This is a genomic window from Pseudomonas asiatica, assembly GCF_009932335.1.
GTDB classification, from domain to species: Bacteria; Pseudomonadota; Gammaproteobacteria; order Pseudomonadales; family Pseudomonadaceae; genus Aquipseudomonas; species Aquipseudomonas asiatica.
In genome coordinates this window covers 2,498,751-2,611,792 of the sequence record NZ_BLJF01000001.1, presented here as the reverse complement: position 1 = coordinate 2,611,792, position 113,042 = coordinate 2,498,751, and the positions used below count along the sequence as shown (strand labels likewise).

The following is a 113,042-nucleotide window of genomic DNA, read 5'->3' as shown; positions in this document are numbered from 1 at the left end:
CAGTTGGGCAAACGACGCAGCGTCACACTGTCGGTCAAGAGCTTTCTGATCTTGCCAGACATCCTGCGTGCCAGTGACATGGTTGCGATCTTGCCGAGCCGCTTGGTCGCCGGTATGGACAAGCTGGCTATCTCCCTGCCGCCGGTGAAGATACCGGGGTTCACCAAGACGGCTGCTTGGCACGAACGCACCCATCACGATCCAGCACATCGCTGGATACGAGCACTGCTGTTCACTTCCTGTGCTAACAACAAGTAGGCAAGATCGCTCCTATCGTCATGCTCAGCACAACTCTACCTCGCACTACAAATAAGCAATCAGTCGGCTCAATTGGAGACGCGCCCTTTCGTAGCGCCGCTGCGAGATAGCCTAGTCGGTGGATGGCAGAACCTAGGCCTTGATATCATATTTTATGATATCAAAAATAGAAACTTAGGATTTCACTTATTGCAGATGGAGGCTCATGATTTGCTCCATGACCACTTGAATGACGCAGCCACCCCTGTTGCGTCATCGACATTTTGTGAAGGAGCTTCGATATGAGCAAGCAACAGAACGCCATCCTCTGGCCCGAAGGCTACACGCCGGGCTTTACTGAGAATTTCGCCTCCAATGAGATCATCGCCGCCGGCTTGAGCGCGGCCGACGTATGGCCTCTACTCGTCACACCATCGCTGTGGCCAAGCTACTACGCCAACTCGGCTAACGTGTGCTTTCATGACGGCAAAGGCCCGGTACTGGCCGACGGCGATCGGTTTTACTTCGAGACCTTCGGCTTCCCGGTAGAGGGGCAGTGCAACGAATACGTGCCACCTGCGGATGGGCAACCCGGCCGCGTGGCCTGGCACGGCTGGTCCGGCGAGGAAGGCACAGATACGCGCCTGGATGTGCATCACGCCTGGCTGGTTGAGAACCTGGACGGCAGGCGCGTGCGCATCCTCACGCAGGAAACTCAGAAGGGCAAACCGGCCGAGGAGCTGCACAACGCCAAACCCAACCCGATGATCAACGGCCATCAGGACTGGCTCGACAGCTTGGTCGAGGCAGCGCGCAAAGCCAAGCAGGCGTAGTGGTCTCCGGCCGCTTGATCCCAAGCGTCTGAACGGAGAAAACCATGATGAGAACTCCCCTCAGGATTCTGCTGGTCCTGACTTCGCAGGCAACGATGGGCGACGAACTGCTCAACCGCGAATGGTTCCGCAGTCGGACCGAAGCGAAGGTGCTGATCGAACGTTGGCGACAGTTCTACAACGAGCAGCGGCCGCATAGCGCGCATGCTTACAAACCGCCGGCGACGATCCGGCGCAACTGGATCCAATCCGATAGCATCCCCTCCGAACTCACTGCCTGACTGGCTACAAAGTTCGTACTCAGGTCACCTTGGCGCAGGCACTGAAGGTGGAGCCACCCGGAATGGGTGCTCCCACCGCCTTACGCGCACTGGCTCGAACTCTCCCGAGGCGCCGGCAAGCTCGTCACATAGCGACTAGAGAGAGGAGGTGACCGTACGAGTTCCCAGCGCCCGATCCACTCTGGGAGCTGGGTCGCCTAGCGACTACGCTACCAATGGAGCTAGCGATCAACTCGATAACTTGAGCGTGATAACGCCCAGGATGATCAACGCCACGCCAAGGTATCGCATCAGGGAGGTTGGGTCGCCATAGAAATGAATTCCGACTAAGAAAGTTCCCGCCGCTCCGATACCCGTCCACACCGCATAAGCAGTCCCAATCGGTATCTGACGCTGAGCAAGCCATAGGAAGGCGCCGCTAATTGTCATGAAAGAGACGGCTACTGCGACCCCACTCCAACGCGATGTTGGCTCTTGCGCCATTTTCAGCCCGACCGGCCATCCGATTTCAAACAATCCAGCCAAAACAAGATAGATCCAACCCATTGCGATTCTCCTTCAAATTTTTCATATCCGGCATACATACTCCGGCATGACCACCAGCTTAGAACTTCGGCGGCTCTTTAGGCGTGGTGTGGGGCACATCGCCATCTTCGTAAAAGCGCTTTCGCGTAGCCTCGGCAACCCGGTTACATAGTTGGTCGCCCAGCATTGGTCGATCCAACTTGCATTGCTTGCGCAACTCTTTCAGACGCTCAGGATTGAGCGCTAATTCATCGACTGTCGGAAGGTTGGCTTTATCTGGTTTCCCAGATGGGCTGCAGGCTGCCAATGTCGAGGAAAGCAATATGAGAGCAATCTTCTTCATGGTTAATTTTCTTTGGGAGATTGTGTGATGGTTTACCGCCGACCTTTGGCATCTGGAGATTTGATCGAATGAACGCGTTCCATGAAGCGAGTCAGCATTTCTGACGGCTCGCTGGCCGGCCGTAGTAGATAGGTCGTGAGCATTGGCGAACGTCCAGTCAGCGGCCGTGCGACCACCCCCTGTTCCCTGCTGGCTGTGATATGCGCGCCTCCTGTGAGGCCTAGTGCAAGTCCCGCCGAAACCAGGACCATCATTAGATCGCTGGAAGTCACGCGTTCGGCAATCAGTGGCTCTATGTCCACGCGACGTAGCACCCGTTCAACTTGCCGAGCATGGCCCTCACACGCCACCGCGTCGCAGAGCACCAGCGGATACCGCAACAGCTCTTCTAGGGGAATCTGTTTGTGGGATAGCAAGGGGTGCCGTGCGGGCACAGCTACCATCAGAGGGTCACTCCACACCGGCACGGCGATGATGCCTTCGCCGACTTCATCCGATTGAGCGAAGCCGAGATCGTACAGTTCGCCACACAATCCCTTGATTTGCTGTGCCAAAGGCACCTCGAAGAAGCGAACTTCCACTTCCGGCTCTTCCTGCCGGCAGAGCGCCAACAACGCAGGCAGGCGCGATGGCGTGATTCCATCAGACAATGCAATACGGAGCTGGCAATGAAAGCCATTGGCTGCGGCGTTCACACTGTCGCGCGCCTGCTGCAAAGCTGCGAAGACACGCGGCACGCTCTCAAAGAAGAGCCTGCCCGCACGAGTCAAGCGGGTGCTCCGAGTGGTTCTCGCAAATAGCGCTACGCCCAACTCTTCCTCAAGTTCCTTGATGGCGCGCGACAGCGGCGATGTCTCTATGTGGAGGCGCTCTGCGGCTCGGGCAAAGTGCAGCTCCTCTGCCACCGCCAGAAAGTAGCGCAGGTGTCGAATTTCCATGTTCGCATTCCTCATCACTCAGGCCTCACCACCTTCGCCTTGCGTCACGCTATTTAGCTAGCCTTCGCAAGCTGCTCCAGCATGTTTCTGCGATCAAACAGGAGAGCCGGATAATGCTTTTGCCAGGACGCCCCATTGCATGGCTGTCTCGGCCCGCGTGCGGATCAGCGAAGCCTGCGCTGACAGCACCCCGGCCTCAGCCTCGGCCACCACCGTGGCGTCCACTTGTCCCGCCTCGAACAGACGTCGGCTGCGATCGAGCTGACGCTCCGCGACTGCGACACCCTCGGCCTGATGCTCCAGTGCTGCGTGCTGCGTATGCCAACCGAGATATGCGTTCTCTACGTCCTGCAAAGCACTCAACAAAGTGCGCTCGAACTCCGCACGGGCAGCTCGGCTGCGCGCCTCTCCGGTCTCGATGCCGGCACGGATCGCGCCACCATCGAAGATCGGCAACGACACCCCGGCCCCAAGTGAAAAAATGTTTCCAGTGATGCGGGTTCCCACACTCTCTACGCGCTGCCGTCCGCCGCTCAGGTCCAACACCAGCCTGGGGAAGCGTTCGCCTTCGGCTGCGTTCCAGCGCGCGGTTTCGGCGGCGAACTTCGCTTCGGCGGCGCGCACGTCGGGCCGCTCACTCAGCAGGTCCGCAGGTATGCGTGTCGGTGTCCAGTCCGGGACGGCGAGCGACGCAAGAGTTGGGGAAGCTGCAGGCGCTCCGGGCGTTTGTCCCACTAGTACATCGAGTGCATGCGTCGCCTCGCCGCGCGCACGCCGCAGTTGCTCTTGCTCCACGCGCAGTGCGACGACGCCGGCGCGGGTACGCTCGATGTCGAAGCCGGTAGCTTGTCCGGCCTCGAACTTCCGTTGCATCAGCAAGACGAGTCGTTCTGCGGATGCCAGCCGCGCCGCGGCTAGCGCTTCGAGCTCACTGGCTTGGCGCTGCTGCACAGCCGCCGACACTGTTTCAAACGCGACCTGCCACCGCGTGGCAACCCACGCTTGTTCGGCTGCCACCGCATCCAGGCGCGCACCTTCTGCTGCCTGCGAAAGCCGTCCCGACAGGTCTGCCTCCCACGATGCGGACAACGTGGCGCGGCCATCATTGCCGATTGCAACGTTCTCTGAATAGTCGCGTCCTCGAGTTGCCTGCGTGCCCGCGGACAACGAGGGGAGCAGGGAGGCCCGTGCTCGCCGCGTGGCGGCCGATGCCTCGTCCACGCGCGCTCGCGCAATCGTCAGTTCGGTATTGCGCTCCAGCGCCGCCCGGACCAAGGCATTGAGGTGCGGATCGCCGTAGGCCGTCCACCAATCGACGGGAAGAGTACGGCGGGACGATTTGTCCAAGATGCCTTCACCTCCCTCTTCATTTGAGAAATGGGCCGGTACATCCAGGCGAGGTGGATCGGCAGAGTGCGGGGCATGGCTGCAGGCCGCAAGAAGCAGTAGCGGAGAAATCATGGCAATGAGGCGATAGCGTTCAAGAATTTGAGACATGGCAGCTCCTTGCGTTCCGAAAAAGTCTTGACGGACTGTTGTATGGCTTCTACTATACCGTCTGGACTGTATATGACTCAAGCTTTTTTGGAGCACGACCATGCCGCCCCGCGCGAAAACAAAGTTGCCCCCCCCGTCCACTGCCCATAGCAGCGCCGATGCGCAGCCCGGCCTCCAGCAAGGAGCCCAGCGAACTCGCGACCGCATCCTGCAGGCCGCCCGCGAACTGGTGCTGGAGGAAGGTGCCAGTCGCTTGACACTGGACGCCGTCGTTGTGCGGGCCGGGTTGAGCAAAGGGGCGTTTCTCTATCACTTCAAGACCAAACGCGATTTGTTCGTGACACTGATCGACGAGATGATCCGGGCGTTCGACGCGGTACAAGCCAATCACGAGCGCAGGTTTGCCGGAGATCCGGACCCCTGGCTGTCGAGCCAGGTGGAAGCGATGCCCGACGACGAGATGCAGAAGATGGGCGCAGCGCTGCTCGCGGCAGCTGCGGAAGATCCAACACTTCTCGACCCACTGCGCGAGTGGTACCGCGTGCAGTACGAACGCGTGCGTCGATCCCCGCGTGGCACCGAGACCGCGGCACTCATCATGCTGGCATTGGATGGCGCCCTGTTCGCCGATCTTCTGGGTTTGCCAATACTCGCACCCGCAGAGCGGCGGCATTTCTTTCGGGCGCTCCAGGATCTCGCCTCGGGCCATCTCGAACTTGTCCCGGCAAAAGGACGCACATGAGTCGCGTCCGTAGCGGTGTCATGACCGCGTGCGCACCGCGCTCCTTGGCGGTTGCTTGCACACTATCCATTTCGACTCTGCTCTCAGGGTGCGGAAACTCGCAATCCACCGTATCCGAGCCTCCGCGCGCAGTGAAGCTCGCCGCCGCGCAGTCGGATCTCCCGCATAGCTCTCGCATCGAATTGACTGGCTCGGCGCGAGCAACCGAGCGCAGCATCCTAGGATTTGAAACAGGAGGACGGATCGCCAAGTTGAACGTCGACGTGGGTGAACGGTTCTCCCGCGGCCAAGTCCTGGCAGAACTTGATGCGCAACCTGACCGGCTTCGCGTGACACAAGCGCAAGCATCCCTGGCGGCCGCCGAAGCCGGCCTGATGGATCGACGTGTACAGACAGATCAACAGCGCCGGTTGCTCGAAAGCGAAGTCATCTCCCCTGCTGCGTTCGAGAGCGCGAAGGCGCAGCTAGCGGTCGCAGAGGGTCAAGCGCGCACTGCCAAGGCGGCGCTTGGCCTGGCCGAACGAGCACAACGTGGCACGATGATCGTCGCTCCTTTCGATGGTGTCGTGGCGGAAAAGCTGGCTTTGGCGTTCACCGACATTGCTGCTGGTGCGCCGGTATTTCAGGTCGACGGCGTGCGCAGTGGCACTGAGATCATCGCGAACGCGTCTACTACACAGGCACCTCACATAGATGTCGGCCAACGCGCAGAACTGAGCTGGAGCGGAGCCGAACAACCAATCCGAGCGGTGGTACGTCGTGTCGGTCTGCGCGCCGAAAATGGCTCGCTCCTACCCGTGGTGCTAGTGCCTGAAGATAACGCGCAAGCGCGCGCACTTCGGCCAGGTATTCCCGTACAGGTCGTGCTCGACGCACCTGCGGCAACCTCCAAGACCTCTCGGCCCGAGACTGTATCCATACCTTATGCCTCGCTGGTGCTCGGCACGAAGCCGGGCGAGGCTTCCGTCTTCGTCTACACCCCTGAAGATAAGAAGGTGCACCGTCGCGCGGTGCGCTTCACGCCGGTACAGGAAGGAGACAGCGCGCGCGTCCTCGCTGGACTCAAGCCCGGCGAGACGGTGGTTGCCGCCGGAGGAGGATGGCTCACCGATGGACAGCCAGTGACACCACTGGAAGCCACCACTCAATTGACCAAGCGCTAACGCGATCCACCAGGTTACTTCATCATGAAGATCACCGAGATGGCGCTGCGCGCCAGTCGACTTACCTACTTTGTAGCGCTCATCATTTTCGTCGCCGGCATCGCGACCTTCCTGAATTTTCCTTCTCAGGAGGAGCCGACTGTCACGGTCCGCGATGCGATGGTCACGGCGTTGAACCCGGGGCTGCCCGCCGAACGCGTTGAGCAACTCATTGCCCGGCCGATCGAGGAGCGCTTGCGCGAACTGGCAGAGGTCAAGCGCGTGACGAGCACCGTGCGCGCAGGCAGCGCCATGATCCAGGTCACGATCTGGGACCGCTACACCGACTTGGCACCGATCTGGCAGCGCGTCCGGGCCAAGGTCGCCGATTCGAAGGATGCCTTACCACAGAGCACGATGGGGCCTTTCGTCGACGAAGACTTCGGCCGCGTCGCGGTTGCCTCGATTGCGGTCACTGCACCAGGTTACTCCATGAGCGAGATGCGCGTCGCGCTCAAGCAGATGCGCGACCGCCTGTACACCGTGCCTGGTATTGAGCGCATCACTTTCTACGGCCTGCAGGAAGAGCGCGTCTATCTCGAATTCGATCGGCCTAGGCTCGCGCGATTGGAGCTGACACCACAGGGGGTGATCGACCAACTCGTCAAACAGAACGTCGTCGCTTCGGGTGGACAAATTGTTGTCGGCGGCATCAATGCAACCTTGGCGGTCAGTGGCGAAGTGCGTGACGCTCCCTCCCTGCGAGCAATGCCGATCGCGCTGCCACGACCGCAAAGTAGTACGGCGCCCGTGCCGACGATCGCATTGGGTGAACTGGCGCAGGTGAGTGTGCGGCCAGCCGATCCGCCGGAATCTGCTGCCATCTACAAAGGCCAGCCCGCTGTCGTCATGGCGGTTTCGATGGCCTCCGGTCAGAACGTGGAGCAGTTCGGAAAAGCGCTCAAAGCACGGGTTGCAGACCAGGAGAAGCTGCTGCCGGCGGGTTTCGATCTGTCATACGTCACTTTCCAGGCCGATGTCGTCAAGCACGAGATGGGCAAAATGAACCACGTCATGATGGAGACGATCATCGTCGTCCTCGGTGTCGTCGTGCTATTTCTCGGTTGGCGCACCGGGATCATCGTGGGCATGATCGTGCCGTTGACGATCCTCAGTGCACTCATCGTCATGCGCGCGATGAACATCGAGCTTCAGAACGTCTCGATGGGCGCCATCATCATTGCGCTCGGCTTGTTGGTGGACAACGGCATTGTGATTGCCGAAGACATCGAACGCCGCCTGGCCGGTGGCGAAGATCGTAAGCATGCCTGCCTCGAGGCGGGCCGCACGCTCGCCATTCCGCTGCTCACGTCCTCGCTCGTGATCGTGATCGTGTTCTCGCCGTTCTTTTTTGGCCAGAACGCCACGAGCGAGTATCTGCACAATCTCGTGGTCGTGCTGGCACTGACGTTGTTCGCTTCGTGGCTGCTGTGCCTGACTGTCACGCCCCTATTGTGCTACCACTTCGCCAAACCCCATCACAAGCAGGAGCAGGGCGACGCCTATGACACCCGCTTCTACCGTGGCTACCGGCGCGTACTGGAGTGGGTGCTCCACCATAAGGCGGTCTATGTAGCGTCGATGATCGCGGCGCTTGCCATTGCGCTGTATGGCTTCACCACCCTGCCGTACGATTTCATGCCCAAGTCCGACCGGCTTCAGTTCCAGATTCCGGTGCAGCTCGCCCCCGGTACCGACTCGCGCGAAACGCTCGCCCGCGTGAAGCAGATCAGTGGTTGGCTGGGCGACACGAACATCAATCCAGAAGTCTCCGATCACATCGGCTACGTCGCCGATGGTGGCCCGCGCTTCATCCTTAGCCTGAATCCACCACTGCCGGCATCGAACATCGCGTACTTCGTTGTCACATTGAAGCCGAAGAGCGACATCGACGCCGTCCTCGCCCGCACCCGCAGCTACTTTGCGCAAGCACATGGCGACGTGCGCGCCGAGCCCAAGCGTTTCTCGCTCGGTGCGACCGAGTCAGGGACTGCCATTTATCGCGTCAGCGGTCCGGATGAGGAGGTATTGTTGGGGGCCGCGTCCAAAATCGAAGCAGCGCTGCGCAAGCTGCCCGGCACCATCAACGTCAAGAACGATTGGGATACGCGCGTTGGCCGCATCGACGTACGGGTCGACCAGGACCGCGCGCGTCGGGCGGGCGTGACGACTGAAGACATCGCTGGCGGGCTGGATGTCCGCTACAGCGGCAGATCGATCTCGGTTATTCGCGACGGTGACACCTCCGTCCCGATCGTCCTGCGCAGTATCGTAAGCGAGCGTCGCAGCACGGCAGACGTAGGCGCGACGCTCATCTATCCCACCAACGGCGGTCCAGCGGTGACGCTGGCTCAGGTCGCAGACGTATCGCTCGCGAGCGAGCCCTCGGTCATCCAACGGCGCAATCTCATCCGCACGATCACCGTGCAAGGACAGAACACCTCTTACACCGCCCAGGAGATCATCAACCGCCTGGCGCCTAGCGTCGCTGCCCTGGACCTGCCCGCGGGCTACTCGGTTGAACTTGGCGGCGAGATCGAGGAAGCCGCCGAATCGAACGCCGCGCTGTCGACCTACATGCCCCTCGCATTTCTGGCGATGCTGATGCTGTTCGTATGGCAGTTCAATTCTTTCCGCAAGCTCGGTGTGATCCTCGCGACGATCCCTTTCACGCTTATCGGCGTGGTATTGGCTCTGAAGCTGACCGGCACACCTTTCAGCTTCATGGCGACCTTCGGCGTACTGGCCCTGTTCGGGATCATTGTCAACAACGCCGTGCTCTTGCTGGAACGCATCGACCAGGGGCTAGCGGAAGGCCTGCCACGCCATGAAGCCTTGGTTGGGGCCGCGATACAACGGCTTCGTCCAATCGTGATGACCAAGGTCACCTGCATTTCGGGACTGGTGCCACTCATGCTCTTCTCCGGACCATTATGGAAAGGGATGGCGATCGCGATGATCGGTGGGCTGGCACTCGGAACGCTGGTGACGTTGGGCTTGATTCCGCTGCTTTACGAAGTCCTGTTTGGAATCAAGCGAATTGGGCCGTGGAACCTGAGTGTCGCCACCGCGCATGGAGATCGCTCATGAGTCTCTTGCGAGCCGCCGCGTGCTGCGCATTCTCAGAATTCGTATGCACCCACGCTTCATGCGTATGTCTCGCTAGGCTTATGCGATTCAGCACCCATCCGCTGATCTGGAAATCCTGGTCGATTGTCATTGCCGCAGGGGTTCTAGGAGCGGGCTATCCACTGGGCCTGCGGGCCATCACGGCGGGCGGTCCGATGCGCTGGGTCGGCCTCTGTGTGGCAGTGACGTGCATGGCGGCCAGCGGCGCACTTTTGTGGTTCGCGCTCAAGCGGATTCCGATCAGCGCGGCCTCTGCAGCCTGGGCAGGAATCGGGCTACTTGGAAACTTGGGCGTCGGCGCCCTCCTACTAGGCGATGTCGCATCGGTAACGCGCTGGTCTGGCACCGCCCTCATCGCAGCAGGCATTGCCTGTCTTAGTTTCGTTTGATCAAGGAGACCCATTATGAAGAGCAAAACTGCATTGATCCGCGGCGGCATCTTTTTTTGCGTAGCAGGCGCGCTCTCTGGATGCGCGACCAACAGCATGACGCGCTCCGGATTTCTCGGCGACTACGAGAAGTTATCGCCGACACGATACGAGAACGTACTGATGTACCGCGCAGCGGGATTCGAGCCCAAGCGTTATGCCGCTGTCGTGGTGGAAGAAGCGCAGATCAAGACCGCCTCGGGTCGCATCGATGGGCTCGATGACGCGCAGCAGCGCGAAGTGCTAGACCATGTGACGAGCGAACTGAAACGCCAGGAAGGCAAAAGTCCCGCCCCCCCAGGTGGCGCGGGACAGGTTCGGGTGCGTGTAGCGGTCACCGAACTGCAGACACCGAATCGGGCAGTCAATGCAATGACGACCCTGCTGGTTGGACCCGTGACGACGGGTGGTGCCAGCCTAGAGTTCGAAGCAGTCGATTTAAGGACGGGACGCCGGGTTGCTGCCGCCAGTTGCTTCGAGCGCGGCAACGTCATTAAAGAGTTCGCCGGTTCGTACACATTGCTGGGTCATGCCAAAGCGGCGATCACGAACTGCATCGAGCGCATCGACAGCGCTTGGCGGGACACGCAGCCATGAGCAACGCTTCACAGGCTTGGCTCCGGCAGGATGCCATGGTCGGCGGTGATCACAAATGGCTGGCGGGTGGCGACTGGACGATAGAGCACTACGCCAGTCTGGCAAAATCCGTGTCCGCCGCCCGCATCAGTCATGCCGAGGGGTACGCCACTCCCTTACTCGACTGGACGCAAGTCCAGAGACTGGACACCGCCGGCGCGGCTCTGCTGGTGGAAATTCTCGGGCCAGACTCGATACTCGACCGGCCGGAGGCAGCTCCAAATCTGTCCTCGGATCGCCTCGCCCTAATGAGAGCGCTGGCCGCCGCTGCTACCGATCAGCAGAAGACGGAGAAAGCAGCGGTGAGCGGGAATCCTCTGCTCCGCGGTCTGGGACGCATAGGCCTGACCTTGGAACAGGGCTGTCGTGCGTGTCTTGGTCTGGCCGGGTTCGTGGGCCAGATCATCGAAACATGGAGCCGTACCGTTCGTCACCCGCGTCGCTGGCGCGCGACCTCGGTGATCGCTCAAATCCAGCGATCAGCGGTGGACGCCATTCCCATCGTGGCGCTACTGAGCTTCATGGTAGGAATGGTGGTGGCGTTCCTGGGAGCAACGGTGCTGGCCAACTTCGGTGCGAGCATCTTCTCGGTGCATCTGGTCGCCTTCTCGTTCATGCGCGAGTTCGGAGTGCTGCTCCCGGCCATATTGATTGCAGGCCGTACCGCAAGCGCGTACACCGCCCAAATCGGTTCGATGAAGGCAAATGAAGAGATCGATGCGCTTCGCTCCAACGCGCTCGACCCCATCGAGTTACTGGTGCTGCCACGCGTGCTGGCGCTTCTTGTGTCCTTGCCACTGCTCACCTTAGTAGGCATCTTGGCTGGCATTGCGGGCGGCGCCACCGTATGCGCACTGAGCTTGGAAATTCCTCCCGCACAGTTCCTTGCCATCGTGCAGGAAAAAATCGAGGTGCGCCATTTTCTTGTCGGAATGAGCAAGTCCCCGCTCTTCGCGGTGATGATCGCCGCTATCGGCTGCCATGAAGGGTTCAAGGTCGCCGGTAGCGCTGAGTCGGTAGGCGACCACACGACGTCTAGTGTCGTGCAATCAATCTTCATGGTGATCCTGATAGACGCCATCGCTGCACTGTTCTTCATGGAGATGGGCTGGTGAGCGCGGTGAAGCAAGACACCGACAACGGTGTGCGACACGCTATTGAAGTGCGCGGCCTGGACAACAGGTTTGGAACCCAGCAGGTCCATCAGGACCTAGACCTGGACGTGCGGCGCGGGGAAATCCTTGGCGTGGTGGGAGGGTCAGGCACCGGGAAATCCGTGCTCTTGCGTAGCGTCGTCGGGCTGCAGAAGCCGCATTCGGGCGTGGTCCGTATCGGGGGGCGCGACCTACTGCGAGCCCAATGGCTTGCGCGCGCGCGTATGGAGCGAAGGTTCGGCATTCTGTTCCAGAAGGGCGCGTTGTATTCATCGCTGACCGTCTTGGAGAACGTCGCTCTTCCTTTGATCGAGCATGTCGGTCTGGCGCGGCCTCTTGCCGAGCGTTTGGCAAGAAGCAAGCTGGGCTTGGTGGGGTTGCCTGCCGGAGCGGGAGACAAGTATCCGGCCTCGTTGTCCGGAGGCATGGTGAAACGAGCAGCACTGGCGAGAGCCTTGGCGCTTGATGCGAACATCCTGTTTCTTGACGAACCCACCGCAGGACTGGATCCAATCGGGGCTGCATCTTTCGACCAATTGATTCTGACCCTGCGCAATGCACTGGGCCTCACGGTGTTTCTGGTAACCCACGACCTCGATACGCTGTACACCATATGCGACCGTGTCGCGGTCCTGGCGAACCAGAAGGTACTCATCAACGACGGCATCGAGGCAGTCGAGCGCTTCAAGCACCCGTGGATACAGGAATACTTTCACGGCCCCCGTGGCCGTGCGGCCGCACAGGCCACTGGTGCTTCCAGCCAAGAGACGCAGCCATGAAACCCCTCCGCATCTGCATCATTCTTCCGTCGCGCACGCATTGGGCTGGGCGCACGCAATATTTAAACTCTGAGAACGAGGTGGTCTGATCATGGAACCACGTGCCCATCATGTATTCATTGGTCTGTTCGTCGTGCTGCTCGGTGCGATTGGTATTGGCTTCGCGCTTTGGCTCAGCGACACACGTTCCGACCACGATTACCAGTATTACCGGATTATGTTCGATGAGCCAGTGACCGGGCTTACGCCCGGCAGCCAGGTTCAGTACAGCGGAATCACGATTGGCGAAGTCGTTGCACTTTCTCTTTCACCGCGAGACCCAAGGCGGGCGATAGCGCGCGTACGCATCAATGCCACCATCCCGGTCCGGCAGGATACCCGCGCTGAATTGGTCATCACGGGAATTACCGGCAACGCGGTGATCGAGTTGAGCGACGGTGGGCCAAACGTGCCATTGCTGGATCGGAGAGAGGACGAGGAACCGTTGATCCTCGCACCACGTTCGGCGATGGCATCCCTGGTCTCCGGTGAGGGGAACAGCATGACGACACTCAACGGCATCTTGCTGCGCACGCAGGAGTTACTGTCGAAGGAGAATTTGGCTCTTGTGCACCGCAGTCTGGTGAATCTTGAACAGACCACGGGCGCGGTCGCTGACCAGAGGGCCGAGATCGCGACGTTAATCAGCAATCTGACCGAAGCAAGCAGAGAATCGACAGCTGCCGTGCGCCAAGCAAATAGCACTCTTCGCGATGCCAACCTGCTACTAAATAACGATGGTAAGCAAATCATGGTGAACACGCGTGATGCAACGGCATCCCTCGAACGCGCCGCTTTCAGGGTTGAGACGCTACTGCAAAACAATCAGGAATCGCTGAACCAGGGCTTGGCCGCCACAGGTCCTGCCATGCACGAACTCCAGCAGGCGCTGGCCAATCTAAACACCGTGCTGCGCCGACTGGATCGCAATCCGGCGCAATACCTGCTCGGTGGAGAGAACATTGAGGAAACCAAGCCGTGAACACTTCCGCCAGGATGATTCCCGTCGCTGCCGTGACTATGACGCTAGTACTCGGCTTGTCCGCGTGCAGTGTGCTTCCCAAAGCAGCTCCAATGGTCACCTACAAATTGCCCGACTATCACATCGCCCAGGCGGAGAGTACGCCGCGCGCCGTTCCGGGACCCGGGGCGCTGCGCGTCTACGCCCCTGAGAGTAGTCGCGTCCTGGATTCGGAGCGGCTGTTCATTGCGCAGCCCGATGGTCGCTTGTCGGCTTGGCAAGGAGTGCGTTGGGCCGACCCCGCACCGGTGCTGCTGCGTGACCGAATCGTCGAAGCCTTCATGCGCGATGGGCGGTCGACTTCCGTGATTACCGATAGCACCCCAATGAGCGCCGATATGGAGTTGCGCAGTACGCTGCGGGCGTTCCAGCTCGAATACCGCGGCACTGAAGCGATCGCCGCGGTTCGGCTCGATGTGCAACTGGTCGATCCGGCCAAACGGACTGCTATTGCCAGTAGACGCTTCGAAGCAATCCAAGCCACAGGCAGCAAGCGAGAGGCCGATGTGGTGAGCGCGTTCGGTGTCGCCACGGATATATTGGCCGGGCAGATCGTTGAATGGGCAGTTCAGGTCGGGGCAGCGCGTTTGCGAGTTGCACCGGAATTGGCAAGCAACCATGCACCCACAGCGTCGTCGATAAGCACAGACTAGTCGTCTTAACGGAGCACAGAAGCTAGGGCCAAAACGCTGCTCGACACCTTAACTCGGTACGACAGCCTACGGCCCCGATCCAATCCCAGGACCTCTTTGCCGTCCAACCTCCCATGACACACCGCCGCCGCGTACAGTCGCGGCGATCTGCTGCCCCAGTCGTGGCTCGATTATCGGCCGCCAAGGCACCAGACTGAATCCCATGCCGTCATCGAGCAGCGCATAGCGACCGCTGGCGAGCATGACCGAGCGCCGGTAGATGCCGGCTACGCGCTGCCCGTCTGTGACGTGCCGATGCTCCAATCCGCTATCGGCGGCAATGTGCTGGGCGGCCTGCGCCAGCTCCCGATTGCGCAGCGTTTCCAGCAGATTCCGGGAGAGAATCAGCCGCTGCCCGCGCCGCTGGGCCAGCCCCTGTTCTTCGAGGAAGTCGGCGCGCTGCTGCAAGGCTTGCCTAGCATCGCCGCCAAAGCCCAGGTCGCCCAGTCCCTTGCCGCCGCCGATCAACTGCTGATCCAGCCAGGTCGCGCCGATGACGCGGGCCTGCCGTTCAATCGGCAGATGCGATTTCAGTTCGACCGCCACGCCGCCCAGCCGCTGCGCGTCGTACTGGCGGCCACGCTCGGCCAAGTCGTCCGGCACCTTCCATAACCCCTCGGCCACGCGCTCCACGATGCCGGCCCGCCGTAGGGCTTCCAGCCGGCGGATATGGGCCGCCACAGCCTCTTGCGGGTCGCGGCCGGGCTTGGCTCGGCCTTGCTCGATCGCCAGGTGGTGATCGGTGCGGTACAGGCCATTGCTCGCCAGCGTGGCGATGTTCTTGTCGGCCGCCCGCACCTCGGCGGAACCGCGTACCTCCACCACCGCGCCGATGGGATAGTTCGCCAGCTCGTCGCGGGCGTCCAACGCGACGTAGTGGGCTTTGCCGTCCAACCCGTCGATGACCAGATAGCCGCGGTCGTGCAGCTCGTCGGCCAGACCCTTAGCAGCCACGCGACCGACGATAGTGCGGCCGTCGTCGCCCGGCTCGAACACCGCCAGCTCGCGAGGCTTGCCGCTCATGGCCCGCTGCATCGTTCGGATGATGTCGCCACGCTCGCCCAGGGCACGCAAGGTCTTCTCCGCGTCCGCATGGACGGCCCAGGTGCCGGGCTGCACCTCGTCGGCCAGGCCCAGGCGCTGCAAGTGTTGCAGGCGGCCGATCAGCAGCAGGCGCTGGCGTTGCAGCCGGGGTTCGTTGAAGCGTTCGATCTGCACCCGGCCATCCTCGCCGGCCTCGCGCTGCAACGTGCGGTCGAGGCTCGTCCACCGCTCTTGCTCCACCTCGCGCTGCAAGGTCTGCTGGATCTCCAGTTCGGTGCGCGGCCCCAGCCATTCCGTCGCCAGCTCGGCGGCGCGATGGCGGAAGCCGTGGGCGATGTAGTCGCCCGCGATGATGAGGTCTTTGCCGGTATCGTCGCGTCCGCGCACGATCAGGTGCGTGTGCGGGTTGTCGGTGTTCCAGTGATCGACCGCCACCCAATCCAGCCGCGTCCCCAGGTCGGCCTCCATCCGGTTCATCAGGTGCCGGGTGTAGGTGCGCAGGTCGTCCAGCTCCGCACTGTCTTCAGGTGAGACGATGAAGCGGAAATGATGTCGGTCGTCCTGGCAGCGTTCCTTGAAGGCATCGAGGTCGGCTTCGTCGGTCTGCGGCCCGTAGGCACGGCCCGGCTCGCCGTTCCGGCCGGCACCGTCGCGCTCGATGTAGCGCAGGTGCTTGGCGAGCGACTGCGGACTGGCGTTGCGCTGGTTGACCAGCAGCGTCTTGATGGTCACGCGCCGTGACATAGGGGTCAGCTTTGCGCCTGCGAAGCGCGCCGCCGTATGGCCGCGTCCAAGCCGTGAGCCGGGCCGCTGGCCGGCGTGCTGGCCGCTCCCGCCAGCGGTAGGACGGCGCACCGCCGACTTGCCGCCGCTGGCCTTGCCAGCCTGCTTGAGCACCTTGGAAACGAAGCTCTGGCCCTGGCCTTTGCCTCGGTTCTTCGGCGCGCCAGGGCGCACCCAGAAATCATGGTCGCCGCGGTCGGTCATGGCTGTGCTCCCTGCAAGCTCCGGCGTGTCCGAGCGTGCGAAGCACGCGGACATGCCTGCATCGGCGCGTGCCTCGCGCCCCACGCGGCACGGCGGCGAAGCCGCGCCGTGCCGCGCCACCCCCACGTGCAGACTGGCTTTGCGGGCGGCAGAGTGCCGAACCCTTTTGTCTTGCCTTCCGCCTTTGCCCCTCGCTGTCGCTCCGGGCGTCGGCGGCCCGGCGGCGTTGCGCTGCTTGCAGCCAGCCCGTCGGCGAACGCGCCAATGGCCGCAGGCCGGGCGCGTTCGAGGCAAGACGCCTGCACGCTGGACGGCTGCGCCGGATGTTGCGCGAGGCGCGGCGCGAATGCGCCCGCGCTGCACGCGCGACGACACGGCGGCAGCCACTGGAACGGCATGCCCGATGGCACGATGAGAGGCACGGCAACGTGCAGCGAATCGGCGGCCATCATGGACGTGCCTCCAGCCAGACCGGGTGCGCGACGCCGATCACGGCGGATGCGCTGACCGGGCCGAAATAGCGGCTGTCGAACGACGCCGGATTGGTCACGCTCAACAGGAACAGCTCGCCCGGTTCGAGGCGGCGGCAAAGCTGCAAGGATGGCAGCGGCCGGCCCAGCCGGTCGGCAAGCAGCGCGGCGGCCGCAGGCACGCCGTCGATGCGTACCTGCCCGGCGACGATGCAAACGTGTTGCGGCGCGACCGCGCCCACACGTTTGAGCAGCGGAACGCGGGTCGGCAGGTAGCCGCGCTGCGCAGCCAGCATGGCGGCCCTGTCGGGCAGCGGCACCAGCACGATGCTGTCCACGGACAGCGGACGTGGCAGCGAGGCGGTGCGCGGGTCGAACGGTTCGATGCGATACCAGCCGACCGCCACGCTGTCGGACGGGTTGTAGGTCAGACGCGGCAGCGGCGACACGAAAGCCGCCCAGGCCAGCGCAGCGAGGCCGACGGCGGCGAAGCCCGCCAGCACGATGCGAACGCGCAGGCGCGAGCGAGGATGCGGCGCGGCTTCGTGCGTGCATGTGGTGTTGGATTGGGTCGTCATGGCAGCGCCCTTCCGGCCAGCCAGGCGGCGTGCCGCTCGGCGGTGTATTCGGGCAGCGCCAGGCGGGCCGCCAGACGGTTGCCCAGCGTACGCCAGTACGCGGGCGACACGTCGATGGCGGCGATGCTTTGCCCTTCGATGCCGTCGATGCGTTCCAGCACGGCACGCACCGCGTTTTCGCCTTCGGCGTGCAGCAGCAGGCGTGCGCCCGGCCGCACGCCGGGGATGCGCTGCATGTCGTCCAGCGGCGTGGCGGCTTGCATCACCATGAGCTGCCAGCGGATCGTGCCGTAGTCGTTTGCCTCCCAGCGCACACGGCAGAACATTGCACGCGGCAGGAACACCGCGCAGCGCCGCCAGCGGTCGAGCCGCAGCGTGCGCGCCGGCTCGCCGAAACGCAGGTAGAGCTTGAAGCGCGGTTCGATGTAGGCGAGCGATACGCGAGTCAGCGGCACGCTGCCAGCCTGGCCGACGAGCGTCGAAAGCGAAGGCAGCGGCGCAGCGGCCGGTGCAGCCGTCGCCGCGTGAGCGGCAGGCAAGGCGGATACGTTCATGGCAGGTTCTCCGTGCGCTTGTCGGGAAACTCCCGTTCCAGCAGGCCGCGCAACAGTTCGGCCACGGTCACGCCCTGGCCGAAGGCGGCGATCTTGATGCGCGCGCGCAGCGCGGGCGTCACGTCGAGCGTCAGGCGAGCCGTGTAAAGGTCGCCTTTGTTGAGCGCATCGGCATCGCCCTGGCGAATCCACGCCTCGGCGTGCGGATTCGCGGGCGGACGCGCGCCGATGCCGACGCGCTTGCTGCGTGGGCCGCTCATGTCGGCCACCGCAGCAGTTCATCGGTGAGCGCGGCGATCTCGCGGGCGGCGGCGCTGTCGGGCGCGGTTTCGCGGGCGAGCCGGCCAGCGGCCACGCTGTCGGCGAAGACGATGCGCTGGTGGATCTCCGAGCGCAGCGCCGGCAGCGGCTGTTCAGCCAGCGACTGCCGCGCTTCCCTGCCGATGATGGTGGTGCTGACGCGCCGGTTGATGACGAAGGCCGCGCGCAGCGCAGGCCGGAACACCTGTGCCTCGCGGATCAGCGAAACCATCTCGGCGCTGGCCCACACGTCGTAGGGGCTGGGCTGTACCGGGATCAGCACGCGCTCGGCCGCCAGCAGCGCGGAGCGCGCCAGGGCGGCGATGCGCGGCGGGCCGTCGATGATGATGTGATCGGCGCGACGCGCCAGCTCCGGCGCTTCCTGATGCAGCGTTTCGCGGGCGAGGCCCACGGCGCTGAACAGCCGGGGCAAGCCCTGCTGGCTTCTGCGCTGCGTCCAGTCGAGCGAGGAACCCTGCGGGTCAGCATCCAGCAGGATGACGTGCAGGCCGCGCATCGCCAGCTCGCCGGCGATGTGGGTGGCGAGCGTGGTCTTGCCGACGCCGCCTTTCTGGTTGAGAAACGCGACGATCATGGCGCGGCCCTCCCTGCGGGAAAGTCGGCTTGGCTGTGCCGTTTTGCGGTTATCCACCGAAACGGCGCGCTTCTACTAAAAGTTAGAGATTTATAGTTAGGTAAGTTAGAGGGGACGAAAACCCGCGCCGTTATTGGCTTTGCGGCGTTTTCGTACTCCTGATAGCACGAGGGTCGTACTCCTGATAGCACGATACCCGGTACTCCTGATAGCACGAGGCCGTCCACAGGTTTTCCCGCAGTTATCCCCGTGCCGTGGGCGGCACGGGCCGGAAGGTCAGCAGCTCCGTTCCGTCGTCCGGCATCCGCGCGATGCCGAGGACGTAGCCGGGCAACGACTGCCGCGCCACCAAGGCACGCAGGTCGTAGGCAAAGTCCGAGAAGCGCGCCGCGCTGCCCGACTTGCGGTACAGGTGCCGGAAGTCGAATTGCCAGCCGTGCTCCTGCCGCCCGCCGTGCTTGCGCACCAGGCGGTATAGCCACCGCTCGATGCCGCCTTTGAGCCGGAAATACGCGGGGTCGATGGTCAGCACCAGGGCGGCGTCGAGCACGCCCGCATAGAACCAGTCCGGCAGGATCAGTTCGATGCCTAGCGGTGTGCCGCTGCCGTCGGCCAGCTCGCGCCATTCGTTCACCCATGAAAAGCGATGCAAGCGCCTTCCCGTGGTTTCGCGGATGGATGTGGCCACCGTGGTCGATTGCAGCCGATCCAGCGCGGCTTTCAGGCGCTGATAGTCGTTGAGGGACGTGCCGCGCCCGATGAAGCGCAGGATTTCGTAGGGCGTGGTGCGTATCCAGCGCGACGGGTGCAGGCCCGCGTCGCGCGCCTCCACGATCTGCGAGGCGGCCCATATCAACAGGTCGGCATCCCATATCGTTGCGATGCCGTGCTCCTGCGTGCCTTCCACGCGGATGGTGACGCCACCCGCCCGGAAGTCGATCGGCGCGACGCGCCGCGACTTCGCCAGCGAGAAGAACGGAAAGGCCATCAAGTCCTGGCTGTCGCGGGGTGCCATGTCGCCCGGCAGCGCGCGGAACAGGTCGAGCTGTTCCCGCTGCTGCGATCGCTGCCCCGGCGGCAGCGATGGGCTGGACATGACGATGGCCACCGGCGAGCCGACGATCAGCGGCCATCACGGTAGTCGCCCGCGTGACGCTCGGCATATTCCGGGTCGGACGTGGCCTCGTAGCTGCGCTGGTCGGCCCAGGCATCGAGGTCGGACACCGCGTACATGACGCGGCGGCCGAACTTGCGGAACTTCGGGCCGCCGCCGATCACGCGCTGTTTCTCCAGCGTGCGCGGCGACAGCCGCAGGTACTCGGCGGCTTCGTCGTTGGTCAGATAGCGTTGGGGCTGCACGGGCGCAGCGACGGCAGCGGCGGCAGGCCGCAAGGGAGCGGGTCGCATGGGATGTACCTCCATCAAGCCCGGCCACACCACGCGGCCGGATAGAGGCACTTTCAAGAAAGCAAGGCTGCTTGCTAAGGGACGTTCTTCAAGGGACGCGAAACGTCCCCCCTAGTGCAACGGTGGCGAAAGCTGTGCCAGGCGGCGGTAGCCGCCGCGCATCAGCGCATCGCCCCGGCGCACCAGCCGCCGCACGCGGGCGCGCAAGGCGCTGTCCTTGTGCCAGTCGGCCGCGACGGCATCCGCGCCGAACAGCCCTTCGGCCACCACGCGCAAGGACGCGCCCGCGAGGGTCGCGTCGAGCACCTGCAAGGTGTGCAGTTCCAGCAGCGCGGCCGGCGTGGGCCGGGAACGGGCCGCCGCCGCAGGCGCGGCACCCGTGACCACGGCCAAGGTATCCAGTTCGGCCGCGAATGCGCGGTAGCGCGCGCAGGGCGTGGCGCAAGCGCGGATGGCATAGAGGTAGGCCATGCCATCTTCCAGGCCCGGCGCGAGTGCGAGCCGCACGCAGCAGCCGGGCCAGCGCGATACCAGCACCAGGCGCGTGCCATCGTGGATCAGGTGTTTGCGTCCGGGGACGTTCCAGAACTCGAAGGCATCGGCATTGGGCGGCGGGTCGGCATCCGGGTAGAGCTGCACCACCGCATCGTGATCGGGGAACCAGGCCGGATGCGCGTCGCGCGCATCCAGGGCGGGATCTTCCAGCAGGCGCAGTCCCCAGCGCGCGGCGGCCTCTGGCCGGCGGCGTCGGCGCAGCCAGTCGCGGCGGTAGTCGGGGTGGCGGCGCAGGTATTCCCACGCCAGCGCGGGGCCGTCGAGGTGCAGCGTGTAGAGATACGCGGCGGTCGGATACCAGTGTTCGGCGCTCGGGTCAGCCATGACGCAGCCTCCTGTCATTCAGCAGGAACGTCGCCACGGATTCCGCCGTGCGGGAGCTATCGAGTCGCCATCAAGTCGTCATCGAAATCGGGATAAGCTGTAACTGCTGGTGTCAAGACTGATTCGCTCCAGGGCATTGCGGAAATCGTCTGAATGCGACGGCTGCGCCGCCACGAAAATGGCGCGCAGCATGGAGCACCGTGCAGCAGCCCGCACCAAAGATCATGACTGTTTGCAGCAGAAGCGCACCGCTTCGGTGCAAGAGTGTGGATTCAGACCGCGCAGGTCTTGGGTAAGACTGAAATAGTCAGAATGCGCTGTCGTTGGCCGGGACTGCTCAGTCGGTGATCGAGCCGTTTTCCTCGGCCAGACGCAGGTACTCCGACAGCAGCCGCACCGGCTGGAAGTAGCGATCGCGCATCACAGGTTGCTTGTGCGGCCCGACGATGGACGCCAGATCGAACAGCTTCACATGGCCCAGGCCGGGCATGCCTATTCCCAGGTCGATCAGCCCCCAGGCCGTGTCGCCATCGGCCGGGTCGAGCGCGGCCAGCAGCCAGGTGGCGTGCGCGTCAGGGGTGAACAGCCGCACCACCGGCATCGGGTCGATGCTTCGGCCAGCGGCGCGTGCCGCGCCGACGGCAAGCAGTTGCGCCTGCTGTTCAGCGGTGACGAGCGGCTGGGTCATGGCCCGAATCCCCACGCATCCGAGGATGCACGGATACGATTTTCCACCGAAGCGCGGAACCACCGAAGCGGATGCGTGCCTTGGCGGGAAAGCACGAAGGCGCAAGCCATCGAATCCGTACATGCACGGAAACGCAGAAGCGGATTTACGCAGGCCAGGAAAGACACGGATGCGGTTCCCCGATTCTGTCGGAATCCGCCCATGCGGATTTCCGTAAAAGCACGAAAGCGGTTCGGCCAACAGGAATGAACACTTTAGATTGTAGCCCTATTGGGTGCAATGGGCTGTCATTTTGGTTTTTACGGGGAAACCAAGTTGGTGACAGCGAAACACTCATTGGCAACGGCAATACGGACGGTCAGGAAAGCGCGCGGCTTGAGCCAGGAAGCGTTCTCCGACGTTTCCAGCCGTACCTACATGAGTTCGCTGGAGCGCGACTTGAAAAGCCCGACCATGCACAAGCTGACCGAGCTGTGCGAGGTCATGGACGTGCATCCGCTCACGCTGCTGACGCTGGCCTATGCCGGCGACAGCACGCGCAAGGCCGATCAGCTTCTGGCGCAGGTGCGCCAGGAGCTTGAGGCGGTGTTGAAGGAACGCGACACGCCGTAGGCGCGTGCGTGACGTGCTGCGCCAGCAGCACGGCGCCCCGCCGCAATGGGCGGGGCGCGGTGGGCGGCCGTCAGGCCGCCTTGGGCTTGCTGCGCGACCAGATCAGGTCGTGCGTGCCGTCCTCGTTCTCGATCAGGCGGGCATAGACCGTCGCCGGGAACGAAGGATCGTCGAGGGATACGGACACGTAGGGCCGCCCGGCTTCGCTGGTCTTCTTCCACGCCGCGCCGATGTCGTGGCCGGCCGCCTGAAGGCGGAAGTCGGGGGCGTTCTCGGTGTCGCCCTTATCGTTGGGAATGAGCTTGACCTTGACGTTCAGGGTCAGGGTGCGGAGCTGGCCGGTGAAGCCGTCTTTCTCTGCGGTGAAGGTGCCGATGTTAGCCATGATGTTTCTCCTTTCGGGTTGAACAAGGTCGCGCCAGTGCGTCCTTGTTGTGATCCGGCCGGCGGGGGATGGGCTGGCCGCACCGCGCAGCGGTCGCAACACCGTGGAGAGCCTGGAAGCGAAAAGAATTTGTCCCGCGAGGAATGCGCGCAGCGCAGGGGAAATTGTTTTCGCTGGAAGGTTGCGGCCATGAAGCCTAAGGCGCAGCCGCTCCCTCGCCAGGATTCACGACAAGCCAAGGACGCACGGGCCGCCCGCTCTCGAATGGAGAGATGGCCGACTCGGCATCCCCGCGTGACGGTTTCACCGGCTTGCGCCCTGACGCGGGCAAGGACAACACCCCAACGACGAGCGAGAACGCTCCTTGCCGCTGATTGCAACGACGTGGTTGAGGCGTGGCGTGGATGCTCCATAGCGAAGCCGGGTGGCGTGTCGGTGAACCGTCCTTCGTGACGTACAGGCGCGAACCGCCAGCGTCGAGGACGGCACGCTTTGGCACAACCTGCCGCAGCAAGCCGGGGCGTAGCCCCACAAGCCCCACCCATTGCGGCGGGGCGCCATCGAAACCTTGCCCGCGCAGCGGGCGCCGATCGCCGTACCGCGTGCAAGGCACTTGCACGTCCGCCACGTCGCCGCCTGGTCGAAGGCGGCGACGTGGCGATTTTGCTTTGGACGCTGGAACCGGGCGCGGCCATCGCCGCGCCCGGATTTTCGACCACCGTCCCCAAGGCGGAACGGCTTGGGGCCGGTGCCGCTCGCTATTCCTTGGTTTCGATGATCCACCACACCGAACGCGGCAAGGGCTGGCCGCTGATGGGGTGAATGTCGATGAGGTCGGCGCAGGCCGTCCAGCCTGCGGATTCCGGTTCAGCTGTACAGCCGTGCCGGTTAAAGCTGGACACAACGCTGGTGCTGGACATGCAATCCGGTGCTGATCATCCCGGATCATCAACTGGGCCTGGAGGTGTGCAGGTCCCGATGTTTTGCCAGCAGCTTCCAATGTGGTGCGCACTGGCTAGTTTGGCTGCTGCAGTCAGCTGGCTGGCGGCAGGGGGCAACTAGCTGGCGATATGTACTACGGGTCGGAAATGGACATTAGCACTGCCTTCGCCTCGCTTGTACCTTCTGTTGCCGGCCGGGAACGGAAAGCGCCAGAGGCACGCCGGCGCCACGACCCGGCCCTTCAAGCGCTCTGCCCGGTGACAGTCGGCCCCTGCCAAGGCTCGTCAAGAATGTGCGGCCCAAAGCATCGAAAGTGACTTCTGGCCTTGAGAATCCTCATCCTGGACCGAAACAATGGCGGCGCCAGTTCGTTCTGGCCAATCAATGGGATTCGCATGTTCAGGCCCACTGGCCGCTATCTGCTATTCTTGGCCGCGTCGACCTTGCTTCTCGTGGAGATCCACGAGCAGGGCCACGCCATCGCCACGCGCCTGCTGTGCGGTGGCTGGGCAGACCGCGTCTTCGACAACGTGCTGACCTACAGCGGGTGCAGCGCCTCCAGCTTGGCCGTCGTAGATCTGGTCGGGCCACTGTTCTCGTACGCGATGCTGTGGACCGGCGCACTGATGTCGCGGCGCCAGTCGCCGGTGACGCGCGGCCTCGGCCTCAGCCTGGCCTTCGCTTCGCTGCCCCTCGCGCGTGTTGTTCCGCAGGTCCTGGTGGCCTTGGTCGCCGGCTCCACGTCTGACGAGTATGGCTTTGTTCGTCGAATCGCCGGCGATGCCATCGAACGGGCCGGCGCGGGCGGGTTGGCGCTGCTGGCCGCGCTGGCGTTGACCTTGCCGCCCTTGCTGATGGTGTGGCGACAGCTGCCGATCGGCCGCCGCGGGCGCACGATGAGCGGCCTGTTGTTCCTGCCGTTCGTGTTCGTCATTCTCTGGGCGGCCACGCTCAATAGCGCCCTCGCGCACGGCGTGCTGCATCAGGCGCTGTTGCCGGGTTGGCCCACGCTGCTTGCGGTGCAGGCCGCCGCGGTCGCAGGCGTCGTCTGGCTCCTCCGCGATGAGGTCCGGCGGCTGGTTGAAGGCGACCCCGCCCCCGCAATGACGGACATGAGCGGCGTCCCGAGTCGCCCATAGACCCGAAGAATTCGCATCGAAACGCGCGCCGCCGGCGCAATACCGATACAAGGGGAAACGATGAAGCTCGATTCTGGTCCGCGTCCGCCATCGGAACGGCACGATGCGATCGACGCACTGCGCGGCTTCGCCCTGCTGGGCGTCTGCATGGTCAACCTGGTATCGCTGAGCCTGTACGAGTTTCTCGATCCACAGCAGCAGCCAGGCCACGGCTTCGACGCCTTGGCCAGCGAGGCGATGGACTGGCTGGTGAACATCAAGTTCATCACGCTGTTTTCGCTGCTGTTCGGCCTGGGCTTCGCGTTGCAGCTCGAGCGCGCATCGGCCCGCGGGCAGGATGGCGTCCGCCGCTACGTGCGGCGGCTGGCCGTCCTGCTGGCCATCGGCGCGGCCCACGCGTGGTTCGTGTGGTGGGGCGACATCCTGTTCACCTATGCGATCGTCGGCCTGCTGATGATCCCGTTCCGGAATGCGTCTGACCGCATCCTCCTGATCGCCGGGCTCGTCGTCGCGATGCTTCCGCCGTTGCTTGCGCCGGCGGTCCGCGCGGCCCTGCCGGAACTGGCGACGCAGGCGGCGATGTACGGCCGGGCGCTCGAAGCGTTCTCGTCCCCATCGTGGTCGCAGGCGTTCGCGTTCAACATGGAGATGTCCGGATGGGCGCGCATATCCAACTGGGCACTGGTGTGCTTCGTGCTGGGCCGGTTCCTGCTGGGCTACTGGGCCGGGCGGAAAGGCCTGCTGCAATCGCCCGACCGGCACCTCCCTCTGCTGCGCCGGATCCTCGCCGGCGCGTTGGTGGCGTGGCTGCTTTCCAGCCTGCTATCGCTGGTGCAGGCGCCGATGCGTGCCGTCTGGCCGGCCATCGACGTGGAACCGGTGAAAATGGCCATCCGCATGCTGTTGCGCGTGGGGCCGCTTGCGCTGGGCATTGCGTACGCCGTCGGCTTCGTCCTGCTGTTCCGTAAGCCAGCATGGTCGCGCAGGCTCGCCTTCCTTGCTCCGCTGGGGCGCATGGCCCTGACCAACTACCTGACGCAGAGCCTGATCGGCATCGCGCTGTTCTACGGCATCGGCTTGGGTCTCGGCCCTGCGCATGGAATGGCCGTGGTGCTGCTGGCGTGGGCGCTGGTACTGGCGCTGCAGATCGCGTGGAGCCACTGGTGGCTCGAGCGCTTCCGCTACGGTCCGGTCGAATGGCTGTGGCGATGGCTCACATACGGAGAGCGGCCACGGTTGCTGCGTGGCTCGATCGCGGAAGTGGATCCGGTGCATTGATCGAATCGGGCTGGCATCGTCCGCTGTCGGCTGCGGTTCCAAAGAGAACACCAACGGCGTGCTGCGGCGGTACTTCCCCAAGGGAATGGACCTGTCGCCGATATCGCAGGCCAAGCTCGATGCCGTGGCGAGAGAGTTGAACGGTCGTCCCCGGAAGATGCTAGGCCATGAAACGCCGGACGCACGATTTCGACAAACCGTTGCATCGACCCGTTGAAACCGCAGTCGAAGGCGGACATTCCACTGGATTGCACACCTGCCACCTGTCCAGCACCAGCGCCGTGTCCAGTTCTAACCGGCACGGTGTCCAGTTGATACCAGCATCCGCACCAGCCCGAGGGCGGACGGTAGCCGCGCACGTCGCCTTCGCCGTGCCAGCGGCGAGCGCGTACCGTGCCGGGCGCATAGGTCGCCGCCATGCGCGGGCGGCTGGTGGTGGTGCGGGTCATGGGGGCGTCTCCTTCCAGCGAAGCGCCCCGGTCAAGGCCGGGGCGCTTGCCTTCGGCGCGGGTCAAGCGGCCAGTGCCTCGGCGGGTTCATCCGCCATTGCCTCGGCATCCTCCGGGGCATCCTGCGCCTGCGTTTCCTGCGGCGCAGCTTCCGGGCCTTCGGTCTTGAAGATGGCGGGCATCCAGCCCGTACCATCGGCCAGCCGTTCGGCTTCGCTGGCAATGTTGGCCTTCTTCAACTTCGCCAGTCGGGCAGCGTGCGACGGTGCGAACTCGCCCACGGCTTCCAGAATCGCGGCCTTCGGCACATGCTGGAAATACCCGTCAGCGGTGGGCTTCCACCATGCGGCCATGTCCAGCCCCACGGCCTGCGCCAGTTCCGCGCCCGGCTGGTGCGCCGTGGCGCGAGGCGTCACCACGTCCACGGTCGCCGCCACGCATACCGCCAGCACCCGCACCAGTTCGCCTTGCTCCATCGCCAGCAGCGCGGCGAACAGTTCGGCGCTGTCCTGCGGCAGCGCTTCGCCCGCGACCTGCTGCAACTCGCGCAGGGCGACGGCGGCGGGCGACTCGGGCCAGTCGGGGGCCATGCCTTCCAGCCGGTCTTGCACTTTCAGGCCCACGCCCAGTGGCAAGTCGTGGCCGTAGTGGCTGTCCTGCAAGACGCTCTGCACCATGCCATGCACCAGCGCGGCCAGCGCGACTTGCGGATGCCGGGCGACTTCGATTTGCAGCGCGGCGGTGCGGTGCGCGCTCAAGCGCTGCGCCAGCCGGTCGGACAGGCTCGCGGCCCTGAGCTGCTCGGCGTCCTCGCCTTCGTCGTCGTTCCCGGCTTCGCCTTCCGCGCTGCCGAAACCCTGCCGCAAGCGTTCCAGCGTGCGCAGCGCCTTGGCTTCGGCTTCGCGCAACAGCCCGCGATGAATCACGGCTTCGCCGTTGCGGTCGAGCGTGACGATGGCACCGGCCACGGCGCGCACGTCCTGGGCGTAACCCTGCAAGGCTTCCTCCACGGCTTGCAGTTCCCCGGCGACCTGTTCGCGGCGCGGTTCCAGCGCTTCGGTCTTGTCCTCGTCCTCGGCGCCGCAGGCGTCTTCCAGTTCGGCGTCAATCTTGTCGAGGCGGGTTTGCAGCGAGGCGATGCGGCGGGCTTCGCGGGCGTTCGGTTCGCGGCGCTGCCGTGGCGCGTTCTGGAACGCCTGCCGCTCGGCGTAGCTCATGTGCGGCACGGCTTCCACCCACGCCCAACCCTCGGCGCGCATGTCCCCGGCCAGTGCATCCAGCTTGCCGCGCACCAGCGTTTCCAGCAGCGCGGCGTCGGTCAGGTAGGTTCCGGCATCGCCTTCCGCGAACAGGTCGCGGCGGATGCCGCCGCCCGCCGCCGTGTAGGCGTCCAGCCCGGCGAAGCGCACCAGCGGATGCGTCGCGTCGATTTCGCGTTCGGTCAGGCGTTCGCGCAGCGCGGAAGCGCCACGCTGCCATTCGGGCGCACCGTAGAACGCGCTTTCCTGCGCGGCGTGGTCGTCGGTGATGGTCAGGGCCATCAACTGTTCCAGCGTGACGGCTCCGGCCCGGTAGTCGGCCAGCAGGCGCGGCGAGACGTTGGCCAGCTTCAAACGGCGCTGCACTACCAGCGGGGACACGCCGAAGTCGGCGGCAATGTCTTCGATGGGGCGGCCTTCCTTGACCAGTGCGGCGAACGCCTCGAACTGGTCGGCCGGGTGCATCTGCTCGCGCAGCAGGTTTTCCGCGAGGCTGACGGTACGGGCCGAAGCGTCCGGCACCAGCAGGCAAGGCACCTCAAAGTCGGCGGCGATGCGCTTCTTCTTCGCCAGCAGCTTCAACGCGGTCAGTCGGCGGTCGCCCGCCACCACTTCGTATTGCTCGCCATCGGCGGACAGGATGACGACAAGGTTTTGCAGCAGGCCGATGCGGGCGATGCTCGCGGCCAGTTCGGGAATGGACAGGCGCGGGGTCTTGCGTGCGTTGCGCTTGGAGCGACGCGGCAGCAACTGCGAGAGCGGAACCAAAATCAGGTTCTTGGTCGGGTCGGCCACTTCCAGCGGCGCGGCGGTTTCGATGGCGCGGGTTTCGGTTTGGGTAACGGCGTTCATGGTGATGACTCCTTGCGGTTAGGGATGCAGCAGCGAGAGAAGCGGCAAGGGCTGCTGCCTGCCCCTGCCGCGTGGGGATTCAGGCTTTCAACTGGCGCATGCCATCGGCCAGCAGCCAAAGCGCACGGTTGAGGCGGATGTTTTGGTCGATGCCCTGCACCGGGCGGGTTTGCTGGCGGCGTCCGTTGGCGCTGCGCCCGCGCAGGCCGCCTTGGGTCAGGTTCTCTTGCGTGCGGTTGAACACGCTCCACAAGTCCGGGCGGCGGTCATCAAAGCGGCGCGGCATCAGGATTTGCGATTCCGTGATTGGCGCGGGCTTGTCGGGGTCGTCGTACTTGAGGGCCAGCGCGGCGCGGGCGAACACTTCGGATTCGCCATCGTTCAAGGTGATGGCGCGCATGGAATCGCGGGATTCCTGCACGCGGTCGAAGCCGCTCAACACTTCGTAAGCGCCTTCGATTACCAGTCCGGCCACGTCGCCTTTGTGGGGCACGCGCACGTCTGCCACGGTGTCGCCGCAGACAAGACCGTTGCTGCACACGAACCGAAACATGCCCGCGAGCATTTGGTAAGAACTCGTGCCGTCGTGGGAATTGAGCAGCACGATTTCATTGGCTTCCGCGCCGTTGATCTGGCTTGCATGGCGCAGGCGCAACATGTGTTTTGTGTGTTCGCGCTTACCTTCGTCGCGCACGCGGGTCTGGCACGCCATGAAGGGCTGGAACCCTTCTTTGCGAAGCTCCGCCAGCACGGAGGCGGTGGGGATATAGGCGTACCGCTCGGAACGGCTTTCGTGCGGCGCGTCCGCGAAGATGGACGGCGCGACCGTGCGGATTTGATCGTCGGACAGCGGGTAATCGCTGCGCAGCGACGGGGAACGGGAAGCGAATCGGGATGCGAGTTGCATGGCATTTCTCCTGACGAAAAGGGTTTGCTGTTCAAACCGCACACCGGATTCCTAGATTCGGAAGCCCAGCCTTTCGGCTGTTCGGTGCGGTCGGCACGAGGAACCCGGTTGGCCTCGTTGCCACCGTCTTTCCTGAGTTCATCGCCCAGCGGCCAAGGAGCGCGCGGACGGGGGCCGTCAAGGAGGCAAGCGCAGGGTTGGTGCGGCCCGCAGGCGCAGCCGAGGACACGGCCCTGCGCGCCTTGACGGCACACGGGAGCGGGCTACGGTCGCGGGCAAGGTGATGAAGTCAGGGGAGACGGCTGGACAAGGCAACGGCCATCCCTATGTGCTGACCGCACGGCAAGCGAAGCGCGCAGGCCCGAAGCTGGAAGCCGGGCTGTAGGCGTCAGCCGAGCGGAGCGAGGGAACGATGGAAGCCCGAAGGGGGCGAGACGCCGCAGGCGGCTCGATGCGAAGCACGACAGCGCGACCGGCCATGTTTCTTGGCCGGGGACGCCCATGCAGTCGTGGAGATGCAGAGTGGATCTTCTGTGGTGGACAAACAGCCTTTGCGGCATTGGTATTGCCGATCCGGCGCAGCCGGTTCGGCTGCATCGAGGAGCGCCAAGCATCGCGCGGCGGGGATAGCCCGCAGGGCTTTCCCCTGGAGGCAAGCGAAGCGCGCAGCGCCGCAGGCGCGAAGAAGCCGGCAACAGGCGCAGCAGAAAAAAAGGTGCGCCGCCCCCGCAGGGACGACGCACCGAAGGCAGCGCGGCGCGATCAGCTCGCCGCCGGCGCCGTCATCGACTGCAACTGCTCGATCACGCCCGGCTCAACGAACACGCAAGCCTGCTCGTCCGCGATCGGCACGTTGAACACCTGCGCGAACACCGTGCGCCGCAGATGGGCCAGCCGGCCCGTGCGGTACGCCTGCTCGGGCTTCATGCGGCCACCAGCCTGCGAGCCGCTGCGCTGCGGATCGCATTCGACCAACGCGACGAAGCCATCGTCGGACAGCTTCTGATGCTCGGGGCACAGGCCCCAGCCGGTCGCCGTGTGGCGCCCCATGCTCGCGCGCAGGCGCTTGTCCAGCAGGATGGCGCCGGTATCGAACGCCGTGCCGCAGACCAGGCAAACGTGCTGTTCGAGGGAAACGTGTGATTTGTCGTTCATGACGATCTCCGGTTGCACGGGCGGAATTGCCCGGAGCCGTCGCCCTCACGGCGCAGCGCAGCAGTCAGGGGTCGAAGACGGCCGCCAGGACGCAAGCGCGCAAGGCGCGCGCAGCCCTTGCACGGCGAGAACGCCGTGATACGGTGAAGGGAACAGCAAGACCGCCACCAATGCGATACACCCACACCTGCCTTTGGCAAGTGCGCAGCACGCGCAGGCCCGCGAGGGCCGGAGCTGCGCCACCGGGCGCAGCAAAAAGGGGGCCGAAGCCCCCTCGATCAGATCAAGCCACGTTCGGCGAAAGACGTGGTGGTGCCGCCCGCCACGATGATGTGATCCAACGTGCGAACGTCCACCAGCGCCAGCGCCTGCCGAAGCTGCGAGGTCATTGCCCTGTCGGCCGCGCTCGGCTCGGGGTTCCCGCTCGGGTGATTGTGCGAAATGATGACCGCCGCCGCGTTGAGCCGCAGCGCCTCCTTCACCACTTCGCGCGGATGAACCTCCGCGCTGTCGATCGTGCCGCGGAACATCTCGGCATAGTCGATCAGCCGATGGCGCGTATCGAGGAACAACACCGCGAAGACTTCGTGCTCGAAGCCGGCCAGCTTGGCGCGCAGGTAGTCCTTGACCGCCGCCGGCGAAGTGAACTCGTCACCGCGCTGCATCTTCTGGTCGATGACCTGGCGCGCGGCTTCGAGAATCTGGTCGGCCGATGCCTGACGGTAGCGCCCGCGCGAGTCACGCAGCATCAACGGGGAATCGAAGGAAGGAATGGACAGTTGCGACATGATCGTGCTCCGGTTGCTCGGGCGGAATTGCCCGGAACCGTCGCCAGCACGGCGCAGCGCAAGCCGTCACAGGGGCGAAGACGGCCACGGCCGCAAGCGTGCGAGCACGCGCAGCCCTTTACGGCGAGAACGCCGTGGTAGGGTGAAAGGGAACAGCAAGACCGCCTACACCCGCCCACTGCCCACACCCGCCTTTGTGCAAGCGGAGTGCGCAGGCCCGCAAGGGCCGAAGGCGTCAGGGATCAAAGCCGGACGACCGCGATTCGGAACGAAGCGCGGGGCGTAGCCCGCGAACCCGACGGCGGTACGCCGAGACGCAAACAATGTAGTCAGCAGAAAATCAAAATGGTGCTGACCTTCTATCGAAGTCAGTTCTCTTGATCTTCGGGATATGGCGCCTGAGGAATCGGCACCCAGCCATCACGGGTGATGCCCGCGCCGATGCGGATGTTCTTGCTTTCAGTTGCCGCCCAGTGCCCGCCCCGGTGCAATACAGCGCGAATCACCGACTTCCGCGGGTGATCCTCGTCCGCTTTGGCGGAGCTGCATATGGCATTCCAGTGGTGATTGTCAGGCATCGCGTCCAAGCGTGGCCCCAGCAATTGATCCAGAATTTCCGTCGAGACGTTGTGCCGACCTCCGTGGTGAGGCACTTGGAAGTATCGAATTCCGGGCAACGTAAGTCCCGCAAAGGGGGCATAGTCGATCACTTCCTGCAACGCTTCTCGTCCGGCATCACCAGTAAGCATAATGCGATGGCCGTTCAGCACAGCCGACTGCACCACACTCATTTCATTCTCCCTACTGGTGGGAGCAGGTGGAAAATACTCCTCGCCCCACAGGGACTTGATATAGGCCGTCGCGGCCTTTACTACCCGGAATAGGCTGCTCAGCGCACTATCCATAGCGCTTTCCTCAACAGCTTCCGGTGTCTTCGATGAATCTACGATCAGGTCAAGATAGCGACCCAAAGTTGGTGCCATCACCATGAATGGGCCAATGCTTTGCCCCTGAAGAGGGGCATGAATGGAAACTCCCTTCTCCAGCGCAATATCCTCAAGAGCTGCCGAAGCATCATAGATGGACCGCAGCTTCCTTCTGAGGGCATCAACTGATTCATAGTTCTCGAAGCGATCAATCAATTGATCCGCGTATATCCATGGCCTGTTGATCCAGAGATTCTTGACTGTGCATTGCTCCAAGACCTTCCGCAGCCCATTGGCGTGGTCGCGATCAGGGTGCGTGAGGATCACATGGTCGATAACAGTTGTTCCGTAATAGGTTTTCAGGTGCTCGACGATCTGATCTCCCGTATCCAGGTATCCGCCGTCAACGACGTGTACGCCCTCAGTGCCATTCACCGAATAGCGTAGCGTGATCGCATCCCCGCTTTTCGCTGTTTCGACGCCTAAAAAATCAATCTCGAAGTAGTCAGCCATAAATCCCCCTCGTGTTTTGCCAAAAAGTGCCGGCGACTTTGTTCTTACCAGCGGTCAACCGCGCACGTGAGTCCTGTCGGAGTCCAGACCAACGACACGGCGGGAAGGCCACCGGCATCCTCTGCGATGCTGCGCAAGGTATTTCGGTCTATCCCTGAATGCGCGCCGCCTTTCGGGTGGCTGTGCCAAGTGCCAATGAAAGCGAGATATCCTAAAGAGGCCGCGTTTGCAGCGCGCAAACTTTGGACAAGCCCACTGGTTCCAAGGACAAAACGAGCGGCCTCGCGAACGCTGTCAGACGGTGCCTCAACAAGGCCTGCAATGGTGATGGTTCGATTTTCAAACGAGATACGGCCAACCAAGGCGCCTCCTGTTTCCACCGCCCCCCAGTGCAGCGCATCAGCATCGATCGCGTGCGCCACAGGGTGCAGAATCCGAATGCTCCAGCCGCCATCGTCCGCTACATCGAGCACAGTGGTCGGGCCAAGGCTGGCACGGCTCCATGCCATGCCAAGGCCTTCGGCGTCCGAGATACCAGCACAAAGCGTCGCTTCCTCCGGAAGCCCATCAACGAGCCAGCGCTCCAGTTGCACTCCAGCCAGTGATGCAGACCGCGAAACAACGGCATCTGACATTGGCATGGTCAGTGAGCGGCAGTTGTCCCCTACAAAAATGCGCGTCGGCTCCGACGTATCACCGGCAATCGACGCACGAAGTTCTGGCACAAACCGGCAGCACTCGAACAAGAAAGCCGTGAGGTCATCAACCCGACCAGCGCGACTTGGCCCTTCAAGCAAAACCGCGACACAACGCCCCTGGCCATACATCACTACCCGTGCCAGTCGAGTTGGGGATTGGTCCAATGCTTCTGATTGCATTTCTGCGGCCAGCACTTGAAGTGAAGCCGTCGTGTCCACGATAAGGGCAGCATCCTGCGGAACAATTGTGGCGAATCTTTCCGGATCGACCAAGAGAGTCACAGCGTCAGCGTCGAACGCGCGCGATTGAAGATGCGACAGTTCCCCAAAGGCCGTCTTCATCAGCGCAGACTTTCGCGGTAGGACCAGCACCGATGCTCGCTCAATGAGTGCATGCCGAGCTGCGTTGTGAGGTGACATGGATTCGTTGTCAACGAAAGTCATTGAGCCGAAACCAGCCCGCCCGAGGTGCATCGCGATTTTTGATCCCACACTACCGCAGCCGAGGATGACCAGCGACTGCGATGTAGCTGCTGACGGGATACCGGATGTCCGTGCCAGCAGCTCGGGAGACAGCGCATGCGCATGAAAGGCGGGGTGAACCGTGGCATTTCGCTCTAGGAGCGACTGAGCGTTGAGTTCATAGCGCACCACATAGGGCAATACCTCGACATTCCGGCCTGGTGATCCAACAAGCGGCGCTGGTCTTTGTACAGTCAGAATCACAATCGCGTACAAACCGTGCACCCAACCACGCGAGTCTTGTTGCATATCCAGAATCGAGCGCCGGTAATAACCCTCCAAGCTTTGGGCTAAAGCGTCACGATCGATACCAAGTTCTGCTGCTCGATCTAGCAGTGTCGTAAGATCGACAACCGTCTCCGGTTGATAGCGTTCGACTACATACGGGTGGCCATCGGTGATTGGTCCCCGCGCAATGAAGGTCGCGGTATGGCCATTCCCCCACTTGCCCAACTTGTCGTTGTGAACGCCTTGGGAAAACACAGGATCGACTTGTGCGCTCAGCTCGTCATCGATGATGGCGTATAGCCCGCCATCAATCGTCACGTAGCTCGCGGAAACCACCAAAACCGCGCCGTCAACGGGGGCGGCGGCCGCGACCTTTTCGGCACTGAAGACAACGGTCGAAGGACAACTGTCTCGCCGCGTCGGTTCCCACCCTTGCTCCAGGTCCAACAACGTTCCGGCAGCAGCCTTGTGCAGCCAATCAACCAACTGATCGACAATGGCGTCGAGACCAAACCGATGCAGCAGTTCGTTCAAAGATCCTTCGAACAGGCATGGCGAAACCAACTCGCCTTCGCGATGGGGGTTTATGTGTGGCAAGTTGAGTGGGAAGTCCGCACGCAAGAAGGGCTTGGGCGCGGATAGGGGCCAGTCACCGCCGAATACCAGAACGCATGTCTCGACGGCACGCACCCCGGTTTCGGAGACGCCGCTACGCCGAGACCTGTTTGGCAGTTGCACGGCAACATCGACCTCTATCTGCGTCGATGCACCGATTACCTTTGGTTCGCCAACGCGGGTCAAGCCCCGATGTCGCTGAAGTTTATGCAGTGCGTCTGCGATAGCGTCCGTCATGATGCCCCGTGCGGCATGGGAGTTCGCGCGGAGGTGATCACGGCGGCGGCCTTCGATCCAGCTTCCTTCTTCGAGGGGGGCTGCACACCTTGGGAAGTGACGGTGAAAACGAGGGGCTCCACAGATTTCTCGCTCGGGTACTCGCCCGTGCAGTAGAACTCACCTTTTGCTTCCTCCACGATTTCTACATATTCACGCTTTGCACGGATGCAGGGCGGATCGCTGTCATCAGCTTTGATGGGCTTGCAACTTGCGACGATGACGGCGCCGTCACGGGTCTGTGAGAGCGCCTTTCTTGCATCTGCATCCAGTTTTGCTTTTTCTCCGCACTTCGACCAACTGTCATAGGACAAAGAGTGCCAAGAGCAATGATGAGGTGTCTGCATGATGTCGTACTCCAGCACCTCAGTCTCGGCCTCATGGCGCTGCCATTGGCGGTTCCAGATGAATACTTCAGCATCCCCGCCAGTAAGAAACTTCGCGCCATCTGGTGTCGCTGCATCGGCAGCTAATGTGAAGTTCAGGATCACACTGGACTGATTTTTGACCAGGCACTCTTCCTCTTCCTCATCGTCCTTGGCCTCCAAAGGTGCAAGAAGAAACGCAGAGAAGAATGCAGAACTCTTGCCGTTGATCGTAGAGAAGCGCGTATCGACCTTCCGCACGATGGAGGTGAGGTCATCGGTCTTTCCATTGATGTCCTCCCCCATGATCTGGATGCGATCACCGGACCCAACGGTGAAGTTTTTGTCTCGATTCAACTGAACACGTCGGCGCGCCTCGGTAGCCCAAGCCTTCGCGTCATCACACAAGGTGAGGGTCTTGCTCGCACGGCGAAACACAATGGGAGACGACCACATCTCGCGAATGACGATCTTCTTGTCCTTGTCGTCCTTCTTGTCGTCCGGGTACTTATCCAACTCGCCCAAGTAGAAGTGACGAGTCAGCCCTCGGCAGTGGTCGTCGTCGGGGTGGCTCAGCAGGAAGGCATCAACATATGGTCTGCCGTTTTCATCCTTCTTCAGTCGATCGCGCAGGTCCTTGGCGACATCACGCGCCTCCCCCTCTGGATCGTCGGCATCTTGTCGGATGTTTACGTCGATCAGCAGGGTGGTGGCATCAAGATCACCGAACTTGATGAGGGTCATGTCCCCGTTGTCAACGGGGAAAAAGGTGATGGTGGTGGGCACTTGGGGTCTCCGAGTAGACGACTGAGGAGTGATCGCGTATAGTTAATGTACGACTATTTTTTCGATCCGTCTACTTTTTAGGCGCTACTGATGCAAAACCCCCCCGTTGCTACTGCCGAACCTGTTGAGCCCAAGGGGCTGAGCTGGGGGCTGGAGAGCAGACTTCAATTCATCGATTTTCGGTTGCGCTGGGAGCGGCGCATCAATCGAATGGATCTTACTGAGTACTTCGGCATATCAGTGCCTCAAGCGTCACTTGACATTGCCAAGTACACAGAACTGGCACCGAACAATCTGACATACGACCGCAGCTCCAAGACCTACACGGCAGCGCCGAGTTTTCGTCCGCTTTACCAGCGAAGCTCTGCACAACGTTATCTGGCAGAACTGTTGGCAACCAAGATGGGGGTGGTTGAGTCAACTGCCAGCTTTATCGGATCCGCGCCGGAGACAGATTGGGCTCCTTCCCCCTGGCGCACCATCGACGAGCAGACTGTCGAATTGGTGGTTCGTGCAATACGGCAGCAGGAAGCTATTCGAGTCAGTTACCAGTCCATGACGTCCTTGAACGAGTCAATTCGCCTGTTGTCGCCACACGCTCTTGGCTACGATGGCTTTCGTTGGCACGTGCGCGCGTTTTGCCACAAGCGCCAGCGTTTCAGCGATTTCGTCCTCGCTCGAATCCTTCGCATCGATGGTATAGAGCCGAGCCAAGTGGACTTCAGTCAGGATACGCATTGGCATACTGTGCTGACACTGATCCTTGCGCCACACCCCGACTTACCGGCGGCCAAGAAACGAGTGTTGGAGTTGGACTACGGCATGGAAGACGGGCAGGTCAAGCTTCCGTGCCGTCAAGCATTCCTTTACTACACACTAAGACGTTTGGGCTTGCACACCAAGGAAGCACCAGATCCGCTCGCACAACAGATCGCGCTGAAAAATCGTGACGATATTCAACCCTACATCGATGCCCTTACGGCACAGGCTTGACTCCGTATGACAACAATTTTTGAACTGGTCAAGGACCCTTATGAGCGCAAGGCGCGGGTTGTTCCTGGGCTTCTTGTGGCCTTGCCGGTACTGGTTCCGTTGTTGTGCGTCTACGGAGCCAAGCATCCTGTGCTTACGAGTGTGATTGGCCTGCTTGGTGGCTGTGGGGCCATTTATGCACTTGCGAGCGTTGCCCGTGGCCGCGGTAAGAAACTCGAAGAAACCTTAGTTGCCAAGTGGGGGGGCATGCCCACCACCATTGCACTGCGCCACCGCGACAGGTTTCTCGATGGTGTCAGCAAGCAGCGCTACCACACGGCGATCACTGCCAAACTTGGCATCGCGATGCCAACAGCGGAAGAAGAGTTGGCAGCCCCTGAACAGGCAGACGACACGTACATAGGGGCAACCAAACGACTTCGCGAACTCACGCGCTCGAACAAGCAGCTCTTGCTGAAGGAGAACATCGCGTATGGATTCCATCGCAACATGTTGGCGATGAAGCCCGTCGGTGTCGCGTCGTGTCTCGTGGGCATCCTTTACGGACTTTTGATCGCAAAGGTCCTACGGGTAGCACCGCCTCACTTCAACCCAATGAATTTTGCTGATCCAGGGCTCGCAGCCGGCTTGACACTACTCATTTCCCTAGCGCTGCTTGCCGCTTGGCTGCTGTATTTCGATCAGGATTCTGTCAGGCGAATGGGCTTCGTCTACGCAGAACGCCTATTCGAGTGCTTGCCATCTTTGTCTTCTTCGGCCCCTCGGAAAAAAGCGCAAAAAACAGCTATAGATTGAAATTCAGTATGGGAATGGTCACGCCTCTTGGCTGGTTGCCGCGTGATTGCGATGCAGGTCCGAAACCACCGCGATCAACCTGTTGATCGGTTCAGACAGTCGCTTGGGCAATACGCGGTGCTGGGTATGAGTTTTCAGGTCGGCGATCCAGCGATGCGCAACCCATACATCTTCTTCGGGGTGGTTGTTGTCCACACCGTTGCAATACTTGTAGCCAACCAGCGCATCGGTGCGCGACAGCAGAACGCGCGCCATCGTCATGTGGAAGCGATGAGCCTGGAGATCAGCCGGACCTTTTGGTCGCGGAAGAGTCAGACGCAGGCATCGTTGGTCGTTGAATTCAGCCCAGTCGGGGCCAACCACTTGTCCGGCGCGTTCCAGCATCTTGCGCGACTGTTCGTTCTTGCCATTGACCAGGGCAACGGCGACCGTACCCTTCGAGTACTCCAGCTTTTCGGCCAGCGCGTTCATCCAGCGCACCAGCTTGTTTAGAGTGTTGTCGTCCGCAAACACCAGAAACTGGTGGCGCTGTTCATCGTCGAGAAATGCCGGTAGCTGCGCGTAGAGGGGGTACAGCAGATCATGCAGGTAGATGTAGGTCTGCCGGCGCCCTTGCTCATGACTCCGCGTGGTTGCGGTCAGCACCTTCTGCGCCCATTCTGGTGTGAGTTCTGCCAGCGTCATCTCAGTAATGTCGATGGAGATGAGGGGGAATCCGAGCGATTTTCCGATTAGCGCCTTGCGCCCATCAAAGGCATGCCTGAGTTCGATTTCGACGCCCCCCAGCACCATCGGCTCGGTCTGGACAGGCGGCCCGATCACGGCAACGTCGAGTCGGAATTTGCTGCCGAATGGTGTCTCCAGCGGGTGCTCGATCGCCACCCGATCGGCGCCGAGCAGCAAGTTGCCTTCCAGCGGATAGTCAGACGCATCCGCGTCCTTGAACGCCCAAGGCATTGCAAGTCCGGCGTTCAAGCGTCGGGCTAGTTCAGCTGCGACAAGTTCCTTCGCACGTCGGTGTTCAGCGCTTTCCTGCACTGTGCGCCACCGGCTGGCTTCTTCATCATCGAAGTGCGCTTTTGGGTTATAGGTGTGCTGGGCAGGAAGCATCCGGAAATGGGATCGCCGGCGCAGCTTCCCGCTTTCAAAGGATGGGCTGACCCATGTCACCATCTGCCGTGATGCGCCGGGAGATACCAGGGGCCACAGCTTGCGCGCATGTTCCCGGCTGCGAACGTCGCGCGCGGCGATCGTGGTCTGAAAGATCCCTTTCCGAGAGAAGACAACGATCGCCTCGTCCATTCTTCTCTTTCCGTTATTGCGATACGGCGGCGACTTTCGTGGCGCCATCCAGCTTGCGGTGGATCAGCGACACCAGCGTCAGAATGTCCAGTGCGTCCTGCTCGGACATAGGCCAATTCGTCTTGGGTGCATGGGCCAGCGGATTGCGCACGGCGCCAAAGAGGCCGATCAGCAGGTTAGCAAAGCCTTTCTGCTCGCTCTTTTCGGACTCGGTGGTGAGCGATCCCAAGGTGAGAACGGGTTGCTGGCCTGCGAATGCCTTGCTCACTAGGTCGGCGCCATCGCCGTTCAGGCCCGACAGCAGGCGAATCCGCTCCGCAACACCTTTCGTTGCCTCGAACACGGCATGGAAGTAGTTTTCGTCCAGCAGCTCGGCACGGCAATAGTTCAGCACTTCCGCGTGGACGACGCGGCTTTCGAGCGCAGCCTTTAGTCGTCCAACTCGGGCACACGCGGCATCAAGCGTCGTGGCCTTGTCGGCGTGCCCAACCTTACCGTCTTCGCGCACGTAGAAGCCGGAGAAGGCCAGGACGACATTGAGTTCGTCGCGCCGCCAGGTGAACGTCGCGGGGTCGCGGGCGTAGTTCACCGGGTTCATCGCGCGATTGATGAACATGATGAGATGGTTCCCGATCTGATGCCGGTTCTGCGCGCCAGCCAACGCATTGAACAACCGCTTCCATTTGGTGATGCCGGGCGACGTGTCAGCAACCTCTATTTCTTGCAGCAGGCGCTCGATCTGCGTTCCGCTCAGGCCCCGCTCAGTATCTGCAAGCACACGGCAAGCGGCTTCAAGATTCTGTGAGCTGAAAGGGTCAATTCGCGTCGCCAATGCCTGTCTCCCTCGTCAGGCATCAGATGATGGCCTGCAAGCCCTTGTCTGCAATGACGTTGAGCAGCTTGAGGGCCGGACCGGCCGGGCGAGTCTCGCCTTGCTCCCATTTGCGCACCGTCGAGGCTGTGGTGTGCAGGTGAAGCGCGAACACCGGCTGGCTGAATTTCAAGGCTTTGCGCAGGCGTTTGATGTCGGCAGCACCGAACTCCCGCACCGGTGGCGGGCAGATCGCGTCGAACTTGCGCATCGTCACCTTGCTGATCGCGCCCACTTCGTGGAGCGCAGCCAGGTCGCCACGCAGCGATTCAATGATCTTGCTCACAATGCACCTCCAATAACACGCCGGTCTGCAATGCTTTCGACAGGGCTTCCGCGGACAGTTCCAAGAACACCTTGCCTGCGAATTGCAGCGCCTTCTTTTCGTCCTGCGTGATGTTCGCCTTGTCGTTCTTCGGGAACCCATACAGGAACACGTAGCGGTTGCCGATCCTGGCCGATACCAGCGTGCGGTAGCCGCCGCTCTTGCCTCCGCCGGGGCGGGCCACCCGCTTCTTGTAGAGGGAGCCGCCCAAGTCCGCGTCGATCAGACCGCTTTCCATCTCTTGAACCGCCTTGCACAACGCGGCATCGGGCAGCTTCTCGCCCGACTGCCAGCGTGCAAAGTCCTTGCGCTTCAGGATGTCCGTCATTTCGACCTCCAAACTATACCCGAAACGGGCATACTTTTCCAGTCTCCGGTGTAGCACCTAGATAGAAGGGATGACCCGCCCGATTGTCGTGACGCCGGCACGACAATCGGAGCCGACGGGACGGGATGCCGGCCACCGGTCACGCGGGCATCCATGGCCGAAATCAATAGCGCATAGGCCGACCATGGCAGCGCGAAGACCTTGGCTAGCTCGGCGAGGCCGAATTTCCCAGACTCTGTCTGGGAAATCGCGGAACGGGGATAGTCGGCCGGCAAGGCGGCGGGAGGTTTCCCCGCCACTGAAAGCGTCTTCTTGCTCATGCCGTGGCCTCCGCAGGGCGCCGCGCGCCCGTGATGGCCTGCCGCCGGCTGGCCACCAGTTCGGCCGCATCGCGCACCGGCTTGTCCTCGGTGTGGACATAGTGCATGAACATCGCCACGGTCTTGTGGCCCGTCAGCTTCATGCCTACCTTGGTCGGCACGCCCGAATTGGCAATGTCGGTGGTCGAGCGATGGCGGATGCCGTGCGTGCCGACGTGCGGGACGCCGGCGGCCTTGAGCACCCGGCACCAGCCGCCGTAGTGCTCGCCAAAGGTCAGGTGCTTGGTCGGGTCGTTGGGCGACGGCAGGACATAGGGGCAGCCCTCCCGGCGCGGCGCCGTCGAAAACAGCCGGTAGGCTTCCGCGCTCATGGGCTTTGAAAGTCCGCCGGTCTTGCTGTCGGGCCAGACCACGCGCCGGTTCTCCAGATCGACCCAATCCCATTCGAGCGTGCAGATTTCGGAGCGGCGGCCAGCGAACTCGAATTGCAAGCGGATCGCCAGCGGGATGACGTAGTTCTCCAGTCCTTCCGCCTCCAGCTTCTCCAGATGGCGGAAGATCAGCGCCAGTTCGTCGTCCACGATGAGCCGGGTTTCCTCGCCGGGCGGGTACATCGGGACGTGGCGGCACGGGTTCGTGCCGTCCGGGCGATAGCCCCACACTTCGGCCAGGTTGAACATCTTGCGCAGCACGCCGAAGGCGTTGTTCGCCTCGGCCGGCTTGTAGGCCAGCTTTTCCATCAGCCCGGCAATGTCGGGCCGCTTCACGTCCTGCACCTTCTTGCGGCCGATCAGCGGGACGATGCAGCGGTCGATGACGGCCTGGTAGCCGCGCTGCGTGCTGGGCTTGTTGCGCTTCTTGGAGTAGTCCTCCATGAACTTCTTGCACAGCGCTTCGACCGTGGGCGCCTTGCGCGCCTCGGCCTTGGCGCCGCCGGGGTCGCCGCCCCGGCGAACCTCGGCCAGCCAGTCCTGCGCCATGACGCGGGCCTGCTCCACGGTCAGTTCCCCGAACAGGCCCAGCGAGGGCTTGCGGGGCTGCCCGGAGTTCGTGCGGTACTGGAGCATGAACACCCGGCGGCCCCTCGGGGTAATCTTGCACAGGAAGCCCGGCACCACGGTATCCCGTAGTTCGATGTCCTTGGCCTGGGGTTGCGCTGACTCTACGGCGGTCTTGGTGAGCTTGATCTTTGCCATGATGACTCCTTGGAACGACCCGGATTCCAAGAGCCAGATAGGAGCGGCGCGAGGGAAAACCGGGTCAAGTTTCAGAAAGCACCGGCATATGATGGACGCGCGTAAGCTCTTGATAAACCTGCTGTATCGAGCTACGGCGCAGTCCAGCGAAGTACCGGGCTGGAGTCATCGTCAAACAAAAAAAAGCCCGCTCACGCGGGCCGCAGGGCCCACGGGAGCGGGCGCGTCCCGCAATGTTTCAGGTAATGGGAAATCAGGCGAACGCCGGCACCACTTCCTTGATGAACAGCTCCAGCGACTTCTTTTTCTCGGCGTGGGGCAGGCTGTTGTCGCACCAGAAGCTGAACTCGTCGACGCCGAGTTCCTGGTAGTACTTGATACGCGCGATGATCTCTTCCGGCGTGCCGATCATGGTGTTCTTGCGGATGTTCTGCAGCTCGAACGCCGGCACTTCTGCGAACTTCGATTCCGGGCTCGGCTCGAGGAAGCCGTTGACCGGGGTGGTCTTGTTGCCGAACCAGGCATCGAAGGTGCGGTAGAAGCGCGAGATGGCCTGGGCGCCAACTTTCCAGCCTTCCGGCTCGGCCGGGCTGTGCACGTGGGTGTGGCGCAGCACCATCAGTTGCGGGCGTGGCACGCCCGGGTTGTTGTCCAGGGCGGCCTGGAACTTGTTCTTCAGGTCCAGCACTTCCTCGTCACCCTTCATCAGTGGGGTGACCATCACGTTGCAGCCATTGGCCACGGCGAAGTTGTGCGAGTCCGGGTCGCGGGCGGCGATCCACATCGGCGGTACGGCGTTGTAGGGCTTCGGCACGCTGGTGGACGTGGGGAACTTGTACACTTCGCCGTCATGGGCGTAGTCGCCTTCCCACAGCTTGCGCACCACCGGCACCATTTCACGCAGAGCCTTGCCGCCGTCGGTGGCCGGCATGCCACCTGCCATGCGGTCGAATTCGAACTGGTAGGCGCCACGGGCCAGGCCCACTTCCATGCGGCCCTTGCTGATCACGTCGAGCAGGGCGCATTCGCCCGCCACGCGGATCGGGTTCCAGAACGGCGCGATGATGGTGCCGGCGCCTAGGCGGATCTTGTCGGTGCGCGCAGCCAGGTAGGCCAGCAGCGGCATCGGGCTTGGCGAAATGGTGTATTCCATGGCGTGGTGTTCGCCGATCCACACGGTGCTGAAACCGCCGTGCTCGGCCATCAGGGTCAGTTCGGTCAGGTCTTCGAACAGCTGGCGGTGGCTGACCTGTTCATCCCAACGTTCCATGTGCACGAACAACGAAAATTTCATGGGGCTTTCCTCAACGCTTGAAAGGGGCTGGCGCCTGGCAGGGTTGGCACCAGCGGTCTCGATTCAGAATAGGCTTCAGGCAAAGGCCGGCAGGCTGGCCATCTTGCCGCGGCAGTACACCATCGGCCGTGGCGCCTCTTCAGGGACGATCAGGTTGTGCACCTTGCCGACCATGATGGCGTGGTCGCCACCTTCGTATTCGCGCCACAGTTCGCATTCGATGACTGCGGTGGCCCCGGCCAGGATCGGGTTGCCCAGTTCGCTCAGGGACCACTCGATACCGCTGGCCTTGTCCTTGCCCTTCTTGGCGAACGCATAGGCTTCGGCCTGCTGTTCACCGGACAACAGATGAATGGCGAAGCGCTTCTGCCTGATCAGCACGGGGTAGGAGTCGGAGGTGTAGTTGGGGCAAAACAGCACCAGCGGCGGGTCCATCGACAGGGAGGAAAAGGCGCTGGCGGTCAGACCGACGACCGAGCCATCGTCGTCCAGGGTGGTGATGACGGTAACGCCGGACGGGAAGGAGCCCAGGACATGCTTGTAGACGGTTGCGTCGATCATCTGGTGTACCTCTATAGGGCTGCGGTGGTCCGCGGTTTTTATCGTTGATGTGTCTGATGGTATACCGTAATACCTATTTTGCAAGCGGAATTTTCAAGCGGGGGTGTTGCGCGATGAACGGCTCAAGCCCGCGTATACCGTGGGCTTGAGCGGTGAGGCGGTTTGCCGCAGGGGTTGCGCGAGCGGATCAGTGGGCGTTTTTTCCTACGGATCAGTGTTGTCAAAAGTTTGGAATACCATAATATGGTCCGCAGCTGAGAGGCCGCCTAGATGCGGTTTCCTTACAAAGATAAAAACGACCTTTCGAGCTGAATCCTATGTCCCAACCGTCGTCGCAACACCAGTTTGTCGAGAATCACACGGTCGATTACGTTCCACCTGCCGAGCGCCACGGGAAGGCGCGCGACCTGTTCACCCTCTGGTTCAGTACCAACATCGCGCCACTGCCCATCGTCACCGGCGCCATGGTGGTCCAGGTATTCCACCTGAACCTGTTATGGGGGCTGGTCGCCATCGTGCTGGGCCATCTGGTCGGGGGCGTGGTCATTGCCCTTGCCTCTGCGCAGGGACCGCAGCTGGGCATTCCGCAGATGGTGCAGAGCCGTGGCCAGTTCGGCCGCTACGGCGCCTTGCTGATCGTGTTCTTCACCGCACTGATCTATGTCGGCTTCTTCATTTCCAACATCGTCCTGGCGGGCAAGACCATCCACGGCATCACTCCGAGCGTGCCGATGCCCGGCGCGATCGTGATCGGTGCGCTGAGTGCCACCGCCATTGGCGTGATCGGCTACCGTTTCATTCACATCCTCAACCGCATCGGTACCTGGGTGATGGGTTCGGCGCTGCTGGCCGGCTTCATCATGATGTTCGCCCAGGAACTGCCGGCCGACTTCTTCAGCCGTGGCGCGTTCAACCTGTCGGGCTTCATCGCCACCGTGTCGCTGGGCACCATCTGGCAGATCAGCTTCTCGCCGTATACCTCCGACTATTCGCGCTACCTGCCGCGTGAAGTGGGCATTGCCAAGCCGTTCTGGGCCACCTACTTCGGCGCTACCCTGGGCACCATCCTGTGCTTCAGCTTTGGTGCGGTAGCGGTGCTTTGCGTGCCGGAAGGCACCGATGCAATGGATGCGGTCAAGCAGGCCACCGGCTGGCTGGGCCCGATCCTGATGGTGCTGTTCCTGCTCAACATCATCAGCCACAACGCCCTCAACCTGTATGGCGCGGTGCTGTCGATCGTCACCGCGATCCAGACCTTCGTCGCCGAGTGGACGCCGAGCATCAAGGTGCGGGTGGTGCTGGCTTCGGTGATTCTGGTGGGCTGCGGCCTGGTAGCGCTGAATGCCTCGGCGGACTTCATCGGCCAGTTCATCGGCCTGATCCTGGCACTGCTGCTGGTGCTGGTGCCGTGGGCGTCGATCAACCTGATCGACTTCTACCTGATCAAGAAGGGCCAGTACGATATCGCCTCGATCTTCAGTGCTGACGGCGGCATCTATGGCCGCTTCAACCACCACGCGATCATTGCCTATGCCTGCGGCATCCTGGTGCAGTTGCCGTTTGCCAACACGTCGCTGTATGTGGGGCCGTATTCCAATATCGTCGAAGGGGCTGATCTGTCGTGGCTGTTCGGCTTGCTGGTGACGGTGCCGCTGTACTACTGCCTGGCGACCCGGGGCAAGGCTGCCGAGAAGGCGGGGCGGGTTGTGAGTGTGAATGACTGACAGATTGGCGTTGCTGTAACAGGGGCTGCGTTGCAGCCCATTCGCAGCGCAAGGCTGCTCCTACAAAGGAATCGCGTTGCATGTAGGAACTGCTTTTCAGAGATTGTGATACCCCTGTGGGAGCGGGTTCACCCGCGAAGAGGCCAGTGCAGGCTAACGCCCTTCATGCTGCCGCCGATACGCCCCCGGCTGCACCCCCACCGCTTTGGCAAACGCCCGGGTAAATGCCGCCACCGACTGATACCCCACCTGTGCCCCCACCTGCTCCACGGTATGCCCCGTGCGCAGCAACTGACTGGCAAGGCGCATCCGCAACGCCAGCAGTACCTGCCCCGGCGACTGCCCCGCCAGTTCATTGAAACGCTTGAAAAACGCCGACCGCGACAACCCGGTACAGGCGGCCATGCTTTCCAGCGTCCACGCTTGCCCCGGTTGCTCGATCAACTGCTCCAGCAAACCGGCAAACGCCGGTTGCCGGGCGAGGGCGACCAGCCCGCCCAGCGATTGCCCGGCATGCACCTGCTGGCGTAGCACATACAGGAACAGCAAGTGCGTCAGCCGCTCCAGCAACGCCTGGGAAGGCCCGGCGGCGCGCCGGCACTCCTCCAGGATCAGCTCGAACAACGCCCGCGCCGCATGCCCGGCCGGTTCATCGGCGCGCAGCAATATCCAGTCGGCCAGGCCGTCGACGATCAGCGCCGACAACCCCGGCCTGAAGTGGAAGAAACCACATACCAGGCCCACGCCATCGACCGCATCAACGTCCATGGCCTGCATCTGCTGGCGTGGCTGGGCGCAGGCACTGGCAGGGTCCTGGTCGCTGGCCAGGCGATAGCCGAGGTCGCGCAGCAGGAACACCGCATCGCCGGCCTCCAGGCGCAGTGCCTCGGGCTGCCCGTCGATGTGCAGCCAGCAATGTCCTTGCACCACCAGGTGGAAGCTGGCCCGGCCCATGCCTTCGGTGCTGGCGTGCCAGCCGCCGCAGTAGCGGCCCACATGGAACAGGCTGGCATCGAGCTCCAGGCCCTCTAATAACCAATCGACAAGGTGGCTGGACGAAATCATCTAATGCAAAGACTCAAGAGCAAGGAAAGGCGACTGATGAATATGGAGGGTAGTTCTTATAACCAACAGACTGTAGTGACACTCATCAAAGGAGACCACTCCATGTCCTCGCGCATTACTTTACACACGCTGCAGAGCGCCCCGGAAGCGGCCCGTCCGTTCCTCGAGAACGCCCAGAAGAATTCCGGCTTCATCCCCAACCTGCTGGGCGTGCTGGCCAATGCCCCGGCGGCGCTGGAAACCTACGTGACCGTTTCGGCACTCAACGGCAAAGCCGAACTGAGCCTGGCCGAGCGTGAAGTGGTGCAACTGATTGCCGCCACCCAGCATGGCTGCGACTTCTGCGTGGCCGGCCACACGGCCGTGGCCCTTAACAAGGCCAAGCTGCCGCAGGAGGTGGTCGATGCCCTGCGTGCCCGTGGCGAGCTGCCCGATGCCCGGTATGAAACCCTGGCCGCGTTCGCCCGCGAAGTAATCGCCACCCGCGGCAATGTCAGCGAGGCCACTTACCAGGCCTTCCGCGCAGCCGGTTTCAGCGAAGGCAACGCCCTGGAGGTGATTCTGGGCGTGAGCCTCGCAACCCTGTGCAACTTTGCTAATGTGTTCGCCCAGACGCCGCTCAATGACGAGCTCGGCAAGTACCGCTGGCAACCTTCTGCATGATCTGCGTGTGACACCGGTCGTACCGCGATCGTTGTAGGAGCGGCCTTGTGCCGCGAATGGGCCGCCAGGCGGCCCCGGCGTTTTCAAAGGAGCAAGACCATGCAAGATTGTGCATTTCGACAATGGCTGGATGCCAATGCCGAGGCCATTGACCGGGGCCAATGCGAGCCGCAGCTGGTGCTGGCGCAAATCGCCGAATCGCAGCTGCTGCGCGTCGGTGTCGACCCGGCCCTGGGCGGCACGGGCGGGCAGGTGAGCGACGCGGTCGAGGCCATCGCCGCGATCGCCAGCCGCTCGCTGGCAGCGGCGTTCGTTTGCTGGGGCCAGCGCGCCTTCATCGAATACCTGTTGCACAGCCCCAACCAGCCCCTGCGCGAGCGCCTGCTGCCGCGCCTGCTGACTGGCGAACTGGCCGGCGCCACCGGGCTGTCCAACGCCATGAAGTTCCTGTCCGGCATCGAAGCGCTGCAGGTGCGTGGCCGCCCGCAAACCGATGGCTGGCAGCTGGAAGGGCGCCTGCACTGGGTGACCAACTTGCGCAAGAGCGGCTTCGTGGTGGCTGCGGCTATCGAAGATGAAGCCGGTGGTGCACCGTTCGTGCTGGCCATCCCGTCCGACGCACAGGGCCTGGAGCGTTCCGACGACCTGCAGCTGATGGGCCTGCAGTCAAGCAACACCGCAGCACTGGCCTTCCACCAGGTGCAATTGCAGCGTGGCTGGTTGCTGCACGAAAATGCCCGCGAGTTCCTGCTCCGGGTACGCCCGGCGTTCCTGGCGCTGCAGTGCGGCATGGCCATTGGCCTGGCGCGGCGGGCGCTGGCGGAAGTGCAGGCACACCTGCATGGCCGTGCCTCGTTCCTCGACGAAGCACGTCAGGTGCTCAGCGAACGCCTGGAAAACACCGTGAACGAGCTCAAGCAGGGCCTGCTCGATGGCCGCTTCCAGCAGCAGCCGGCAGCCTTGTTCAAGCTGCGCATCACCTTGGCCGAAAGCGCTGCCGACGCCGTGCAACTGGAGTTGCAGGCCAGTGGTGGCAAGGCCTACCTAAGCGAGTACGGTGAAGGCTTTGCCCGCCGCTGGCGCGAGTCGGCCTTCGTGCCGATCGTCACGCCCAGCCTGGTGCAGCTGCGCGCCGAACTGCAACGCCAGGCGGGCGCGGCATGAGCCCAGTGTTGCTCGAAGCCCGCGACATCAGCCTGGGCTACCCGCGCGAGGGTGGCTGGCAGGCGGTGCTGGCACAGTTCGACCTGCAGCTGGCACCCGGCGAAGTGGTGACCATCCTCGGCCCCAGCGGGGTCGGCAAGTCCAGCCTGCTGCGTGTGCTGGCCGGCCTGCAGCAGCCCCGCGGTGGCAGCGTGACCCTGCACGGCCAGCCGCTGCAGGGCCCGCACCCACGCCTGGCGGTGGCCTTCCAGGACCCGAGCCTGTTGCCCTGGTTGAACCTGGAGAAGAACGTCGCCTTCGGCCTGGACTTCGCCCGCCAGCCGAAACTTGCCGCCGCCGAACGGCGCGCACGCATCGACCATGCGATTGCCGCCGTGGGCCTGGGCCATGCCCGTGGCCAGTACCCGGCGCAGTTGTCCGGCGGCATGGCCCAGCGCACCGCGCTGGCCCGCTGCCTGGCCCGCCAGCCCGAAGTGCTGTTGCTCGACGAGCCGTTCGGCGCGCTGGATGAAGTGACCCGGGCCGACATGCAGCAACTGCTGCTGCAACTGATCGCCACCCACAACACGGCAGCGGTGCTGATCACCCACGATATCGACGAAGCCCTGCTGCTGTCCGACCGGGTCCTGCTACTGGGCAACCACCCAGCGCACACCCTCGGCCAGTGGCACATCGACCTGCCGCAACCACGGACGCAGCGGGTCGAGGAACTGGGCGCCTTGCGCATCGAAATCCTCAAAACCCTTCGGCGGGCAAGCCGCACAGTCGAACCTACCCCAACCCCGTTGCCCTCGGAGGCTGTCCATGTGCATGGATGACTGCTGTTCCTCTTCTTCGCGTCGCGATTTCCTCAAGCTCGGCGCCATGCTCACGGCCGCCGGAGCACTGCCGTTGCTGTCGAGCCTGCAGGCCCGGGCCGCCGCCGAGCCGGACGCGCCGGTGCGTATTGGCTACCTGCCGATCACCGACGCCACGCCACTGCTGGTGGCGCACAACAACGGCCTGTTCGAGGCCGAAGGCATCAAGGCCGAGCGCCCGGTGCTGCTGCGCAGCTGGGCGCAGGTGATCGAGGCGTTCATCTCCGGCCAGGTCAACGTCATCCACCTGCTGTCGCCGATGACCGTATGGGCCCGCTACGCCAGCAAGGTGCCGGCCAAGGTGGTGGCCTGGAACCACGTGGGCGGTTCGGGCCTGACCGTGGCCCCGGACATCAGCGACATGAAACAGCTGGGCGGCAAGACCGTGGCCATCCCGTTCTGGTACTCGATCCACAACGTCGTGCTGCAACAGATGCTCGACGACAACGGCCTGACCCCGGTGTCGAAGCCGGCCAATGCGCCACTGGCCGGCAACGAAGTCAACCTGCTGGTGCTGCCGCCGTCCGACATGCCGCCTGCACTGGCCAGCAAGCGCATCGCTGGCTATATCGTCGCCGAGCCCTTCAACGCCCTGGCCGAGAACCTCAAGGTTGGCCGCGTGCAGCGCTTCACCGGCGATGTGTGGCGCAACCACGCCTGCTGCGTGGTGTTCATGCACGAGCACGACCTGAACAACCGCCCGGAGTGGTCGCAGAAAGTGGTCAACGCCATCGTCAAGGCCCAGCACTGGACCCGTGACCACCGCGCCGAGGCCGCTGCATTGTTGTCCAAGGCCGGCCCCAACAAGTACACCCCGCATGAACCAGCGGTGCTCGGCAAAGTGCTGGCCCCGGCCGCCGAGGACCGGGCCGGTTATATTGCCAGTGGCGCCATTCGCCACCAGCAGTGGGACGAAAAGCGCATCGATTTCCAGCCTTACCCGTTCCCCAGCTACACCGAAGAACTGGTCAAGCGCCTGAAAACCACCTTGATCGAGGGCGACAGCGCGTTCCTGGCCGGCCTGGACCCGGCACAGACCGCCCGCGACCTGGTCGACGACCGCTTCGTGCGCAACGCCATTGCTACCGTTGGCGGGCCGTCGGTGTTCGGCATCGCCGATGACTTCGAGCGTAGCGAGGAGTTCGCGGTCTGATGCGCACGCATGTCGTTCATGCCGGCCTGGGGCTGGCCGGGTTGCTGGGTCTGTTGCTGCTGTGGTGGGCCGGTGTCGCGCTGTTCGGCCAGGCCGATGGCCTGTCGGCGCGCTTTTCGCCGGCAGCGACCCTGGCCAGCCTGGTCGAGTTGCTGGGGCAGGGCGAGGTGTACGGGCATATCTGGGTCAGCCTCAAACGTATCCTGGTCGGGCTGCTGCTGGCGCTGCTGATCGGCGTGCCGCTGGGCTTGCTGGTGGGCAGCTACCGGCACCTGGAGGCGGCGACCACGCCGGCGTTCCAGTTCCTGCGCATGATCTCGCCGCTGTCGTGGATGCCGGTGGTGGTGATGCTGATGGGCGTGGGGGACCAGCCTATCTACTTCCTGCTGGCGTTTGCCGCATTGTGGCCGATCTTGTTGAACACGGCGGCCGGGGTAAGGCAGCTGGACCCACGCTGGTTGCAGTTGAGCCGCAGTTTGAGTGCCACGCGCCGGGAGACCTTGTGCAAGGTGATCGTGCCCGGGGTGATCGGCCATGTGCTGACCGGCGTGCGCCTGGCCATCGGCATCCTGTGGATCGTGCTGGTGCCGTGCGAAATGCTCGGGGTGAGTGCGGGGCTGGGGTACTTCATTCTCGATACCCGCGACCGGCTGGCGTATTCCGAGCTGATGGCGATGGTGCTGCTGATCGGGGTGCTGGGGTTTGTGCTGGATGCCCTGGCGCGTGGGCTGCATCGGCGCTGGGTGCATGGCTGAGGGGCCAGTGCGGCTTCTTCGCGGGCTTGCCCGCTCCCACAGTTTGGCCTTGTGACACCCCTGTGGGAGCGGGCGAGCCCGCGAACAGGCCCTTGGATCAATGCACGGTCTTGCGCTGTCGTACACACTCCTGGGCCTGAGCGGTCAGTTCGTCCAGCCGCTCATCCCGCATCTGTTCCGCTTCGATCATCGCATCCTCACCCTGCTGGTTGAGCAGGTAGGTATGGATCTGCATCACTTCCGCCGTCTGGTAGATCGGCGCAATATCCAGTCGCCCGATCAGCGCGCCGCTAGCCCGCCCGGTACTGCTCATCAGCACCTGCGGCCCATTGGCGGCCACCACTTGCATGCCCATCGCCTCGAACCACGGTACCTGGCTGGCAAAGGCATTCAGCTCGACGCAGGCATGGCGTGCCTGCAGGTCGCCCAGCAGGGCGCGGGCGATGCCCTGGCGACGATGGCTGGCGCGCACGGCCAGGAACGCCAGGGCGCAAGCCTGTTCATCGTCCTCGGCCGGCAGCGACAGGGCAAACCCCAGCAATTGGTCCGGCTCTTCGGCATCCAGCGCCAGGGTCAGCGCCACGGCCAGGCCTCGGGTGCCGTCCAGTGCTTGCAGGTACTGGTGCACTTCCATGCCAACGCCGTACTGGTACAGCGGGTACAGCGGGTTGTCGGCGCTGATGGCGACACTGCTCAGTTCGCCGACGTGGTGGATCACCAGTTCGCGGATCTGGTTCTGGAAAGATTCAGGCGGCACGCTGTCGAGGCGGCTCAGGATGAACATCGGGGGGCGGGCTCCGGCGGGTAGATGGATGGCCCGCGCCATGCGGGCGCGGGCTGTACAGTCTAACCGTTTTTGTCGATCAGCCTTGTACCTGCAATGCACCGAGCATCAGGTCGAGGTTCTGCACCGCCGCACCGGAGGCACCTTTGCCGAGGTTGTCGAACACTGCGGTCAGCAGCACCTGACCATGCTCAGGGTTGGCGTAAAGCGCCAGGCGCAGGTCGTTGCTGTCGTTCAACGCCTCGGGGTCGAGGTTCGACGCCGCGCCGTGCTGGTGCAGGGGCATCAGCTGGACGTGGCGGGCACCCTGGTAGTGCTGCTGCAGGCAGGCCTGCAGCTGTTCGGCACTGACCTGGCCGGGCAGCAGGCGCAACTGCAGCGGGATGCTCAGCACGATGCCCTGGCGGTAGGCACCGTAACCGGGCATGAACATCGGCCGCGCCGACAGCCCGGCGTGCTGCTGGATTTCCGGCACATGCTTGTGCGCCAGTTCCAGGCCGTACAGTTGCAGGGCCGGGGTTTTGCCGGCGGCGGGCTGTTCATGCCGTTCGACTGAGGCGCGGCCACCACCGGAATAGCCGGAGATGGCGTGGATGTTCAGCGGGTAGTCCGCTGGCAGCAGGCCGGCCTTGACCAGTGGGCGCAACAGGGCGATGGCGCCGGTGGGGTAGCAGCCGGGATTGCTGACGCGCTTGCTCTGCGCGATGCGCTCGGCTTGCTGCTCGTCGAGCTCCGGCAGGCCATAGACCCAGCCTGGGCTGGTGCGGTGCGCGGAGCTTGCGTCGATCACCCGCACTTGCGGGTTGTGGATCGCCGCCACGGCCTCGCGGGCAGCATCGTCGGGCAGGCACAGCAGGGCGATGTCGGCGCTGTTGATTGCCTCGCGGCGGCGTTGCGGGTCTTTGCGTTCGGCTTCGGGCAGGGTCAGCAGGCGCAGATCGCTGCGGCCTTGCAGCCGGGCATGGATCTGCAGGCCGGTGGTGCCTTGGTCACCGTCGATGAAGACAACAGGTGTGTGCATGGTCAAAGTCCGGTCGGGTAGGGATGGCCTATGCTCGCTTGTGGCTCTGGTAAAGAAAATTTGAATATGATGATCGATATATTCATCTTTTCTGAACGAGATTGGCCCATGCGCGAAATCAGCCTCGATCGCCTCCGCACCTTGGTGGTCATCTCCGACCTGGGCTCGTTTGCCGAAGCCGCCCGCCAGCTCAACCTGGCACCGCCCACCATCAGCCTGCACGTGGCCGAGCTGGAAGCGCGCATTGGCGCACCGTTGCTCACCCGCACCCGCGGCCAGGTGCGGCCCACGGTCATCGGCGAAACCCTGCTGGCCCGTGCCCGGCGCCTGCTGGCCGACGCCGACCTGGCGCTGGATGAAGTGCGCCGGCAGGTCGAGGGCCTGACCGGCCGGGTGCGCCTGGGCGCCTCCACCGGTGCCATCGCCCACTTGCTGCCGCAGGCGCTGGAGCACCTGCGTACGGTGCACCCAGGGATCGATGTGCAGGTCCAGGTGCTGACCTCCCAGGCCTCGCTGGCGCGCTTGCGCGAGGGCACGCTGGATATCGGCCTGGTGGCCTTGCCACAGGTGTCTGGTAAAGGGCTTGCGGTTACGCCCTGGCGGCGCGACCCGATCCTGGCCTACGTGCCGGCCGACTGGCAGCCACCGGCCAAGGTTACGCCGGCCTGGCTGGCGCAGCGGGCGTTGATCCTCAACGACAGCAGCACCCAGCTTTCGCGGGTGACCGGCGAGTGGTTCGCGGCAGCGGGGTTGTACCCTGAGCCGCGAATCGAGCTGAACTACAACGATGCGATCAAGAGCCTGGTCGGGGCTGGGTATGGGGCGACATTGCTGCCGCAGGAGGGGGAGTCGGCCGAGCTGGACCGGCGCATTGCCCGCCGGCCGCTGCGGCCGGGGTTGTGGCGGCAACTGGGCATTGCCTGCCGGGAAGGGCAGGTGGAGCGGGCAACGGGGTATGTGTTGCAGGCGTTGGAGCGGTTGCGCCAGTGAGGGCCCTGGGGGCTGCTTTGCAGCCCTTTCGCGACACAAGGCCGCTCCTACATGGGAACGCGACCTCTTGTAGGAGCGGCCTTGTGTCGCGAAAGGGCCGCACAGCGGCCCCAAGCTTCAACCCCGCTCTCGGGCCCGCACCGCAGTCACTGTCTCGCCGCCAACCCCCCAGTTATCGGTCGGTACCTCCTCGATCACCACAAAGGTACTGGCCGGCGGCTTGCCCAGCACCCGCTCCAGCATGCAAGTCGTCTGTTCGATCAGTTGGCGCTTGTGCTCAGCACTGACGCCTTCATCGGTCACGCGAATATGGACATAAGGCATGGTTGCTCGCTCCTCTGTTAATGCCAGGTGCCAGCGGTGCTACCGCCATCCACCGGCAGGATCACGCCGCTGACGAAGCGTGAGTCGGCCAGGTACAACACTGCATCCACGACATCCTGTGGCGAGCCGGTGCGGCCGCTGGGTGACAGCGCGCCCATGCCTTGCGTATTGCCGCCATGCAGCGGTGTATCGATGATCCCCGGTGCCACCGCATTCACCTGCACGCCGCTGGCTGCCAGTTCCAGTGCCAGGCCTTTCACCGCCTGGTTCAGGCCACCCTTGACCAGTACCGGCAGCAGGGCCGGCACGCGGGTGTCCGGTTGCAAGGCAATGGAGGCGGTGATGGCGATGATCTGCCCATGCCCTTGTCTGGTCATGATCCGCGCCGCTTCCTGGGCCGGGTAGAAGAAGCCCTTGAGGTTGGTGCCGATCAGGGCGTCGACATCCGCTTCGCTGTACTCGGCAAACGGCTTGGCAATGAAGATGCCGGCGTTGTTGATCAGCAGGTCGACCCCGCCAAAGGCTTGCTCGGCGCTGGCGAACAGGCGCTGGGCCGTGCCCTGCTCGGCGATGTCGCCAGCCACGCCGATGAAGCGCGATGGGTTGCCGAGGCGGGCGGCGGCTTGCTCAAGGCGGGCCTGGCTGCGGGCGTTGCCGACCACGTTGTCGCCGCGTTCGAGGAAGGCCTCGGCCAGGGCGAAACCCAGGCCGCTCGAGGCCCCGGTAATGATGACGGTGCGTGGCGTGTTCATGTGCATGATCTCCAGTGAAGTGAGCTATGGGCTCGGTGTGAAGCCACTGTAGGTTGCAATCAGCACTTGAAAAATGAGGCGCTGGGCATTTCAATCGATACATCATGTAATCAATCGAGCCGACATGACCCGCCATTTCGATGACCTGCAACTGGGCAGCCTGGAACTGTTCTGCCTGGCCGCCGACAGCGGCAGCTTCACCGCTGCGGCCACGGAAGCCGGCGTTACCCCGGCGGCGGTCAGCCGCAGCGTGGCGCGCCTGGAAGAGCGCCTGGGTGTGCGCCTGTTCGTCCGCACCACCCGGCAGATGCGCCTGTCCGCAGCCGGCCAGGCCTACTATCAGCAATGCCGGCAGGCACTGGGGCAGTTGGTGGAGGCCGAGCGCCAGGTCACGGGCGGGCAGGTCGAGCCGAGCGGTCTGCTGCGTATCAGTGCACCCACGCCCTATGCTCATCACCGGCTGTTGCCGCTGCTGCCGCGGTTTCGCCAGCGCTACCCCAAGGTGCAGGTGGATGTGCATGTCAGCAACCGCAACGTCGACTTTGCCGAGGAGCCGTTCGACCTGGCCATTCGTGGCCGCGAGCCGGCCGATTCGCGGCTGGTGGCGCGTCGCCTGGAAGATGCCGAACTGGTGGTGGTGGCCACGCCGGGTTACCTGGCCCGTGCTGGCACGCCACGAACACCGCACGACTTGCTGCAACATGAGTGCATCCAGTTCGAACTGCCCAGCAGTGGCCGCCGCCCGCCGTGGAGCTTCCTTCAGGATGGCCAGCAGGTGGAGATCGAAACCCAGGGTGGGTTCACCTGCCTGGGCGACTTCCTCGCCACCGCCACGCTGGTGCGCCACGGCGGCGGGCTGATGCAGGCTTACCGCTTTACCGTGCAGGACGCACTGGCCAGTGGCGAACTGGTGGAAGTGCTCGCCGAGTTTGGCGGCACCTCGCGGCCGTTCATGCTGATCTACCCCCAGGCCCGGCACATGCCGTTGCGGGTGCGGGTGTTCATCGATTTCCTGTTTACCGAGGGGGCATAGCCCCCGGGCTGAGCCGAGGCGCCGGGGCGTATGGCCGACTATGCTGTTTGCTGCGTCGAGCCAGTGTCATCTCGACGACCCCTCAGGTTTTCCAGGAGAACGCTCCATGAAATCCACGAAATGCATACCTTTGCTGGTGATTGCCTCGGTCCTCAGTTTTGCCGCACACGCAGACCCGGCGAGCAACTGTGCGGCCAAGATCAAGGAGCTTGAGGATTTCGAAAAGGCCAGTGGCCAGGCAATGCATGGCGGCATGGCCCATGACTTCAAAGTCCACTTGCAAAATGCCAAGGATGCTCAGAGCAAGGGAGATATGACTCAGTGTCAGGCCTCGGCGGACCAAGCCAAGACTATCTACAACAAGGCACGTAGCAAGTAAGCCCTTGCTGGCCTCTTCGCGGGTAAACCCGCTCCTACAGTATCTCCAACAGGCTCAAGGCCAGCGTGGTTACTGTGGGGTTTACCCGCGAAGAGGCCAGCGCAGGCTGGCGCCGTCTTCAGAACCAGCGATCGTTCTTCCTGCGCCCACGGGTCAGCGACGGCAGGATCAGCCCCGCCAGCAAGCCCGCGCCGGCAATGCTGCCGCCATACACCATGTAGCGCATCATAACCTGCTTGTTCTCGTCCCCCAGGCGTGCCTGGGTATCGCGCAGCTGCGACTGGCTCTGGTCGAGCTGTTCATTCAGCGCCTTGTTGCGTGCTTCAAGTTCGTCGATCAGCTTCTTGCGTGAATCGAGGGTTTCCTGCATGCCCTGTACGCGATTCTTCCAGCTGTCGTCGATGTTCTTCAGCTGCCCGGTCAGGTCCGCGACCTGGGCATCGAGCTGCGGCAGGCGCTCGCCCTGGCCTGGCACCGACTGCAGGTCGTTGCTGAGAATCCACACCACATCGCCGTTCTGCCCGCGCACCTGGCTGTAGTTGCCCTGGCTGCCGATCAGGGTCAGCTTCTGTCCGGACTTGAGCGTACCGACAATGCGGTGGCCATCGGTGGGGCCGCTGCGCACGTAGGTGCTCAGGCTGTCGCTGACCCAGCGTGCATCGCTGGCAGGCTCTTCGGCGTGCACCGGTGCGGCAAGGGCCACCAAGGTGGCGATCAGGCCGCCGCGCAGGGCAGTGAGGGCGGAAGCAGTTGGGCGGGAATCGGGCATGTTGGGTCTTCGCTGAAACAGGACAAAAAGTAGGCCCGGTGACTGGGCCGATGAACCGGTCGGTGGGTTGACCGTCAGCGAAAGACCGTTTTTTTGTCAGCAGGTTCACTACCTGATGTCGGAAATGTCTGCAGGATGTTGCAGGACTTCAACCGGCGACTGTGAGACTAGACTCAAAGGCTCAGACCCTTTCTTGGAACAAGACCATGACAGCCAAGAACACAATCTGCCTCTGGTACGACAACGACGCCGAGGAGGCCGCGAACTTTTACGCCAGCGTCTTCCCTGACACGACAGTGATAGCGGTGCATCAGGCACCTGCTGATTATCCATCCGGGAAACAGGGTGACGTGATTACCGTGGAGTTCAGCGTCATGGGTATTCCCTGCGTGGGGCTCAACGGAGGCAAGGCCTTCACGCATTGCGAGGCGTTTTCATTCCAGGTCAGCACCGAGGACCAGGCCGAGACCGACCGCTTGTGGGATGCCATTGTCGGCAACGGCGGGGAGGCCAGTGTCTGCGGCTGGTGCAAGGATAAATGGGGGATTTCGTGGCAGATCACCCCGCGCATCCTCATCGAAGCCATCGGCCACCCCGACCGGGCGGCGGCCAAGCGGGCGTTTGATGCCATGATGCAGATGGGCAAGATCGATGTGGCCAGGATAGAGGCGGCGTTGAAGGGCTGATCACGGCAGTGAAGGCATCTTGATCGGGGGCTGCGCAGCAGCCCCCGATTCCACAAACTTGCCAGGTCAGTTGCCGGTCACTTCGGCCTCTGCCGACGCCGGCTTGGTCGAAGTCTTCTTCTCCTGCACCACGATGTAGAACTCTTCGCCATGCTTCACCGCGCCATACAACACGGCCTTCTCGATCAGTTCGTTGCCGCGCAGGTGGCGCAGCATCATCGGGTCCTTGCGCAGGTCGCGGTACAGCGCAAGGCACAGCAGCACCATCACCACCACGAACGGCAGGGCCACGACGATGGTCAGGTTCTGCAGGCCGGTCAGTGCCTCGCCGGGGTCGCGCGGGTCACCGATTGCCAGCATGATCGCCGCCACAGTACCGGTCAGCGCACCCCAGAAGATCACCGTACGTCGCGATGGTGTGGTGGTGCCGTGTTCCGACAGCGTGCCCATCACCAGCGAGGCCGCGTCGGCACCGGAGACGAAGAAGATACCCACCAGAACCATCACCAGCACTGATGTCGCCGAGGCCAGCGGGTAGCTGTCCAGCAACTGGTACAGCGCGTGGTTGCTGTTGACCGCACCATTGGCCAGCTGGAAGGCGCCTTCACGCAGGGCGTCGATACCCGCGCCGCCAAAGATGGTGAACCACACCAGGCTGACCAGGCTCGGTACCAGCAGCACTCCGGTAACGAACTGGCGGATGGTGCGGCCGCGGCTGATGCGGGCGATGAACATGCCCACGAACGGCGTCCAGGAAATCCACCAGGCCCAGTAGAATACGGTCCAGCCGGCCAGCCAGTTGTTCATCTGTTCACCGCCGCTGGCGTTGGTACGGGCCATCATTTCCGGCAGCATCTTGACGTAGATGCCGATCGAGGTTGGCAGCAGGTTGAGCATCAGCAGGGCCGGGCCGACCATGAACACGAACACCGCCAGCACCAGCGCCAGCACCATGTTGGTGTTGGACAGCCACTGGATGCCCTTGCCGATGCCCGACACCGCCGAGGTGACGAAGGCGATGGTCAGCAGGGTGATGATCGAGATGTAGAACAGCTTGCCGGGGCTTTCGATCCAGCCGTTGTATTCCAGGCCACCGGCAATCTGCAGCGCGCCCAGGCCCAGCGAGGCCGCCGAGCCGAACAGCGTGGCGAAGATCGCCATCATGTCGATCAGGCGGCCGAGCGGGCCGTTGGCATGCTTGCCGATCAACGGCCGGAAGGCGGCGGAAATCAGCTGCGAGCGGCCGCGGCGGAAGGTGCCATAGGCAATCACCAGGCCGACGATGGCGTACATGGCCCAGGGGTGCAGGGTCCAGTGGAACAACGTTGTGGCCATGGCCACCTGCATCGCTTCGCTGGACTGCCCGGTGGCCGTCCCTGGTGGTGGCGATACATAGTGCGACAGCGGTTCGGCAACGCCGAAGAACATCAGGCCAATGCCCATGCCGGCGCTGAACATCATCGCCACCCAGGACACCGTGCGGAATTCTGGCTGTTCGCCATCACGGCCCAGCGGGACCCGACCGTACCGGCTGGCGGCGAGCCACAGCACGAACACCACGAACAGCGTGGAGGTAAGCACGAAGAACCAGCCGAAGTTGAGAATGACCCAGGATTGTGCGCTGGAGGCGCTGCTGGCGAGGCTTGCCTGGTTGAGGAAGCCCCAGAGGACGAAAGCGATGGCCAGGAGGCTGGTGAAACCAAAGACGATCCAGTCGAGCTTGCCCTCGAAACGCCGGTCCTGGCGTGCTTCCGCGGTTTTCGAGGGATCCGTCACGCCAAGGTCGAGCGTTTCGGTGATGTGTTCCTTTGCCATGAATGATGAGGCCCCTTTCTGGCTTACCGGCTGGTGCAGGCTTGTAGTTTTGTGTGGGCTACCGAGTTCGATGACTGCCTCGGCGGGGAGATTGCTGGCGGGATTATCCTGCGCACTAAACGGCGGCTCCTGTCCCGATAACGCCCCGGGACGTCCATTGCGCGACCTGCCAGATACTTTTAGTTCTGGGGGCGATGGCCCTTTCTGCCTCGGGTTCTGGTACCCTGTGGGCATTACCCAGGCCTGCACATCCGGGCATCGTAGAAGCGCTGCCGCTTGTGGGCCTGGCCGTACCAGGAAACGGAGATTCGTCCAGATGGCCACTGACCGTGTGAGCCTGATTCATTTCGATAAATTGAGCATGAGCCCTGCCGCTGCCGATCGGTTCCAGAAAGCCCTCGACGCGCTGGAAGCGCTCAAGCTGCAGGACCGTTATGTGTATCTCATCGCTCCTTATCTGGGTGATATCGCTGACGCCTCCGACCGCGAGCAACTGGCCACCGCCCTGGAACAGGGCTTGCGCGTGGTCGACGAGTTGCTGGCTGCCAGGTCGGTCACCAAGGTCAAGGCCGAAGAAGTACGCCAGGTGTTCCACGCCGCCGCCGAGCGCGCGCAGGCTGAAATGCCCGGCTGAGTGGCGGCATGGCCAAAGACATCGACAACCCCTGCGTCTCGCTGTGCCAGCTCAATAGCGAGCTGTGCGTGAGCTGCGGGCGCAGCCGTGACGAAATTCGCAAATGGCGGGGCATGAAGCGCCCCGAGAAGATGGCCACCGTGCAGCGGGCGGCAACGCGGATGAAGGCTATCGCCAAGAAGGCGGCCAAACGGCAGAATGGCGACTGAGCCTGCGCACCCTGTGCGCAATTTTTCCTGATTGTCTGACGAGCCTGAAAATGGATTCTCACTCGCTGTTTGCCTTTACCCTGGTCGCTGCCATCGCGATCGCCAGCCCCGGCCCTGCCACCCTGATGGCCATCAACAACAGCCTTGCCCATGGCCAGCGCAGCGCGATCTGGTCGTCGCTGGGCAATGGCTCGGGCCTGTTCTGCCTGTCGGCAGCCGCCATGCTGGGGCTGGGCGCGCTGCTGGCCAGTTCCGAAATGCTGTTCAACGCCGTGAAGATCCTGGGGGCGGGCTACCTGTTCTATCTGGGCGCGCGGCAATTGCTGAAAAAGAGCCCGATGCTGGCGCAGGGCGACGCAGAGGGTGTGGCCAAGGTTCGGCCCACGCCGCTGAAGCTATACAAGTCGGCCTTCCTCACGGCAGTGACCAACCCCAAGGCGACCATGTTCTTCACCGCGCTGTTCCCGCAGTTCATCGACCAGGGGGCGGCGCTGTTGCCGCAGTTCCTGATCCTGACCGGGATATTCGTAGCGTTGTCGCTGGTTTCGCTGAGCCTGTATGCCGCACTGGCGGCGCGGGCCAAGGGCGTGCTGACCCGGCCGTCCCTGTCGCGCTGGGTGAGCCGGGTGGTGGGCACCACCTTTATCGGTTTTGGCGCGGCGATCCTGGCGATGCGCCGGCAGGGGGCCTGAAGTACGAGGGGCGCTCCATCTGGCCGATAAAAGGCCAACCTGATGGCCATACATGGTCCAGACTGTCTGCAGCACGCACAGATGGGTGCTGCAGTCGACCACAGGACGTGGCAACCATTGGCCACCGCTCCGGGTCTGCGGATGTCACATGTGCCGAGGGTTGTCGATGATCGAGCGCTGCTTTCGCCACGCCTTGCTGCTGTTGCCGTGCCTGCTGCTGCCGCTGGCGGCGGTAGCGCATGAGGAATGCCGGCGGCTGACTGCCACCGGCAACCCGGAATACCCCCCCTACCTGTGGCGCGACCCGCAAAACCCCCAGCAACTGATCGGTGCCAATGCCGATCTGCTCAAGTACCTGGGCAAGCAACTGGGGCTGGAAATCGAGGTGGTCTACGGCGGGCCGTGGTCGCGCGCCCAGGAAGAAGTGCGCACGGGCCGGATCGACCTGATGGCCGGGTACTTTCTGACCAAGACCCGTCAGCAGCAGATGGACTTCATTACCCCGGCATTCCTGTATACCCCAAGTGTTATCTGGGTGCGCCAGGACAATACCTTTGCCTACCAGCAATGGGCCGACCTGAAGGGCCGCAAAGGCGGCACGCTGGTCAACAACAGCCACGGCCAGCAGTTCGACGACTACGCCAGGACCAACCTCACCCTCGAAGCGGTACCCGGTGCCAGGCAGGCATTCGAGAAGTTGATGCACAAGCGCAGCGATTACGTGGTGTACGAGCAGTATCCCGGCTTGGCGCTGGCACGCACCTTGGGGATTGCCGACAATTTACAGGTGCTGGAGCCACCGGTATCCAGCGAAGGGCTGTACCTGGCGCTTTCGCATGACTCGCCCTGCAATCAGCCGAAGCTGCGTGAGGCACTGACAAGGGAGATGGAAAAGATCGTTGCCGGGGCATTGCCGGAGCAACTGCTGCAGCAAAACCTGGAGCGTTGGCAATAGCAGCCTGGTATGCGGTCCCTTGTAGGAGCGGCCTTGTGTCGCGATGGGGCGCGCAGCGGCCCCTGTTTTCAGCTTCGCCGCAGATATCGCCGGGGCCGCTTCGCGCCCCATCGCGACACAAGGCCGCTCCTACAGGGACCGGGCCAGTTGCTCGGCTTCCTTGGCCCGGGTCACGCTGACTGCGCCGGGCAGGGTGACATCGTTCTTCGCCGCGAGGATCTCGGCCATGACGCTGACGGCAATCTCGGCCGGGGTCTTGCTACCGATATAAATGCCGATAGGGCCGTGCAGGCGCCGCAACGACGCTTCGCTTTCGCCAAAGTGTTCGATCAGGCGCTCGCGGCGCAGCTGGCTGTTGCGCCGTGAGCCGATGGCACCGATATAGAACGCCGGGCTGTGCAGCGCTTCGAGCAGTGCCAGGTCGTCCAGCTTGGGGTCGTGGCTGACAGCGACGATGGCGCTGCGCAGGTCCGGGGCAAAGGCGCGGACGACGTCGTCCGGCATGCCGGCAAGGTGGTTGACGCCGGCAACGTTCCAGCCTGCCGTGTACTCGGGGCGCGGGTCGCACAGTGAAACGCTGAAGCCATTGAACAGGGCCATGGTCGCCAGGTATTCGGCCAGCGCGCCGGCACCGATCAACAGCAGGCGGTAGCCGGGGCCGAGGGTGCTGAGCATGTGCTGGCCATCGAAGCTGAACAGCTCGGGCGTGGTGGTGGCGCTGAGGCTGGCTTTGCCGCTGCGCAGGTCGAGCCCACGCCGTACCAGGCTGCCGCCGTCGAGGCCGGCGAGCAATTGTTCGAGGTGTGGCAGCGACGGGGCGAATTCCAGCACCAGTTCGAGGGTGCCGCCACAGGGCAGGCCGAAGCGGTGGGCCTCGTCGGCACTGACACCATAGCGCACCACCTGGGGCAGGCCGCTGGGCATGCCGGGGCCGGCGTAGGCACTGGTGTAGCGGTGAATGAGGTCGTCCTCGATGCAGCCGCCAGAGACACTGCCAACCACACGGCCGTCGCTGCGCAGGGCCATCATCGAGCCCACCGGGCGGGGGGAGGAACCCCAGGTGCGGGCGACCGTGGCGAGCAGGGTGCGATGGCCGGCGGCGAGCCAGTCTCGGGTGGTGCGAAGGACCAGCAGGTCGATGCTTTCCATGGGGACTCCGGTACAGCCACCAAAATTCAGCGCATGTGCAAAATGATCGGGCTACTGCTGGCCGGGTCGGTATGCCCACGCAACTTGCTCACCGCCTGCGCATTCACCGCGCCACCATTGTTCCCCCAGGCACTGCGCACGAAACCCAGCACATCAGCAATTTCCTGGTCACTCAGTTGCTCACGGAAGGCCGGCATGCGATAGGCATCGGGCAACCCGGCCGTCACCACCCGCTGCGAACCATTGAGGGTGATGTTGATCGCCGAGGCGTCTTCCTTGGCCAGTGCCGAAGTAGCGCCGGCCAAAGGCGGCATCCATTCGGCCTGGCCCTTGCCGTCCATGCCGTGGCACGACGCACAGCGGGTTACATAGGTATGCGCCCCAGGGCTGTCGAGCCGCGCCGCCGTCGTTTCGGCCTGGTATTGCCACGGCGCACCGTCGCGTTGCGGGTCGCCGGGCAGCGACTTCAGGTAGCGGGCGATGGCGGCCAGGTCGTCGTCACTCATGAACTGCGTGGAGTTGTTGAATGCCTCGGTCATCGAGCCGAATACCACCGCATGCCGGTTGCGCCCGGTCTTGAGGAACTGCGCGATCTCGGCTTCGCTCCAGCGCCCCAGCCCGGTGTTGGGGTCGGCACGCAGGCTCGGTGCATACCAGCCATCGAGCAGGGCACCAGCGAGGAACGGCTTGCCGCTGTCATCCAGGGCCTTTTCGTTGAAGGCCAGGCCACGCGGCGTATGGCAGCTGCCACAGTGGCCAGGGCCCTGGACGATGTAGGCGCCGCGGTTCCACTGGGCATCCTGCCCGGCCTGGTTGGTGTAGGGCGTGGTGGCGGCGAACAGGCCGTTCCACAAGGCGATGGGCCAACGCAGGTTCAGCGGCCAGGGAATGTCGCTGGCCAGGTTGGCCTGTTGCACCGGCTGCACGCCTTGCATGAAAAAGGCATACAGCGCCTTTACATCGTCATCGCTGAGCTTGGCGTAGGACGGGTAGGGCATGGCCGGGTACAGCCGTCGGCCACCGGGGGCTACGCCGTGGCGCACGGCACGGTCGAAGTCGGCCAGGCTGTAGCCACCGATGCCGGTGTCGCGGTCGGGGGTGATGTTGGTGGCGTGGATCGCCCCCAGCGGGGTGGCCATTTCCAGCCCGCCGGCGAACGGTTTGCCGTCCGCCAGGCTGTGGCAGGCCACGCAGTCGCTGAGGCGGGCTACGTACTCGCCACGGCTGACCAGCGCCGGGTCCGCGGTGGTGGCCTGCGCATCGGCAAATGGCGAGGCAGGCTCGCGGGTGACGTACCAGGCCAGCAGGCCTGCCGCGACCAGGCACGGCAGCGCCAGCCAGCCAGCGGTTCTTGCGAAACGATGGGTCATGGGGCGTCCTTGTGTGCTCAGCTGAAGGTATGGCGGCTCAATGGCAGGCTGCGCACGCGCTGGCCGGACAGCTGCGCGACTGCGTTGGCTACCGCCGGTGCCACCGCGGGCAACGGTGGCTCGCCGATGCCGCCCATCTTCGCCCCGCTTTCGACAATGCGCACATGCACCCTGGCCATGCGCGATGGCGGCAAGATCGGGTACAGGTCGTAGTTGCGCGCGCGCGGCTTGCCATCCACGTACACCGCTTCTTCCAGCAGTGTCTGCGACAGGCCCAGGGCGACGGCGCCGTTGACCTGATGCTCGATGATCGCCGGGTTGACGATGCTGCCCGGGTCGATGGCCTGCCAGATGTCGTGCACTTTGACCTGGCCGTTCTCGATCGATACCTCGGCAATGACCGCTGCCTCCGAGCCGAACGGCGAGGCCATGGCCACGCCACGCGCCCGCTTGCTGCCGTCCTCGGCGGTGAACGGCCCGCGCTTCCAGCCGCCGGAAAGCTCGGCGACGGCCTGCAACAGGTTGGTCAGGCGCGGGTTGTCGCGCAGCAGGTGCAGGCGCAGTTCGAACGGGTCCTTGCCGCCTTTGTCGGCCAGTTCGTCGAGGAACGACTCATAGAAGAAGTCATTCAGCGAGTTGCCCACCGAGCGCCAGTAGCCGAGCATGGCCGGGCCTTTCACGTAGATCTGCGCGATACGCTTGTTGGCGATGGCGTAGGACTTGCCCGACAGGCCTTCGAGCGCGGTCGGGTCGAGCTTTTCGCCTTGCTTGCCTGCGAGGGCCTCGGTCGGGCCTTCGGTGGCGCTCACGGCTTCGAGGGCCACTGGCAGGCCGTCGGCATCCAGCCCGGCCCGGAATTTCACCACGGCGACCGGGCGCAGCACATCGCGGAGGAATTCTTCCTCGCGGCTCCAGATGAGTTTCACCGGCCGGCCGACCGCCTTGGCCAAGGCAATGGCCTGTGGGTAGGGGTTGGCCGAGTCGTACAGGAAGTGGCGGCCAAAGAAACCGCCCAGCAACGGCGAATGCAAGGTGATCTGTGCCGGGGCCAGGCCGGTGCGCTTGGCAATGTCGTCACGGAACATGTCCGGCGCCTGGTTGGGCAGCCACACCTCCAGGGTGCCGTCCGGGTTGAAGCGCGCCAGTGCCGACGGCGGCTCCAACTGGGCGTGGTTGAGGTACTGGTTATGGTAGGTTGCCTCGACCCGGGTCTTGGCATTGGCCAGCATGCCGGCCACATCGCCCTGGTTTTCGTCGTCGCGCGCCGGGCCCGTGACCGTGGCCAGGTGCTCGCGCCAGCCATCGCTGGAGAAGTCGGCCGGCATCGGCCGTACCGGGCTGTCGGCCGCAGGCTCCTTCCAGTCAACCTGGATGGCCTCGACCGCGCGCTTGGCATGCCACCAGCGTTCGGCTACCACGGCCACGGCGCCCGGCAACTGATGCACCGAATGCACGCCCTTCATGGCCTTGACCTGGTCTTCGTTGCGCAGGCTGCCGACGGTCATACCCAGGCGTGGCGCGTGCTGCACGGCAGCGTGGAGCATGCCGTCGACCTTGATGTCGATGCTGTACACCGCCTTGCCGGTGGACTTGTCGTAGGCATCCAGGCGACGTACCGGCTTGCCGATCCAGCGAAACTGGCTGGGGTCACGCAGCTTGACGCTGGCCGGGTCTGGCACTGGCAGGTCCATGGCCCGCCCGGCCAGTTCTCCGTAGGGGATGGAGCGGCCAGTCGTGGTATGTACCACGTGACCCGGCGTGGTGGAGAGTTCTTCGACCGGCACGCCCAGCTGCTCGGCACCCGCCTGCAGCAGCATGGCCCGGGCGAGGGCGCCCAGGCGGCGCATGGTCGGGTAGCTCATGCGCACCGACATGCTGCCGCCGGTGATGCGCATGCCGTTTTCCATCACTACATAGGCTTCGCCGGGCGGCGCGCTGTCGACCACGAAATTGACCGGGTCGACGTCCAGCTCTTCACCAACGATCTGCGCCATGGCGGTGAAGGGGCCTTGGCCACCTTCCATGAACGGGCTGAGCAGGCGTACTTTGCCGTCCGGGCGGATCTCCAGAAACGCCGGCACCTGGGTACCGCGCTCCGGGGTTGCTGCGGCGGCTGCCTGCACGCGGGCCGAGCCCATGGGCAGGCCGAAACCCAGCACCAGGGCACCGACAGCCGTGCCGGCAAGAAAGCGCCGACGCGACAGGTTGACCGTTTCGCCCAATTGCAGCTTGAGCAGTTCGGCGGGGGTATCGACTGGTGTGTTCATCAGGCCTTCTCCCCTTGGGCCAGCTCATGCACGGCAGCATGGATGGCGTTGTAGGTGCCGCAGCGGCACAGGTTGACCATGGCTGCCTCGATCTGTGCGTCACTGGGCTTGGGCGTGTGCTTGAGCAGCGCCGTTGCCGCCATTACCTGGCCGGACTGGCAGTAGCCGCACTGGGCCACCTGGTGCTCGACCCAGGCCGCGACCACCCGTTTGCCGACGGCATCGGCCTCGATCGCCTCGATGGTGGTCACCTCGCGCCCGACCACGCCGGCCACCGGGGTGACGCAGGCGCGCACCACGTTGCCGTCCACCAGCACCGAACAGGCGCCGCACTGGGCCAGGCCGCAGCCATACTTGGTGCCGGTCAGCCCCAGGTCGTCGCGGATCACCCACAGCAGGGGCGTGTCGGCGTCTGCCTCGACCTGGTAGGTCTTCTGGTTGATGCGTAGTTCCATGGTTCACCTGCCCGTCAACGGTTGCTGTCGCTTGGTTTCTTGTGATCGGGGAATACGGTGCTCCCCAGTGCAGAAACGCTAGCACAGCGGGGTGACCGCCGGTCTGCTGACGGGGGCAGGTTCAGAGGATCAGGCAAGCAATTCGGTGAAATGCGCAAGCGGCGATGTGCGCTATCGCCTGTAGGAGCGGCATTGTGTCGCGATGGGGCGCGCAGCGGCCCCGGGGTCTTGGCAGCATGCAGTATTGTAAGGGGCCGCTTTGCGGCCCATCGCGACACAAGGCCGCTCCTACAAGAAAGCGCATTTGGAGGTGAGGAGGACTTCCGCAACGAAAACCCGGATAATGCCGGCCAATTTCGTTTTGCACGTTTAAATCACGGTAATCCCGCATGGAAATCAAGGTCAATTTTCTCGACAATCTCCGTCTCGAAGCCAAGTTCGACGACTTCACGGTGATCGCCGACCAACCGATCCGCTACAAGGGTGATGGCTCGGCCCCGGGGCCGTTCGACTATTTCCTGGCGTCTTCGGCCTTGTGCGCGGCTTACTTCGTCAAGCTGTACTGCCAGACCCGCGACATTCCCACCGAAAACATTCGCCTGTCGCAGAACAACATCGTCGACCCGGAAAACCGCTACAACCAGGTCTTCAAGATTCAGGTCGAGCTGCCCGAGGACATTTCCGAGAAGGACCGCCAGGGCATCCTGCGCTCCATCGACCGCTGCACCGTGAAGAAGGTGGTGCAGACCGGCCCCGAGTTCGTGATCGAAGTGGTCGACAACCTCGATGCCGATGCCCAGGGCCTGCTGATGCCGGTGGCGGACACCAGCACCTACATCCCCGGCAAGGACCTGCCGCTGGAACAGACCATCGCCAACATGTCGGGCATCCTCGCCGGGCTGGGGATGAAGATCGAGATCGCCTCGTGGCGCAACATCGTGCCTAACGTGTGGTCGCTGCATGTGCGCGACGCCCAGTCGCCGATGTGCTTCACCAACGGCAAGGGCGCGACCAAGGAGGCTGCGCTGGCCTCGGCGCTGGGTGAGTTCATCGAGCGGCTGAACTGCAACTTCTTTTATAACGACCAGTTCTGGGGCGAGGACCTGGCCAACGCGCCGTTCGTGCACTACCCGAACGAGCAGTGGTTCAAACCCGGCCCGCGCGATGAGCTGCCGGCCGAGATCCTCGACGAGCACTGCCTGGCAATCTACAACCCGGACGGCGAGCTGCGTGGCTCGCACCTGTACGACACCAACTCGGGCAACACCGCGCGCGGCATCTGCTCGTTGCCGTTCGTGCGCCAGTCCGACCAGCAGGTGGTGTACTTCCCGTCCAACCTGATCGAGAACCTGTTCCTCAGCAACGGCATGAGCGCCGGCAACACCCTGGCCGAGGCGCAGGTGCAGTGCCTGTCGGAAATCTTCGAGCGCGCCGTGAAGCGCGAAATCCTCGAAGGCGAGCTGTGCCTGCCGGATGTGCCGCAGGAGGTACTGGCCAAGTACCCGGCCATCGTCGCCGGCATCCAGGGCCTGGAAGAGCAGGGCTTCCCGGTGCTGGTCAAGGATGCGTCGCTGGGTGGCGAGTTCCCGGTGATGTGCGTGACCTTGATGAATCCGCGCACCGGCGGCGTATTCGCTTCGTTCGGCGCCCACCCGAGCCTGGAAGTGGCGCTGGAGCGCAGCCTCACCGAACTGCTGCAGGGCCGCAGCTTCGAAGGCTTGAATGACCTGCCGCAACCGACCTTCGAAAGCCACGCGCTGACCGAGCCGAACAACTTCGTCGAGCACTTCATCGACTCCAGTGGCGTGGTGTCGTGGCGCTTCTTCAGTGCCAAGGCCGACTTCGAGTTCGTCGAGTGGGACTTCTCCGGCCACGGCGAGGATTCCAACGTGCAGGAGGCCGCGACCTTGTTCGGCATCCTCGAGGACCTGGGCAAGGAAGTGTACATGGCGGTGTACGACAACCTTGGCGCCACCGCCTGCCGCATCCTGGTGCCGGGTTATTCGGAGATCTACCCGGTCGAGGACCTGATCTGGGACAACACCAACCGCGCCTTGTCGTTCCGCGCCGACATCCTCAACCTGCACAGCCTGGACAACCGTTCCCTCAAGCTGCTGCTCAAGCGCCTGGACAACTGCGATGTGGATGACTACACCACCATCACCACGCTGATCGGCGTGGAGTTCGACGAGAACACGGTGTGGGGCCAGTTGACCATTCTCGAGCTGAAGCTGCTGATCTGCCTGGCTGTGCAGCGCTTCGAGGATGCCAAGGAACTGGTCGAGGCGTTCCTGCAATTCAACGACAACACCGTCGAGCGCGGCCTGTTCTATCAGGCGCTGAACGTGGTGCTGGAAGTGCTACTGGACGACGAACTTGAAATGGACGACTACGAAGCCAACTTCCGCCGCATGTTCGGTAACCCGCGCATGGACGCGGTGCTGGGTTCGGTGGACGGCAGCGTGCGCTTCCATGGCCTGACCCCGACCAGCATGAAGCTCGAAGGCCTCGATCGCCACCTGCGCCTGATCGAAAGCTACAAGAAGCTGCACGCGGCCCGGGCCAAGTTCGCCTGACTCCTGTAGGAGCGGCCTTGTGTCGCGATGGGCCGCAAAGCGGCCCCGGCAATATCAGCTTCAATGCCAAAACGGGGGCCGCTTTGCGGCCCATCGCGACACAAGGCCGCTCCTACAGCGACGTCGATCGCCTTCATATATCGGTTTCAAATAACCGCTATCCCCAATCTGTCTTGCCGCTTCGCCTGCCAGGCGCGTAGCGTTTTGCTCCCATCCTCTCGATCCATGGCGCGTTGACCGCCAGAAGGACCTCGGCCGCGCACAACAAGAAGGCGCAGACCATGAGCACCCCTTTGGATACCAATGCCCTCAAAGCCCGCCAGCAAGCCGCGTGGGCCAGTGGCGACTACGCGGTAATCGGCACCACCCTGCAACTGGTTGGCGAACGCCTGGCCGAAGCCTGTGACCTGCGCTGGGACGAGCAGGTGCTGGATGTCGCCGCCGGCAACGGCAATGCCACCCTGGCTGCTGCCCGGCGCGGCTGCTGTGTCACCTCCACCGACTATGTGCCCGAGCTGCTCAAGCGCGGTGAAGAACGCGCGCGGGCCGAGCACCTCAATGTGGTGTTCCAGGTCGCCGATGCCGAAGCGCTGCCGTTTGCCGATGGCACCTTCGATGCCGTGCTGTCCACTTTCGGCGTGATGTTCGCGCCCGACCAGGCCCAGGCCGCGCGTGAATTGGGCCGGGTGTGCCGGCCCGGTGGCCGGATCGGCCTGGCCAACTGGACCCCGCAAGGGTTCGTCGGGCAGATGTTCAAGACCCTCGGGCGGCATGTACCGCCACCGGCCGGGGCTCTGCCGCCTTCACGCTGGGGTGATGAAGAACAGTTGCGCGTGATGTTCGAGGAGGCGCTGGGCGAATTGAAGGTCAGCCGCCAGCACTTCAACTTCCGCTATCGCTCGGCGGCGCATTTCATCGAGGTGTTCCGCACCTGGTACGGGCCGGTGCACAAAGCGTTTGCCTCGCTGGAGCCGGAAGCGGCCGGGGCGCTGGAGCGGGATCTGACCCAGTTGCTGAACGAAAGCAATGTGGGCGGCTCGTCGTCGTTGGTGGTGCCGAGTGAGTACCTTGAAGTGGTGATCATTCGAGGTTGAGCCCACGGGCCAAGCGCTCAGTTCTTGCACTTGGCCATCACCACCTGGCAAGTCTTCGGTGTGCCTCCTGACCGGCTTGCATAACGCACGCAGTTGTTCAGCGATTTCTGCCGGGCAATGCTCAGCGTATTGCCCCACGCGAGGCCGCCTTCGCCGGTGGTGGGGACGGCCTTGGCGAAGCAGTTGGAGCCCGTTGCCGGCGTTGCGTACCTGGCCTTGCTGGCTTTGCTGGAGCAGCCGGCGGTGAGTGCCAGGCTGAAGGCGAGCAGGGTGGTCAGCGCCCAGGACGTGGAGGGGCGAATCGGTTTACTGCTCATATGCTCTCCTTACCGAGGTGCAGGACTCTGCGATCGCAAGCAAGGTGCTGCCCCTGTGGGAGTGGGTTTACCGAGGCGTCGAACCGCCGCGAACACTGGCAAGGCCGGTGCCATACACTGCACAGGATATTGCATTCAAGCGAAGCGGTGAACGCTTGCGTTGCATCAGATGCAGCGCAAGGCCTTGCACCATGGCAAGGCCTTGCGCCTGGGGCAGCGATCAGAACCGGTAGTTGAAGCTGGCTTCCAGCGTGCGCGGTGCACCTGGGGTAATCAGGTCAACCGAACCGTGCGCGGAGGCATAGTAGTCGCGGTCGAACACGTTCTTGAGGCGCAGCGCGGCATCCCACTGCGGCACGCTGTACAGCAGCGCGGCGTCGAAGGTGGTGTAGCCCGGCATCACCACCACGTTGTCGAGTGCGGTGTAGCGCTCGTCGACGTAGTTGGCGCCGGCGGCCACGCGCCATTCCGGGGTCAGCGTGCGCACCAGCCAGACGTTGGCGCTGTTACGCGGCGTCAGGGTAGGAGTCTGGCCTTCGTTGGCCACGCCATTGGTCTTGTTGTTGGACTTGGTGATCTCGGCATCCAGGTAGGCGTAGCCGGCGTAGATCTGCCACTTGTCCGTGAGCTGCCCGCTGACGGTGGCTTCGAAACCGTCGGTGCGCTGTTCCCCGGCCAGCACAGTCAGGTTGGGGTTGGCAGGGTCGGCGGTCTTCATGTTGGTGCGCTCGAGGCGGAATACCGCTGCGGTCACCGACAGGCGGCTGTCGAGCAGGTCCCACTTGGCGCCGATTTCGTAGTTGGTGGTTTCTTCCGGCTCCAGATGCTGGTTGGTCGGGCTGACCGCGAACACTTCGCCCGAAGGCTGGTAACTGCGGCTGACCGACACATAGTAGGACTGGATGTTATCCGGCTGGTACACCAGGCCGGCACGTGGGCTCCAGGTCTTGTCGGTACGGTCGAGGTCGACGTTCTGCGCGCGGTCGTCGTCGTACTCCTGGCCGAAGATGTCATAACGCACACCGACCAGGGCCTTCCAGTGCTCGTTCAGCTCGATCATGTCCTGCACATACAGGCCGGCGGTCTGCTGGAAGTTGGTGCCCTTGGACGACAGGTTGGCGGCGTGCTCCGGCACCGGCACCAGGGCGTCGCGGTACACCGGCACCTGGGCCACGTTGTTCTGGCTCAGCACCCGCTGGTGCTTGTCCTGGAAGCCCACTTCAACGCCATACAGCAGGTTGTGCTGCATGCCGGCAAGCTGCGCCTGTTGCTTGAGTTCGGTCTGGTTGAACATGCCGTACTCGTCGCGGGCGACGTTGCCACGGTTGAGCTTGACCAGCAGTTCGCCGTCAGGCGCGGTGACGAAGCGCGTCGGGCTGCTGTCGGCCAAGGTGTTGTTGCGGTCCAGGTCGTAGCGGTAGTACCGGCTGGTGTTGGTCAGGGTGAAGTCGTCGTTGATGCGGTAGTCCAGGCTGGCAGTCAGCGAGAACACTTCGCTGCGGGCGTAGTCCTGGTCGGCATCGCCGGAGCCGAAGCGCTTGTCGCGGTCCACATCTACCGGGCGGTTGCCCAGCGCCGGGATGCCGAAGTCGATCAGGCGCTTGTCGTACAGGTAGGTGGCGCCCAGGTTCAGTTCCAGGTCGTCGGAGAGGCGGAAGTAGGCCGATGGCGCGATGGCCTTGCGGTCGATGTAGCCATCGTCGCGGAAGGTGTCGCTGTCTTCGAAGGCGCCGGTCACGCGGTAGGCCTGGTTGCTTTGCGGGTCGGCCCAGCCGGTGTCGAACTGGGTGCGGCGCTTGCCTTCGCTGTCGAAGCTCATGCCGACTTCGCGCTTGGGCGTGAAGCTCGGCTTCTTGCTGATGCTGTTGATCAGGCCGCCCGAAGAGCCACGGCCATACAGCACGGCGGCAGGGCCCTTGATCACCTCGACCCGCTCGATGTTGGACAGGTCACGGAAGTACAGGGCGTCGTCGCGCACGCCGTCGATGTACATGTCGCCAATGGCGCTGAAGCCGCGAATGGTCACCTGGTCACGCTGGCCGTCGCCGTTGGACAGGCCGACGCCGGGCACGTTCTTCAGCACGTCTTCCATGGACTGTGCACCCTGGTCCTTGATCACGCTTTCGGGCACGACGTTGACGGTTTGCGGGATGTCGCGCAGCGGGGCGTCGATCTTCATGGCGCTGCGGCTTTCGCTGGCCTTGTAGCTTTGCTGCTCGTAGGCGCTGGTGACCGCAGTGGCGGGCAAGGCGAGGGAACCCAGCGATTCAGATTGGACCGCGTGAACGGCAGGTACAACCAGAATGCCCAGCACGGAAATGGATGCTGGGACAACAGACTTTTTTGCCATTACAGGTGACTCTTTGTTGTATTTGAAGGTCACGAATAGTAATGATTTGCAAATGTAAAGCAAGTGTAAAGAGTTCGTATTTGCTATTGCAAGAATGCAGCTGGCAGAAAAAGCGACAAAACGCGTCGTGAGGGGGAAGGGCCGGCAATGTGTCAGGCAAGGGCTATGCTTGTTGGCGCGTGATCATTTCACGTCCCTACCCGGTCTCGATTACATGGAAGCAGGCCTATGAATCCAATTCGCTCTCTCGCTCGTGCCATTGCCGTTGCCACCCTGGCGTCTGCCTTCAGCTTCACGGTGCAGGCTGCCGGTATTCCCATTGGTAGCGAGGCGCTGGAAAGCCACGTCACCACGCAGGTCACGGCCATCGACCTGGCTAACCGACAGGTCACGGTGAAAGGCCCTGACGCCAAGAAGGATGTGACCTTCCAGCTCACTGAAAAGGCCAAGGCGCTGCCCAACCTCAAGGTGGGTGACCAAGTCGACATCTACGTGACCCGTGCGGTGGCCTATGTGCTCAACCCGGAGGTGGGCGGTGCACCGAAGGCGACTGAAGAGTCCGGTACCATTCGCGCCACGGCAGACAACCCCAACCCGGGCGGCGAGGCGTTCCGCCAGGTCAGGGTGACCTCGCAGATCAAGAAGATCGACCTCAAGACGCATGAAGTGAGCCTGTTGCCGCCGGAGGGCAAGCTGCAGGTGGTCAAGGTCGAGAACCCTGACCTGCAGGCACGCATGAAGAACCTCAAGGTCGGCCAGACGGTCGACGCGATCTACACCGAAGTGCTGCGCGTCGAGACCTCGCGCTGACCATTCATTGGGGCAGGCTACGGGTTGCCCGCGCATGGATCCGTCGTGATGCCTTGCATGACGGCGGATGTCGTTCGAACAGCTGCATCACCCAATCGGGCCGAGTCTTGCTGGCATCGTTGAGCCAATTGGCAACCGAGTCCTGGGCATACTTGTCTGCCTCAGCCAGGCGCGGCACCAACAGTGGCTCGGCCACTTCGGGCGCTTGCTTGAGTGCGGCGATGTGCTCGCACCACACGCCACGTGGGCGCAGCACCTCGATACAGAAGCGTCGTACCAGTGGGTTGCTGTCGCCGGCATGCCGGGCAAGCAGGGCCAGGGCATCATCCAGCGCTTGAGCCAGGCGCGGGCGCAGGGCCATCCAGGCCCATTCGCGCACACCAAAATGTTCATCGCGAGCAAAACGCAGCTGGGCCAGCAATGCGGCTTCGAGATCGACCGTGCGCGACAGGTGCGCCTGGGCGAAGGCCGCCCAGCTGCGCACCGTATCGGAGCTGTGCGCGCTGCACTGCTCCAACACCTGCTGGCGCTGGTGCGCAGGTGCGGGTTCCAGCCACTGCCCAAGGGCAAGGCCGATCCCCGTAATTTTTTTTGACAGGCCCTGCGAGCATGTTTCTTCGGCGCAGGTAGCCAGCTGTTCGATCAGCGTGTCGGGCAACTGGCCTGCCAGTGCACTGACCAAGGTCCTTTGATCCACTGCCAGGCATTCGGCCAGGTTGCGGGTGGGCAACTGCCCATGGTCGATCAGGGTTGTACGTTCATCTGTCATCGAATGTGCTCCATCACATACGGTTTGGTCTGGCCTCAGTCGTGAACCCGCCGGCTCAGGCCGCGGGCGGCGAGGCTGCGCAGCATCCTAGCCCAATTGGCTGGTATCCATGTGACGAATAGCATGAGTGCACACTTTCGATTTCCATGGATGAAGGGAATTTTCCGATCATCGCCTGAACATCTGTCACCAATGAGGACTGCCATGTTCAGCAAGACCTTGTGCCTTCTGGTACTTCCCTTTGCCCTGGCGTTGCTTGCCGGTGCCGTGCTGCCGTTCCAGGCTGCGGGTAATGCCGCCGTCGGCCGGGCGCTGGGGCACTGGTTGTGGGGTGCGTTCACGTCATTGACGGTAAGTTCGCTGGTAGTGATCGCCGCGCTGCTGATCCTCAGGGTGCCGGCGCCGGACATGGGCAAGGCCTTGCAGGGGCCCTGGTGGCTGTGGGTTGGTGGTGTGCTGGGGGCGCTGTACGTGGCCGGTGCTGCTGCGCTCACCCCCCGGCTTGGGGCAGCGGGGTTCCTGGTGCTGGTGGTGGCGGGGCAGATCATCACGGCGGTGGTCGCAGACCACTTTGGGGTGATGGGGTTGGGAGGCAAGCCGCTCAGTCTGGCCAGGTTGGCGGGTGTGGTGCTGATCCTCTGCGGCGTTCTGCTGGTGCAGGGCACCTGGGCAGCAGGCTCGCCGGCCAATGCCCCTGCCGTGGAGAAACAGTCGGAAGGCTGATCAGCGCCCCGGCTGGCTGCACGCCCACACGGTTTCTCGCAGCCAGCGATGCCCCGGGTCGTCCTCTTTGCGGCTGTGCCAGGCCTGCTGGTAATCGAACGAAGCAATCGCCAGTGGCGGCTCGAACTGGCGCAATGTCTTGTGCTGGCGCAGCGAGCCAACCGCGCGGCTGGCCACGGTGAGGATCAGGTCGGTGCCGGCCAGCACCTCGACCGCCGCACTCCAGTGCGGCAAGGCCAGGGCAATCCGCCGACGCAGGCCTTGCGCGGCCAGGGCGCGTTCGATTTCATCGAAGGCATCCGGGTGCATGGCCATCAGCACATGCGGACGGGCCAGCCAGTCGTCCAGGGCCAGGCCGCCGCTGGCCGGTAGCACCTGGCGGTCGGCAACGCTGATGAAGCTGTCGGTGAACAGCGGCTGCGCCGTGATGGCCTGGGGCAGGTCCGGGAAGATGCCCAGGGCCAGGTCCAGTTCACCATCGAGCAACTGGGCCAGCATGGTTTCGCGGCTGGCCTGGCTGATGGCCAGGTCTACCCCGGGCGCGACCTGGCGCAGGTGGCGCAGCAGGGGTGGCAGGATGATCCGCGAGGAATAGTCGGACAGCGAGAGCCTGAAGCGACGCTGGGCCTTGGCCGGTTCGAACTGTGGGGCGGCCAGCAGGCCGTTGAGGTTGCCCAGGGCGTCGTGCAGCGGTTTGGCCAGCGATTGGGCGCGGGCGGTCAAGGCCATGCGGCCGTTCTGGCGCACCAGCAAGGGGTCGTCGAAGTGCTTGCGCAACTGCGCCAGGGCGTGGCTTACCGCCGGTTGGCTGCGGTGCAGGCGCAAGGCGGCGCGGGTGACGTGCTTTTCGCTCAGCAGGGCGTGCAGGGCGAGCAGCAGGTTGAGGTCGATCTTGCGTAGTTCATCCATGTTGCGAATGGTCTTGGTTGCGTCCGACAGTTTTCATCAGTTTAACAAATGCCCAAGGCCGCTCTCATAGAACAACACATGCCTCATTGGTTTAGTGAAGTTCTGTAGGCGCAGCCTTGTGCTGCGAAGAGGCCGTTACTGACAAAGCTTGTCTATTGCTTGTACCGGCCTCTTCGCAGCACAAGGCTGCTCCTGCAGAGGACGCTTCAAACGAGCGATATTTGTTTTCTGCGCGACAGCGCAGCCCAAAGAGCCAGAGCTTTATCGCCTTGCTACCGCATGTTGCACGCACTGCTCGTAATAGGTCTGCTTGATCGCTGCAGGCTTTAGCCGCGAGCGGCTGTTGTAGGTCTGTTCGGTAATGCCGAAGGCGGTCATGCGCATCCACGGTTTGGGGAATTTGCGCGCCTGCAACTTCTTGCGCGTGGCATACAGGGTTACCCCGGAAAGCTTGGCCTGCTGCGCTTCGGCGGCTATCTGTGCGCCCCAGCCGCAAGTGTGGCGATCGTTCTGGCTCAGCGCCCGTGCCTGGGCGCCGAAAGCGAGCGTGGCTAGCAGGCAGCCGGCCATCGTTGCTAGAAGTACTCGCATGTTGCTGTCCTAAGCATCTGAAGGAAAACGAAGTTTGCCTTCACAAGCAGCTACCGGGGGCCAGCAAATTGCCGTCAGGTTGTTGCCATCCGCAACGGGCTGGCGCGGTGTGTGCGCAGGCTGGTCCAGGCCAGGCTGGCGACCCAGATCACCGATACGCCGTAGTTCAGGCGCTGGTACAGGCCGAACCATTGGCCGCTTTGCGCTGCCTTGCCCATGAGTACGACGGTCAGGATCGCCAGCACCACGCAGGCCAGGGAAAACAGCCCCAGTGCCCTGGAGCCGGCAATGCGATTGCCCAACCAGGCCCACAGTGCGCTTGCAAGGGTCAGCGAAAGGAACATCAGCAAGCCGGACAGGTTGTGTAGCTGCTGTGAAGGGGAAGGCTGCGCCGGAGCGCAACCTTGGTCGCAGGGAAACCAGCCGGTACCCAGGCTGCCCAGACCATTCGTTCAGGGCTGCGTGTCGCCTACGGACGCCGGGAAATACCGCACTGCGTGTATGTGATCGTACAACTGCTTGCGCTATGATGAACGCTGTCTTTCAAGGTGAAATACAGGGCAATGACAGAGCAGCAGGTACAGGCAAAGACCCGGCGCAAGCCGCGCAGTCTGGCTCAGGAACTGGTCACGGTGCTGACCGAGCGCATTCGCAGCGGCCAGCTCAAGCGCGGCGACAAGCTGCCGACCGAATCGCAGATCATGGCCGAAGAGGGTGTCAGCCGCACGGTGGTGCGTGAAGCGATCTCGCGGCTGCAGGCTGCCGGGCAGGTCGAGACCCGCCACGGCATCGGTACCTTCGTGCTGGACGCGCCAGCAACGGGTGGTTTCCGTATCGACCCGGCGACCGTGGTCACCCTTCGCGAAGTGTTGGCGGTGCTGGAATTGCGCATTGCCCTGGAGATCGAATCGGCGGGCCTGGCGGCGCAGCGGCGCAGCGACGAAGAGCTGGCCGGCATGCGTGCGGCGCTGGACGAACTCAACGAAGGGGCTGCCCACGCCACGGATGCGGTGTCGGCGGATTTCCAGTTCCACCTGCGCATTGCCCAGGCCAGCGGCAACCACTACTTCGCCGACATCATCAACCACCTGGGCACCAGCATCATCCCGCGTACCCGGTTGAATTCGGCGCGGCTGGCCCATGATGACCAGGCGCACTACATGAGCCGGCTGATGCATGAGCACGAGGCGATCTACGAAGCCATCGCCCGGCGTGATAGCGAAGGGGCGAAGATGGCCATGCGCATGCACCTGAGCAACAGCCGCGAGCGCTTGCGCCAGGCGCATGAAGAGGCCGAGGCGCAGGGGGCCTGAGGCCTTCGTCGCTTGTACCGGCCTCTTCGCGGGCGCGCCCGCTCCCACAGGGATCACCTTATCTTGAGGGTGCAGCGATACTTGTGGGAGCGGGCGTGCCCGCGAAGAGGTCGGTACAGCCAAAAGAAAAGCCCCGCCATGCGCGGGGCTTTCTGGTTTCAAGGGGCGATCAGATCGCGCCCTCACTCCACTGGCCATTTACCAGCCGGCGCAGCCCCAGCGGGTTGCCGTCGCGCAGTGCCTCAGGCAACAGTGCCTGCGGGTAGTTCTGGTAGCACACCGGGCGCAGGAAGCGGTCGATGGCCAGGGTGCCGACCGACGTGCCGCGCGCATCCGACGTGGCCGGGTAAGGCCCGCCGTGCACCATCGCATCACACACCTCGACACCGGTCGGGTAGCCGTTGATCAGGATCCGCCCGACTTTCTCCTCCAGTAGCGGCACCAGCCAGGCGAAGGCCTGCAGGTCTTCCGGCTCGCCAATCAGGGTCGCGGTCAGCTGGCCGCGCAGGCCGAGCAGGGCGGCGCGCAACTGATCGTTGTCCTGCACTTCCACGGCAACAGTGGTCGGGCCGAACACTTCTTCCTGCAGCAGCGGGTCAGACTCCACCAGCAGGCGGGCATCGGCCTTGAACAGCTGGGCGCGCGCCTGGCTGCCTGCCTGCGCCTGGCCGGCCAGGTGCTCGATACCGGCATGGGCGTGTAGGTGCTCCAGGCCACCGACGTAGCTGCGCAGGCCACCTGCGTTGAGCATGGTCTGGCCGGCCTGCTGGCTCAGGTGCAGGCCAAGCTCTGCCAGCAGTTGGCTGTACTGCGGCGACTGCAGGCCGATCACCAGGCCCGGGTTGGTGCAGAACTGGCCTGCGCCCAGGCACACCGAACCGGCCAGTTCTCGGGCGATGGCTTCGCCACGCTTGGCCAGGGCGCCCGGCAGGATGATGACCGGGTTGATACTGGACATCTCGGCGAACACCGGGATCGGCTGCGGGCGCTCGGCGGCCATGCGGCACAGGGCGTCACCGCCTTTCAGCGAGCCGGTGAAGCCGACGGCCTGGATGGCCGGGTGTTTGACCAGCCACTCACCGACGCCGCCACCGAACACCATGTTGAACACGCCCTTGGGCATGCCGGTGCGCTCGGCGGCGCGCTGGATGGCACAGCCGACCAGGTCGGCGGTGGCCATGTGGCCGCTGTGGGCCTTGAACACCACCGGGCAACCGGCGGCCAGGGCCGCAGCGGTATCGCCACCGGCGGTGGAGAAGGCCAACGGGAAGTTGCTGGCGCCGAATACGGCGACCGGGCCGACGCCGATGCGCATCTGGCGCAGGTCCACGCGTGGCAGGGGCTGACGCTCGGGCAGGGCCAGGTCGATGCGTGCACCGAGGAAGTCACCACGGCGCAGCACCTGGGCGAACAGGCGCATCTGGCCGCTGGTGCGGCCGCGCTCGCCCTGGATACGGGCGGGGGGCAGGGCGGTTTCACGGCAGACGATGGCGACGAAGGCGTCGTCCAGTTCGTCCAGCTCGGCGGCGATGGCGTCAAGGAATTCGGCGCGCCGCGCCGGGGCCAGCTGGCGGAATTCGGCGAAAGCGGCGGCCGCGGCCTTGGCGGCCTGGTCCACTTCGCTTTCGGTGGCCTGGGCGAAGCTGTAGGGCAGGGCCTCGCCGGTGCTGGCGTCCAGGCTCTGCAGGCGCTGCGGGCCAGCGGCGCTGCGCTGGCCGGCGATGAAGTTGTGGCCGAGGATTTCAGGCATGGGGTGCTCCTGTAGGTTGAGAGAAAATCTGGCAGGTTGTCGCATGACCTGTGGGAGCGGGCGAGCCCGCGAACACCGGCGCAGCCGGTGCCATACACCGGGTTGCCTGCTTCGCGGGCTCGCCCGCTCCCACAGGGATCGCGACACTGTCGAGAAGCCGGGTCATCAGGTAATCGGTGCCGGGTTGAACAGGGTGATGTCGTTGTGCAGGCGATGCTGTTCGGCCCAGGTCTGCTTGCGGCCGCTGGCCACGTCCAGGTAGTAGTGGAACAGCTCCCAGCCCAGCTCCTCGATGGTCGAGCGGCCGCTGGCGATGCGCCCGGCGTCGATGTCGATCAGGTCGGGCCAGCGCTGGGCCAGCTCGCTGCGGGTGCATACCTTGACCACTGGCGCCATGGCCAGACCGTATGGCGTGCCGCGGCCGGTGGTGAACACATGCAGGTTCATGCCGGCAGCCAGTTGCAGGGTGCCGCACACAAAGTCGCTGGCCGGGGTGGCGCAGAAGATCAGGCCTTTGCGGTTGACCCGCTCGCCCGGGCCGAGCACGCCCTGGATGGCGCCGCTACCGGACTTGACGATCGACCCCAGGGACTTCTCGACGATATTCGACAGGCCGCCTTTCTTGTTGCCCGGCGTGGTGTTGGCGCTGCGGTCGGCGGCGCCTTACTGCAGGTAGCGGTCGTACCAGTCCATTTCGCGCACCAGGGCGTCTGCGACCTCCTGGTTTTCCGCCCGCGAGGTGAGCATATAGATGGCGTCGCGCACTTCGGTCACCTCCGAGAACAGCACGGTGGCGCCGGCGCGTACCAGCAGGTCGGCGGCGTAGCCCAGCGCCGGGTTGGCGGTGATGCCCGAGAAGGCATCGCTGCCCCCGCACTGCATACCCAGGATCAGTTCGCTGGCCGGCACGCTTACGCGGCGGCGCTGATCGAGTTTCTTCAGGCGTGTCTCGGCCAGTTGCATGATCTGCTCGATCATTTCCACAAAGCCCAGGCTGGCGTCCTGCAGGCGGTACAGCCACGGGTCGCTGAGGTCCACCGACGGGTCGTTGTCGTGCATCACCTGGCCGGCCTGCAGCTTTTCGCAGCCCAGGCTGATGACCAGGGCCTCGCCGCCCAGGTTGGGGTTGCGCGCCAGGTTGCGCACCGTGCGGATCGGGATGTAGGCATCGCGCGCGTTGATCGCCACACCGCAGCCGTAGCTGTGGGTGATCGCCACCACGTCATCGACATTGGGATACTTGGGCAGCAACTCGCTGCGAACGCGCTTTACCGCATGCTCCAGCACGCCGGCCACGCACTGCACGGTGGTGGTGATGCCGAGGATGTTGCGGGTGCCGACGGTGCCGTCGGCGTTGCGGTAGCCTTCGAAGGTGAAGCCTTCGAGCGGCGGCAGCGGCTGCGGGACGGCGTCGCAGCGTGGCAGGCTGTCCAGCTCCGGCGCGGCCGGCATGGCCAGCTGGCTCTCCTGCACCCAGCTGCCCTGGCGCAGGTCTTCCAGCGCGTAGCCGATGATCTGCCCGTAGCGGCGCACCGGTTCGCCCTTGGCGATGGCTACGGTGGCCACCTTGTGGCTCTGTGGCACGCCTTCGACCAGGGTCAGGCCGTCGGCGAAGCGGGCGCCTTCGCCCAGTCCGCCATCATTGACCACCACCACGACATTGTCATCGTCGTGCAGGCGGACGTAGCGGGGCGAGTCGGAATGTTCGATCAACTGCATGTTCGGGCCCTACTTGTCAGGTTCTCAGGCTTTTGTACATCCGCCCGCGGCGGGTGGCCGCCGCGGGCGTGTTCACTCAGTGGCGCGAGCCGGCCAGTTCGCTGCCGGCCGCTGGCTCGGCGTCAGGCTTTGGGCTTTCACGCAGCTCGATGCGCTTGATCGGGCCGACGATCACCAGGTAGCTGAACACCGCCACCAGGGCGTTGGCGCCGACGTACACCAGGGCCCACTTGAACGAACCCGTGGCGCTGATGATGTAGCCGATCACGATTGGCGTGGTGATCGAGGCGATGTTGCCGAAGGTGTTGAACAGCCCGCCCGACAGCCCGGCGATCTGTTTCGGCGAGGTGTCGGCGACCACCGCCCAGCCCAGCGCGCCGATGCCTTTGCCGAAGAACGCCAGGGTCATGAAACCGACCACCATCCACTCGGCGTCGACGTAGTTGCAGAACACCATGGTGGTCGACAGCAGCAGGCCGCAGACGATCGGCAGCTTGCGCGAGAAGGTCAGCGAGTTGCCGCGGCGCAGCAGCCAGTCGGAGATCACCCCGCCCAGCACACCACCGATGAAGCCGCAGACCGCCGGCAGCGAGGCGATGAAGCCGGCCTTGAGGATGGTCATGCCGCGCTCCTGCACCAGGTACACCGGGAACCAGGTGAGGAAGAAGTAGGTGATGGCGTTGATGCAGTACTGGCCCAGGTACACGCCCAGCAGCATGCGGCTGGTCAGCAGTTGCTTGATGTAGCCCCATTTCGGGCCGTCGTTGCCGCGCTTCTGGTCCATGTCCACCAGCCCGCCATTCTGCTCGATGTGTTCGAGTTCACCTGGGCTGATACGTGGGTGTTGGCGCGGGTTGTAGATGGTCTTCAGCCACACCATGGAGAACACGATGCCCAGTGCGCCCATGACCACGAACACGTGCTCCCAGCCGAAGCTGAACACGATCCAGCCCATGATCGGTGCGAACAGTGCGGTGGCGAAGTACTGCGCCGAGTTGAAGATGGCCGAGGCGGTGCCGCGTTCCTGGGTCGGGAACCAGGCCGCGACGATGCGCGCATTGCCGGGGAACGACGGGGCTTCGGCAAAACCGACCAAAAAGCGCAGGGTGAACAAAGTCACCACCGCCCAGGCTACCGGCAGGCCACCGACAAAGCCCTGCAGCAGGGTGAACAGCGACCAGGTGAAGATGCTGAAGGCGTAGACGTTCTTGGAACCGAAGCGGTCGAGCAGCCAGCCACCAGGAATCTGGCCAGCCACGTATGCCCATCCGAAGGCGGAGAAGATGTAGCCGAGGGTCACGGCATCGATGCCGAGGTCTTTCTGCAGGCTGGAGCCCGCGATGGCAATGGTGGCGCGGTCAGCGTAGTTGATCGTGGTCACCAGGAACAGCATGAACAGGATCAGGTAGCGCACATGCGTCTTCTTCGTCGCTTGCATGCTGGTAGTACTCCCACTAGTTATTTTTGTGCGGGCTCACGAATTGTAACCGGAGCGGGGCTGGCCCACTCCGGGCGCGGCATCTGGCAGGCCGCGGGCGGCGCTTACTGCGGGCCCATCTTGTCCATCAGCGCGGCGAGTTTTTCGTACTCGTCGGCGGTGAGGTCGGTAAGCGGAGTACGCACCGGGCCGGCGTCATAACCGGCGATCCTGGCGCCGGCCTTGACGATGCTCACGGCATAGCCGGCCTTGCGGTTGCGGATGTCCAGGTAAGGCAGGAAGAAGTCGTCGATCAGCTTGGCCACGGTGGCGTGGTCGTCACGGGCGATGGCGTTGTAGAAGTCCATGGCGGTCTTCGGCACGAAGTTGAACACGGCGGAGGAGTACACCGGCACGCCCAGGGCCTTGTAGGCAGCAGCATACACCTCGGCGGTCGGCAGGCCGCCCAGGTAGCTGAAGCGGTCGCCCAGGCGGCGACGGATCGACACCATCAGCTCGATGTCACCCAGGCCGTCCTTGTAGCCGATCAGGTTCGGGCAGCGCTCGGCGAGTTTTTCCAGCAGGTCGGCGTTCAGGCGGCAGACGTTGCGGTTGTAGACGACTACGCCGATGTTTACCGATTTGCATACGGCTTCGACGTGGGCGGCGACGCCTTCCTGGCTGGCTTCGGTCAGGTAGTGGGGCAGCAGCAGCAGGCCCTTGGCACCCAGGCGCTCGGCTTCTTGCGCGTATTCGATGGCCTGGCGGGTGGAGCCACCGACGCCGGCGAGGATAGGGACCGACTTGGCGCAGGTGTCGACGGCGGTCTTGATCACCTGGCTGTACTCGCTGGCAGCCAGCGAGAAGAACTCACCGGTGCCACCGGCGGCGAACAGGGCGCTGGCGCCGTACGGGGCCAGCCATTCCAGGCGCTTGACGTAGCCAGCCGGGTTGAAGTCGCCATGGGCGTTGAAGTCGGTGACCGGGAAAGACAGCAGGCCGTGGGAGAGGATGGATTTGAGTTCTTGTGGAGTCATTGTTGTTGGCATCCTGTGGCGCTTGGGTGAAGGGTGATGTTTTGCGTTGGAGGTAAGTTATCGTACAACTTGTACGATGACTAGTCCCTTGGGGAGATTTTTTTGTGGAGGGGCGGAAGGCGTGTTATTGCCTGTGCCGGCCTCTTCGCGGGTAAATCCGCTCCTACAGGGACCGCGTCGCGCTTGTAGGAGCGGGGTTGCCCGCGAAGAGGCCAGAACAGGCGACAACAAGAGATGCATGAGACATAGATGGCAGACTAATCGCGATCAGTCATCGTATCTCTTGAGGGGCAGGAAAAAAGATCGCGGAGACAGGCACAAGCCCGCCGCCCGTTTCCACGGGAAGTGTTCTGGGACCAGCAGAGGGTGACCGGGGAAAACGGGGGCGGCCTTGCGCCGCCCCGCGATCAAAGCAGAGGAAACTGGGGTCAGGCAGCGTGCTGGCGCTTGATCTGCGCCTTGCGTACCTGGGCCCGGCAAGCGTCGCCGAAAGCCTGGAAAATCTTGATCGAATCCGGGTTCTTCGCCGCTTGCCACTCCGGGTGCCACTGCACGGCGAACAGGAATGGCGAGATGCTCGGGGCATGGATCGCCTCGACCAAGCCGTCTTCGGCGTGGGCGATGGCCTCGATGCCGGCACCGAGCTTGTGCAGGCCTTGGCCATGCAGCGAGTTGACGCGAATCTCGTCGGTACCCAGGGTGTCACGCAGCCAGCTGTCCGGCTTGATCTTCACGCCGTGCACCTGGGCGTATTGCACCTCGACCGGGTCTTCCGGGTTTTCCCGGTGGTCGTTGAAGCCAGGCTCGGCGTACACCTTCTGGTAGATGTCGCCACCCAGGGCCACGTTGATTTCCTGCATGCCACGGCAGATGCCGAAGATCGGCAGGCCACGCTTGATCGCGGCCTTGACCAGCGGGATGTCGAACAGGTCGCGGTTCTGGTCCTGGCCTTTGCCGGGGGTCTCGTTTTCCTGGCCGTACAGGGCCGGGTCGATGTTGCTGCCGGCACCGGTCAGGTACACGCCGTCGGCCATGTCCAGATAGGTCTCGAGGTCTTCGATGCCGCAGCAGGTGGGCACCAGCACCGGGACGCAATCGGAAAACTCGACCAGCGGGGTGATGTATTTGTGGGTCATGACCTGGTAGTCATGGCCTTTGCGCTCTTGGCTGCCCATGGTCATCAGGACGACGGGTTTGCGCAGGGAGGGTTGCTTGTTGCCAATGTTGCTGTTGGACATATGTCACCTTGGGACAGGTTCGGCCTGTCGTTGTTGTGCAGGTGCACGGCGCGGGGCCATGGGTGCAACCTGTAGCCCCGAGCACTGCCGGCTCGTCGGAGGCGACGATTCCGGTCGGGGCTTGTAGATAGCTTGCCAGAGCCGTTCGATATGTCAAACGACGGAGCAGGGCTTGATGGCAGGGAATGCGCCGGTTTTTGGGGGCTGAAACCGATGCGGGCCTGTGGCGGCGTGGGTTTGGCGGGGGTTAAGGTCAATAATATTTAACGATGCAGTTGGGTCTTTGCAGCGGTGCAATGAAGGGCCGGCAGAGTCGCTCACTCCTTCGGCTGACGCGGAACCTGTAGGAGCGGCCTTGTGTCGCGAAAGGGCTGCAAAGCAGCCCCGGCAATTTGTGCACCTGCGCTGAAACCCTGGGGCTGCTGCGCAGCCCTTTCGCGGCACAAGGCCGCTCCTACACAGATATTGCGCCAGCTTTCATCATTTTCAATCAGTGCAGTATCTGCGCCAGGAACCCCTTGGCCCGCTCGGTACGCGGCTGGTTGAAGAACACCTGCGGCGGGCTGTCTTCAATGATCTGCCCGCCCTCGAGGAACAGCACCCGCTCGGCTACCTGGCGGGCAAAGCCCATTTCATGGGTGACGCAAAGCATGGTCATGCCAGTGCCGGCCAGTTGCACCAGCACATCCAGCACCTCGGCGACCATCTCCGGGTCCAGCGCCGAGGTGGGCTCGTCGAACAGCATGATCCGCGGCTTCATGCACAGCGCCCGGGCAATCGCCACGCGCTGCTGCTGGCCGCCGGACAGCTGGCTGGGGTACTTGTGCGCCTGGCTTTCGATGCCGACCTTGCTCAGGTACATGCGCGCCCGCTCCTCGGCGTCCTTGCGCGACAGGCCGCGCACGCTGGTGGGGGCCAGCAGGCAGTTGTCGAGCACGCTCATGTGCGGGAACAGGTTGAAGTGCTGGAACACCATGCCGATGTCGCTGCGCACCTGCGCCGCTTCGCGGGTGGTGGCCGCCAGGTCGATGCCATCCACCTTGATGCTGCCCTGCTGGGCCACTTCCAGGCGGTTGATGCAGCGGATCAGGGTCGACTTGCCCGAGCCGGACGGCCCACACAGCACGATGCGTTCGCCTTCGCGCACCTGCAGGTCGATGTCGCGCAGCACGTGGAACGCGCCGTAGTGCTTGTTCAGGCCTTCGATGCGGATCAGCACCGGGCGCGGGTCGGGTTCGGGGGCAAGGGTGGCAAGGCTCAGTGGTGCGGTCATCTTGTTGTTCTCCCGCAGGGGTTCAGTCGAAACGGGTCGCGCTGTAGGGCGCGGGGTCGGTGAAGGGGCGTTCGCCGGTGACCAGTTCGGCCACCAGCCGGCCGCTGACCGGGCCCAGGGTGAGGCCGTGGTGGGCGTGGCCGAAGTTGAACCACAGCCCTGGGTGGCGCGGCGCCGGGCCGATCACCGGGCGCATGTCGGGCAGGCACGGGCGGCGGCCCAGCCACGGGGTGTCGTCCAGGCGCTCACCCAGGGCCGGGAACAGCTTGCGCGCCAGGGCTTCGCAACGGCCCAGCTGGATCTGGTTGCCCGGCGCGCTGCTGGCGTCGAACTCGATGCCGGTGGTCAGGCGCACGCCGCGGGCCATCGGCGCCAGCACGTAGCCGCCCTGGGTGTCGCAGATGGAATGCTCCAGTTGCGCGCCGTCACGGGTGCTGTAGTGCATGTGGTAGCCACGCTTGATCGCCAGCGGGATCTGGTAGCCAAGGCCGCTGAACAGGTCGGCTGACTGCGGGCCGAGGCAGGCCACTACCTCGTTGGCGGTGATCGGGCCGCGGCGGCTGTCTACCTGCCATTGGCCGTCGACCTGGCGCAGGCTGCGCGCATCGCCATGCAGGAACTGCCCGCCGCGCTGCGTGAACAGGGTGGCGTAGCCACGGGTGAGGGCGCCAGGGTTGTTCACGGTCTTGGGGTCGAGCCAGTGGATGCCGCCGACCACGCTGGCGTCCAGCTGGTGCTCGCGGGCCTGCAACTGCCCGCATTCGAGGATTTCGAACTGCAGGCCATAACGGCTCAGGCCCTTGGCGTCGGCCTTGGCCTGCTCGAACAGCGCCGGGTCACGGAACACTTCGATCCAGCCTTTGGCCTGCACCAGCCCTTCCAAGCCGGCGGCAGCAATGAATACGTCGTGCTCCTCTACGCAGCGCTGCACCAGCGGCAGCATGTCGGCGGCGGCCCCGGCCAGGCGCCCGGGGGCCGACTGGCGCCAATAGCGCCACAGCCAGGGTGCGGCCTTGGGCAGGTGCAGCAGGCTGTAGCGCACGTCGGGCTGGCGGTTCAGGCCATAGCGCAGCAGTGCGCCCAGTTGCCGCGGGAAGGCATAGGGGATGACGCTGGAGCGCTCGATCAGCCCGGCGTTGCCGTGGCTGGTGCCGCAGCCCGGTTCGTCGCGGTCGATCAGGATCACCTGGCGCCCGCGGGCCTGCAGGTGCAGCGCGGTGCTGACGCCGACGATGCCGGCGCCGAGGACAAGGGTCTGGCAATGCATGGAACGTATCCTTCGGTCAGTTCAGGTGGCGGCCCAGGCGGGCTTCCAGGTGTTTCAGCAGGCGCCGCACCAGTTCGACGATCAGCAGGTAGAGCACGGCGGCCCACAGGTAGATCTGGAAGTCGAAACTGCGCGAGAAGGCCAGTTTGGTCACGCCCATCAGGTCGTAGATGGTCACCAGCGAGGCGATCGCGCTGGCCTTGATCATCAGGATCAGTTCGTTGCCCAGCGGGCCGATGGCCACCAGCAGCGACTGCGGCAGGATCACCTTGAAAAAGGTGGTCGAGCGCTTCAGGTTCAGCGCCCGCGCCGCCTCATGCTGGCCGGGGGCGACGGCCATCAGGCTGCCGCGGAAGATCTCGGCCTGGTAGGCGGCGGTGTTCAGGGTGAACGCCAGCAGGGTGCAGAACCACGCCTCGCGGAAGAACCACCACAGGCCGACGTCCTGCCAGAAGCCTTTGAGCGAACCCAGGCCGTAATACAGAAGGAACAGCTGGGCCAGCAGCGGCGAGCCGCGGAAGAAGTACACATAGCCGGCGGCCATGCGCTGCAGCAGCAGGCTGCGCGACATGCGCGCCAGGGCCAGCAACAGGCCGAGCACCGCACCCAGGCTGAAGGAAATCGCCACCAGCTTGGCCGTTACCAGCAGGCCATCGAGGAAGCGTGGGCCGTAGCGTTCCAGCAGGTCGGGGTCGAGTACCAGCGCCAGCAGTTGTTCGAAGCTCATGCGCGTGCTCCTTGCAGGTGGCGGTTGCTGCGCCGTTCGATGAAGGCGAACACGCGCCCGGAAATGGCGGCGAACAGCAGGTAGCCCAGGCAGGCGACGCCATAGAAGAACATCGGCTCCTTGGTCACGCTGACGGCCAGGTTGGTCTGGCGCATCAGGTCGACCAGCGAGATGGTGGATACCAGCGAGGTGTCCTTGAGCAGCGACAGCCAGTTGTTGGACAGGCCGGGCAGGGCGATGCGGGTCAATTGCGGCAGCAGCACCTTGAAGAAGCCGGTGCGCTTGCTCAGGCCCAACGCCGAGCAGGCTTCCAGCTGGCCCTTGGGCAGGGTCTTGAAGGCTGCCAGCCAGATCTCGCTGGAGAACGCGGCGAACACCAGGCTGAAGGCGATCAACGCGGCGAGGAAGGTATTGATCAGGAACTCACCCTGGTAGCCCATGGCTGCGAGAGTCTTCTGTGCGGCGATCTGGCAGCCGTAATAGATGATCAGCAGCGTCAGCAGTTCGGGCAGGCCACGGAACACGGTGGAGAAGGTGGTGGCCCAGGCTCGCGGCAAGCGCTTGCGCGAGCGTGCTGCAAGGGCGACGACCAGGCCCAGCGGCAGGCCGATGGGCAGGCAGGCCAGGGCCAGGGAAACAGTGACCAGGGCGCCGGCCAGCAACGCCTGGCCCCAGCCTCCACTGGCGAAGGACAGCAAGGATAATTGATCGAGCATGACAAACCCCTAGGATGGGCAATGCGGACTCTTTGTAGGAGCGGCCTTGTGTCGCGAAAGGGCTGCTTAGCAGCCCCAGGATCTATGCCGCAGCAGGGATTGCCGGGGCCGCCTTGCGGCCCTGTCGCGACACAAGGCCGCTCCTACAGAAATTGCGCAGTTTCCTGAAGATCAGTTGTAGATATCGAAAGCGAAGTACTTGCTGGCGATCTTCTGGTAGGTGCCGTTGGCCACGATCTGTTGCAGCGCGGTGTTCAGGCGCTGGCGCAGGGCTTCGTCGTCCTTGCGCACGGCAATGGCGGCATCGGCCTTGGTGTCGGCCACGTCACCGAGGATCTTGCAGCAGTCCCCGCCGTTCTTGGTCATCCACTCATGCAGCGGGAATTTGTCGGCAATCACCCCGTCCAGGCGGCCCGCGGCCAGGTCGGCGTTGGCTTCGTCCATGGTCGGGTACAGTTTCACGTCGGCACCGGCCTTGGCGTAGACGTCTTCGGCGTAGATGGCCTGGGTGGACGACGACTGGGCGCCAACGGTGTAGCCGTCGAAGGTGGTCTGGGCGTCGTTGATCTTGCTGTCCTTGGCCACGGCAACGGTCAGCGGGGTGCGGTAATAGTGGTCGGTGAAGGCGATTTTCTTGCGCCGTTCTTCGGTATTGATCATCGACGCGACCACCGCGTCGTACTTGCGTGCCATCAGCGCCGGGATGATGCCTTCCCAGTCCTGGGCCACCAGCGTGCACTCGACTTTCATCTGCTCGCACAGGGCGTGGGTGATGTCGACGTCGAAGCCGTGCAACTGGTTATTGGCGTCGACATAGTTGAAGGGCGGGTAGGCGCCCTCGGTGGCGAAGCGCAGGGTTTCGGCACTGGCGGCACCCGACAGCAGCAGGGCGCACGCACCCACCAAGGCCATGGTCTTTTTCATCTCGCACCTCATTGCACTCTTGCTATTGTTGTTTTCCCGTCGACCACGAGGTGTAGCCGACGAATTCGTTATGTAGAGCGGCAGTTGCTTCCAAGCGCTTTTCAACATCCGGCCCGAGCTTCTTGCAGACCTCGTTGACCATCAGGTGCACCCACGACAGCATGGTCGAGGTGGACTCCCAGAACAGGTTGAACTCGGTGGGGATGCGGAACACCTCGTCGGCGTTGGCATCGGCCCAGTCACAGAAGGTGTCGGTCACCAGGGTGACCGCTATGCCAGCCTCGCGCGCCTTCTGGCACAACAGCAGGGCATGGCGGGAATAACGGCGGGCTTCGAACACCACCAGGGCGCTGTCTTCGGCGCGGCCCAGCAATACTTCGCCAAAGTGCCCGGCACTCATATCCACCAGCTGCACGCCATCGCGCAGGTACTGCAGCAGGTGGCTCATGCACATGGCGATGCCACGCTCGGTCTGGAAGCCGGCGATGAACACCCGCTGCCTGCTTGCCAGGCGCTGGGCGACGCTGTGCCAGGCGCTGCTCTGGCGATACTCGTGCACGCGCACCAGGGCGGCGATTTCCAGCTCCAGGCTGCCGGCGTTGTCGCTGGCGTCCTGGTTCTGGCGGTAATCTTGCAGGCGGTCGCCGACCAGCCACGGGCCATCGCCCAGGTCGTTCTGCAGGTCTTGCTTCAACGCCTTGAGATGGGCATAACCCAATGAGCGGCAGAAACGGCCGACGCTGGATTCGCTGACGCCCAGCTTGGCGGCAATGCTGGCCGAGGTCTGGAACGGCAGTTCCTGCAGATTGGCGAGCATGTAGGTGGCGATCTTGCGGCCCGAAGCAGCGGCCCCTTCGAGGCTGTTTTCCAAGCGTTGCTTGATCGGTTGGCTCATGCTGCGGCTCCAGGGGTAAGGCTTGCGAAAGAAAATGGCTGTTTTCTGTCATCAAGTCAACATTTGACAGATAGCTGTCACATGCAGGAAAGTTTTTGTCGTTGCAACGCTGTAGCCATTCCAATTCCAACAAGGAGCTTCAGATGTCCGCACCTTCCACCAGCACCGTCGTGCGTGTGCCTTTTACCGAGCTGCAGGGCCTGTTGCAGAGCATTTTCCAGCGCCATGGCTGCAGCGAAAGCGTGGCCCGGGTGCTGGCCCACAACTGCGCCAGCGCCCAGCGCGATGGTGCCCATAGCCATGGGGTGTTCCGCATGCCCGGCTATGTTTCGACATTGGCCAGCGGCTGGGTCGATGGCCAGGCCACGCCGAAGGTCAGCGACGTGGCGCCCGGTTATGTTCGCGTCGATGCCGCAGGCGGCTTCGCCCAGCCGGCGCTGGCGGCGGCCCGTGAACTTCTGGTGGCGAAGGCGCGCAACGCTGGCATCGCCGTGCTGGCGATCCACAACTCGCACCACTTCGCCGCGCTGTGGCCGGATGTGGAGCCTTTCGCCGACGAAGGCCTGGTAGCCCTGAGCGTGGTCAACAGCATGACCTGCGTGGTGCCGCACGGCGCCCGCAAGCCGCTGTTCGGCACCAACCCCATCGCCTTTGCCGCACCTTGCGCCGAACATGACCCGATCGTCTTCGACATGGCCACCAGCGCCATGGCCCATGGCGACGTGCAGATTGCCGCGCGTGCTGGCCAGCAATTGCCGCAGGGCATGGGTGTGGATGCCAATGGCGAGCCGACCACCGACCCCAAGGCGATTCTGGAAGGCGGCGCCTTGCTGCCATTTGGCGGGCACAAGGGCTCGGCCTTGTCGATGATGGTCGAGTTGCTGGCGGCGGCGCTGACCGGCGGGCATTTCTCCTGGGAGTTCGACTGGTCGGGGCACCCGGGGGCGAAGACGCCGTGGACCGGCCAGTTGATCATCGTCATCGACCCGAACAAGGCCGAGGGCGAGCGGTTTGCCCAGCGCAGCCGCGAACTGGTCGAGCAGATGCAGGCGGTAGGGCTGACGCGCATGCCGGGCGAGCGGCGTTACCGCGAGCGCGAGGTGGCCGAGGAGGAGGGGGTGGCGTTGACCGAGCAGGAATTGCAAGGCCTGAAAGAGCTGCTTGGCTGACCCGGCCTCTTCGCGGGCGCGCCCGCTCCCACAGTGATAGCACCGCCCTTGAGACCTGTGCAGTACCTGTGGGAGCGGGCATGCCCGCGAAGAATCCAGCACCAATCCTCAGCCATGCAATGTTGCATAGACAACCTTGCACAATAGTTGATGTTCCTGAGCCCGCACTCCGGGTATGCTCAGGGCTGCCTTTTCGAACTGTCCTGATCCAAGGAGCTGCACGCTGTGTTCAAACATGTCGATGCCTATGCCGGCGACCCGATCCTCTCGTTGATGGAAACCTTCAAGGCCGACCCGCGCGCCGACAAGGTCAACCTGAGTATCGGCCTGTACTACGATGAGGCCGGCGTGGTGCCGCAACTGGCGGCTGTGGATGCGGTGGAGAAACGCATCGCCGGCCAGGACCACGAAGCCTCTCTGTACCTGCCGATGGAAGGCCTGGCCAGCTACCGCCAGGCGATCCAGGCGCTGCTGTTCGGTGCCGATCACCCGGCTGTTACCGGCGGGCGTGTGGCCACCGTGCAGACCGTAGGCGGTTCCGGCGCCCTCAAAGTCGGCGCCGACTTCCTCAAGCGCTACTTCCCGCAGTCCGAAGTCTGGGTCAGCAACCCGACCTGGGACAACCACCGCGCCATCTTCGAAGGCGCCGGCTTCAAGGTGCACACCTACCCGTACTTCGACCAGGCCACCCGTGGCGTGGACTTCGACGGCATGCTGGCCACCCTGCAGACCCTGCCGGCCAACAGCGTGGTGCTGCTGCACCCGTGCTGCCACAACCCCACCGGCGCCGACCTGGAACAGCACCAGTGGCAACAGGTGGTTGAAGTGGTCAAGGCACGCCAACTGATCCCGTTCCTCGACATCGCCTACCAGGGCTTCGCCGAAGGCCTGGTGGAAGACGCCTACGCCATCCGCGAAATGGCCCGCGCCGGCGTGCCGTGCCTGGTCAGCAACTCGTTCTCGAAGATCTTCTCGCTGTACGGCGAGCGTGTCGGCGGCCTGTCGGTGGTCTGCGACGATGAAGCCACTGCCCAGAGCGTGCTCGGCCAGCTGAAGGCTACCGTGCGCCGCAACTACTCCAGCCCGCCCAACTTCGGCGCCCAGCTGGTTGCTGGCGTGCTCGGCGATGCCGCCCTCAATGCCCAGTGGGCCGAGGAAGTCGAAGTGATGCGCAAACGTATCCTCGACATGCGCCAGGCGCTGGTCGATGCCCTGGCCGTGCTGCTGCCAGGCCAGGACTTCCAGTTCTTCCTGCGCCAGCGCGGCATGTTCAGCTACACCGGCTTCAGCGTCGAGCAGGTGCGCCGCCTGCGTGACGAGTTCGGCGTGTACCTGATCGACAGCGGCCGCGTATGCATGTCCGGCCTGCGTCCGGCCAACCTGCAACGGGTTGCCGAAGCCTTCGCCGCCGTCCAGAAGTAACACCGTACCAGGCCGCTTCTGTGGGGCGCGGCCTTTGTAGGAGCGGCCTTGTGTCGCGAAAGGGGTGCGCAGCGCCCCCAACGTTTGCAACTTCGCCGCGAATATTGCCGGGGCCGCTTTGCGGCCCTTTCGCGACACAAGGCCGCTCCTACACCTGTCAAATCCCTCCTGCAGTCCACGGGCACAACCCGCTTGTAAAGACAAGTGCAACCGCTCCTCGGAAAAGGGCTTCGCAAGTGCAACCTTTCCGTGCACAATCGCGCTCCCTTTTTCGGTTGAGTTGGGCGAAACGTCTATTTCGCCATTCTCAGCCTGTTGCAGTCTTGCGAGTGGAGCTTCACCCGGAATGAATGAGCAGGCCCCAAGCGTTGAACAACGCTTTGCAGAATCGACCCCCGCCACCCTCGGCAGCTGGTCGCGTCACGACACCACCTGGATGCTGGGCCTGTTCGGCACAGCGATCGGCGCCGGAACCCTGTTCCTGCCGATCAACGCCGGCCTTGGCGGCTTCTGGCCGTTGCTGATCCTGGCCATGCTGGCCTTCCCGATGACCTATTTCGCTCACCGCGGGCTGACCCGTTTCGTCCTTTCCGGGCGCAATGACGGCGATATCACCGAAGTGGTCAAGGAGCACTTCGGCATTACCGCCGGCGCCTCGATCACCGTGCTGTACTTCTTCGCGATCTTCCCGATCCTGCTTATCTATAGCGTGGCGCTGACCAACACCGTGTCCAGCTTCATGGAGCACCAGCTACACATGCAGCCGCCGCCACGGGCCATCCTGTCGTTCGTGCTGATCCTCGGCCTGCTGGCCATCGTGCGCTGCGGGGAGCAGGCCACGGTCAAGGTCATGAGCCTGCTGGTCTACCCGTTCATCGTCGCCCTGGCATTGCTGGGCCTGTACCTGGTGCCGCACTGGACCGGTGGCATTCTCGATAGCGCCACCCAGGTACCACCAGCTTCGGCCTTCCTGCACACCCTGTGGCTGGCGATTCCGGTGATGGTGTTCTCGTTCAACCACTCGCCGATCATCTCCGCCTTTGCCGTCGACCAGAAGCGCCGCTACGGCGAGCATGCCGATGAGCGTAGCGGCCAGGTCCTGCGCCGTGCCCACCTGCTGATGGTGGTGATGGTGCTGTTCTTCGTGTTCAGCTGCGTGCTCACCCTGAGCAGCGCCCAGCTGGCCGAGGCCAAGGCGCAGAACCTGTCGATCCTGTCGTACCTGGCCAACCATTTCAGCAACCCGACCATCGCGTTCGCTGCACCGCTGATCGCCTTCGTGGCCATTGCCAAGTCGTTCCTCGGCCACTACATCGGCGCCAGCGAAGGCCTGAAGGGCATCATCACCAAGGCTGGTGCACGCCCGGCGGGCAAGACCCTGGACCGGGTGGTTGCCGCGCTGATGCTGGTGGTGTGCTGGATTGTCGCCACCCTCAACCCGAGCATCCTCGGCATGATCGAGTCGCTCGGTGGCCCGATCCTCGCGGTGTTGCTGTTCCTGATGCCGATGTACGCCATTCGCCGCGTGCCATCCATGCGCAAGTACAGCGGTGCTGCCTCCAACGTGTTCGTGGTAGTGGTCGGCTTGGTTGCGCTGACCTCGGTGGTATACGGCCTGCTGGGCTGATACGTCATCCGCAAAAGTAATGCCCGGGGCGCTTGTAGCCACCCGGGCATTTTTTTGTCCACAAGAATTGTCCGGTAATAGAACAATTTCACTGTCCCCATAGGCACCCGGCCGCCTTCATGCTTAACTCAGTGTCCTTTTCAAACCCGCATAAGGATTTCGTCATGGCTCAAGTGACTCTCAAAGGCAACCCGGTTCAGGTCAACGGCGAGCTGCCGAAAACCGGCGCCCAGGCTCCGGCTTTCTCCCTGGTCGGTGAAGGCCTGGCTGACAAGTCGCTGAAAGACTTCGCCGGCAAGCGCAAGGTGCTGAACATCTTCCCGAGCGTCGACACCCCGACCTGCGCTACCTCCGTGCGCAAGTTCAACGCCCAGGCCAACGATGTGGCCAACACAGTGGTGCTGTGCATCTCCGCCGACCTGCCGTTCGCCCAGGCACGCTTCTGCGGCGCCGAAGGCCTGGACAACGTGAAGAACCTGTCGACCCTGCGTGGCCGCGAGTTCCTCGAAAACTACGGCGTGGCCATCGCCGATGGCCCACTGGCCGGCCTGGCTGCCCGTGCCGTGGTGGTGCTGGACGAAAACGACAAGGTGCTGCACAGCGAGCTGGTTGGCGAAATCGCTGATGAGCCGAACTACGACGCAGCTCTGGCTGTGCTGAAGTAAGAGTTGTGTGGGGCAGGGCGGGCGTCGATCGCCTGTGCCGGCCTCTTCGCAGGTAAACCCGCTCCCACCGGTACTGCACAATGCTTCAGGACTGCGCGGTACCTATGTAGGAGCAGCCTTGTGCTGCGAAGAGGCCATTACTGCCACAGAGTCTCTTTTGCCGTGCCGGCCCCTTCGCAGCACAAGGCTGCTCCTACAGGTAGTGCACTGCACCTGTGGGAGCGGGTTTACCCGCGAAGGGGCCGACACAGGCAGCCGAAACCCTTCAGCCCGCCACCCACCGCTCCAGGCAACACCCTGTAAACGGCCCGGAACGCTTTCCGGGCCGTTTTCATTTAAAGTTCAACCCCTTGGCAACGTCAGGCAAAGGTAAACCTCTGGTAAAGGCGCTTTGCTAAAACGATGCCAGTGCTTATCGTTCATTCTCCCCAAGCCGTCATTCCGAACAAGGTTCGTTCAACCCATGCAAGTGTCCAATTCCCGCTCCCCTCGTCGCTGGCTCGTCGGCCTGCTGATCCTGCTGCTGGTGGCTGCACTGGCCTGGTGGCTGTGGCCCGCAGCGACGCCTGCGCATAAAGAAGCCGGTGGCGGGCGCGGTGGCAAGGGCATGGGCATGATGGGCGGTCGCCCGGGCTTCGGCGGCTCCAGCGACCCGGTGCCGGTGCGCGTCGAGCCGGTGCGGGTGGGCGACTTCCCGCTGTACTACAAGGCCCTGGGCACAGTCACCGCCACCAACACCGTCAACGTGCGCAGCCGCGTGGCTGGCGAGCTGGTCAAGATCCACTTCAAGGAAGGCCAGCAGGTCAAGGCCGGCGACCTGCTCGCCGAAATCGACCCGCGCCCGTACCGCATTGCCCTGCAGCAGGCCGAGGGCACCCTGGCGCAGAACCAGGCGCAACTGAAGAACGCCCAGGTCGACCTGGCCCGCTATAAAGGCCTGTACGCCGAAGACAGCATCGCCAAGCAAACCCTCGACACCGCCGAAGCGCAGGTGGCACAGTTCCAGGGGCTGGTGAAGACCAACCAGGCGCAGGTCAATGACGCCCGCCTGAACCTGGACTTCACCCAGATCCGCGCGCCGATCAACGGCCGCGTAGGCCTGCGCCAGCTCGACCTGGGCAACCTGGTGGCGGCCAACGACACCACCGCGCTGGTGGTGATCACGCAGACCGAGCCGATCAGCGTTGCCTTCACCCTGCCGGAAACCGAGTTGAGCACCGTGCTGGAACGCTACCGCAGCGGCGCCAGTCTGCCGGTCGAGGCCTGGGACCGCAGTGACAGCAAGCTGCAGTCCACCGGCGTGCTGGGCAGCATCGACAACCAGATCGACACCACCACCGGCACCCTCAAGTTCAAGGGCCGCTTCGAGAACAAGGACCTGGCCCTGTTCCCCAACCAGTTCGTCAACGTGCGCCTGCTGGCCGACACCCTCAAGCAGGTGACCATGGCCCCGGCGGCGGCCATCCAGTTCGGCAATGACGGCTCCTTCGCCTATGTGGTCAATGACCAGAACACGGTCAACATCCGCAAGCTCAAGGTCGGCGCCAGCGACGGCGAGAACAGCGTCATTCTCGAGGGCCTCAAGGCCGGCGACCGCCTGGTGCTGGAAGGCACCGACCGCCTGCGCGAAGGCACCAAGGTGGAAGTTGTCGAAGACAGCTCGCAGGTGCCGACCACCCCGGGCCAGCACCTGCAAGGCCAGGAAGGCAAGGGTTCGGCAAGCACTGGCGATGTGCAGCCCGGTGAAGCACAGCCTGGTAGCGCAGCAGGCAAGGCGGGCGCATGAACCTCTCGCGTCTGTTCATCCTGCGGCCGGTTGCCACCACGCTGAGCATGCTGGCCATCGTCCTGGCCGGCCTGATCGCCTACAAGCTGTTGCCGGTTTCCGCGTTGCCGCAGGTGGATTACCCGACCATCCGGGTCATGACCCTGTACCCAGGCGCCAGCCCGCAGGTCATGACCAGCGCGGTTACCGCGCCGCTCGAACGTCAGTTCGGCCAGATGCCAGGCCTGGAGCAGATGGCCTCGACCAGCTCCGGCGGCGCCTCGGTGCTGACCTTGCGCTTCAACCTCGACATGAACATGGACGTTGCAGAGCAACAGGTGCAGGCCGCGATCAACGCCGCCAGCAACCTGCTGCCCAGCGACCTTCCGGCGCCGCCGGTGTACAACAAGGTCAACCCGGCCGACACCCCGGTGCTGACCCTGGCCATCTCCAGCAAGACCATGCCGCTGCCCAAGCTCAACGACCTGGTCGATACCCGTGTGGCACAGAAGCTCGCACAGATCAGCGGTGTTGGCATGGTCAGCATCGCCGGTGGCCAGCGCCAGGCGGTGCGGATCAAGGTCAACGTCGATGCCCTGGCCGCCAACGGCCTGAACCTGGAGGACGTACGCACCCTGATCGGCGCTTCCAACGTCAACCAGCCCAAGGGCAACTTCGACGGCCCGACCCGGGTGTCGATGCTCGACGCCAACGACCAGCTGCGTTCCCCTGAGGAATACGCCAACCTGATCCTGGCCTACAACAATGGCGCGCCTCTGCGTCTGAAGGATGTTGCAGAAATCGTCGACGGCGCCGAAAACGAGCGCCTGGCTGCCTGGGCCAACGAAAACCACGCCGTGCTGTTGAACATCCAGCGCCAGCCGGGCGCCAACGTCATCGAAGTGGTCGACCGCATCAAGGCCCTGCTGCCGTCGATCACCGACAACCTGCCGGCCGGCCTCGATGTGTCGGTGCTCACCGACCGCACCCAGACCATCCGCGCCGCGGTCAAGGACGTGCAGCACGAACTGCTGATCGCCATCGCCCTGGTGGTAATGGTCACGTTCGTCTTCCTGCGCCGTTTCAGCGCCACGCTCATCCCGTCGATCGCCGTACCGTTGTCGCTGATCGGCACCTTCGGCGTGATGTACCTGGCCGGTTTCTCGGTCAACAACCTGACCCTGATGGCCCTGACCATCGCCACCGGTTTCGTGGTCGACGACGCCATCGTCATGCTGGAGAACATCTCCCGGCACATCGAGGAGGGCGAGACGCCCATGCAGGCGGCGCTCAAGGGCGCCCGGCAAATCGGCTTCACCCTGATCTCGCTGACCTTCTCGCTGATTGCGGTACTGATCCCGCTGCTGTTCATGGCCGATGTGGTCGGCCGCCTGTTCCGCGAGTTCGCCATCACCCTGGCGGTGGCCATCCTGATTTCCCTGGTGGTATCGCTGACCCTCACGCCGATGATGTGCGCGCGCCTGCTCAAGCGCGAGCCCAGGGAAGAGGAACAGGGCCGGTTCTACCGCGCCAGTGGCGCCTGGATCGACTGGCTGATCAGGCACTACGGTAGCGCCCTGCAGTGGGTGCTCAAGCGCCAGCCGTTGACGCTGCTGGTGGCCGTGGCCAGCCTGGCGCTCACCGTATTCCTGTACATGGTGGTGCCCAAGGGCTTCTTCCCGGTACAGGACACCGGGGTGATCCAGGGCATTTCCGAAGCGCCGCAGTCCACCTCGTTCGCCGCCATGAGCGAACGCCAGCAGGCGCTGAGCAAGGTGATCCTGCAGGACCCGGCGGTGCAGAGCCTGTCGTCCTACATTGGCGTCGATGGCGACAACGCCACGCTCAACAGCGGCCGCCTGCTGATCAACCTCAAACCCCATGGCGAGCGTGATGTCACTGCCAGCGAGGTGATCAACCGCCTGCAGCCACAAGTCGATCGGCTGGTGGGCATCCGCCTGTTCATGCAGCCGGTGCAGGACCTGAGCATCGAGGACCGGGTCAGCCGGACCCAGTACCAGTTCAGCCTCTCGTCGCCCGACGCCGACCTGCTGGCGCAGTGGAGCGGCAAGCTGGTGCAGGCGCTGCAGCAGCGCCCGGAACTGGCCGACGTGGCCAGCGACCTGCAGGACAAGGGCCTGCAGGTGTACCTGGTGATCGACCGCGACATGGCCGGGCGCCTGGGCATCAGCGTGTCGCAAATCACCAACGCCCTGTATGACGCCTTCGGCCAGCGTCAGATCTCGACCATCTACACCCAGGCCAGCCAGTACCGCGTGGTGCTGCAGTCGCAGGATGCGGCGGTGATCGGCCCGCAGGCGCTGGAGTCGATCCACGTCAAGGCCACCGATGGCGGCCAGGTGCGCCTGTCGGCGCTGGCACGCATCGAGCAGCGCCAGGCCCAGCTGGCCATTTCCCACATTGGCCAGTTCCCGGCGGTGACCTTGTCGTTCAACCTGGCCCACGGCGCTTCGCTGGGCAAGGCGGTGCAGGTGATCGAGCAGGTGCAGAAGGACATCGGCATGCCGCTGGGCGTGCAGACTCGCTTCCAGGGCGCGGCGGAGGCCTTCCAGGCATCGCTGTCGAGCACCTTGCTGTTGATCCTGGCGGCGGTGGTGACCATGTACATCGTGCTGGGCGTGCTGTACGAGAGCTACATCCACCCGGTGACCATCCTTTCGACCCTGCCGTCGGCAGCGGTCGGCGCCTTGCTGGCCTTGCTCATCAGCGGCAACGACCTGGGCATGATCGCCATCATCGGCATCATCCTGCTGATCGGCATCGTCAAGAAGAACGCGATCATGATGATCGACTTCGCCCTCGAGGCCGAGCGCCAGCAGGGCATGAGCCCGCGCGATGCCATCTACCAGGCGGCGCTGCTGCGCTTCCGGCCGATCCTGATGACTACCCTGGCCGCGCTGTTCGGCGCCGTGCCGCTGATGCTCGCCACCGGTTCCGGTGCCGAGCTGCGCCAGCCGCTGGGCCTGGTGATGGTCGGCGGGTTGCTGGTCAGCCAGGTGCTGACGCTGTTCACCACCCCGGTCATCTACCTGTACTTCGACCGCCTGGCCCGCCGCTGGCGCCCGGCCACTGACGTGAAGCAGGCCGAGGCATGAACCTGTCCGGTCCTTTCATCCGTCGCCCGGTTGCGACGATGCTGTTGAGCCTGGCGATCATGCTGCTGGGCGGGGTCAGCTTCGGTCTGCTGCCGGTGGCACCGCTGCCACAGATGGACTTCCCGGTAATCGTGGTGTCGGCCAACCTGTCAGGCGCCAGCCCGGAAGTGATGGCGTCCACCGTGGCCACGCCGCTGGAGCGCAAGCTGGGCAGCATTGCCGGCGTGACCACCCTGACCAGCAGCTCCAACCAGGGCTCCACACGGGTGATCATCGGCTTCGAGATGGGCCGCGACATCGACGGTGCGGCGCGCGAGGTGCAGGCGGCGATCAACGCCACCCGCAACCTGTTGCCCAGCGGTATGCGCAGCATGCCCACCTACAAGAAGATCAACCCGTCGCAGGCACCGATCATGGTGCTGTCGCTGACTTCGGACGTGCTGCAGAAGGGCCAGCTGTACGACCTGGCCGACACCATCCTGTCGCAGAGCCTGGCCCAGGTGCCCGGGGTAGGGGAGGTGCAGATCGGCGGCAGTTCGCTGCCGGCGGTGCGCATTGCTGTCGAGCCGCAATTGCTCAACCAGTACGGCCTGTCGCTGGATGAAGTACGTACTGCCGTGTCCAACGCCAACCAGCGCCGGCCGATGGGCTTTGTCGAGGACGCCGAGCGCAACTGGCAGGTGCGCGCCAATGACCAGCTGGAAAGCGCCAAGGACTACGAGCCTGTGGTGATCCGCCAGCAGAACGGCACCATCCTGCGCCTTTCCGACGTGGCGACCATCACCGACGGTGTCGAGAACCGCTACAACAGCGGCTTCTTCAATGACCAGAGCGCGGTGCTGCTGGTGGTCAACCGCCAGACAGGCGCCAACATCATTGAAACGGTCGACCAGATCAAGGCGCAGTTGCCGGCCCTGCAGTCGCTGCTGCCGGCCAGCGTGCAACTGAACGTGGCCATGGACCGTTCGCCAGTGATCAAGGCCACCCTCAAGGAAGCCGAGCACACCCTGCTGATCGCCGTGGTGCTGGTGATCCTGGTGGTCTACCTGTTCCTCGGCAGCCTGCGGGCGTCGCTGATCCCCAGCCTGGCGGTGCCGGTGTCACTGGTGGGCACTTTCGCGGTCATGTACCTGTGCGGGTTCTCGCTCAACAACCTGTCGCTGATGGCGCTGATCCTCGCCACCGGCCTGGTGGTGGACGATGCCATCGTGGTGCTGGAGAACATATCCCGGCACATCGAGGACGGCCAACCACCTATGAAAGCGGCCTTCCTGGGCGCCAAGGAAGTGGGTTTCACCTTGCTGTCGATGAACGTGTCGCTGGTGGCGGTATTCGTCTCCATCCTGTTCATGGGTGGCATCGTGCGCAACCTGTTCCAGGAGTTCTCCATCACCCTGGCGGCGGCGATCATCGTGTCGCTGGTGGTGTCGCTGACCCTCACGCCGATGCTGTGCGCCCGCTGGCTCAAACCGCACCAGGCCGAGCCGACACGTCTGCAGCGCTGGAGCGAACAGTTGCACCAGCGCATGGTCGATGCCTATGACCGCAGCCTGGGCTGGGCCTTGCGCCACAAACGCCTGACGCTGATCAGCCTGCTGGCCACCATCGGCATCAACATCGCCCTGTACGTGGTGGTGCCGAAGACGCTGATGCCGCAGCAGGATACCGGCCAGCTGATAGGCTTCATCCGTGGCGACGATGGCCTGTCGTTCAGCGTCATGCAACCGAAAATGGAAATCTACCGCCGCGCCTTGCTGGCCGACCCGGCAGTGCAGAGCGTTGCCGGCTTCATCGGTGGCAACAGCGGGACCAACAATGCCTTTGTGCTGGTGCGCCTGAAGCCGATCAGCGAGCGCAAGCTCGACGCCCAGAAGGTGATCGAACGCCTGCGCAAGGAAATGCCCAAGGTACCCGGCGGGCGCCTGTTCCTGATGGCCGACCAGGACCTGCAACTGGGCGGTGGTGGCCGTGACCAGACCTCTTCGCAGTACCTGTACTCCCTGCAGAGCGGAGACCTGGCGGCCCTGCGCGAATGGTTCCCGAAAGTGGTGGCGGCGCTGCGTGCACTGCCGCAACTGACTGCCATCGACGCCCGCGACGGTGCCGGCACCCAGCAGGTGACCCTGGTGGTCGACCGTGACCAGGCCAAGCGCCTGGGCATCGACATGGACATGGTCACCACGGTGCTGAACAACGCCTACAGCCAGCGGCAGATCTCCACCATCTACGACAGCCTCAACCAGTACCAGGTAGTGCTCGAGATCAACCCGAAGTACGCCTGGGACCCGAGCACCCTCGAGCAGGTACAGGTGATTACCGCCGACGGTGCCCGCGTACCGCTGTCGACCATCGCCCACTACGAGAACAGCCTGGCCAACGACCGGGTCAGCCACGAAGGCCAGTTCGCCGCCGAAAGCATCGCCTTCGACGTCGCCGAAGGCTACAGCCCCGACCAGGCCATGGCGGCGCTGGAGCGTGCGGTGGCCAAGCTGGGCTTGCCCGAGGAAGTGATTGCCAAGCTTGGTGGTACCGCCGATGCCTTCGCCAAGACCCAGGAAGGCCAGCCGCTGATGATCCTTGGCGCGCTGGTGCTGGTCTACCTGGTGTTGGGCATCCTCTACGAAAGCTACATTCACCCGCTGACCATCCTCTCGACACTGCCCTCGGCCGGCGTGGGTGCCTTGCTGGCGCTGTACGTCACCGGCGGCGAGTTCAGCCTGATCTCGCTGCTGGGGCTGTTCCTGCTGATCGGCGTGGTGAAGAAGAACGCCATCCTGATGATCGACCTGGCCTTGCAGCTGGAGCGCCACCAGGGCCTGACACCGGAAGAGTCGATCCGCCGGGCCTGCCTGCTGCGCCTGCGGCCGATCCTGATGACGACCCTGGCGGCCATTCTCGGTGCCTTGCCGCTGCTGCTGAGCCGCGCCGAAGGCGCGGAAATGCGCCAGCCTCTGGGCCTGACCATCATTGGCGGCCTGGTGTTCAGCCAGGTCCTCACTCTTTACACGACACCGGTGGTCTACCTGTACCTGGACCGCCTGCGTCACCGTTTCAACCGTTGGCGTGGCGTGCGCACCGACGCCGCCCTGGAAACCCCGCTATGACTTTTGCCCAGACCCCACTTCACCGTGCCCTGCAGACGCTGACCCGTGGGCGTGGCTCGCGCCTGCTCGGCGCCGGGTTGTGCGTCGCCTTGCTCAGCGCCTGCACCCTGAGCCCGGACTACCACCGCCCGGAACTGAGCAGCACGGCGCAGTTCAAGCACGCCGAAGGCTGGACCCAGGCCACGCCGTCCGATGCCATCGCCCGCGGCGCCTGGTGGGAAATCTACGGCGATGCCGGGCTCAATGCACTGGTCGAAGAGCTCAACCGCAGCAACCAGACCGTGGCCCAATCCGAGGCCCAGTATCGCCAGGCCCAGGCGCTGGTGCGCAGCAGCCGGGCGGCGCTGTTCCCCAGCCTGGACCTGAGCGTCGGCAAGACCCGCTCGGCCCAGGGTACCGGCAGCTCCAGCTCGAGCCTGTCCAACAACAGCAGTGGCATTCGCAACACCTACAATGCCCAGCTCGGCGTCAGCTGGGAAATCGACCTGTGGGGCAAGCTGCGCGAGACCTTGAACGCCAACGAAGCCAGTGCCGAAGCCAGCCTGGCCGACCTGGCCTCGATCCGCCTCAGCCAGCAGTCTGAACTGGTGCAGAACTACCTGCAGTTGCGGGTGATCGACGAGCAGAAACGCCTGTTGGAAGCCACCGTGGCAGCGTATGAACGTTCCTTGCGAATGAACGAAAACCAGTATCGCGCTGGCGTCGCCGGCCCGGATGCAGTGGCCCAGGCGCGTACCCAGCTCAAGAGCACCCAGGCCGACCTGATCGACCTGGTCTGGCAGCGTGCACAGTTCGAGAACGCCATTGCCGTGTTGCTGGGCAAGACCCCGGCGGACTTCGCCCTGGCCGACAGCAAATCCATTCCGGCGCTGCCGCAAATTCCGGTGGCCTTGCCTTCGCAGTTGCTGGAGCGACGCCCGGACATCGCTGCGGCCGAGCGCAACGTGATGGCTGCCAACGCCAACATCGGCGTGTCGCGGGCGGCCTACTTCCCGGACCTGAGCCTGAGCATGAGTGGCGGTTACTCCAGCAGCAGCTTCAGCAACTGGATCGAACTGCCCAACCGCTACTGGTCGGTGGGCCCGCAGCTGGCGCTGACCTTGTTCGACGCCGGCAAGCGCAGTGCCGAGGTGGACCGCACGGTGGCGGTGTATGACCAGACCGTGGCGCAGTACCGCCAGACCGTGCTCGACGGGTTCAAGGAAGTGGAAAACCTGCTGGTGCAGTTGAAGGTGTATGGCGATGAGGCGGTGGTGCGCCAGGAGGCACTGGATGCTGCCCGCGAGTCGCTGCGCCTGACCGAGAACCAGTACCGCGCCGGGCTGATCGGCTACCTGGATGTGGTCAACGTGCAGACCACGGCGCTGAGCAACGAGCGCAGTGTGTTGAACCTGCTGCAAGGGCGCCTGGTGGCCAGCGTGCAGCTGGTTGCTGCCCTGGGTGGTGGTTGGGATGCCGGGCAAGCCTTCGCCGAGCAGGATTGAAGCGACCCGCAGACGCGTACCTCTGTAGGAGCGGCCTTGTGTCGAGATCGGGCCGCAGAGCGGCCCCAGAACTTTGTGTACAAGCACAGATCGCTGGGGCCGCTTCGCAGCCCGATCGCGACACAAGGCCGCTCCTACAGCTACCGCGCATGCGTCCAGGCCCTCGCAGTCTTTGGATCCATTCCCATTCGCAAAAACCCCGTGCGTTTCGCCTGACCTTGAGTACAATCATCAGCTTTTCCGGGCCTCCCGCCCCGCTGGAACTCTCGATGCTGACCGGTAGTTACTCCTCTTCGCTGGTGTTGATTTCGCTGTGCGTGGCGATCCTGGCGTCCTATACCGCCCTTGACCTGACCGGCCGCATCGCCACGGCCAAAGGCCGGGCTGCCTGGCTGTGGATGGGGGGTGGCGCGCTGGCGATGGGCATCGGCGTATGGTCGATGCATTTCATCGGCATGCTCGCCTTCAGCCTGCCCATCGACCTGGGCTACGACCTTGCCCTGACCGCGTTCTCGCTGCTGATCGCCGTCTTGTCTTCAGGCTTTGCCTTGTGGCTGGTCAGCCAGCCGAGCCTGCCCTGGCTGCAGTTGGGGTTTGGTGCGCTGATCATGGGCGCCGGCATCGCCTGTATGCATTACACCGGTATGGCCGCGCTGCGCATGCTGCCGGGCATCGACTATGACCCCACGCTGTTCGGGGCCTCGCTGCTGATTGCGGTGGGCGCCTCGGCAGCGGCCTTGTGGATCGCCTTCCGCCTCCGCGCGCACACGCCCTATGTGCGGCAGATTCGCGGCCTGGCGGCGGTGGTGATGGGCGTTGCCATCGTCGGCATGCACTACACCGGCATGGCCGCGGCGAACTTCCCCGAAGGCAGCTTCTGCGGTGCGCTGGCAGCGGGAGGCCTGCAAGGCGACGGCCTGGTCTACCTGGTGCTGATCACCACGCTGGCGGTACTCGCGGTGGCCTTGCTCACCTCGGTACTGGATGCCCGGCTGGAGGCGCGTACCGCCGAGCTGGCCCGCTCGCTGACGCTGGCAAATCAGGAACTGACCCAGCTGGCCCTGCACGACACGCTCACCGACCTGCCCAACCGTACGTTGCTGGCCGACCGCATCGAGCAGGCCATTGCCAAGGTAGCGGAGCAGGGCGGCTGCTTTGCCCTGATGTTCATCGACCTGGACGGCTTCAAGCCCGTCAACGATGCCTTCGGCCACCACATCGGCGACTTGCTGCTCAAGGCTGTGGCGGCGCGCCTGCGCGGGCACCTGCACAGCCAGGACACGCTGGCGCGCATCGGCGGCGACGAATTCGTGCTGCTGGTGGAGCTGCGCGAGCCGAACGATGCCATGGATGTGGCGGTCAAGCAGGTCAACCTGGTGTCACGGCCATTCCGCGTGGCCGAGCATGACCTGCAGCTGACAGCGAGCCTGGGCATCGTCCTGTACCCGGGCAATGGCCTGGACCAGCATGAGCTGCTGCGCAATGCCGACGCTGCCATGTATCACGCCAAGAGCGCCGGCAAGAATGGCTACAGCTTCTTCGACGCGTCGATGAACAGCAACGCCCGCCAGCAACTGCAGCTACTGCAGGACCTGCGCCAGGCCCTGGAGCAGCGCCAGTTCCGCCTGCACTACCAGCCCAAGTTCGACGCCCAGAATTGCCAGCCGATCGGTGCCGAGGCCTTGCTGCGCTGGGAGCACCCTCAGCAGGGCCTGTTGCTGCCCGACCGTTTCATCGGCCTGGCAGAAAAGACCGGCCTGATCATCCCCATTGGCGAATGGGTGCTCATCGAGGCCTGCCGCCAGATGCGCCAGTGGCTGGACCAGGGGCACCACGGCTGGCGCATGGCGGTGAACCTGTCCGCCATCCAGTTCTGCCATGCCGGGCTGGTCGAGAGCGTGGCCCGAGCCCTGCAGCAGAACAGCCTGCCGGCCAACTGCCTCACCCTGGAAATTACCGAAACCACCGCCATGCACGACGCCGATGCCAGCCTGACGGTGCTGCAACGGTTGTCCGACATGGGCGTGGACCTGTCCATCGATGACTTTGGCACCGGTTATTCCAGCCTGATGTACCTCAAGCGCCTGCCGGCCAACGAGCTGAAGATCGACCGCGGTTTCGTGCGCGACCTGGAGCAGGACAGCGACGATGCGGCGATCGTTTCGGCTATCGTGGCGCTGGGCCAGGCGCTGGGCCTGCGCATCGTTGCCGAAGGGGTGGAGACTGACAGGCAGCAGGACTTCCTGACCCGCCTGGGCTGCGATTCGCTGCAAGGCTACCTGCTGGGCCAGCCGGTGCCGGCCGAGCAGTTCATGGGCAAGTTGCAGGCCATGCGCCAGGAAAGCACCGCAGCGGGCTAGACCGCGTCGCGCAAGGTGAAGGCGGGCATGAAGGTATCCATCTCCGCCTCGACGGCCTCGATGATGCGCTCTACGTCGGCGGCGGCCATGATTGCCGAGCAGGGAATGCCTGCGATCGCCAGCAAGGTTTCGCCGGTGGCGCGGTCGAACAGCCGCGCGACCATGCTGCGCGGCGCATCCATGCTGGCTTCGAAGCCCAGCGGGTGGAAATGCCAGCGCATCACCTGGCAGGCGTTGGGGAACGTCATCTTGTTCATGCCAGCCTCCTTGTCCGTACCTGGACGTGGTGAGCGGGTGGCCACATCGATGCGGCCGCCGGGAAGGTAACCATAGCACCTGTCACGCACTATTCTCGGCGGCCAATAAGACAAATTCACTGATGCATGACAGAGGTCACAGCTTTGTCTTGGACGGCATTTTGCGCACGCCCGCAAGGCAAACGTTTTCCTGGCATGTTGACGGCAGATAACCCGCCAGGTGCTGCCAATTTGATCGAATTTGCCGCGCGATGTTTTCGGACGAGCGGTGTGATCAGCCGAGCAACCCGGCAGCGATGTTGATGGTGAATCCCAGGATCGCCGTGTTGAATACGAACCCCACTAGTGAATGTGCCAGCACTACCCGCCGCAACTCCCGCCCGGCGATGCCCACGTCGGAGGTTTGTACCGCCACGCTGATGGTGAACGAGAAGTAGTGGAAGTCCCAGTAATCGGGGTTGCGTTCGCCATCGGCGAAGCGCAGCGGCGGTTCGTGGTTTTGTCCGGTATAGAACAGCCGCGCATAGTGCAGGCTGAAAATGCAGCCGATCAACAGCCAGGAGCCGGCCACGGTCAGGCCGGTGTAGAGGTAGTGCACGACCAGCGCCGTGCCTTGCAGGCCACGGCTGGACACCAGTTGCAGGGTGACGGCGGCGAGGCTGGCGATGGCGGCGATGCACACGGTGAGCAGGACCAGGCCGGCGTTTTCGTCTTCGACGCGGGCGACCTTGCGTACCTTTTCCGCATTGGCGCTCAAGGTCAGGTAGAGCACCAGCAGCAGGTACAGCCATACGCCAAGGTTCCAACCGGCGAGGATGTGCTGCACGCTGTCGCTGGCGGGGATCAGCCAGGCGCCGAGCAGGCCGACCAAAGTGGCGATGCTCAGGCGCGGGTGGGTGTGGGTCAGGCGGTGGAAAGCCATGGGGTCTCTTTTGCAGGGTGCATGGCTTTTACTCTAGACCGTCATGAGGCAGATGAGCGGCATGCGCGGTCCATGTAGGAGCGGCCTTGTGCCGCGAAAGGGCCGCAAAGCGGCCCCGACAATTCCTGGAGGTGCGAAGATCCTGGGGGCGCTTCGCACCCCTATCGCGACACAAGGCCGCTCCTACAAAAAGCGGGCTACGTGGCCTGATGTTTCTTTGCTGCCGCCCATCGCGCGGCATTGCAACTCTCAGTACACTGCACGCTCCAACACCAACATCCGTTGAACTCGAGGTTTCTGCATGACGCTCAGTCCTTTGGCAGGCAAGCCGGCTCCGGCCAGCGTGCTGGTCGATATTCCCCGACTGCTCACCGCCTACTACACCGGCCGCCCCGACGCTGCCGTGGCGGCCCAGCGGGTGGCCTTCGGCACCTCTGGGCACCGGGGCACTTCGCTTGAATTGAGTTTCAACGAGTACCACGTTCTGGCCATTACCCAGGCCATCTGCCTGTATCGCCAGGAGAAGGGCATCGATGGCCCGCTGTTCATCGGCGCCGACACCCACGCACTGTCGGCACCGGCTACCGCCAGCGCCCTGGAAGTGCTGGCTGCCAATGGCGTGCAGGTAATGCTGTCCAAGGACGACGAATACACGCCAACACCAGCGGTTTCCCATGCCATCCTCTGCCATAACCGTGGCCGCGAGCAGGGCCTGGCCGACGGCATCGTCATCACCCCGTCGCACAACCCGCCGCAAAGCGGTGGCTTCAAGTACAACCCGCCCAATGGCGGCCCGGCCGACAGCGACGTGACCAAGTGGATCGAGGCCAAGGCCAACGAACTGCTGGCTGCTGACCTGGCGGGCGTCAAGCGCATGGACCATGCCCAGGCGCTGCAGGCATCCACCACCCAGCGTCACGACTACGTGAGCAACTACGTGGCCGACCTGGAAAACGTCATCGACTTCGACGTCATCCGCGCTGCCAAGCTGCGCCTGGGCGTCGACCCGCTGGGCGGCGCAGGGGTGCGCTACTGGTCGGCGATCGCCAAGCATTACCAGCTCGACCTGGAAGTAGTGAACACCGAGGTCGACCCGACCTTCCGCTTCATGACTGTCGACTGGGACGGCCAGATCCGCATGGACCCGTCCTCGCCCTATGCCATGCAGGGCCTGATCGGCCTGCGCGAACGCTTCGACGTGGCCTTCGCCTGCGACCCGGACCACGATCGCCATGGCATCGTCACCCCCGATGGCCTGCTGCAGCCGAACAACTACCTGGCCGTGGCCATCGACTACCTGTACCGCCACCGCCCGCAATGGCGCAGCGATGCCGCCGTCGGCAAGACCGTGGTGTCCAGTGGCCTGATCGATCGCGTCACCCAGCGCCTGGGCCGTGAACTGTACGAAGTGCCGGTGGGCTTCAAGTTCTTCGCCCAGGGCCTGTTCGACGGCACGCTGGGCTTTGGTGGCGAGGAAAGTGCGGGGGCTTCGTTCCTGCGCCGCGATGGCTCGGTCTGGGCCACCGACAAGGACGGGCTGATCCCGGCCTTGCTGGCTGCCGAGATGACCGCCCGCACCGGGCGCAACCCGAGCCAGGCCTACGCCGACCTGACCGAGGCGCTGGGCAAGCCGTTCGCCACCCGTGTCGAAGCCAAGGCCGATGCCCGGCAGAAGGCTTTGCTGAGCAAGCTGGCGCCGGAGCAGGTGAAGTCGACCGAGCTGGCGGGTGAGCCGATCGTGCAGATCCTCAGCCATGCGCCGGGCAACGGCCAGGCGATCGGCGGGCTGAAGGTGATGACCGCGAATGGCTGGTTCGCCGCACGCCCGTCGGGCACCGAGGATATCTACAAGATCTACGCCGAAAGCTTCATCGACGAGGCGCACCTGCAGCGCCTGGTGCAGGAAGCGCAAGTGCTGGTGGATGCGGCGATTGCCTGACTGGTAACAAACCGCTTGGTTCTGTGGTGCGCTGTAAATTAGAATTAATCTTATTTACACCACCGCAGGGCCTTCCCCATGATCGACGCCGCGCCGCCACCGGAGCATAGCCTGCCTGCCCTGTACCGGGAACACCGCGGCTGGCTGGAAACCTGGCTGCGGCGGCGCATGGGCAATGCCTGGGATGCCGCCGACCTCAGCCAGGATACCTTCCTGCGTATCCTGGCCAGCGCCCAGCCGCTGGCAGACATTCGCGAACCGCGTGCCTACCTGCTGACCGTGGGCAAGCGCCTGCTGAGCAACTTCCACCAGCGGCGTAGCCTGGAACAAGCCTACCTCGATGCACTGGCGCAGTTGCCCGAGCAGCATGTGCCCTCGCCAGAGCAGCGTTGGGTACTGCTGGAAACCCTGCAAGCCCTCGACGAGTTGCTCGACGGCCTCAAGGTGCCGGTACGCAAGGCCTTTCTCTGGAGC

The 113,042-nt window shown here is 63.8% G+C and carries 104 protein-coding genes and 4 pseudogenes (2 of these 108 cut by a window edge); 49 read left to right on the top strand and 59 right to left on the bottom strand.

Annotated features, from left to right (window positions below):
* The 3 genes and pseudogenes from GYA95_RS12060 to GYA95_RS12050 all read left to right on the top strand — a co-directional run.
* Positions 1-258, top strand: partial view of a LysR family transcriptional regulator gene (locus tag GYA95_RS12060; RefSeq protein WP_023093368.1) — the 3' portion only. Its footprint begins 648 nt before the window's first position; 258 of the gene's 906 nt are visible here — the last part of the coding sequence; its start codon lies beyond the left edge, outside the window; its stop codon occupies positions 256-258.
* 281 nt (positions 259-539) lie between these two features.
* Entirely contained in the window at positions 540-1,070 is a 531-nt protein-coding gene (locus GYA95_RS12055) for an SRPBCC family protein (RefSeq protein ID WP_000043569.1), read from the top strand.
* Positions 1,071-1,171: 101 nt separating this feature from the next.
* Positions 1,172-1,351: pseudogene (locus GYA95_RS12050) on the top strand (integrase core domain-containing protein); the annotation flags it as partial.
* Positions 1,352-1,579: 228 nt separating this feature from the next.
* On the opposite strand, the gene GYA95_RS12045 reads toward GYA95_RS12050, so the two are convergent.
* From GYA95_RS12045 to GYA95_RS12030, 4 genes are all read right to left on the bottom strand, one after another.
* Positions 1,580-1,897, bottom strand: a complete 318-nt coding sequence (locus tag GYA95_RS12045) for a DMT family transporter (protein ID WP_000539741.1) — start codon at positions 1,895-1,897, stop codon at positions 1,580-1,582.
* A gap of 58 nt (positions 1,898-1,955) precedes the next feature.
* Entirely contained in the window at positions 1,956-2,219 is a 264-nt protein-coding gene (locus tag GYA95_RS12040) for an EexN family lipoprotein (RefSeq protein WP_000717310.1), read from the bottom strand.
* A 32-nt stretch (positions 2,220-2,251) separates the two neighbouring features.
* Complete coding sequence (locus GYA95_RS12035) at positions 2,252-3,157, bottom strand: LysR family transcriptional regulator (protein WP_000405670.1); 906 nt, start codon at positions 3,155-3,157, stop codon at positions 2,252-2,254.
* A gap of 93 nt (positions 3,158-3,250) precedes the next feature.
* A complete protein-coding gene (locus tag GYA95_RS12030) occupies positions 3,251-4,654 on the bottom strand; it encodes an efflux transporter outer membrane subunit (RefSeq protein WP_000078291.1) in 1,404 nt (467 codons plus the stop codon).
* A 100-nt stretch (positions 4,655-4,754) separates the two neighbouring features.
* On the opposite strand from GYA95_RS12030, the gene GYA95_RS12025 reads away from it, so the two are divergent.
* From GYA95_RS12025 to GYA95_RS11985, 9 genes are all read left to right on the top strand, one after another.
* Complete coding sequence (locus GYA95_RS12025) at positions 4,755-5,396, top strand: TetR/AcrR family transcriptional regulator (RefSeq protein ID WP_023093369.1); 642 nt, start codon at positions 4,755-4,757, stop codon at positions 5,394-5,396.
* Positions 5,393-6,559, top strand: a complete 1,167-nt coding sequence (locus GYA95_RS12020) for an efflux RND transporter periplasmic adaptor subunit (RefSeq protein ID WP_003092290.1) — start codon at positions 5,393-5,395, stop codon at positions 6,557-6,559. The genes GYA95_RS12025 and GYA95_RS12020 overlap by 4 nt, the downstream gene beginning before the upstream one ends.
* Positions 6,560-6,583: 24 nt before the next feature.
* The gene (locus GYA95_RS12015; protein ID WP_003092293.1) at positions 6,584-9,688 is read left to right on the top strand and encodes an efflux RND transporter permease subunit; all 3,105 of its coding nucleotides are present in this window, start codon (positions 6,584-6,586) and stop codon (positions 9,686-9,688) included.
* Positions 9,685-10,116: a DMT family transporter gene (locus tag GYA95_RS12010; protein WP_000055206.1), complete on the top strand. Its 432-nt coding sequence runs from the start codon at positions 9,685-9,687 to the stop codon at positions 10,114-10,116. The genes GYA95_RS12015 and GYA95_RS12010 overlap by 4 nt, the downstream gene beginning before the upstream one ends.
* Positions 10,117-10,131: 15 nt before the next feature.
* A complete protein-coding gene (locus GYA95_RS12005; protein ID WP_000837791.1) occupies positions 10,132-10,752 on the top strand; it encodes a DUF3313 family protein in 621 nt (206 codons plus the stop codon).
* Positions 10,749-11,906: an MlaE family ABC transporter permease gene (locus GYA95_RS12000; RefSeq protein ID WP_000063629.1), complete on the top strand. Its 1,158-nt coding sequence runs from the start codon at positions 10,749-10,751 to the stop codon at positions 11,904-11,906. Before GYA95_RS12005 ends, GYA95_RS12000 begins: the two co-directional genes overlap by 4 nt.
* 5 nt (positions 11,907-11,911) lie before the next feature.
* On the top strand, positions 11,912-12,724 hold the full coding sequence (locus GYA95_RS11995) for an ABC transporter ATP-binding protein (protein WP_024944155.1): 813 nt from the start codon (positions 11,912-11,914) through the stop codon (positions 12,722-12,724).
* Positions 12,725-12,815: 91 nt separating this feature from the next.
* Positions 12,816-13,745 (top strand): MlaD family protein, encoded by a 930-nt coding sequence (locus GYA95_RS11990; RefSeq protein WP_000433686.1) that lies wholly within the window; start codon positions 12,816-12,818, stop codon positions 13,743-13,745.
* A 92-nt stretch (positions 13,746-13,837) separates the two neighbouring features.
* Positions 13,838-14,437: an ABC-type transport auxiliary lipoprotein family protein gene (locus tag GYA95_RS11985; protein WP_003124411.1), complete on the top strand. Its 600-nt coding sequence runs from the start codon at positions 13,838-13,840 to the stop codon at positions 14,435-14,437.
* Positions 14,438-14,503: 66 nt separating this feature from the next.
* Here the strand turns inward: GYA95_RS11985 and GYA95_RS11980 are convergent, their stop codons facing one another.
* From GYA95_RS11980 to GYA95_RS11935, 9 genes are all read right to left on the bottom strand, one after another.
* Positions 14,504-16,507, bottom strand: coding sequence for a relaxase/mobilization nuclease domain-containing protein (locus GYA95_RS11980; RefSeq protein WP_000132148.1), 2,004 nt, complete (start codon positions 16,505-16,507; stop codon positions 14,504-14,506).
* Between the two features lie 448 nt (positions 16,508-16,955).
* Positions 16,956-17,555, bottom strand: a complete 600-nt coding sequence (locus GYA95_RS11975; RefSeq protein ID WP_033959594.1) for a S26 family signal peptidase — start codon at positions 17,553-17,555, stop codon at positions 16,956-16,958.
* The gene (locus GYA95_RS11970) at positions 17,552-18,109 is read right to left on the bottom strand and encodes a DUF2840 domain-containing protein (RefSeq protein ID WP_033959591.1); all 558 of its coding nucleotides are present in this window, start codon (positions 18,107-18,109) and stop codon (positions 17,552-17,554) included. The genes GYA95_RS11975 and GYA95_RS11970 overlap by 4 nt, the downstream gene beginning before the upstream one ends.
* Complete coding sequence (locus tag GYA95_RS11965; RefSeq protein WP_033959613.1) at positions 18,106-18,369, bottom strand: hypothetical protein; 264 nt, start codon at positions 18,367-18,369, stop codon at positions 18,106-18,108. The genes GYA95_RS11970 and GYA95_RS11965 overlap by 4 nt, the downstream gene beginning before the upstream one ends.
* Positions 18,366-19,004 carry a ParA family partition ATPase gene (gene parA / locus GYA95_RS11960; protein ID WP_033959588.1) on the bottom strand — a complete coding sequence of 213 codons (639 nt, stop codon included), beginning with the start codon at positions 19,002-19,004 and terminating at the stop codon, positions 18,366-18,368. The genes GYA95_RS11965 and parA overlap by 4 nt, the downstream gene beginning before the upstream one ends.
* A 241-nt stretch (positions 19,005-19,245) precedes the next feature.
* The gene (locus tag GYA95_RS11950; RefSeq protein ID WP_033959586.1) at positions 19,246-20,100 is read right to left on the bottom strand and encodes a replication initiator protein A; all 855 of its coding nucleotides are present in this window, start codon (positions 20,098-20,100) and stop codon (positions 19,246-19,248) included.
* Positions 20,101-20,126: 26 nt separating this feature from the next.
* Positions 20,127-20,396 (bottom strand): helix-turn-helix transcriptional regulator, encoded by a 270-nt coding sequence (locus GYA95_RS11945; protein WP_427197327.1) that lies wholly within the window; start codon positions 20,394-20,396, stop codon positions 20,127-20,129.
* A 126-nt stretch (positions 20,397-20,522) separates the two neighbouring features.
* Complete coding sequence (locus GYA95_RS11940) at positions 20,523-21,290, bottom strand: DUF2285 domain-containing protein (protein WP_033959583.1); 768 nt, start codon at positions 21,288-21,290, stop codon at positions 20,523-20,525.
* Positions 21,291-21,627: 337 nt separating this feature from the next.
* On the bottom strand, positions 21,628-21,978 hold the full coding sequence (locus GYA95_RS11935) for a DUF2958 domain-containing protein (RefSeq protein WP_033959581.1): 351 nt from the start codon (positions 21,976-21,978) through the stop codon (positions 21,628-21,630).
* A gap of 318 nt (positions 21,979-22,296) precedes the next feature.
* On the opposite strand from GYA95_RS11935, the gene GYA95_RS11930 reads away from it, so the two are divergent.
* On the top strand, positions 22,297-22,590 hold the full coding sequence (locus GYA95_RS11930) for a helix-turn-helix domain-containing protein (RefSeq protein ID WP_012467524.1): 294 nt from the start codon (positions 22,297-22,299) through the stop codon (positions 22,588-22,590).
* A 70-nt stretch (positions 22,591-22,660) separates the two neighbouring features.
* On the opposite strand, the gene GYA95_RS11925 is transcribed toward GYA95_RS11930, so the two are convergent.
* Entirely contained in the window at positions 22,661-22,975 is a 315-nt protein-coding gene (locus GYA95_RS11925) for a DUF736 domain-containing protein (RefSeq protein WP_033959579.1), read from the bottom strand.
* A 654-nt stretch (positions 22,976-23,629) separates the two neighbouring features.
* Here GYA95_RS11925 and GYA95_RS27640 point away from each other — a divergent pair.
* The 4 genes and pseudogenes from GYA95_RS27640 to GYA95_RS11910 all read left to right on the top strand — a co-directional run.
* On the top strand, positions 23,630-23,797 hold the full coding sequence (locus GYA95_RS27640) for a hypothetical protein (RefSeq protein ID WP_162531570.1): 168 nt from the start codon (positions 23,630-23,632) through the stop codon (positions 23,795-23,797).
* A gap of 446 nt (positions 23,798-24,243) precedes the next feature.
* Positions 24,244-25,056: a hypothetical protein gene (locus tag GYA95_RS11920; RefSeq protein WP_124180083.1), complete on the top strand. Its 813-nt coding sequence runs from the start codon at positions 24,244-24,246 to the stop codon at positions 25,054-25,056.
* Between the two features lie 60 nt (positions 25,057-25,116).
* Positions 25,117-26,334, top strand: a complete 1,218-nt coding sequence (locus tag GYA95_RS11915; protein ID WP_033959575.1) for a DUF418 domain-containing protein — start codon at positions 25,117-25,119, stop codon at positions 26,332-26,334.
* Between the two features lie 34 nt (positions 26,335-26,368).
* Positions 26,369-26,551 (top strand): annotated as a pseudogene (locus tag GYA95_RS11910) (IS30 family transposase); the annotation flags it as partial.
* A 294-nt stretch (positions 26,552-26,845) separates the two neighbouring features.
* Here the strand turns inward: GYA95_RS11910 and GYA95_RS11905 are convergent.
* The 7 genes from GYA95_RS11905 to GYA95_RS11875 form a co-directional block, all read right to left on the bottom strand.
* On the bottom strand, positions 26,846-28,894 hold the full coding sequence (locus GYA95_RS11905; protein ID WP_033959574.1) for a ParB N-terminal domain-containing protein: 2,049 nt from the start codon (positions 28,892-28,894) through the stop codon (positions 26,846-26,848).
* Positions 28,895-28,973: 79 nt separating this feature from the next.
* Positions 28,974-29,801, bottom strand: a complete 828-nt coding sequence (locus GYA95_RS11900; protein ID WP_033959573.1) for a DUF932 domain-containing protein — start codon at positions 29,799-29,801, stop codon at positions 28,974-28,976.
* 762 nt (positions 29,802-30,563) lie between these two features.
* Positions 30,564-30,956 carry a hypothetical protein gene (locus GYA95_RS11895; protein WP_033959570.1) on the bottom strand — a complete coding sequence of 131 codons (393 nt, stop codon included), beginning with the start codon at positions 30,954-30,956 and terminating at the stop codon, positions 30,564-30,566.
* Between the two features lie 278 nt (positions 30,957-31,234).
* The gene (gene radC / locus GYA95_RS11890; RefSeq protein ID WP_033959568.1) at positions 31,235-31,744 is read right to left on the bottom strand and encodes a RadC family protein; all 510 of its coding nucleotides are present in this window, start codon (positions 31,742-31,744) and stop codon (positions 31,235-31,237) included.
* Between the two features lie 368 nt (positions 31,745-32,112).
* A complete protein-coding gene (locus tag GYA95_RS11885; protein WP_033959566.1) occupies positions 32,113-33,183 on the bottom strand; it encodes a ComEC/Rec2 family competence protein in 1,071 nt (356 codons plus the stop codon).
* 44 nt (positions 33,184-33,227) lie between these two features.
* Positions 33,228-35,483, bottom strand: a complete 2,256-nt coding sequence (locus GYA95_RS11880) for a ThiF family adenylyltransferase (protein WP_060434318.1) — start codon at positions 35,481-35,483, stop codon at positions 33,228-33,230.
* Complete coding sequence (locus GYA95_RS11875; protein ID WP_033959564.1) at positions 35,480-36,673, bottom strand: ComEC/Rec2 family competence protein; 1,194 nt, start codon at positions 36,671-36,673, stop codon at positions 35,480-35,482. The genes GYA95_RS11880 and GYA95_RS11875 overlap by 4 nt, the downstream gene beginning before the upstream one ends.
* A gap of 90 nt (positions 36,674-36,763) precedes the next feature.
* Here GYA95_RS11875 and GYA95_RS11870 point away from each other — a divergent pair, with 90 nt between their 5' ends.
* Both GYA95_RS11870 and GYA95_RS11865 read left to right on the top strand, forming a co-directional pair.
* Positions 36,764-37,666, top strand: coding sequence for a helix-turn-helix transcriptional regulator (locus tag GYA95_RS11870; protein ID WP_033959563.1), 903 nt, complete (start codon positions 36,764-36,766; stop codon positions 37,664-37,666).
* A gap of 6 nt (positions 37,667-37,672) precedes the next feature.
* A complete protein-coding gene (locus GYA95_RS11865; protein WP_033959559.1) occupies positions 37,673-38,461 on the top strand; it encodes a hypothetical protein in 789 nt (262 codons plus the stop codon).
* Positions 38,462-38,479: 18 nt separating this feature from the next.
* On the opposite strand, the gene GYA95_RS11860 is transcribed toward GYA95_RS11865, so the two are convergent.
* The 8 genes from GYA95_RS11860 to GYA95_RS11825 all read right to left on the bottom strand — a co-directional run bounded on the left by GYA95_RS11860 (position 38,480) and on the right by GYA95_RS11825 (position 44,658).
* A complete protein-coding gene (locus GYA95_RS11860; protein ID WP_033959557.1) occupies positions 38,480-39,763 on the bottom strand; it encodes a hypothetical protein in 1,284 nt (427 codons plus the stop codon).
* 13 nt (positions 39,764-39,776) lie between these two features.
* Positions 39,777-40,595: a TIGR02391 family protein gene (locus tag GYA95_RS11855; RefSeq protein ID WP_033959555.1), complete on the bottom strand. Its 819-nt coding sequence runs from the start codon at positions 40,593-40,595 to the stop codon at positions 39,777-39,779.
* A gap of 22 nt (positions 40,596-40,617) precedes the next feature.
* Positions 40,618-40,920: a helix-turn-helix domain-containing protein gene (locus GYA95_RS11850; protein WP_033959554.1), complete on the bottom strand. Its 303-nt coding sequence runs from the start codon at positions 40,918-40,920 to the stop codon at positions 40,618-40,620.
* Positions 40,904-41,287, bottom strand: coding sequence for a type II toxin-antitoxin system RelE/ParE family toxin (locus tag GYA95_RS11845; RefSeq protein ID WP_033959552.1), 384 nt, complete (start codon positions 41,285-41,287; stop codon positions 40,904-40,906). Before GYA95_RS11845 ends, GYA95_RS11850 begins: the two co-directional genes overlap by 17 nt.
* Positions 41,284-41,607, bottom strand: a complete 324-nt coding sequence (locus GYA95_RS11840; RefSeq protein WP_060434321.1) for a hypothetical protein — start codon at positions 41,605-41,607, stop codon at positions 41,284-41,286. The genes GYA95_RS11845 and GYA95_RS11840 overlap by 4 nt, the downstream gene beginning before the upstream one ends.
* Positions 41,604-42,803: a tyrosine-type recombinase/integrase gene (locus tag GYA95_RS11835; protein WP_033959547.1), complete on the bottom strand. Its 1,200-nt coding sequence runs from the start codon at positions 42,801-42,803 to the stop codon at positions 41,604-41,606. Before GYA95_RS11835 ends, GYA95_RS11840 begins: the two co-directional genes overlap by 4 nt.
* 253 nt (positions 42,804-43,056) lie before the next feature.
* Positions 43,057-44,097, bottom strand: a complete 1,041-nt coding sequence (locus tag GYA95_RS11830; RefSeq protein ID WP_015270728.1) for an LLM class flavin-dependent oxidoreductase — start codon at positions 44,095-44,097, stop codon at positions 43,057-43,059.
* A gap of 75 nt (positions 44,098-44,172) precedes the next feature.
* Positions 44,173-44,658, bottom strand: coding sequence for a flavin reductase family protein (locus GYA95_RS11825; RefSeq protein WP_003259250.1), 486 nt, complete (start codon positions 44,656-44,658; stop codon positions 44,173-44,175).
* A 317-nt stretch (positions 44,659-44,975) separates the two neighbouring features.
* Between GYA95_RS11825 and GYA95_RS11820 the strand changes: the two genes are divergently transcribed.
* Complete coding sequence (locus tag GYA95_RS11820; protein ID WP_015270727.1) at positions 44,976-46,382, top strand: purine-cytosine permease family protein; 1,407 nt, start codon at positions 44,976-44,978, stop codon at positions 46,380-46,382.
* A gap of 153 nt (positions 46,383-46,535) precedes the next feature.
* Here the strand turns inward: GYA95_RS11820 and GYA95_RS11815 are convergent, their stop codons facing one another.
* Positions 46,536-47,447, bottom strand: a complete 912-nt coding sequence (locus GYA95_RS11815) for an AraC family transcriptional regulator (protein ID WP_015270726.1) — start codon at positions 47,445-47,447, stop codon at positions 46,536-46,538.
* 102 nt (positions 47,448-47,549) lie between these two features.
* On the opposite strand from GYA95_RS11815, the gene GYA95_RS11810 reads away from it, so the two are divergent.
* The 5 genes from GYA95_RS11810 to GYA95_RS11790 all read left to right on the top strand — a co-directional run bounded on the left by GYA95_RS11810 (position 47,550) and on the right by GYA95_RS11790 (position 52,039).
* Complete coding sequence (locus GYA95_RS11810) at positions 47,550-48,110, top strand: carboxymuconolactone decarboxylase family protein (protein ID WP_003259243.1); 561 nt, start codon at positions 47,550-47,552, stop codon at positions 48,108-48,110.
* A gap of 99 nt (positions 48,111-48,209) precedes the next feature.
* Complete coding sequence (locus GYA95_RS11805; RefSeq protein ID WP_161551399.1) at positions 48,210-49,274, top strand: acyl-CoA dehydrogenase family protein; 1,065 nt, start codon at positions 48,210-48,212, stop codon at positions 49,272-49,274.
* Positions 49,271-50,092: an ABC transporter ATP-binding protein gene (locus GYA95_RS11800; RefSeq protein WP_015270724.1), complete on the top strand. Its 822-nt coding sequence runs from the start codon at positions 49,271-49,273 to the stop codon at positions 50,090-50,092. The genes GYA95_RS11805 and GYA95_RS11800 overlap by 4 nt, the downstream gene beginning before the upstream one ends.
* Positions 50,079-51,284: an ABC transporter substrate-binding protein gene (locus tag GYA95_RS11795; protein WP_015270723.1), complete on the top strand. Its 1,206-nt coding sequence runs from the start codon at positions 50,079-50,081 to the stop codon at positions 51,282-51,284. The genes GYA95_RS11800 and GYA95_RS11795 overlap by 14 nt, the downstream gene beginning before the upstream one ends.
* On the top strand, positions 51,284-52,039 hold the full coding sequence (locus GYA95_RS11790; protein ID WP_015270722.1) for an ABC transporter permease: 756 nt from the start codon (positions 51,284-51,286) through the stop codon (positions 52,037-52,039). The genes GYA95_RS11795 and GYA95_RS11790 overlap by 1 nt, the downstream gene beginning before the upstream one ends.
* A gap of 97 nt (positions 52,040-52,136) precedes the next feature.
* Here GYA95_RS11790 and GYA95_RS11785 read toward each other — a convergent pair whose 3' ends face one another.
* Both GYA95_RS11785 and argC read right to left on the bottom strand, forming a co-directional pair.
* On the bottom strand, positions 52,137-52,823 hold the full coding sequence (locus GYA95_RS11785; protein WP_013973019.1) for a GNAT family N-acetyltransferase: 687 nt from the start codon (positions 52,821-52,823) through the stop codon (positions 52,137-52,139).
* Between the two features lie 79 nt (positions 52,824-52,902).
* Positions 52,903-53,844, bottom strand: coding sequence for an N-acetyl-gamma-glutamyl-phosphate reductase (argC, locus tag GYA95_RS11780; protein ID WP_015270721.1), 942 nt, complete (start codon positions 53,842-53,844; stop codon positions 52,903-52,905).
* Positions 53,845-53,952: 108 nt separating this feature from the next.
* Between argC and GYA95_RS11775 the strand changes: the two genes are divergently transcribed.
* Complete coding sequence (locus GYA95_RS11775; protein ID WP_015270720.1) at positions 53,953-54,834, top strand: LysR family transcriptional regulator; 882 nt, start codon at positions 53,953-53,955, stop codon at positions 54,832-54,834.
* Positions 54,835-54,951: 117 nt separating this feature from the next.
* On the opposite strand, the gene GYA95_RS11770 is transcribed toward GYA95_RS11775, so the two are convergent.
* Positions 54,952-55,158 (bottom strand): tautomerase family protein, encoded by a 207-nt coding sequence (locus GYA95_RS11770; RefSeq protein ID WP_015270719.1) that lies wholly within the window; start codon positions 55,156-55,158, stop codon positions 54,952-54,954.
* Positions 55,159-55,175: 17 nt separating this feature from the next.
* The gene (locus GYA95_RS11765; RefSeq protein WP_015270718.1) at positions 55,176-55,910 is read right to left on the bottom strand and encodes an SDR family NAD(P)-dependent oxidoreductase; all 735 of its coding nucleotides are present in this window, start codon (positions 55,908-55,910) and stop codon (positions 55,176-55,178) included.
* 124 nt (positions 55,911-56,034) lie between these two features.
* Here GYA95_RS11765 and GYA95_RS11760 point away from each other — a divergent pair, with 124 nt between their 5' ends.
* Positions 56,035-56,943, top strand: a complete 909-nt coding sequence (locus tag GYA95_RS11760) for a LysR family transcriptional regulator (RefSeq protein ID WP_015270717.1) — start codon at positions 56,035-56,037, stop codon at positions 56,941-56,943.
* A gap of 106 nt (positions 56,944-57,049) precedes the next feature.
* Positions 57,050-57,322: a hypothetical protein gene (locus GYA95_RS11755; RefSeq protein ID WP_013973013.1), complete on the top strand. Its 273-nt coding sequence runs from the start codon at positions 57,050-57,052 to the stop codon at positions 57,320-57,322.
* A 118-nt stretch (positions 57,323-57,440) separates the two neighbouring features.
* Here the strand turns inward: GYA95_RS11755 and GYA95_RS11750 are convergent, their stop codons facing one another.
* Positions 57,441-58,091, bottom strand: a complete 651-nt coding sequence (locus GYA95_RS11750; RefSeq protein ID WP_015270716.1) for a TIGR04211 family SH3 domain-containing protein — start codon at positions 58,089-58,091, stop codon at positions 57,441-57,443.
* Positions 58,092-58,297: 206 nt separating this feature from the next.
* Between GYA95_RS11750 and GYA95_RS11745 the strand changes: the two genes are divergently transcribed.
* Positions 58,298-58,777 carry a VOC family protein gene (locus GYA95_RS11745; RefSeq protein ID WP_015270715.1) on the top strand — a complete coding sequence of 160 codons (480 nt, stop codon included), beginning with the start codon at positions 58,298-58,300 and terminating at the stop codon, positions 58,775-58,777.
* 66 nt (positions 58,778-58,843) lie between these two features.
* On the opposite strand, the gene GYA95_RS11740 is transcribed toward GYA95_RS11745, so the two are convergent.
* On the bottom strand, positions 58,844-60,592 hold the full coding sequence (locus tag GYA95_RS11740) for a BCCT family transporter (protein WP_161551398.1): 1,749 nt from the start codon (positions 60,590-60,592) through the stop codon (positions 58,844-58,846).
* Positions 60,593-60,908: 316 nt separating this feature from the next.
* Between GYA95_RS11740 and GYA95_RS11735 the strand changes: the two genes are divergently transcribed.
* The 4 genes from GYA95_RS11735 to GYA95_RS11720 all read left to right on the top strand — a co-directional run bounded on the left by GYA95_RS11735 (position 60,909) and on the right by GYA95_RS11720 (position 63,082).
* Positions 60,909-61,226: a hypothetical protein gene (locus tag GYA95_RS11735; protein WP_003259233.1), complete on the top strand. Its 318-nt coding sequence runs from the start codon at positions 60,909-60,911 to the stop codon at positions 61,224-61,226.
* An 8-nt stretch (positions 61,227-61,234) separates the two neighbouring features.
* On the top strand, positions 61,235-61,435 hold the full coding sequence (locus tag GYA95_RS11730) for a DUF1289 domain-containing protein (RefSeq protein ID WP_003259230.1): 201 nt from the start codon (positions 61,235-61,237) through the stop codon (positions 61,433-61,435).
* A 50-nt stretch (positions 61,436-61,485) separates the two neighbouring features.
* Complete coding sequence (locus tag GYA95_RS11725) at positions 61,486-62,127, top strand: LysE family translocator (protein WP_015270713.1); 642 nt, start codon at positions 61,486-61,488, stop codon at positions 62,125-62,127.
* Between the two features lie 166 nt (positions 62,128-62,293).
* Positions 62,294-63,082, top strand: a complete 789-nt coding sequence (locus GYA95_RS11720) for a substrate-binding periplasmic protein (protein WP_015270712.1) — start codon at positions 62,294-62,296, stop codon at positions 63,080-63,082.
* A 129-nt stretch (positions 63,083-63,211) separates the two neighbouring features.
* On the opposite strand, the gene GYA95_RS11715 is transcribed toward GYA95_RS11720, so the two are convergent.
* From GYA95_RS11715 to GYA95_RS11700, 4 genes are read right to left on the bottom strand one after another with little or no spacing between them, the layout of a single operon-like run.
* Positions 63,212-64,231 carry an XdhC family protein gene (locus GYA95_RS11715; protein WP_015270711.1) on the bottom strand — a complete coding sequence of 340 codons (1,020 nt, stop codon included), beginning with the start codon at positions 64,229-64,231 and terminating at the stop codon, positions 63,212-63,214.
* A gap of 26 nt (positions 64,232-64,257) precedes the next feature.
* Positions 64,258-65,601, bottom strand: coding sequence for a c-type cytochrome (locus GYA95_RS11710; RefSeq protein ID WP_015270710.1), 1,344 nt, complete (start codon positions 65,599-65,601; stop codon positions 64,258-64,260).
* A gap of 17 nt (positions 65,602-65,618) precedes the next feature.
* Entirely contained in the window at positions 65,619-67,868 is a 2,250-nt protein-coding gene (locus tag GYA95_RS11705; RefSeq protein ID WP_015270709.1) for a xanthine dehydrogenase family protein molybdopterin-binding subunit, read from the bottom strand.
* Entirely contained in the window at positions 67,868-68,323 is a 456-nt protein-coding gene (locus GYA95_RS11700; protein ID WP_003259224.1) for a (2Fe-2S)-binding protein, read from the bottom strand. Before GYA95_RS11700 ends, GYA95_RS11705 begins: the two co-directional genes overlap by 1 nt.
* Positions 68,324-68,712: 389 nt before the next feature.
* Between GYA95_RS11700 and GYA95_RS11695 the strand changes: the two genes are divergently transcribed.
* Entirely contained in the window at positions 68,713-70,899 is a 2,187-nt protein-coding gene (locus tag GYA95_RS11695; RefSeq protein WP_015270708.1) for an OsmC domain/YcaO domain-containing protein, read from the top strand.
* Between the two features lie 281 nt (positions 70,900-71,180).
* A complete protein-coding gene (locus GYA95_RS11690) occupies positions 71,181-71,993 on the top strand; it encodes a class I SAM-dependent methyltransferase (RefSeq protein ID WP_015270707.1) in 813 nt (270 codons plus the stop codon).
* Positions 71,994-72,010: 17 nt separating this feature from the next.
* Here GYA95_RS11690 and GYA95_RS11685 read toward each other — a convergent pair whose 3' ends face one another.
* Together GYA95_RS11685 and GYA95_RS11680 are read right to left on the bottom strand one after the other, a co-directional pair.
* Entirely contained in the window at positions 72,011-72,310 is a 300-nt protein-coding gene (locus GYA95_RS11685) for a hypothetical protein (RefSeq protein WP_003260568.1), read from the bottom strand.
* Between the two features lie 220 nt (positions 72,311-72,530).
* Entirely contained in the window at positions 72,531-74,660 is a 2,130-nt protein-coding gene (locus tag GYA95_RS11680; protein ID WP_015270706.1) for a TonB-dependent receptor, read from the bottom strand.
* Positions 74,661-74,888: 228 nt separating this feature from the next.
* Between GYA95_RS11680 and GYA95_RS11675 the strand changes: the two genes are divergently transcribed.
* The gene (locus GYA95_RS11675; RefSeq protein ID WP_013973000.1) at positions 74,889-75,470 is read left to right on the top strand and encodes a hypothetical protein; all 582 of its coding nucleotides are present in this window, start codon (positions 74,889-74,891) and stop codon (positions 75,468-75,470) included.
* A 4-nt stretch (positions 75,471-75,474) separates the two neighbouring features.
* On the opposite strand, the gene GYA95_RS11670 is transcribed toward GYA95_RS11675, so the two are convergent.
* Complete coding sequence (locus tag GYA95_RS11670; RefSeq protein ID WP_015270705.1) at positions 75,475-76,239, bottom strand: hypothetical protein; 765 nt, start codon at positions 76,237-76,239, stop codon at positions 75,475-75,477.
* A gap of 204 nt (positions 76,240-76,443) precedes the next feature.
* On the opposite strand from GYA95_RS11670, the gene GYA95_RS11665 reads away from it, so the two are divergent.
* Entirely contained in the window at positions 76,444-76,962 is a 519-nt protein-coding gene (locus tag GYA95_RS11665) for a DMT family transporter (protein ID WP_015270704.1), read from the top strand.
* On the opposite strand, the gene GYA95_RS11660 is transcribed toward GYA95_RS11665, so the two are convergent.
* The 3 genes and pseudogenes from GYA95_RS11660 to GYA95_RS11650 all read right to left on the bottom strand — a co-directional run.
* On the bottom strand, positions 76,963-77,871 hold the full coding sequence (locus GYA95_RS11660; RefSeq protein WP_015270703.1) for a LysR family transcriptional regulator: 909 nt from the start codon (positions 77,869-77,871) through the stop codon (positions 76,963-76,965).
* Between the two features lie 261 nt (positions 77,872-78,132).
* Positions 78,133-78,462, bottom strand: a complete 330-nt coding sequence (locus tag GYA95_RS11655; RefSeq protein ID WP_023660807.1) for a hypothetical protein — start codon at positions 78,460-78,462, stop codon at positions 78,133-78,135.
* Between the two features lie 74 nt (positions 78,463-78,536).
* A pseudogene (locus tag GYA95_RS11650) lies at positions 78,537-78,911 on the bottom strand (DUF998 domain-containing protein); the annotation flags it as partial.
* 114 nt (positions 78,912-79,025) lie between these two features.
* Here GYA95_RS11650 and GYA95_RS11645 point away from each other — a divergent pair.
* A complete protein-coding gene (locus tag GYA95_RS11645) occupies positions 79,026-79,775 on the top strand; it encodes a FadR/GntR family transcriptional regulator (RefSeq protein ID WP_015270701.1) in 750 nt (249 codons plus the stop codon).
* A 169-nt stretch (positions 79,776-79,944) separates the two neighbouring features.
* Here the strand turns inward: GYA95_RS11645 and GYA95_RS11640 are convergent, their stop codons facing one another.
* The 11 genes and pseudogenes from GYA95_RS11640 to GYA95_RS11590 form a co-directional block, all read right to left on the bottom strand.
* Positions 79,945-81,525: an aldehyde dehydrogenase (NADP(+)) gene (locus tag GYA95_RS11640; RefSeq protein ID WP_015270700.1), complete on the bottom strand. Its 1,581-nt coding sequence runs from the start codon at positions 81,523-81,525 to the stop codon at positions 79,945-79,947.
* A gap of 165 nt (positions 81,526-81,690) precedes the next feature.
* Positions 81,691-83,244, bottom strand: a pseudogene (gene garD, locus GYA95_RS11635) (galactarate dehydratase).
* Positions 83,245-83,320: 76 nt separating this feature from the next.
* Entirely contained in the window at positions 83,321-84,682 is a 1,362-nt protein-coding gene (locus GYA95_RS11630) for an MFS transporter (RefSeq protein WP_015270698.1), read from the bottom strand.
* 104 nt (positions 84,683-84,786) lie between these two features.
* Entirely contained in the window at positions 84,787-85,698 is a 912-nt protein-coding gene (gene kdgD / locus GYA95_RS11625) for a 5-dehydro-4-deoxyglucarate dehydratase (protein WP_015270697.1), read from the bottom strand.
* A gap of 428 nt (positions 85,699-86,126) precedes the next feature.
* The gene (locus tag GYA95_RS11620; RefSeq protein ID WP_015270696.1) at positions 86,127-86,936 is read right to left on the bottom strand and encodes a gamma-glutamyl-gamma-aminobutyrate hydrolase family protein; all 810 of its coding nucleotides are present in this window, start codon (positions 86,934-86,936) and stop codon (positions 86,127-86,129) included.
* 490 nt (positions 86,937-87,426) lie between these two features.
* Positions 87,427-88,209, bottom strand: coding sequence for an amino acid ABC transporter ATP-binding protein (locus GYA95_RS11615; RefSeq protein WP_013972988.1), 783 nt, complete (start codon positions 88,207-88,209; stop codon positions 87,427-87,429).
* A gap of 22 nt (positions 88,210-88,231) precedes the next feature.
* Entirely contained in the window at positions 88,232-89,476 is a 1,245-nt protein-coding gene (locus GYA95_RS11610; protein ID WP_015270695.1) for an NAD(P)/FAD-dependent oxidoreductase, read from the bottom strand.
* A gap of 16 nt (positions 89,477-89,492) precedes the next feature.
* Positions 89,493-90,203 (bottom strand): ABC transporter permease, encoded by a 711-nt coding sequence (locus GYA95_RS11605; protein WP_004376258.1) that lies wholly within the window; start codon positions 90,201-90,203, stop codon positions 89,493-89,495.
* Complete coding sequence (locus GYA95_RS11600) at positions 90,200-90,919, bottom strand: ABC transporter permease (protein WP_015270694.1); 720 nt, start codon at positions 90,917-90,919, stop codon at positions 90,200-90,202. The genes GYA95_RS11605 and GYA95_RS11600 overlap by 4 nt, the downstream gene beginning before the upstream one ends.
* A 171-nt stretch (positions 90,920-91,090) precedes the next feature.
* The gene (locus GYA95_RS11595) at positions 91,091-91,843 is read right to left on the bottom strand and encodes a transporter substrate-binding domain-containing protein (protein ID WP_013972985.1); all 753 of its coding nucleotides are present in this window, start codon (positions 91,841-91,843) and stop codon (positions 91,091-91,093) included.
* A 22-nt stretch (positions 91,844-91,865) separates the two neighbouring features.
* A complete protein-coding gene (locus GYA95_RS11590; protein WP_015270693.1) occupies positions 91,866-92,738 on the bottom strand; it encodes a MurR/RpiR family transcriptional regulator in 873 nt (290 codons plus the stop codon).
* Between the two features lie 143 nt (positions 92,739-92,881).
* On the opposite strand from GYA95_RS11590, the gene GYA95_RS11585 reads away from it, so the two are divergent.
* From GYA95_RS11585 to GYA95_RS11545, 9 genes are all read left to right on the top strand, one after another.
* Entirely contained in the window at positions 92,882-93,907 is a 1,026-nt protein-coding gene (locus tag GYA95_RS11585; RefSeq protein WP_015270692.1) for an Ldh family oxidoreductase, read from the top strand.
* A gap of 225 nt (positions 93,908-94,132) precedes the next feature.
* Positions 94,133-95,329, top strand: a complete 1,197-nt coding sequence (locus GYA95_RS11580) for an amino acid aminotransferase (protein WP_015270691.1) — start codon at positions 94,133-94,135, stop codon at positions 95,327-95,329.
* A 346-nt stretch (positions 95,330-95,675) separates the two neighbouring features.
* Positions 95,676-96,956: a serine/threonine transporter gene (locus tag GYA95_RS11575; RefSeq protein WP_015270690.1), complete on the top strand. Its 1,281-nt coding sequence runs from the start codon at positions 95,676-95,678 to the stop codon at positions 96,954-96,956.
* Between the two features lie 164 nt (positions 96,957-97,120).
* Positions 97,121-97,621 (top strand): thiol peroxidase, encoded by a 501-nt coding sequence (gene tpx / locus GYA95_RS11570; protein ID WP_015270689.1) that lies wholly within the window; start codon positions 97,121-97,123, stop codon positions 97,619-97,621.
* 463 nt (positions 97,622-98,084) lie between these two features.
* Complete coding sequence (locus GYA95_RS11565) at positions 98,085-99,407, top strand: MdtA/MuxA family multidrug efflux RND transporter periplasmic adaptor subunit (RefSeq protein WP_015270688.1); 1,323 nt, start codon at positions 98,085-98,087, stop codon at positions 99,405-99,407.
* A complete protein-coding gene (locus GYA95_RS11560) occupies positions 99,404-102,502 on the top strand; it encodes an MdtB/MuxB family multidrug efflux RND transporter permease subunit (RefSeq protein ID WP_013972978.1) in 3,099 nt (1,032 codons plus the stop codon). Before GYA95_RS11565 ends, GYA95_RS11560 begins: the two co-directional genes overlap by 4 nt.
* Positions 102,499-105,606 carry an efflux RND transporter permease subunit gene (locus tag GYA95_RS11555; protein WP_015270687.1) on the top strand — a complete coding sequence of 1,036 codons (3,108 nt, stop codon included), beginning with the start codon at positions 102,499-102,501 and terminating at the stop codon, positions 105,604-105,606. The genes GYA95_RS11560 and GYA95_RS11555 overlap by 4 nt, the downstream gene beginning before the upstream one ends.
* Positions 105,603-107,090, top strand: coding sequence for an efflux transporter outer membrane subunit (locus GYA95_RS11550; RefSeq protein ID WP_015270686.1), 1,488 nt, complete (start codon positions 105,603-105,605; stop codon positions 107,088-107,090). The genes GYA95_RS11555 and GYA95_RS11550 overlap by 4 nt, the downstream gene beginning before the upstream one ends.
* A gap of 269 nt (positions 107,091-107,359) precedes the next feature.
* Positions 107,360-109,450 (top strand): putative bifunctional diguanylate cyclase/phosphodiesterase, encoded by a 2,091-nt coding sequence (locus tag GYA95_RS11545; RefSeq protein ID WP_015270685.1) that lies wholly within the window; start codon positions 107,360-107,362, stop codon positions 109,448-109,450.
* On the opposite strand, the gene GYA95_RS11540 is transcribed toward GYA95_RS11545, so the two are convergent.
* A complete protein-coding gene (locus GYA95_RS11540; protein ID WP_013972974.1) occupies positions 109,447-109,707 on the bottom strand; it encodes a DUF1652 domain-containing protein in 261 nt (86 codons plus the stop codon). The two genes, GYA95_RS11545 and GYA95_RS11540, sit on opposite strands and share 4 nt — an antisense overlap.
* A 274-nt stretch (positions 109,708-109,981) precedes the next feature.
* On the bottom strand, positions 109,982-110,629 hold the full coding sequence (locus tag GYA95_RS11535; protein WP_015270684.1) for a DUF1345 domain-containing protein: 648 nt from the start codon (positions 110,627-110,629) through the stop codon (positions 109,982-109,984).
* 301 nt (positions 110,630-110,930) lie between these two features.
* On the opposite strand from GYA95_RS11535, the gene pgm reads away from it, so the two are divergent.
* Positions 110,931-112,568, top strand: coding sequence for a phosphoglucomutase (alpha-D-glucose-1,6-bisphosphate-dependent) (gene pgm / locus GYA95_RS11530; RefSeq protein ID WP_015270683.1), 1,638 nt, complete (start codon positions 110,931-110,933; stop codon positions 112,566-112,568).
* Between the two features lie 78 nt (positions 112,569-112,646).
* Positions 112,647-113,042: the 5' portion of a sigma-70 family RNA polymerase sigma factor gene (locus GYA95_RS11525; protein WP_015270682.1), read on the top strand. It continues 117 nt past the right edge of the window; only the first 396 of its 513 coding nucleotides appear in the window; its start codon is at positions 112,647-112,649; the stop codon falls past the right edge of the window.

Bases quoted from the DNA above. Each gene is read 5' to 3' on its own strand.
- GYA95_RS11600 (WP_015270694.1), bottom strand. From the start codon at position 90,919: ATGCTCGATCAATTATCCTTGCTGTCCTTCGCCAGTGGAGGCTGGGGC.
- GYA95_RS11760 (WP_015270717.1), top strand. From the start codon at position 56,035: ATGACCCGCCATTTCGATGACCTGCAACTGGGCAGCCTGGAACTGTTC.
- GYA95_RS11980 (WP_000132148.1), bottom strand. From the start codon at position 16,507: ATGACCGACCGCGGCGACCATGATTTCTGGGTGCGCCCTGGCGCGCCG.
- GYA95_RS11785 (WP_013973019.1), bottom strand. From the start codon at position 52,823: ATGTTCATCCTGAGCCGCCTCGACAGCGTGCCGCCTGAATCTTTCCAG.
- GYA95_RS11700 (WP_003259224.1), bottom strand. From the start codon at position 68,323: ATGGAACTACGCATCAACCAGAAGACCTACCAGGTCGAGGCAGACGCC.
- GYA95_RS11610 (WP_015270695.1), bottom strand. From the start codon at position 89,476: ATGCATTGCCAGACCCTTGTCCTCGGCGCCGGCATCGTCGGCGTCAGC.
- GYA95_RS11695 (WP_015270708.1), top strand. From the start codon at position 68,713: ATGGAAATCAAGGTCAATTTTCTCGACAATCTCCGTCTCGAAGCCAAG.
- GYA95_RS12005 (WP_000837791.1), top strand. From the start codon at position 10,132: ATGAAGAGCAAAACTGCATTGATCCGCGGCGGCATCTTTTTTTGCGTA.
- GYA95_RS11640 (WP_015270700.1), bottom strand. From the start codon at position 81,525: ATGCCTGAAATCCTCGGCCACAACTTCATCGCCGGCCAGCGCAGCGCC.
- GYA95_RS11790 (WP_015270722.1), top strand. From the start codon at position 51,284: ATGCGCACGCATGTCGTTCATGCCGGCCTGGGGCTGGCCGGGTTGCTG.
- GYA95_RS11630 (WP_015270698.1), bottom strand. From the start codon at position 84,682: ATGCAAGCGACGAAGAAGACGCATGTGCGCTACCTGATCCTGTTCATG.
- GYA95_RS12035 (WP_000405670.1), bottom strand. From the start codon at position 3,157: ATGGAAATTCGACACCTGCGCTACTTTCTGGCGGTGGCAGAGGAGCTG.
- pgm (WP_015270683.1), top strand. From the start codon at position 110,931: ATGACGCTCAGTCCTTTGGCAGGCAAGCCGGCTCCGGCCAGCGTGCTG.
- GYA95_RS11770 (WP_015270719.1), bottom strand. From the start codon at position 55,158: ATGCCTTATGTCCATATTCGCGTGACCGATGAAGGCGTCAGTGCTGAG.
- GYA95_RS11575 (WP_015270690.1), top strand. From the start codon at position 95,676: ATGAATGAGCAGGCCCCAAGCGTTGAACAACGCTTTGCAGAATCGACC.
- GYA95_RS12030 (WP_000078291.1), bottom strand. From the start codon at position 4,654: ATGTCTCAAATTCTTGAACGCTATCGCCTCATTGCCATGATTTCTCCG.
- GYA95_RS11815 (WP_015270726.1), bottom strand. From the start codon at position 47,447: ATGATTTCGTCCAGCCACCTTGTCGATTGGTTATTAGAGGGCCTGGAG.
- GYA95_RS11755 (WP_013973013.1), top strand. From the start codon at position 57,050: ATGAAATCCACGAAATGCATACCTTTGCTGGTGATTGCCTCGGTCCTC.
- GYA95_RS11865 (WP_033959559.1), top strand. From the start codon at position 37,673: ATGACAACAATTTTTGAACTGGTCAAGGACCCTTATGAGCGCAAGGCG.
- GYA95_RS12045 (WP_000539741.1), bottom strand. From the start codon at position 1,897: ATGGGTTGGATCTATCTTGTTTTGGCTGGATTGTTTGAAATCGGATGG.
- GYA95_RS11675 (WP_013973000.1), top strand. From the start codon at position 74,889: ATGAATCCAATTCGCTCTCTCGCTCGTGCCATTGCCGTTGCCACCCTG.
- GYA95_RS12000 (WP_000063629.1), top strand. From the start codon at position 10,749: ATGAGCAACGCTTCACAGGCTTGGCTCCGGCAGGATGCCATGGTCGGC.
- GYA95_RS11615 (WP_013972988.1), bottom strand. From the start codon at position 88,209: ATGACCGCACCACTGAGCCTTGCCACCCTTGCCCCCGAACCCGACCCG.
- GYA95_RS11895 (WP_033959570.1), bottom strand. From the start codon at position 30,956: ATGAACGACAAATCACACGTTTCCCTCGAACAGCACGTTTGCCTGGTC.
- radC (WP_033959568.1), bottom strand. From the start codon at position 31,744: ATGTCGCAACTGTCCATTCCTTCCTTCGATTCCCCGTTGATGCTGCGT.
- tpx (WP_015270689.1), top strand. From the start codon at position 97,121: ATGGCTCAAGTGACTCTCAAAGGCAACCCGGTTCAGGTCAACGGCGAG.
- GYA95_RS11605 (WP_004376258.1), bottom strand. From the start codon at position 90,203: ATGAGCTTCGAACAACTGCTGGCGCTGGTACTCGACCCCGACCTGCTG.
- GYA95_RS11880 (WP_060434318.1), bottom strand. From the start codon at position 35,483: ATGACGGACGCTATCGCAGACGCACTGCATAAACTTCAGCGACATCGG.
- GYA95_RS11705 (WP_015270709.1), bottom strand. From the start codon at position 67,868: ATGAACACACCAGTCGATACCCCCGCCGAACTGCTCAAGCTGCAATTG.
- GYA95_RS11845 (WP_033959552.1), bottom strand. From the start codon at position 41,287: ATGACGGACATCCTGAAGCGCAAGGACTTTGCACGCTGGCAGTCGGGC.
- GYA95_RS12020 (WP_003092290.1), top strand. From the start codon at position 5,393: ATGAGTCGCGTCCGTAGCGGTGTCATGACCGCGTGCGCACCGCGCTCC.
- GYA95_RS11730 (WP_003259230.1), top strand. From the start codon at position 61,235: ATGGCCAAAGACATCGACAACCCCTGCGTCTCGCTGTGCCAGCTCAAT.
- GYA95_RS11810 (WP_003259243.1), top strand. From the start codon at position 47,550: ATGTCCTCGCGCATTACTTTACACACGCTGCAGAGCGCCCCGGAAGCG.
- GYA95_RS11745 (WP_015270715.1), top strand. From the start codon at position 58,298: ATGACAGCCAAGAACACAATCTGCCTCTGGTACGACAACGACGCCGAG.
- GYA95_RS11590 (WP_015270693.1), bottom strand. From the start codon at position 92,738: ATGAGCCAACCGATCAAGCAACGCTTGGAAAACAGCCTCGAAGGGGCC.
- GYA95_RS11870 (WP_033959563.1), top strand. From the start codon at position 36,764: ATGCAAAACCCCCCCGTTGCTACTGCCGAACCTGTTGAGCCCAAGGGG.
- GYA95_RS11540 (WP_013972974.1), bottom strand. From the start codon at position 109,707: ATGAACAAGATGACGTTCCCCAACGCCTGCCAGGTGATGCGCTGGCAT.
- GYA95_RS11825 (WP_003259250.1), bottom strand. From the start codon at position 44,658: ATGATCGACGCAACCGTCTACAAGCATGTCCTGGGCTCCTTCCCGTCC.
- GYA95_RS12010 (WP_000055206.1), top strand. From the start codon at position 9,685: ATGAGTCTCTTGCGAGCCGCCGCGTGCTGCGCATTCTCAGAATTCGTA.
- GYA95_RS11715 (WP_015270711.1), bottom strand. From the start codon at position 64,231: ATGGAAAGCATCGACCTGCTGGTCCTTCGCACCACCCGAGACTGGCTC.
- argC (WP_015270721.1), bottom strand. From the start codon at position 53,844: ATGCACACACCTGTTGTCTTCATCGACGGTGACCAAGGCACCACCGGC.
- GYA95_RS11800 (WP_015270724.1), top strand. From the start codon at position 49,271: ATGAGCCCAGTGTTGCTCGAAGCCCGCGACATCAGCCTGGGCTACCCG.
- GYA95_RS12055 (WP_000043569.1), top strand. From the start codon at position 540: ATGAGCAAGCAACAGAACGCCATCCTCTGGCCCGAAGGCTACACGCCG.
- GYA95_RS11775 (WP_015270720.1), top strand. From the start codon at position 53,953: ATGCGCGAAATCAGCCTCGATCGCCTCCGCACCTTGGTGGTCATCTCC.
- GYA95_RS11900 (WP_033959573.1), bottom strand. From the start codon at position 29,801: ATGCAACTCGCATCCCGATTCGCTTCCCGTTCCCCGTCGCTGCGCAGC.
- parA (WP_033959588.1), bottom strand. From the start codon at position 19,004: ATGATCGTCGCGTTTCTCAACCAGAAAGGCGGCGTCGGCAAGACCACG.
- GYA95_RS11735 (WP_003259233.1), top strand. From the start codon at position 60,909: ATGGCCACTGACCGTGTGAGCCTGATTCATTTCGATAAATTGAGCATG.
- GYA95_RS12025 (WP_023093369.1), top strand. From the start codon at position 4,755: ATGCCGCCCCGCGCGAAAACAAAGTTGCCCCCCCCGTCCACTGCCCAT.
- GYA95_RS11915 (WP_033959575.1), top strand. From the start codon at position 25,117: ATGAAGCTCGATTCTGGTCCGCGTCCGCCATCGGAACGGCACGATGCG.
- kdgD (WP_015270697.1), bottom strand. From the start codon at position 85,698: ATGACTCCACAAGAACTCAAATCCATCCTCTCCCACGGCCTGCTGTCT.
- GYA95_RS11935 (WP_033959581.1), bottom strand. From the start codon at position 21,978: ATGACCCAGCCGCTCGTCACCGCTGAACAGCAGGCGCAACTGCTTGCC.
- GYA95_RS11925 (WP_033959579.1), bottom strand. From the start codon at position 22,975: ATGGCTAACATCGGCACCTTCACCGCAGAGAAAGACGGCTTCACCGGC.
- GYA95_RS11670 (WP_015270705.1), bottom strand. From the start codon at position 76,239: ATGACAGATGAACGTACAACCCTGATCGACCATGGGCAGTTGCCCACC.
- GYA95_RS11765 (WP_015270718.1), bottom strand. From the start codon at position 55,910: ATGAACACGCCACGCACCGTCATCATTACCGGGGCCTCGAGCGGCCTG.
- GYA95_RS11665 (WP_015270704.1), top strand. From the start codon at position 76,444: ATGTTCAGCAAGACCTTGTGCCTTCTGGTACTTCCCTTTGCCCTGGCG.
- GYA95_RS11885 (WP_033959566.1), bottom strand. From the start codon at position 33,183: ATGGCTGACTACTTCGAGATTGATTTTTTAGGCGTCGAAACAGCGAAA.
- GYA95_RS11720 (WP_015270712.1), top strand. From the start codon at position 62,294: ATGATCGAGCGCTGCTTTCGCCACGCCTTGCTGCTGTTGCCGTGCCTG.
- GYA95_RS11585 (WP_015270692.1), top strand. From the start codon at position 92,882: ATGTCCGCACCTTCCACCAGCACCGTCGTGCGTGTGCCTTTTACCGAG.
- GYA95_RS11685 (WP_003260568.1), bottom strand. From the start codon at position 72,310: ATGAGCAGTAAACCGATTCGCCCCTCCACGTCCTGGGCGCTGACCACC.
- GYA95_RS11840 (WP_060434321.1), bottom strand. From the start codon at position 41,607: ATGAGCAAGAAGACGCTTTCAGTGGCGGGGAAACCTCCCGCCGCCTTG.
- GYA95_RS11645 (WP_015270701.1), top strand. From the start codon at position 79,026: ATGACAGAGCAGCAGGTACAGGCAAAGACCCGGCGCAAGCCGCGCAGT.
- GYA95_RS11550 (WP_015270686.1), top strand. From the start codon at position 105,603: ATGACTTTTGCCCAGACCCCACTTCACCGTGCCCTGCAGACGCTGACC.
- GYA95_RS12040 (WP_000717310.1), bottom strand. From the start codon at position 2,219: ATGAAGAAGATTGCTCTCATATTGCTTTCCTCGACATTGGCAGCCTGC.
- GYA95_RS11950 (WP_033959586.1), bottom strand. From the start codon at position 20,100: ATGTCCAGCCCATCGCTGCCGCCGGGGCAGCGATCGCAGCAGCGGGAA.
- GYA95_RS11555 (WP_015270687.1), top strand. From the start codon at position 102,499: ATGAACCTGTCCGGTCCTTTCATCCGTCGCCCGGTTGCGACGATGCTG.
- GYA95_RS11750 (WP_015270716.1), bottom strand. From the start codon at position 58,091: ATGCCCGATTCCCGCCCAACTGCTTCCGCCCTCACTGCCCTGCGCGGC.
- GYA95_RS11990 (WP_000433686.1), top strand. From the start codon at position 12,816: ATGGAACCACGTGCCCATCATGTATTCATTGGTCTGTTCGTCGTGCTG.
- GYA95_RS11965 (WP_033959613.1), bottom strand. From the start codon at position 18,369: ATGAGCGGCCCACGCAGCAAGCGCGTCGGCATCGGCGCGCGTCCGCCC.
- GYA95_RS11725 (WP_015270713.1), top strand. From the start codon at position 61,486: ATGGATTCTCACTCGCTGTTTGCCTTTACCCTGGTCGCTGCCATCGCG.
- GYA95_RS11560 (WP_013972978.1), top strand. From the start codon at position 99,404: ATGAACCTCTCGCGTCTGTTCATCCTGCGGCCGGTTGCCACCACGCTG.
- GYA95_RS11620 (WP_015270696.1), bottom strand. From the start codon at position 86,936: ATGTCCAACAGCAACATTGGCAACAAGCAACCCTCCCTGCGCAAACCC.
- GYA95_RS11940 (WP_033959583.1), bottom strand. From the start codon at position 21,290: ATGGCTGACCCGAGCGCCGAACACTGGTATCCGACCGCCGCGTATCTC.
- GYA95_RS11820 (WP_015270727.1), top strand. From the start codon at position 44,976: ATGTCCCAACCGTCGTCGCAACACCAGTTTGTCGAGAATCACACGGTC.
- GYA95_RS11975 (WP_033959594.1), bottom strand. From the start codon at position 17,555: ATGACGACCCAATCCAACACCACATGCACGCACGAAGCCGCGCCGCAT.
- GYA95_RS11985 (WP_003124411.1), top strand. From the start codon at position 13,838: ATGGTCACCTACAAATTGCCCGACTATCACATCGCCCAGGCGGAGAGT.
- GYA95_RS11860 (WP_033959557.1), bottom strand. From the start codon at position 39,763: ATGGACGAGGCGATCGTTGTCTTCTCTCGGAAAGGGATCTTTCAGACC.
- GYA95_RS11660 (WP_015270703.1), bottom strand. From the start codon at position 77,871: ATGGATGAACTACGCAAGATCGACCTCAACCTGCTGCTCGCCCTGCAC.
- GYA95_RS11710 (WP_015270710.1), bottom strand. From the start codon at position 65,601: ATGACCCATCGTTTCGCAAGAACCGCTGGCTGGCTGGCGCTGCCGTGC.
- GYA95_RS11680 (WP_015270706.1), bottom strand. From the start codon at position 74,660: ATGGCAAAAAAGTCTGTTGTCCCAGCATCCATTTCCGTGCTGGGCATT.
- GYA95_RS11795 (WP_015270723.1), top strand. From the start codon at position 50,079: ATGTGCATGGATGACTGCTGTTCCTCTTCTTCGCGTCGCGATTTCCTC.
- GYA95_RS11690 (WP_015270707.1), top strand. From the start codon at position 71,181: ATGAGCACCCCTTTGGATACCAATGCCCTCAAAGCCCGCCAGCAAGCC.
- GYA95_RS11740 (WP_161551398.1), bottom strand. From the start codon at position 60,592: ATGGCAAAGGAACACATCACCGAAACGCTCGACCTTGGCGTGACGGAT.
- GYA95_RS11835 (WP_033959547.1), bottom strand. From the start codon at position 42,803: ATGGCAAAGATCAAGCTCACCAAGACCGCCGTAGAGTCAGCGCAACCC.
- GYA95_RS11970 (WP_033959591.1), bottom strand. From the start codon at position 18,109: ATGAACGTATCCGCCTTGCCTGCCGCTCACGCGGCGACGGCTGCACCG.
- GYA95_RS11805 (WP_161551399.1), top strand. From the start codon at position 48,210: ATGCAAGATTGTGCATTTCGACAATGGCTGGATGCCAATGCCGAGGCC.
- GYA95_RS11565 (WP_015270688.1), top strand. From the start codon at position 98,085: ATGCAAGTGTCCAATTCCCGCTCCCCTCGTCGCTGGCTCGTCGGCCTG.
- GYA95_RS11830 (WP_015270728.1), bottom strand. From the start codon at position 44,097: ATGAAATTTTCGTTGTTCGTGCACATGGAACGTTGGGATGAACAGGTC.
- GYA95_RS12015 (WP_003092293.1), top strand. From the start codon at position 6,584: ATGAAGATCACCGAGATGGCGCTGCGCGCCAGTCGACTTACCTACTTT.
- GYA95_RS11905 (WP_033959574.1), bottom strand. From the start codon at position 28,894: ATGAACGCCGTTACCCAAACCGAAACCCGCGCCATCGAAACCGCCGCG.
- GYA95_RS11535 (WP_015270684.1), bottom strand. From the start codon at position 110,629: ATGGCTTTCCACCGCCTGACCCACACCCACCCGCGCCTGAGCATCGCC.
- GYA95_RS11545 (WP_015270685.1), top strand. From the start codon at position 107,360: ATGCTGACCGGTAGTTACTCCTCTTCGCTGGTGTTGATTTCGCTGTGC.
- GYA95_RS11595 (WP_013972985.1), bottom strand. From the start codon at position 91,843: ATGAAAAAGACCATGGCCTTGGTGGGTGCGTGCGCCCTGCTGCTGTCG.
- GYA95_RS11655 (WP_023660807.1), bottom strand. From the start codon at position 78,462: ATGCGAGTACTTCTAGCAACGATGGCCGGCTGCCTGCTAGCCACGCTC.